Below are 115,343 nucleotides of genomic sequence, written 5' to 3'. Positions count from 1 at the left end.
AGACGATGCCGGCAGTGCCCTTGAGCGTCAGCCCGATGAAGGCGACGGGGATGCCGTCGAACTCCCTGATCTCATAGGGCGGCAGCACACTCTTTCCGGTCGCGGTCTCGATGGTAGAGGCCGCCAGATAATGGAATTTGGCGCCAGTGAAGGGATGCGGACCCTGGCATCCGTCCTCCGGATGGCAGCCGCCATTCTGCATCCGCAAGAGTTCGGCCTTGCCCTCGTCGAACTCGTGATTGCCGACCGAGGTGATCGCGAGCCCCATCATCGACAGCGATTCGACGGACGGCTCGTCGTGAAACATCGCCGACAAGAACGGGCTCGCCCCGATGAGGTCACCGGCCGCGACGAAGATCGTGTTCTTGTGGCCCTCGCGCAGCTGCTTGACCAGCGTCGCCATGTACTCGGCGCCGCCCGCTGCGACCGTCGCCTTCCTGGTCTTGTCCTCGGGATCACCGATGCGGATGCCGCCCGGCGGCGGTCTGAGATTGCCGTGGAAATCGTTGATCGCAAGGATGCGTAGTTCGACCGTCGCAGAGGCCTGGGCAAGTGCGGGCAGGGCGCAGGCGAGTGCAAAAGCAAGAGTTGCCGGGATCAAGCGAAGCAGGTGTCGCATGGAGCAAGCCTAAACGGTCCGCGCGAAGATTTCACGAAGCTTGTTGTCTGGCCTGTCATTCCGGGGCTTGCGCCTTCGGCGGAATGACGGGTGGAGAAATGGGCGCGCCGGTCGTCCCGCCCTAATGCCTCTTCCTCGTCCTCGCGAAAAACGCCTCGAACGTGGCGATGGCTTCCTTCGAGCGCATGCGCTCGCCGAACAGATGGCTTTCCTGGTCGATGCGGCGAGTCATTTCCTCCGCCGGCAGACGCAGCAATTTGCGCGAGATCGCGACCGCGTCCGCCGGTAGCCTGCAGATGTCGCGTGCCACCTTCTTGGCCTCGGCCTCGGTATGTCCGGGCGAGACGACCATGTTGACGAACCCGGCGTTCTGCGCCTCCGCGGCGGTGAAGGTGCGTCCCATCACCAGCATCGCGAAGGCGCGCTGGTAGCCCATGGTGCGCGGCATCAAGAGGGTGGACGCGCCCTCCGGGATCAATCCGAGCGGGACGAACGGCGTCCTGAAGGTCGCAGCGGTCGAGGCGAGCACATAGTCGCAATGGAATAACATGGTCGTGCCGATCCCGATCGCCACGCCGTCGACGGCGGCGATGATCGGCTTCACATTGTGCGCGAGCGAATAGAGCAGCTTGATGGCATTTGAGGCCCTCGGCGTCTCGGGGCTCGCTGTGGCATCGGCCAGGAACTCCTCGAGGTCGTTGCCGGCGCTGAACGCGCCCGAGCCGCCGGTGATGATGAGGCAACGGATGTCCGGGTTGTTCTGCGCCGTGTCGATCGCGTGGCCGATGTCGCGGTACATGGATTGCGTGACCGCGTTCCTCTTGTCCGGCCGGCGCAGCGTGATCACGCGCATCGCGCCTTCCTGCGTAACGATGATCTGGCCGGTCATGCTTCCCAGTCCCCAATAGCGGCCCGCGGCACCGTTGCCGCTAGCCTTTTCCTGTCAGCCTACATCATCTTGCGAAGCTGCCAAACCTGGGGTTGCCGTTTTCAACGGCGGCGCAGTTGCATACCACCCCCGTGGCCAAGGCGGTCGCAGCGTAAGCGAAGCATTGCAACAAAAGGCTATAATGATTTGGTTGAAAAACCGGGAGTTGTGCGGCAGGATCGGCCCCGTTTCGCTCCGGTCAGGGCATTTATCTCGCCGAGCTGCAGCGCGTTCACGGCTGGCCAAGCGCGCTGATCTCGACGGCAAGCACCTTCTCGTTCCTGCTCACCTCCTCTCGTCATCTTCACCGATGACGTCCTGCGCTTTGCGCTGTGTGGCCTCGCGGCACTCGGCGCCTCGACGATGCTCATCGGATTGATGACGGCGCCCTGGCAACTTTATCTCGCCTATGCCCTGACGTCGGTGGGGTGGACCGGCATGGGCACGTTCGTGATCGCCACCGTCCTGAACGGTTTGCACCTCGGGCTGAGGGCTTGGACAGTTCAGGCGTTACCCCAGCAACACCGCGTCTGCCGCCGCGACCGACTCCGCGCTCTCAGTCACGGTGCGCTCCAGCGAGCTCGCCTGTACGGTGATGTTCTCGGCGAAGAAACGGGCGAGCGAGACGTAGCGAGGCGCATCAAGGTTGCCGTCGCTCTTGGCCGCGAGCGCCTCGCTTGCCAGCATGCAGCCGCCGAGCGTCGCACCGAACTGCTGGAGATAGGGCGTGGCGCCGGCGAGCGCGTCGTTCGGCGCCTCAGCCAATCGCTCCAAGAGCCACTTGCTGGTGCGCTTAAGCGCGTCCAGAGCCTCGCGCAATTTGACGCCGGTGGTGCCGAAGGCGGGATCGTTGGAGGCCTCGACCTGCTTGATGATGCCGGCGAGCTCGCCGAGCAGCGCCCAGACCGCGGTGCCGCCGTTGGCCGCGAGCTTGCGCGTAACGAGGTCGATCGCCTGGATGCCGTTGGTGCCTTCATAGATCGCGGTGATGCGCGCGTCGCGGTAGTGCTGGGCTGCGCCGGTCTCCTCGATGAAACCCATGCCGCCATGCACCTGAACGCCGAGATAGGCGACCTCGTTGCCGACATCGGTCGAATAGGCCTTTGCGATCGGTGTCAGCAGCGCCGCGCGCGCCGCGGCTTCGACCCGCACGCCGGGATCTTTGGCACGTGTCGAGACGTCGATTGCGACGGCCGTCGCATAGCAGATGGTGCGCGCGGCCGCGGTCTGCGCGCGCATCCGCATCAGCATGCGCTTGACGTCGGGATGCACGAAAATCGCATCGGAGCCGTCGCCCTTCTTGCCGAGGGCGCGCCCCTGCTTGCGCTCCTGCGCGTAAGCCAGCGCCTGCTGATAGGCGCGGTCGGCGACGCCGACGCCTTCGAGCCCGACGCCGAGGCGGGCCTGGTTCATCATCGTGAACATGCAGCGCATGCCCTGGTTCTCTTCGCCGATCAGAAAGCCGATCGCGCCGCCGTGATCGCCCATGGTCATGGTGCAGGTTGGCGAGGCATGCATGCCGAGCTTGTGCTCGACGCCGCTCGCATAGATGTCGTTGCGCTGCCCCAGCGAGCCGTCCTCATTGACCATGAATTTGGGAACGAGGAAGAGCGAAATGCCCTTGGTGCCGGCGGGCGCATCCGGCAGGCGGGCGAGCACGAAATGCACGATGTTGTCGGTCATGTCGTGCTCGCCATAGGTGATGAAGATCTTCGTCCCCTTGATGCGATAGGTGCCGTCGGCCTGCCGCTCGGCGCGGGTGCGCAGCGCGCCGACGTCGGAGCCGGCCTGCGGCTCGGTCAGCTGCATCGTGCCGGTCCATTCGCCGGTGACGAGCTTTTCCAGATAGATCTGCTTCAGCTCGTCGCTGCCATGAGCCTCGAGCGCCTCGATCGCGGAGGCCGTGAGCAGCGGGCAGAGGCCGAAGGCGACGTTGGACGCGCTCCAGATCTCCGTGCAGGCGGCGTTGATCGCGAGCGGCAGGCCCTGGCCGCCGAACGCCTCCGGCCCGGACACCGCGTTCCAGCCGCCATCCGTCCAGCGCTTATAGGCATCCGGCCAGCCTGGCGCGGTCGTGACCTTGCCGTCGTCGAGCTTGATCCCGTTCTCGTCGCCGACGCGGTTAAGCGGCGCGAGCACGTCCGACGCGAACTTGCCGGCTTCCTCCAGCACAGCCTGCGCGATCTCGGCGTCGAAATCGCCGTAATGGCCGGCCTCCACGGCGGCCTTGAGGCCCGCGCCGTGGTTCAGCGAAAGCAACATGTCAGAGATCGGCGCGCGGTAGGTCATGGCAAACTCCCGGAAAACGTCGTTGGCAGCGTATTCCCACGAAACCGCCGGGGTCTCAATGGCCGGGAGGGCCAAGTTTCGTGACTGGGAGGCCAGGCCGGGCGCGGGGCTGGCGGCGATATCAGGGCAGCGTAAACCGCGCCCGGGCGGGCGAATTTACACGCCGAGGCGGTTGAAATGCTCGCCTTCTCTCTATAGACCGGCGGGGCAAACGGGAATCTGCGGTATAGGCTGTGCTCTCCGTTGATCCCGTGAGAAGCGCCGTTGGGGCGTAGCCAAGCGGTAAGGCAGCGGATTTTGATTCCGCCATTCGGAGGTTCGATCCCTCCCGCCCCAGCCAGATCCAACACGCTGATTTTGCTATGAAAACGGCCTTGCTCAAGACAGAATTTCCAGCGCATTTGGAAATTCCGTTTGCCTCGCATTTGGAAATTCTGTGCTGGTTTCGTTTTTGATCGAAGGGCAGATGAAAGTCGTCGCGCGTTGAACGTCGCTCAACTTATCAAAATACGAATTGAGCGGATGAACGCTGTCTGCGCGTTGCAAGCTTCCGACCGCTGCCGTTGACGTCGCGCGCGATCGACAGTTGCAGAACCCCGTCGCCTTTTGCAGCGTTCAACGAAACGCGAAGTCTATCTTTCAGATCAGACGCTAGTCTTCGAAATTGGGGAGGTCTGCATTTCGTCTCGAGGTGATGCTGCTCGATCAGATTCTGCTGATCGAACTCCTTCTGCGCCAAGAGATGTGCATGCCGCTTACGGGTCGCAGCCAATGCTCGCATCATCGTTTCCTTGGCATAGCCGCGATACGCCTGTGCGGTCTTGTGGCCCGACAGCGCACGACCCTGGCCGTCCGTCAGCTCGGCTTCCTCGAGTTCGGTCATGCCGCCGTGTCGACAGGCATCAAGCGTGAATAGCTTTGACACGCCGTCGATCTTCTTGCGCATCTGCTGCACCACTTTTTCCATGCCAGGGTAGGACCACACTTTGGCATCGCCCTTGCATTATCATGGTCAATATGATGCTCAATCATCTCGGCGGAGGCCCGGGCGGTATCGAGCATTTCTTTGACCAGTTTGCCGGCCCGATGACCACGTCGTGGAAGACCCTCGGCTCGCCGGTGCTAACCCCGGAGATCCAAAAGAAGCTCGCCGAGAGCGTCCACGCCGAGGTTGGCTCGCGCACCATCGAGGAGTTGGAGGCGGAGCGTGACGAGATTGTGCTCGGCCTCATCGAGCTGCGCACGAAAGGCACGAACGCCGCCGCACCACGCAACCCGCAGCACACGCTGGCTGATGGCGGGCGTAGCGGTAAGGCGACTGGTCATTCCACAAGAACTGAGGGGAGAGTTTCGTTGTGTCGAGGAAGGGAGTAATCTGGAGCCAGCCGCAGGCCTCCGCGATGAAGTCAGCAAAGGCGCGGACCTACTGGTCATCTTCCGGTTTTCGCTGCCGCGTTCCAGCCGACCGTTCGCCGATCGCGCGCTCAGCGGAGCGAGGCGCCGCTCCGCAGCCGCCTCGTAATTGGATCAGAACAGTCTTCCAAGGGAGGTCATTATGGCTTTCGAGATTACGATCAACGGAGATCGTCATTCCGTCGACGTTGACGGAGATACACCGCTTCTCTGGGTGTTGCGCGACGTGCTCGGCATGACCGGTACGAAATTCGGCTGTGGCATGGCGCTATGCGGCGCCTGCACAGTGCATATCAACGGCGAGGCCGTCCGTTCGTGTATCACCTCGATCGATAGCATCGGCGATTCGAAGGTCACCACCATTGAGGCGGTCGGCAAGACGCCGGCGGGTGAGAAAATTCAGGCTGCCTGGCTCGATCGAGAAGTGCCGCAATGCGGCTATTGCCAATCCGGCCAGATCATGTCGGCGTCTGCATTGATTGCGAGCAATCCACACCCGACGGATTCGGACATCGATGATGCGATGTCGGGCAATATTTGCCGCTGCGGTACGTATGTACGTATTCGTGAAGCGATCAAGCAAGCCGCACAATCGGGAGGCTGATCATGACGCTCGCCCACACTAATTCCGACTTAGCCCAGGCTGGTCTGTCGCGGCGGGGCTTTCTCCGCGCGGGCGCCGGAGTGAGCGGCGGCTTGCTGCTCAGCCTGAACTTGCCATTCGCGAGCCGCGAGAGCGATGCGGCGAGCGCCGATACCTTCGAGCCGAATGCCTTTATCCGGATCGGAGGCGACGGCCAGATCGTCTTGACCATGCCCTATGTCGAGATGGGGCAGGGCACCTACACCTCAATTCCGATGCTGATTGCCGAGGAGCTCGAGGTCGGCCTGAACCAGGTGCGCCTGGAGCATGCCCCGCCGAACGAAGAGCTTTACGTGAACCCGCTGCTCGGCGTGCAGGCGACCGGCAACTCGAATGCGATGCGAGGCGCCTGGCAGCCCCTGCGCAAGGCCGGTGCGAGCGCGAGGACAATGCTTATCGCGGCGGCGGCACAGCGCTGGAACGTCGACCCAAGCTCCTGCCGGGCGGAAAACGGTGAAGTGCATCATCAGGCGTCGGGACGCAGCCTCGGCTACGGCGCGCTTGCTGCCGATGCGGCGCGCGTGCCGGTGCCTGAGAATGTGACGCTGAAGAAGCCGGCGGATTTCAAGCTGATCGGCACGCCGGCGAAGCGGCTCGATACGCCCGCCAAGATCAACGGCACGGCGCTCTACGGCATAGACGTTCGGCCGCCCGGTGTGAAGATCGCGACGCTGGCCCAATCGCCCGTGTTTGGCGGGCGGGTGAAGCGCGTGGATGATGCTGAGGCCAGGGCCATCAATGGCGTCCGTCAGATCGTCCAGCTCGACGACGCCGTTGCGGTCGTAGCTGATCATATGGGCGCTGCGAAGAAAGGCCTGGCGGCGCTCAAGATCGAGTGGGATGACGGCCCACATGCCAACCTCTCGACCGAAGCAATCGCGGGCGAGCTCGAGCAGGCCACGCGGGGTTCTGGCGTGGTGGCGCAGTCCATCGGTGACGCCGACAAGGGCATGGCGGGCGCAGCCGCGAAGGTCGAGGCGATCTATCAGCTACCGTTCCTGGCGCACGCCACGATGGAGCCGATGAATTGCACGGTTCATTTTCGCAAGGATGAGTGCGAGATCTGGATCGGCAGCCAGGCCGTTGCGCGTGTTCAGGCGATGGCAGCAAAGGCCGCGGGCCTGCCGCCAGAGAAGGTCATCGTGCACAATCACCTGATCGGCGGCGGCTTTGGCCGGCGGCTGGAGGCTGACGGTGCGGTCCGCGCCGTCGAGATCGCCAAGCAGGTCGATGGCCCGGTGAAGGTCGTGTGGACCCGCGAGGAGGACATCCAGCACGATGCGTACCGCCCTTACTGGTTCGACCGCATCTCCGCAGGGCTCGACGAGCAGGGCAGGCCAATCGCCTGGAACCATCGCTTTGCGGGCTCGTCCGTCATTGCGCGGTGGCTGCCGCCAAGCTTCAAGGACGGCCTTGATCCCGACTTGACGGAAGGCGCGATTGATCTGGTCTACGACCTGCCGAATTTCCGCGTCGAATATGCGCGGGTTGAGCCGCCCGGGATCACAACCGGATTCTGGCGCAGTGTCGGTCCGTCGCATAATGTGTTCGTGACCGAAAGTTTCATCGACGAAATGGCGGCTGCCGCGAAACAGGACCCGGTCGCCTATCGCCGCGCGCTGCTCGAGAAGTCGCCGCGTGCGAAGGCTGTGCTTGATCTTGCCGCGGAGAGGGCCGGCTGGGAACAGGCTTTGCCCAAGGGAAGCGGCCGCGGCGTGTCACTGCAGTTTGTGTTCGGCAGCTACATGGCGCAGGTTGCCGAGGTTGAGGTGTCGAGGGAGGGTGCGGTCCGCGTTCGTCGCGTCGTCTGTGCGATGGATTGCGGCACCGTCGTCAATCCCGACACAGTGCAAGCTCAGATCCAGAGCGGAATCATCTTTGGTATCACGGCAGCGCTCTATGGCGAGGTCACGCTCAAGGACGGCCGTGTCGAACAGGCAAACTTCGATACCTACCAGATGCTGCGCATGAACGAGGCGCCGGCGATCGAGGTTCATGTCGTCAGGAGCGCGGAGCCGCCGGGCGGCATGGGCGAGACGGGGACATCGGCGATCGTCCCGGCCATCGCCAACGCAGTCTATGCGGCGACGGGCAAGCGGCTCCGCAAAATGCCTGTCGATTCCGCGCTATTGAAGCAAACGTGAAGTCCCGGACGACGCGTCTCGCCAAGTCTTCGCTGCGCATCGAGGCATGAAACGCCGGCGGTGATACAACAGAGTGCAGACTACGATCGTCAGCGACGGTGACTTCGTCTCGCTGAAACGATTGCGCGACACTGAAATCCTGTAACCCCGAGCCACATCACATGAGCGCTTCAAGCGAAAGTCCCATCCTCGTCACCGGCGCCGCCGGCGACGTCGGCGCTATCGGTCGCAACGTCACAGCCTTCTTGATCGCCAAGCGCCACAAGGTACGCGCCCTCGTTCGCCGCGAGGACGAACGGGCGGAAAGCCTCCGCCTGCTCGGTGCAGAGGTAGTCGTCGGCGGCCTCACCGATCTGCAGTCGATGCATCGCGTCATCCAGGGCTGCAAGCGCATCTACTTCGGCATGTCGATTTCGGCAGCGTATCTGGAAGCCACGGTGAATTTTGCCGCCGTCGCGCGTCATCATGGCGTCGAAGCCATCGTCAACATGTCGCAGATGACGGTGTCGCAGATGAGCATCAACGACACCTCCGACAGCCCGCAGCATAAGCTGCACTGGCTTGCGGAACAGGCGCTGGCCTAGAGCTCTACCTCGATGGCAAGATCGAGCAGTGGTACTCGCTGCAGGGAAAGCGGGGCGTAGTGTTCATCATCAACGCCACCGATCCGGCCGTCGCTCACGACATGCTCGAAAAGCTGCCTTTGGGTAAAGCACATATGATGAGCTTCGAACTGATCCCCATTGGCCCGCTCAACCCGCTTCGCCTTTTGCAGGGCATGCAGCCGAAACCTTGAGTTTTGCAAGGCGCGAGGCGCATCAGCGAGGGAGCAGCTCTTAGGAAATGAAGAAGCCGGCTAAACTGAGCCCGGTTAGTCGCGCATAGCTCGCACTGACGGTTCGATGGTCAAACGATAGGCGATCAGCCTGCTGCCGTCGAAAGTCTCCAGCGACGTGTCGCAGGCCGGGCAGCGATACTCGCCTTTCTCTCCAGGCTGTGACCAAAATTCCAGTCGACGAAAGCCAGCGTCGCACTCGGAACAAATCACGTCGCTCTTTTTCATATCTGCGCCTCAAGCTGCATGCTGTCACAATTCTTTAACATAAGTTTGGTTGCAGAAAAACGGATTCCGAAAATGCCGGATATTTTGATCCGTTGTCCTGTGACAGTCAGGCCGTCCTCACGGGACTGAATACTGAAACCGTTATCTTTGAAGACGCTTCCCGCGGTCGAGGTTCCCCTTTTCCATGCCAGTGTAGGACCACACTTTGGCATCGCCCTTGCGTTCACCCTTTTGGATCGGACGCATGATCATTAGGGACGCGGAGCTTGGGCAGATGGCTCAAAACGTCCTTGGCCTGTTGTACTGTCGATCGGCTGCTTCAGCCAGACAATCTTGCCACAGATTCCAGCTCCGCATTGGCTGACATGGATCGCCGGGCAGAACTCATCCAGTCGCCTTGGCTTACTGCCTCGATACATGTGTGCGTTACGCTGACGTGACCGTCCGGCGAGCTTGACAATGCACCACTGTAACCAGCCGGTAATTCTAATGTAATGCGGGGCCCGTAGTTGCGCTTCCGGCGTTCCCACGAGAGTGTGGGCTCTTGCTCGCCTTCGGGTATGGCAAATTGGAGTTATTGCATGAAAACGTTGACCAGGGTGTGTGCGATGGCACTGCTCACGATGATCTGCGCGGTGGGCGAAGTCTGCGCCGCCAGTCGGGCCGGATACTCCGGCGTCAATCTCAATATCCGTTCGGGACCCAATGTTCGGTTCCCCGCAGTCGGTGTGTTGGGCGCTGGCTCAGAACTGGTGATCCATGGCTGCCTCGCTCGTTATACATGGTGCGACGTAAGCGTGTCCGGTATGCGAGGCTGGGCGTCGGGTGCACATATCCAGTTTGTTCACGAGGAGCGCCGTGTCTATGTGCCGGCCTACGCGGCGCAGGTGGAGATACCGATCATCACCTTTGACGTCACCAACTACTGGGGTGAGTACTACCGTGATTACAGCTTCTATCACGATCTGGACCATTGGAGCAGCTATCACTGGGACGACGATGGTTTGCCGCCCGGCTGGCGCGATAACTGGGACGGATACTACGACGGAAACGAATATTGATGACGGTCACGCCAAAACCTACGGCAGTTGAGGCACGAAACCCATTACGCGGGCGATTGGTTGCTCCAAACGGCAACATCAATGCGCGATGCGTGATGACGCATCCAATTGGATGTGGGAGGTAGCTCATTCTTGGCGACGAGCGCAATGTTTCGCGCTTTCTCAACTTGGATCCGTTCTAAACGGTGCGATGTCGATGCTTGCTCACGCACTGCGGAGGACATTCGCTAGAGCGCTGCTCCGAACCCTGTGTTGTAATGCAATCGCAATCTTAGGGAAGAAGTCCCTCTAGGGTCGGGAAGTATCCCGGGTGGACGGTGGCGTCGATCCTACGTGATGGCGGCGATCGTCAGCTCGATCGAGGTCGACGCAAGCGCATCTCTCGATGCGATGTTCTGGAGAACAGAGACGCCGCGAGCTTTCGATGGGTCGCGTAGCGTTGCGGTTAATCTTGTGAGCGCGCGTCGAAGACGCTGGCTATCGCGCGAAGCGGCGATTGCCAACGCGCGGAGGGGAGGCAGCGTAGATCACTAATGTCGGCCGCCGTCTTTTTCTTCGCCGCCGCTTATGCGACGCAGCGCGCATTTCAAAAGTTGAGAGCCCGACTGTCAGATCTGGTGCCAAGCATTTGGCGCCGTGTGTCACATCCAGTTTGACTGCGGTCGTGGCGGACCAGCTGACTCGAGCCGTTGATGATCGAGATATTCTAAGTCGCGGCGCACGCATTTGCGTTGCGGTCACGACAGCGTCTCTCTAGAGAAGCGGTGCAGACGGTTAGCAATCGGAAGTTGCCGACAATCGCGCAGGCAACTGACTCCGAATGCAAGTCTGCGGAGGTACTGAATCTCGGGCTGTAAGTGTCGGCCAGTGCGGACACGGAGAGCCGATCTTCGATCCATGGTCGTTGCACGCCGAGCGGGGAGCCATTTCACGTTGGGCGATGTGCTGCTGTTGAGGGGACTTTCTGGAAATGCGACGTGCAGGTGAGGTTGGGACGGCAGCTCGCTTCGGTGCGACGCTGCTGGGTGGAGTGACGTTGCTGGTGTGGCTCGAATCGCCCGCTCAATCCGAAACACCGCAAGGCGCTACCTCCCTTCCACCAGTGACTGTCGATGCTCCAACGCAGCAGGCGATCCGTCGCACGCCAATCAAACGAAGTGCCTCTAGGATCCAATCAGCTTCACGGCGCGCCACGGCACCTGCTGCCCGACAAACCGAAAACGTCGCGGTGCAGTCGCAGCCGTCGCAGTCGGGTGTCGTGCCGGCCTTTGCAGGCGGCCAAGTCGCTCAAGGCGCGCGACTGGGACTGCTCGGAAATACCGACACGATGAAGTCGCCATTCAACGTAACGAGCTACACGGACAAGTTCATCCGGGATCAGCAGGCGGCGACGGGTGCGGATGCCTTGATCCTGGATCCTTCCGTGCGAAGTTCCCACCCAACGGGCGGTGTGCTCGATTCCTTCAACATTCGCGGCTTCCCGATCAATGAAGGCAACAACGGTGAGTTCGCCTTCGAGGGCCTTTACGGCATCGCGCCGACATACCGCATCTTCACGGATTACGTCGAGCGCATCGAAGTGCTCAAGGGCCCCTCAGCCGCGCTCTCGGGCATCGCACCCAATGGCGGCGTCGGCGGCGTCATCAATGTCGTGCCCAAACGCGCGGGAGGGGACTTGACCCGCTTCACCGCGGATTACGGCTCGGCCGCACGGTTCGGTGGTCACTGGGATATTGCGAGGCGTTACGGCCACAGCAAGGAATGGGGCGTGCGCGCCAGCGGCAGCCTGCGCGACGGCGACACGCCCATTGACCGGCAGTCCGAAACGACAGGCGTCGGATCGCTGGCCCTCGACTATCAGGGTGAACGGTTCAGGTCTTGGCTCTACCTCATCGCCCAGACCGATCGGTTCGACGCGCCGTCGCGTCCCTTTCTTGTGGCTCCCGGCCTACAAGTGCCAAGGGCGCCGGACGGTCGACTGAACGTGACGCAACCCTGGGAATGGTCGCGCATCAATGATCAATCTGCCTTGCTACGCACTGAATACGATGTCAGCGATCAGGTTACGCTGTTCGCCGACGTCGGCGGATCGCGGACCAATGTTGAGCGGTTCTTCGGTCTTCCGACGATCATCAGCACGAGCGGCGACACGACCTCGACGCCCCAATTCTTCGGGGTTAGCATCGATCGAACCACATATGATGGCGGCGTCCGCGCTCGCTTCGATACCGGCTTCGTCCACCATGCCGTCGCCTTCCAGGCCTCGGTTTATCATGACGCGCTGTACCGGCGACTCACCAATGGCAGTCTCGTCGCGTCGAACATCTATAATCCGACCCTGGCACCAATTCAGTTCGCGAACGAGATCAGTGGGCGCCCTCGGCTCTCGGACAGTGAACTCACGGGCCTCTCGATCGCTGACACCTTGTCTGTGCTCGATGAGCGTATCCTGTTGACTTTGGGTGTCCGGCGCCAGGGCATCGAGGCGAACAACTATCTCTCCAATGTCGGAACGCTGACGTCGTCCTACGACAAGAGCGCGACCACGCCCGTGGTCGGGCTCGTCATCCGGCCCCTGGATAACCTCTCTCTGTACGCGAACTACATCGAAGGTCTAAGCCGGGGCGACGTCGCGCCCCAGACCGCTTCCAATTTCGGCGAAGTGCTCCCGCCCTACATCGCCAAGCAGTACGAGGCCGGCATCAAGGTGGACTTCGGCCGGTTCGCAACCACCTTCAGCGCCTTCGAGATATCGAAGGCGAGCGGCGAGCTGTCCGCCGGGCGCTTCGCGGCGACCGCCGAACAGCAAGTCCGTGGGCTCGAGTTCAACGTCTACGGCGAACTCATGCCCGATGTTCGTGTCCTCGGAGGCGTTTCGCTGCTGGATGGCACCCTGACGAAGACTGCCGTCGCGGCAAACGTGGGCCACACGCCAATCGGCGTTCCGAACGTACAGGCCAATATCGGAGCCGAGTGGGATCTCCCCTGGATGAGGGGGCTCACTTTGAATGGGGCGGTCATCTACACGGGCAGGCAGTTCGTCGATACTGCGAACAGACAGCCGATCCCGGATTGGACGCGGCTCGATCTCGGCGCCCGCTACGCAACGGCGTTCAACGGCAGGAAGACGGTTTTCCGCGCGAACATTCAGAATGTGACCGGCACGAATTACTGGTCCAGCGTGGCCTCATTCGGAACGTTCTTCCTGGGAGCACCGCGCACGTATCTCCTGTCGATGACGGTGGATATGTAATCGCGGCTCTTACAGTTTGGTGACACCAACGAAGCGCCACCTTGAAGGCGATTCATGAACGGATCCCACTGACAAAACATCAGGCTGGTCGATATGCAAGTTTGCCTCCTTTCGCCAACATGCTTGATCCCAACCGAAGAGGTCGATCCTCACGGGGTAGCGGAGCTGCAGGCGCAAATCCTCCGCGCGGGTCGCTGGACCGTTCCGATCACGGCGGAGAAGGACGCCTTGTGCGTGATGGACGGTCATCACCGGCTGGAAGTCGCGGAGCGTCTGCGGCTGCCGCTGGTGCCAGTGATACTCTTGGACTACGCCGCAGTGCGGGTGGAGAGCTGGCGCCCGGGAGAGACGATTACGCCTGCCTGCATCCTCGCGATGGCGCGCAGTGGTCGAAAATTCCCCTGCAAGACGACGCGACATATTTTTGATCAGAGCCTACCCAACTGCAACCTGCCGTTGGAGCGCTTGCGCCTCCTTGCTCCAACGGAACGCGCTGTAGCTCGTACCGAAAGGGCGAGGTCATGACCTTGCATGGCCACAAGCCCGGTGCGGGCCTCTCGCCAATCCTTCGGCCGAGAACGGCGGAGCTCTTGGCTGGCAACGGCCCGCTGCTGATCGATTGGGTCACCCGACATGGGTCTCCGGTCAATCTGATCTGGCCCGATGAGCTGCAGACGAATCTCACCGCACTCAGAGGCGTCTTGCGAGAAAGCGGGGTCGCAAACGCGATCTATTACGGAGCGAAAGTCAACAAATCGCCCAGCTTGCTGGCCGCAGCTCTGGGCGCGGGGGCCGGCATTGACGTCTCAAGCCTCTATGAGTTGCGCGATGCCAGGCAGCTCGGTGCCGTCGGGGCACAACTAGTGGCGACGGGCCCGGCGAAGACCGCAGCATTCCACACGGAACTTATCAGTTGCAACGCTCTCATATCGTTGGATTCACCCGAAGAGCTCGAGGATCTGATCCGCTGGCTCCCGGCAGGCGGTGCGGCTCAGCCGGTGCTGCTGCGTTTGCGCCCTACCAACCAGGCGCGGAGCCGTTTCGGGATGCCGGCGGCGGCTATCCAGCATTGTCTGTCTCGTATTGCTAAAGAAGGCACGCTGCGCTTTGACGGGCTGCACTTCCACCTGAGTGGCTATGATTGGGAGTCGCGCGCCCAAGCGATTGGAGAGGCCGCCGACCTGATCAAAGAATCTCGCGCGCAAGGTTTTGCGCCGCGCATGATCGACATCGGGGGCGGCCTGCCGATTCAATATGTCGATCAGAGCGCTTACCAGGCGCATCTTGGGGCGCAAATGCCCGAGGATTACCGCACCGGAAAGGTGCCTGCCTCCTTTTATCCCTACGGCGGAGAGCTTTCCGCGGCCGCGTGGCTACGCGACCTGCTTCGTGCACCGATGGCCGGTGGCCGAGGTCTCGCGAACTATCTTGTTCATGAGGGGATTGAGCTCGGGATGGAGCCCGGGCGAGCACTGGCCGATCAGGTGGCAATTTCCATTTTCCGCGTGTTACGCGTGAAAGCCGTTGCCCCAAACGCTCATGTCGTCTTCGTCGAAGGTAGCAGCTTCAGCGCTTGCGAAACCTGGTTTGGCTCCGAATTCCTGGTCGATCCCATCCTGGTGCCGGCCACACCGTCGCCGATCGCCGCAAAACCTATCAGAGGTTATCTGGCGGGCCATAGCTGCTTGGACGAGGACGTCCTTTGCAATCGATGGCTCACCTTTCCCATCGCTCCAAGTGCGGGAGACCTTCTGGTTTACGCCAACACCGGCGGTTACCAGATGGACCTCCTTGAAAACGAATTCCATCGCCATCCGATGCCGAGCCGCCTTTGCGTGGTTCAGGATGCAAAGGGCCAACCAATGCTCGTTCCCGACACGATAGGAGAGGCGCAATGCTCTGCACGACCGTGAGCCAGTTGATCGGCCAAACGCCGGTCATGCCGATTGCCTTACCCAACAGCGACGCCACGCTAGTGCTGAAGCTTGAAAAGAACAATCCTGGTGGATCGATGAAGGACCGCATGGCGCGCAGCATGGTGCTTGCAGCGCTTCGGGACGGGCGGCTCGCGCCGGGCGGCACGATCGTCGAATCGTCGTCCGGAAACACCGGGATTGGACTGGCAATAGCCGCCTTGGAATTGGGCCTGCGCTTCATTGCCGTTGTCGATCACCACGCCGCGCCGGACAAGATCCGCACGATGCGGGCGCTGGGCGCAGAAATTCGGTATGTCGAAGGCGACTATCGGGAGGACGAGGTTGCGGTGGTGGAGCGCCAACGGCTGGCCGCCCAACTCGGTGCCCAACTTCCTGATGCGCTGTTCATGAACCAGTCCGACAATCCGGCAAACCCGGACGGCTACGCGGGCTTCGTCGACGAACTGCTGGCACAACTTCCAGACGGCGTCGATGCCTTCGTCGGCTGTGTCGGCACTGGCGGGTCAATGACCGGTATCGCCCAGCGTCTGAAGCGGATCAATCCTGCTGTCCGGACCATCGCTGTAGAACCGGCCGGCTCGATCGTCTTCGGTAAACCCGGCCATCCCTACTACCAGTCGGGCACGGGAACGCCCGCTGGCGATGAGGTCGGAAAGGTGCTCGACTATGGATGCATCGATGAAGGGGTACAGGTCACCGACACCCAAGCCTTCGAAACAGCACGTTTTATCGCGCGGCGCTACGGGCTTCTGGTCGGCGGCTCGACCGGGGGCACGATCTACAAGGCACTGGAGTTCATTGCGGCCGGCAAGCTGTCGGGCACGGTGGTCACGCCTGTTGCGGACGGGGGCGAGAAATATCTCGGTTCGGTCTTCGACGATGAATGGATGGCCAAGCGGGATTTGCTGGATCCGACAATCGCCACACAGCTCGAAGCCTGGCTACCCGGAAGGGCGCGCGCAGCATGAAGGTGACGATTTGCGGTGCAGGGCGCACTGGGCATTTGAATGCCGTACTCTTCAAGCAGCGTCCAGGTGTCACCGTTTCCGTGCTGACGGGCGCGGCCGCCGTCGCCGACCAGTGGGCGAGGGGAGACGGCGTTTGGTGGGTCCAGACACCGGACGGCCACGTTTTGGGCGGGCGGCCCGACCATGTCGGCGCCGATCCGAGCGAGGCGCTCAAAAACACGGACATGGTGATCGTGACGCAGCCGGCCCACGCGCGGCCTGCGCTTCTCCACGACTTTGCACGGCATCTGCCCCGGGACAAGCGCGTCTATGTGGGCGCGATTCCTGGCTTTTGCGGCTTCAACTGGCTCGCGGCCAAAGCCCTTTCGGATCCGGACAATGTGGTCATCTGGGGCATGAAGGACGTGCCCCATACGGCCTTTGACCTCATCCCGGGCGAGAGGGTGCGCATGGGAGGGGCCAAGGCTCAGCTCTTCGCCGCGCTTCATCACCGCGAGACGGCAGGGAGCCGCACCAAGCTCCAGGCGATGCTGAGCCGTCTTTATGAAGCCCCCGTTACCCTGCTGCGGGATTATCTGGAAATCACACTGACGCCGGGCAACGCATTGATGCATCCCGCCGTGCTCTATGCCTTGGTCGGACCTGGCGCCCCCTGGGAAAACAAGCCCTTCGATCGTCCACTTTGCTGGTGGAGCGATTGCCCGCGTGCCGGCGCCGAATTGCTGGAGGCCTGCGACGCCGAAAACCAGGCAATCCGCCGTGCGGTCGAGTTACGCCTGGGCATTGATCTGAGTTCGGTGAAGCCGCTCCGACAGGAATTGATCGAGGCTTATGGCAGCCAGATCGAGGACAACCGGACCATGTATGCGCTGTTGCGAACCAACCGTGCTTATGCGGGCATACGCGTCCCACTTGTTCCCAATCCGGACGGGCCCGGCCTTGTCATCGATCGCACAAGCCGCGCTTTCCACGAAGACATCGCCTTCGGGCAGGCGCTGCTCGTGGAAATGGCCGCGCGGCTTGAAGTGGCTGCTCCCGCTATCTCGAAGACCTACAACTGGGCGCTCAACTACCACGGCGGGTTCTTCCAAGGCGCGTCGGCCTGTTTGCCCGCCAACTGGCCGGAGGGAACGTGATGGATGAGTGGATGTCTTCCTCCGCAGATGCTGATCAGGTGCGTGCCGCGCAGTTTTGGTTGGACGCATCGCGCAATGCGCTCAACCGGTTGGTCCGCTGCTTGTTCGCCGAGCGTCTTCTTGAACCAGATGCTTTATTGTGGTCGCGCGACGGTAACAACCAAGCGTGTCTCCCCCTTCGGCTGTCACGCCGGGTCCTGCATTTCAGCGATCTGCGTCGTGCGCCTGCCGGAACATTTCGAAACCGTGGTTCTGTCGAAGTACTGGACGAGACCGGCGCTCGGTACCGGGTCGATGGTCCCTCCGACCTCATCCGGCAGGTCGCGCCCGCCTTGGCGATCTCGCCTGCCTCGGACGGCCTCGAGCATCTCATACGCGACGTCGAGGACAGCATGCGCAACGACGTCCTGGCGCGTCAGCACCGGGAGCACTGGAGCGCCGATCTGCGAGAGAAAGTAACCAGAGCAGGCGCGCGGGGATTCCTCGCCTATCTAGAAAAGAGCCTGCCGCCACACCTGGCGGCCATGACTCTCGATCAGTGGGGCGCACTGGAAGGTCACCCCTTCTATCCGACATGGAAGGCGAAACCCGACCTGTCGCCCGAGGACGTCACGGCTTTGTCGCCTGAGTTCGGTGCTCGCGTGCGCGTTCGAATAGCAGCGCTGCGCAGAGAATGGTCCTATGTGGAGAAGATGCCGCATGTTGGCAGCTATTCGGAATGGTTCTCACAAAACTTCCCCGAACTCTGGCGTGACTGGGCCGAAGGATTGAATCGACGTGGAAAGTCTCCCGACGATTGGCTGCCTCTACCTGTCCATATCTGGCAACTCGACAACTTCGTGCGTCGTGAATTCGCGTCCGAGATAGCTACCGGAGTTTTCGACCCCAATGGCCCGGAAGTCGTGACGCTTCCGTCGATGTCGTTTCGTACAATGCTGCCGGACACACAGGAACCGAGGCCCTTTATCAAACTGCCGGTGGCGATCTGGATGACCAGCGAGCAGCGCACTCTGCAGGCCAAGTCGATCCACATGGGACCGCGTCTCAGCACCCTGATTTCCGATATTCTGTCAAACGAGAGGGATCTTTCTGACAGATTGGAGATCTTCACCGAAGAGCTGGGCGCAATCCTGCATCACCCTGTAACGGGGGACGAGCATCCGGGCCGCTTTCTCTCGGTCGTCTACCGCAGCTCGGACGCTCTGGCGCGAAATGATGGACTGTTGCCGGTCGCCGTCGCGGCACTCTTAACGGCAAGCCCGGTCGATGGCCGGCCGCTCATTTGCGAATTGATTGCGAGAAATGGCGATGAAAGCGAAGCAGCTGTCTCCGCGTTCTTCCGAGCCTATGCAAGGACCGTCGTCGGGCCGACGCTCGCTATGTATCTGCTTTACGGAATCGCCTTTGAGGCGCATCAGCAAAACAGCACGATCCTGTTCGATGAAGCCGGCCGCCCGCGAAAACTGCTGATCCGTGATTTCGGTGATGGCCGCAGTTTTGCGCCTCTCTTTAGAGAACGAGGACACCATCTGCAGCCTTTCTTTCGGGCGGGGATCTTACCCACGACGTTCGATGACGACATCAGTCTCGTGCGCTCATTTGTTGTCGGCGCCTGCTTCGTCTGCCACCTCCACGAGGTGGCACTGTGCCTCCACGAACATTACACCCTATCGGGTACAGGCCTCTGGCGGATCCTGCGGGAAGAGACCGAAGCAGTTTTCGATGCGCTCAGGCCGCGCATGTTGTCGGACGTTTTCTGGCAGGAGGAACGCACGGCGTTTCTTGAAAAAAACTGGCCGAGCCGCTCGGTGCTACGGATGCACCTGGAGCGGTATCGCGACTATCGCCTTGAGCACGAGCTGCCAAATCCAATGGCGGGCGCGGAATGACAAATGCTTCCGCCGCCGTTCGCGGCTTCGGACCTGTCTTTGTTTTGCTGTTCGGCCTGCAATTCATTTCCATGGGTGCCATGGAAATGAGCGGTCCATTCTGGCCGATCCAAATCAAGGTGTTGAGCCCATCCGACAGCGTCTTCGGACTGGCAAGCGTTGCCGTCTATGTTGGCCCGATGATAGGCATGTCTCTGACCAGCGCCCTTTGGGGACGAGTCGGCGATCGCTACGGTAATCGGCTGATGATGGTTCGCGCGCTTGGCGGTCTGGCGGTCACGCAACTACTTGTTGCCGTTGCACAGGATGTCTGGACGATCATGGCGCTGCGTTTCTTGCAAGGCGCCTGCGCCGGCTATATCGCGCCAGCGCAGGCCTATGGCGTTCAAATCACCGGCGGGAAGGATCGCGCGAGTCTCTTCGCCTGGCTTCAGGTTGCTACCAATGTGGGCTCGCTGGGCGGCGCTTTTCTGGGTGGGCTCATTCTCGATCGCTTCCCTTTTGCCGCAGTAAATCTGACGGCCGGGGTAATTTGTGCGCTGTGCGCTGCGGTTGGCTGGTCGAGCCTGCCCGTACCGGCGCCGGGAGCTATTGCTGCCAATTCCGGAAAAGCGGTTGCCGCAAAACCCACGGCGTCGACCGGCGTTCCGATCGCAGCTCTTCTTGCCTTGATGGGGATGCTGCTCGCCAGCCGCACGGTCCTGCAGGTTCCTTTCTCACTGTACATGACCCAGGTATTTGGCACGCCGCACTGGGTCGCCGGGCTCACCTACGGGCTGTTGGCATGCGGCTTTGTCGTAGCCGCGCCGCTGTGGGCGCGACTCTTCGAGAATCGAACGCCATCCTATGTGCTGGGGGGCAACATGCTCATTTCGGCCGCGTGCGTTTTGGTTACGTATCTGGCGGGCAGCGCGGGCTCCGTTGTCGTATTCGCGTTCCTGTATTTCATCTGGGGCACGCTTCTTGGGGGAACGACGCCGGTCCTTCTTGCGCTCGTTTCGGCTGCCGTGGCTAACGATCGGCAAGGATCGGTTCTGGGCCTTGCGCAAGCGTCCCAGCAAATCGCTTCCGCGAGCGGCATCATTGTCGGCGTCGGCGTTACGCAGCTCTTCGGTCTTGAAGCGGCGTTCCTGCTCGTCGCCACGCTCTACGCCATGTCATTCTTGTCAGCGCTCGGCATCTGGCTCAAGACTGCGCACCCCAAAGGAAGCTGACCATGACGGAACACCGATCGCTGCTACATGCCGTGGTGACGACTCTCGTCCTGATCGGCTTGCCTCCAGCAGCAGCATCTGCCGGCGAGCCTGGACTGACACAGACGCAAGCGCCGCTGACCCTGACTGATATCGCGGGTCGCCAGGTGACGCTCAAAGTACCCGTCAAGCGCATGCTTCTGGGCGAGGGTCGGCAGCTCTATCTCATTGCCTCGCTGGAACCCGAAAACCCTTTGGCTCACGTGGTTGCCTGGCGCACCGATCTGATCACGGCCGACCCAGCCACTTACGCGCAATATCTCGACGTGTTTCCCGAGTTGGCGAAGCTGCCTGCCTTCAAAGGCCAGGAGGACAGCTTGATCGACATCGAATCGGCGATCGTCCAGAAGCCTGATGTGGTGCTGCTCAACCTTGAATCCATGGAAGCCAACAAGGACGCCAACTACATCGAGAAGCTCGCGGCATTGAACATACCGGTTCTCTATATCGATTTTCGTCACCGTCCCCTGGAAAACACCGAGCCAACCATTCGGCTTCTGGGCAGGATCATGGGGCGCGAGGCGCGTGCGGAGGAGATCATCGCATTCCGCCACCAGGCCATGGCCGCGGTTGCCAACGTACTCGACGCCAAACAACCGAAACGCCCAAATGTATTTGTCGAACGGATAGGCGGTTACTCACAGGATTGCTGCCTGTCTTTCGGCGCGGATAATTTCGGCAAATATGTCGAACTCGCTGGCGGCCACAATATCGGCAGCGATATCATTCCTTCGACGTTCGGGCAGGTTAGCCCCGAACAGATCATCGTCGCTGATCCCGCGCATGTGGTGGTTACCAGCGCCGACTGGCAAGCCTATGTACCCGGCGGCCACTGGATTCCGCTCGGGCCGGGGGCGGATCCTCGCCTGACGCGCAAGAAACTGGAATGGTTCGTTACTCGCGACGCCTATACCGGTATCGCGGCAAAGACGACTCGGAATTTTCACGGCATTTGGCACCAATTCTACAACAGCCCATACGAATTTGTCGCCGTCCAGCAATTGGCGAAGTGGTTCCACCCCGACCTGTTCGCCGATCTGGACCCTAATGCAACCTTCGCCGAATACCATCGTCGCTTCCTGCCCATCGCCTACCGGCCCGGCTATAGCATCAGCCTTTCCGACAGCCGGTGATGACAGATATTCATACCGAAACACTGTCCTTAGCCGGACGCGGTGCCTATCAAGCGCTCAGCGTCAGGCGGGGGATCGTTCTCCTTGTGCTGGTGATCGGGGTTTGCATCGCATTGGTCGGCGACCTCTCGACTGGACCGGCCAGCTACGGGCTTGGAGAGGTCGTGCGGACGCTCGTCTTGCCAGCAGAGGTGGATGCGCAGATGCGCGTTGTTGTCTGGTCGATCCGCATGCCGTCGGCCCTTATGGGCGTCGTGGTCGGTGTGGCGCTTGCCATCGGCGGCGCTCAGATGCAGACCATCTTGAACAATCCGCTGGCGAGCCCGTTCACGCTGGGCATATCCGCCGGTGCAAGCTTCGGCGCAGCCCTTGCACTCGCTTTCGGTGTCGCGCTGGTTCCCATGGCAGGCGACTACGTCGTCGCGGCTAATGCTTTCGTCGTGGCCATGGCAACCGCCTTCCTGATCCATTTGGCCAGCCTTCGGCGCGGAGCCTCGATCCAGATGATCGTGCTTTTGGGCATCGCTCTGGTTTTCAGTTTCAACACGGCCCTCGCTATCATCCAATATTTGGCCGCCGAGCAGGCGGTCGCGGCTATCGTGTTCTGGACCATGGGCAGCCTCACCAAGGCAACATGGCCCAAGCTCGCCATCACCGCGCTCGTCGTGGGTCTAACCTTGCCGGTCTTTCTGCGTCGCCGGTGGCAATTGACTGCGTTGCGTCTTGGCGAGGCGCGTGCGGCGAGCTTCGGCATTCCCGTGCGGCGCCTACGGCTCGAAACGCTGATCCTTGTTTCCCTTTTGTCGGCGATCCCTGTCGCGTTTGTCGGCACGATCGGTTTCATCGGTCTCGTAGGCCCGCACATCGCCCGCATGATGGTCGGCGAAGACCAGCGCTTCCTGCTGCCCGCCAGCGCGCTGACTGGCGCGCTGATCATGTCGCTCAGCGCCATCCTGGCCAAGATCGCGGTACCCGGCGCCGTCCTGCCGATCGGCATTGTCACCTCGGCGATCGGGTTGCCGGTCTTCCTCTATCTGATCCTGAGAAGCGGAAGAGATATATGGTAGCGCTGAGCACGCATCGCCTCGGCGCCCGCTTCGGATCACGCCAGGTGCTACGCGATGTGACGCTCCCGCCCTGTTATGGCGGCGAGGTGGTGGCCGTCATTGGTCCGAATGCCGCGGGCAAGTCGACGCTGTTCCGGCGCCTGGCAGGCATTCTTCCGGGGCCCGGCGAGTGCCGGTTGGAAGATGTGCGCGATGTAGATCGCGCCGTCGCCTACATGCCTCAGGACCAAACGGCAAGCGCAGTGCTGACCGTATTCGAATCCGTCCTTCTTGCGCGCAAGCAGGTCAGCGGCTGGCGTCTGGAGAGGTCCGATCTGGTGGCGGTGGACGAGGCGCTGGCAGCACTCGATTTGCGCGATCTTGCCAATGAAATCCTCTCCGAGCTGAGCGGTGGACAGCGCCAGCTCGTCGGGCTTGCTCAATGTCTCGTGCGCGAACCGCAGGTGCTGCTCCTGGACGAGCCGACCAGCGCGCTGGACATGCACCGCCAGCTGGAGGCGATGAGGCAGGTGCGCAGCCTTGCGCGTGACGACGGTATGCTCGTGCTGATCGCGCTGCATCATCTCGACCTGGCACTGAAATTCGCCGACAAGGTTGCTATCCTCTCTGATGGAACGTTGCACGATTTCGGCGCAGCCGCCGCCGTCCTGACGCCAGAAAACCTTGCCGCAACCTTTCGCATTAGGGCACGTGTCGAATTGTGTTCGCACGGTAGGCCACATCTGATCGTCGACGACGCGATCTGACGCCTACGCGTCAGGGGCTGGCCGGTCTCCGTCGTGGGGCGCGACGATGGCACCACCTTAGAATTGTCGACGGTGAAGTTTTTCGCTGTCTACACCGGAGAAAGCGGTGCAAGCGCACGCCGCGAAACCTCTTCCCACAATTGATCGGAGAGAATGCAGAAACGGGCGAGAAACAGCAGAGAGCGAAGTTCGGCCAAAGCGTCAAAAAGGGGCAGAGATTCTTTTTCGGCAACCGAAAGCGGCCGGACTCTCTCGTAACCGCCAAGGATCGAAGCGATAAGCCCATCCGGTGTCCGCGGCGCGGTCATGCCGGAGATGCCATGCCTGTGTCCCGAGATCGAGCATAAGGGGACCATGTCCGGATTCGTCGAAGTCGAAGAAGGTCACCCGGCGATCCGTCGCGCGCGCGTTCGCTGTCCACGCATCGCCATGACAGTTTCCTTGCGGCAGGCCTAACTTTGTTACCCCATGGAAGGCGGACTGCCAAGCGCGGTTGATCTTGGGGAGAAGGGCTTCGAAGGCGCGCACCGGTCGCAGGGCGTCGATCGCATCTCGCCAGATTTCGGTCGGCTGAAGCGATCGGACGTGGGTGCGGGGAAACGCCAGAGCGGCGCCATGCAGCTTTGCCAGCGCTTCGCCAAAGAGCGCCATATCGTCAGAAGACGTCGTGATGCGTGGTTGGCTGCAAGGAGGGCGTCTTCGCGAAGACGCCCTCAGCCTCACCAGTCCGACGCCGCGTCATTGTAGCCGTCACGATATCCCGAAGAGTAGCCATAGCCCGAATCATATCGGTAGCCGGAAGAATAGGGCGGCTCGTAATATCTATAGACGCGACCCCTCGGCCGATAGACCGGGTAGTCGTCATAGACATAGACAGGGGCCCGGTGCGAATTCGCGATGGCGCCCCCCGCAAGTGCGCCGACTGCGAGGCCGCCAATGATACCCGCCGCGATTGCACCATCGTCCGCGTGCGCACGTGTTGGCGACAACGAGGTCATAGCGATCAGCGCCGCGGCTCCTATCAATGCTGGCTTCTTCATATGAGTTCCTTTGTCGGAAGACGATGTTAGTCACACTGGAACGCTAGGCCTAGAGCATTGCCATAGCATTACGCAGTCTCTGCTGCGGACATTTGCCGCAACGGTCATCTGGGGTCATGCTCGCGAATGACGACTTTGGCGCATGAAAACGACAAAACTCAAGGTCGCTATCATGCTCTACAAATTCATCGACGATGAGTGGGGCGCCATCGAGTCAGTGACGAAATTTCCCAACCGGGTAGCTTTCCGCGAGTGCGCCGCGTCCTCAAATCCAATCGCCGGCTATGTCCGAGCGAACAAATTAGACGGGCGTTTTTTTGCGCTCGTAGTCGCGAGCCGGAATTGACGGCGATTCAATCGGCGGAAATCTCAGGACGATCGTGGCGCCGCCACCAGGCGTATCGTCAATCGCCACCAGCCCTTTGTGCAAAGCCATCACTTGCGCGACTATGGCCAGACCAAGTCCCGTGCCATCACTATCCTGACGGCCGCGTACGAAGGGTTGAAGTACCGCAGATCGGTCTCCCGGTGCGATTCCCGGACCGCGGTCGATTACGCGCACCGTCGCTGGAGTGTCCACCTCAACCAAAACCCGCTGACCTTCTCGGGAATGCCGCAGCGCATTGCGAATGATATTGGCGAGCGCAATCCTGATCGCCTGGTCGGACCCGTAGGTTTTGATGGACCCGCCCGGAGCCGAGAATTCGATCTCAACGCCAGAATCCAACGCGCTGGGCGCATGTTCGGCGGCGATCTGCTTCGTTGTCGCGACGAGATCGATTTCCGTTTCCTGAGCCGGCACCGAGGATAGACGCGCCAGTTGAAGAAGCATTGTTATAATCGAAGACAGTGATTGCAAGTCGGAAACGAGCGCCGTTTTCAGTGCTTTGTCGCCGACCCCCTCCAGCCGTGTCCGCGCCCGTGCCAACGGCGTGCGCAACTCGTGCGCTGCGTTGGACAGAAAGCGACGCTGTGCCGAGGTCGTCGCGTCAATGCGCTCGAGCGCCCGATTGAAAGCGCTGACCATCGGGATCAGCTCTAACGGTGCGCTCTTCTCAGGCAAGCGGATGCCCTCGCGCGTTCCGTCAATCAATTCGGCCGAGACCGCAACGCGGCGCACGGGGCGCGCGATCAACATTGGAACGATTACAATTGCAGCTAGAATTGTGCCAACGAGCACGATGAGGATAGGTATCCTTATATATGAAGTATCCTGGACTGTGCTAATAAACATCTGCCACCGACTATAGGCGGCTCCGCCGACCTCCATCAGAATCTCGCCAGCATCTGTTTGGTCAACCGCCGCCGAACGAGAGAGCCGCATTGATGTATCGTTCACTGCGTATTCAGAAAACGATGACTTCTTCTGCTCATCAGCTAAGCCTGCCAAAACCCGTATAGGCACTGGTCCGTACTGGATCACGCTCCGGCCATCGGAGACGACGTACCAAAAGCCTGAAAACTTACGTTTGAATTCTAAGAGCGTTGGCGTCACCTTGGCTGCCTTCGTACTATGCTCGTTGATGGTCAGCTCTCCGCGTTCGTCGCGACCAATTGCGGCCTTAATTGCCGTCGCAGCGTCGGAATGCGCAAAGGTGCCATCGTCGTCCATAAGACTGAACTGCAGGATCAGCACACATGACAGGATAACGGCGATCACAAGGCTCAAAAGCGCTGCGGCGATTAGCGTAATCGAGCCGCGGATGCGGTTCATCTGGTGTCGCACAAGAGGTAGCCCAGCCCGCGCAATGGCTTGATGCTCGCTAAGCAACCATTGTCGCGCAAGCGCTTTCGTAATCGTGAGATGTGCGCATCGATCGCGTTCGACTGGATTTCGTCCTCGAAGCTGTAGGCGGCCGCTTCCAGCGTATCCCGCAAAACGACTTGCCCGGATCTCCGCGCGGGCGCTTCCAGCAAGGCAAGCTCGCGCCGTGGGATGACGAGTGGCTCGCCGTCTATATAAGCCATCCTTGACGTGGAATCGAACATCAGATTGGCAACCGTTACCCTGCCTCTTTGATCCAATTGAAGCCGACGGATGACCGCCTTGGCGCGCGCAATCAGCTCGATCGGCTCGAAAGGCTTAGCCAAATAATCGTCAGCTCCGGCGTCAAGCGCGCGCGCTATGTCGTTTGGATCGTCAAGCGCAGTCAGAACGAGCACGCCGGGCCGCGGTTGCAACTGCTTCAGTCGCGCAAGTAGCTCGACGCCATCGCCGTCGGGTAAATGCCTGTCGACCACAATCAAGTCGAATTGACGCACTGAGATCGCCGCCAGAGCCTCGTCAAGCGTTATGATCTGACGGCTGGGCCGGCTCCCGGTCGGCCTGTCGCCGAGCTGCGCGCCAGAAGCCTCGAAGATCGACAATTCTTTGCCTCCGTCATCCAACTCCATGCGACTGTTCGTTAACCAAAGGAGAACCCTCTGACATTGCAGGGTAGATCGTCGGGTTTGCGAACGAACCGACGCGGCTCGCGCCACAGCCCACTCACTACCGCAATGCCGGGAGCCCAAAGAGGGGAGCCGCATCGAATACCAGAACGCCCTCTAGCCCCTGTAGAAACGAGACCATCCGCTTACTCACGAATGTCGATTGCAGACGCATTACGTGATCTGAATCAATCCTGGCTCCGGGCTGGTTCGTTCAATTCAGAGCATCATTGACGCCATTGAGAGGCAGAATAATCTCAGAAATTGAGCCGCCGGTCGGAGATGTCCTGGATGCGGCCCGGCCGTTATGGGCCTCCGCGATAGCACGCACCACAGATAGACAAAGACCAGTCCCACCCGATCATTGACAGTGCGATCTGCCGGCTCAGTCGATACCGCTTCATAGCGCCGCTAGCCGATATCCGATACCGCGAACGACGGACATCATGCCCGATGCGCCAGCCTCATCGAGCTTGCGGCGCAGATTGCTCACATGGCTGTCGACGGTGCGTTCGAGCGCATCACCATCTGTGCTCAACAGGCCTGAGTATTTACCCACAGTTACATGTAGCGGCGCAACGGCGCAGGCTCTCGTCATGTTCGCCAGATCGAATCCAGGTACGGGTATGAAGGTTAGGTTCCGCCATTTGCGATACTCATTCGGATTGCTTTGAGGGACTCTGGCGAAGGTCCTCGCCCAACAAGCTGGAAGGTTTGTGAATATGACGAAGCGGGCGGACCAGGCGGCATCACTTCTCTCACGGCGTGCTCGCAAAGCGCTTCTGACTGGCCGGTTTGCGGCGAGAGGCGGCGGCCGCCCCGCGCAGCGCGCCCGGAACATCGCTCTGATCGCTAGCGCCTACACCCGTGAAGAACTGGCGAACGAAGCTGGAAATGGACCGATCACGTTGGCTGAAATTGATGCTTGGCTCACGGCCATGGGTTTAACATTTCGAGCATCGTCCGGTGCCTAAGGCCCATACGATCGCGAGCTTCGTAATCTATCCGTAATGTGGGACGACGAAACTGACATTCGATCCGAGCAAGTTCGGCGGTCGCGCTAGCCTGCTCTGCGCGTTCGCCAAATGTAGGCCGTTCGGCAAGTGGCTCCAGCCCCGCACTTCCGAACGGCCTGCAGTGCGGCTTGATTAGTACCGTCCATTGTTTCCGGGCCGTCGCTGCTGACAGCCCGCGCGGACCATGGATCGTCTGCGACAAACGCCCCGTGAAATCATGGCGTGATCTAACAGAGTTTGATTCCGCCATTCGGAGGTTCGATCGCTCCCGCCCCAGCGAGAGCCATGAGTTGTTTGGACAAATGGCCTCGTCTGAGCAAGCAATGGCCGGTTTGTCCGACCTTACGGCTTGACGTAAGTCCAGCCCGTCTCCTGCAGTTCCATCACGCGCACGACCCCCGACTTCACGACCTCCGCTTGCCGCACAATCGGGATGTCCTTGTTCTCGGCCTTCTGCATCTTCTCCTGGGTGTTGCCGCAGGCCTTGAACGAAACTTCGGGCGTGCTCAGGGCCATCTCCTCGATGCGCGACTTTACCGGCGACGTGTCGTCACGCAGCATGTGCAGGCCCGGCCCAAACGTGACGACCTCGATCTTCACCTTCTCGCCAGCGTCCTTGTAGTATTGGGCAACGTTCGTCGCGTTGTTGAGCGCGAGATTCATCGCCGCCGGGTCATTCGTGTTCACCTGCAGGATCAAGTGATGTTCCTTCTTCGTTGCAGTGGGATCCTCCATGCGGGCAAGCGCGGAGCGCATCTGCCTTGCCGTCGTTCGCCTCGCTATGTGGTGTCTCGCAGGGCTTGCCTTATGCGCGACAGGCTGCCCTTCCGCCGGCGTCCAGTATTTCCCACCTTGCTCCGCGATCGCGAATGACGCGGAAACCAGAACGACGATCGCTCCCACAGCGGCCGCACTTGCAATATGCTGAAACCTGATCATTAAGCGCCTCCTCGAAGACAATCATGTTCACACAATCAATGGTTGGGTGTTGCGATGGCGCGCGGCCATCTGCACGCCGCGGCCATCTTCGCGCGCGCCGCGTCGAGCCCGGCGAGGGAGAACGTCCCGTCATGGGCGGTCCCGCCCCGAGGCGAGAGAAGGACGATGAACTCCCCACTATCCGGAAGCGACTGTAACAAGCGGACAACATCCCCCGCGAACGCGACGCCGGAACCGAATGCCGGCACCGCTGCTGCGACCTGCACAGCCGGATTATCATTGACGCGATAGGAAATGACCCCATCTCCGCCTTCGCGGGAGATGCCGGGTCCCGCGAGCACCAGCTCCGTCCGGCCGCCGCGACAGCGTATGGATAGCTGCATCGCGGACTCGCTGGTCCCGCTGCGTGACGATGTCGTCGCGGTCGCGATCGGCGAGTAGTCTACGGGCGAGGTCGTCTGGCTGACGATCCATTCGTCTTCGGGCGTCGGGCGACGCTGAGGCGCGATCGTGCGCGTCAATTTATCCAGACACCCCAGGCGCTCCGCGTGTTCCTTCTGGAGGCAGGAGCGAAGTTGCGTCATGGGATCCTCGGCGAACGCGATGCCGCCTGTACCTCCGAGTGCAATAAGAAGCAGGATCGCGGCGCGTTTCATTGCGATGCATGTGTTGTGCGGGGCTGACGATCCAGCCAGGCCTGCGCCGCAGGGACGCGCGTGAGACCCGGAACGGTCGCGGCGAGATTGATGGATTTCCACTTCGGATCGAAACCGGATGTCTGCAATCTGTCGATCCGGGAGAACAGATGGTCGACGAAGCGCGCGACGCGCTCAGCGCGGGTCGACTTGGCCGGCCAATTAAATGACACCAGAGCGGTCGGCACGGCGATCGTCGAAACCCGTTCGCCCTGCTTGATCAGATTGGGATAGTCGGTCGCATCGAGAGATGCGGGAAGATAGTAGTCCTCGAACTTGCTCTCGTACGGGACGGGCAGGAACTTGAAGCCTGGCTCCCACCGGCCCTTCACGAAAGCATCCACCGGCTTCGACGTAATGAAGACGACGGCCGCCATTTCACCTTTGCGCATCTGCTCGAGCGCGACCTGGTGCGGAATGAACGTTTTCTCCACCTCGATATTGAGGCGGCTGAAGATCAGCGGCCCTGAATAGGCCGCAGCGGTGCCCTGGTTGTTGAAGTTGACCTTCTTGCCGGCAAGGTCGTTCAGACTCTGAATCTCCGGCCGAACGAAGATCTGCAGCTCGGACGGGAACAGATTCATGACATACGCAATTCGTCGCTGGATGTCCGACACCTGGCTCTTGTATTCCTCGAGGGCATCGGAATTGATAATCGCCGCATCGATGCCGCGTAGATAGAGCAGGGAATTCAGGTTCTCTGTGGCCCCGCGTGTGACGACCGGAAGAACATGCAGGTTGTCTCCATCGTCAACCACGCGCGCGATCTCCGCCGCGAGGCGGATCGGCGCGCCTTCGAGGAGACCTCCGGCGAGACCGACGGTCCAGGCGTTCATGGAGATTACTTCCGGCCTCTGTTGCGGCGGCACGGGCCGGACCACGTGAGCCTTGTGGGGCCGCAAATTCAGTGGCTGCGCCGCCGCCGAGGGCTGAATGGCCAGGGGCAGGAGCAACGGGACCACGGCCGCGAGCAAGAGCAGCCGATGCAATCCTATGAGCCTTTTCATCGACGAACTCCTTTCGATCCTTGATGGCGCATGCTCTCTCGGAACAGCGCTACACATTTTGACCTAACGCGGTCCTGCGGGTTCATCCTGCGCCGGCTGCAAGGATGCTATCGGCGCAGCGCCTCCAATCGCGCCTTCGCCTCCTTGATTCCGCCGGCTTCGGCCCGCGCATAGAGATCTCGCGCTTTAGTGAGATCGCCCTGCGTCCCGTATGTTCCGAAGTTGGGAAGGACCAGCGGATCGTAGGTTTCCGCGAGCGCGAAGCTTGCTTGCGCGCTGCCGATCTCAGCGGCGCGCTCCAGCACGATCCGCGCCGCGCCGATGTTTCCCTGTTCAAGCAAGATGCTCGCGCGCGCGATCAATTTCGCCGCTTGCACCCCTTCGTTAGGATTGACCGGAGCATCGCCCTGGCTGCGCGCCGCTGTGGCCTGGTCGTGGACTGGCTTGTCTTGGACTGGCTTGTCTTGGACCGGCTTGTTTTGGACTGGCTTGTTTTGGACAGGCTGGATCTGGATTGGCCGTGCCAGCGCTGACGGCGGCTCCTCGCGCACGGCGAGGCCAGTGGTAGCCAACTGAGACGCAGCGGAGAGATCTTTCGCCGCAAGTTTGCCGTTGTCTTGACGCGCCAATGCGAGATCCCTCTCCAGCCCCTCGGCCCGCTCACGCTCACGCTGCAACAAGCGGCCCAGCTCGGCCGAGTCCCGCTCTCCGGCCTGCTTGATCCGGATGACGTCCTCGCTGGCCTTGGACGCTCGCTGGGTTTCCGCGTCGAGATCGCGACTGGCTTTTGCGAGATCCCGGGCTAGCTGCTCAGCTCGCTCGCGCTCGCTTTGCTGAGATTGCTTCAAGTCGGCGGTGTCGCTCGCCTCGGCCTTCTTGCGCTGCGCTGCTTCCTCGCTAGCTTTGGCCGCTTGAGCCTCGTATGCATAGATCTTGCTGCGTGCCATCGAGAGATCCTGCGCCAATGCATCGGCTCTCTCGTGCTCCTTCTGCGTCGAGCGTTTCTGTTCAGCGGCGCCGGCTTGTGCTGCCTGCGTCAGCTTGGCGACCTCGTCGCTCGCCTTTGCCGCAAGCGCTGTTTGAGTCTCGACATCGCGGTGCGCGGCCGCAAGCGCCTGCTCCAGCCGGCCGGTCCGATCCCGCTCCTGTTGCAGCGATTTCTGCAACTCCGCGGAGCCGCCTTCCGCTGCCTGCTTCAGCTGTGCGACCTCGTCGCCGGCCTTCGCCGCAAGCGCTGTTTGAGTCTCGACATCGCGCTGCGCGGCCGCAAGCGCCTGCTCCAGCTGGCCGGTCCGATCGCGCTCCTGTTGCAGCGATTTCTGCAACTCCACGAAGCCGCCTTCCGCTGCCTGCTTCAGCTGGATGACCTCGTCGCCGGCCTTCGCCGCAAGCGCTGTTTGAGTCTCGACATCGCGCTGCGCGGCCGCAAGCGCCTGCTCCAGCTGGCCGGTCCGATCGCGCTCCTGTTGCAGCGATTTCTGCAACTCCGCGGAGCCGCCTTCCGCTGCCTGCTTCAGCTGGATGACCTCGTCGCCGGCCTTCGCCGCAAGCGCTGTTTGAGTCTCGACGTCGCGATGCGCGGCCGCAAGCGCCTGCTCCAGCTGGCCGGTCCGATCGCGCTCCTGTTGCAGCGATTTCTGCAACTCCACGAAGCCACCTTCCGATGCCTGCTTCAGCTGGATGACCTCGTCGCCGGCCTTTGCCGCAAGCGCTGTTTGAGTCTCGACGTCGCGATGCGCGGCCGCAAGCGCCTGCTCCAGCTGGCCGGTCCGATCCCGCTCCTGTTGTAGAGAGTTCCGCAATTCCGTGCGGTCATCTTCCGCCGCCTGCTCCAGCCGGTCGGCCCGATCCCGCTCCTTTTGTAGAGATTTCAATTCCGTGCGGTCATCTTCCGCCGCCTGCTTCAGCTGGGCGACCTCGTCGCCCGCCTTTGCCGCAAGCGCTGTCTGAGCTTCGATATCGCGTCGCGCAGCCGCAAGCGCCTGTTCCAACTGGCCGGTCCGATCGCGCTCCTGTTGCAGGGATCTCTGCAACTCCACGGAGCCCCCATCCGTGACGATATTGCGTCGCGTCGCCGCAAGGTCCTGCTCCAGCCGTTCGGCCCGATCGTGCTCATGCGCGAGCTGTCGGTGCAGCAACTCGATGTCGCCCCTTGTAACGTTCAATTCGCAGGCTGGTGTTTCCGACCTAAGGAATCCCCGTTCCGGAGACCACTGCGGCTCTCCCTTGTCGGTCGTCGTTGCTTGCGCAACCTGCACCGATTCGTCGTCGCCGCGGCGTAGCGGCGATGCCAAGAACGATGCCAAGAATTCATCACGACCTGTCATCTCGTTAGAGTCGAGGTCGGCAACTGCCGCGTGGCGTGCCTCCAAGAGGCGTCGCGTTTGATTGGGGGAGGCCAGCGTGTCGGACATCCAACCGAGCGCAAGCACAACCGCCGCCATCCACGGGAGCGCGGATCGTCCAGCCGAGGGCAGGCGTCCCATCGACTTCAGCACAACCGGTGTTTGATCCGCATCGCTGCGCAATGTGTCAGCACCGTCGCGGGCGGCGTTCAAACTAGGAATAACCGTGCGCCCCATATGCAAGTACCTGTCGCAAGATGATGCGTCCCGTTCCAGATGCATCATTATGCGCGCCGCCTATGCGCAATCCTATAACTCGCATGGAGGACCCTCGCTTTCCCCCCTTGTTGCTCCAGAAGAGGTACCCCCAGGGCAAGCCCCACAAAGGCCGGTTGTGTTACTTGAGCGCGACGCGATGCACGCTATCGTTGTGGTAGTGCGCGCAAATTGACGTGCAGCAAGGTTGCCTCTTCATCGTCCTTAGGAAGATCCTGGCGGCGCTCTGCCGTGCCCGCTGAATGTGCGCCCTCGCCGCGGCATCGGGCTGATGCAGGCGCGAAGCGGGGGAGCCGACGGGGTAATCCGTAAGGGTCTGCATCTCGGGCGAATTTTATCATAGGACGTGGGTCTGCGTGTGAGACAATGCCGTCCTTGCTTCGCAGCTTCCGCACACGGTTTTGCGCGGTCGCTGCGCGTTTGTCTCATGCTGCGCCAGAGACTTCGATTGGGAGCGACAATGGCTAGTCTGTCGGATCTGCCGGTAGCGATCGTTGGGGCAGGGCCTTATGGCCTCTCCGTCGCGGCACATTTGCGCGCCAGTGGAGTGCCGTTTCGGATCTTCGGCACGCCGATGCATCGGTGGCGAGCGCAAATGCCGGTGGGCATGTTTTTGAAATCTGAAGAGCACGCCTCGAGCCTTGCCGATCCGTCCGGGCACCACACTCTACAGCAATTCTGCGCAGAAGCAGGAGAGTCCTACGCGACGGCTCCAATTCCGCTCGACACTTTCACCAGATACGCATTGTCATTTCAGCAGCGTCTCGTTCCCATGGTGGAAGACGTATTGGTGATGGCGCTCGAGAAAAGATCAGACGGGTTCGACCTGAGGCTGGCGGATGGGGAAAGCATCAGGGCGACAAATGTTGTTATCGCGACCGGCTTGTCACATGCCGAGTATATTCCGCAAGAGCTGGCGCAGTTGCCCGGAGAGTTGCGATCACACAGCAGTGTCCATCGCGACCTGAGCCACTTCAAAGGTCGCGACGTCATTGTCATCGGCGCCGGACAGTCAGCTCTCGAGACTGCGGCGCTGTTGAACGAGACTCAGGCAAGGGTGAGTCTGCTCGTACGTGGGTCTTCGATTAGCTGGAATCAGGTCCCGTCACCTGATCCGCGATCAGTCTGGCAACGAACGCGGCGGCCAGACTCGGCACTCGGAGCCGGGCTTCAAACGTGGTTCTGCGCAAATGCCCCGTTGCTGTTTTACTACCTACCTCAAAGGACGCGTCTCGACATGGTGCGGGGCAGCAGGCGGCGCGAGGCTTTGCTGGGTCCCGCCGGTGCGTGGTGGCTTCGGGAGCGTGTCCTCGGCCGTGTCCCGATCCTACTGGGCCAATCCGTGTTAGGTGCGACGATGAGAGGCGGGAGGGCGGTCGTCCATGTCAGAGGACAGGATGGGATATCGCGCGATCTCGCCGCCGACCATATCATCGCTGCGACCGGCTATCGATTTGTCGCCCATTCGCTGCCGTTCGTCGACGCGTCATTGTTGCGCGATCTGCGTTGCGTCGAGCAGGTCCCCCTGTTGTCGACCAGCTTCGAGTCTTCAATTCCGGGCCTCTATTTCACCGGGATCGCGAGCGCCTACAACTTTGGGCCGCTGATGCGCTTCCTGTGTGGATGTCAGTATACGGCCGAGCGCATCTGCCGCAGTATTAGCGAAAGGCAAGCCCCATCCCGTTCGACTTTGGCGGCGTTGATTTCAGAGCACAACGCGAACACCTCATAAGGCACCGCCCGTGACCGCTCCTGCCCCCGTACTTATCCTGAAGACCGGGAGCTATGCGATTCACCATGGGCAGCTTGGCATCATCCGAAGCCTGGGAAGGCTGGGCATTCCCGTATACACGGTTGCAGAGGATCACCTGACCCCGGCGGGCGTTTCAAGATACCTGGCAGGGAGTTTTGTCTGGCACGCTGGTGATTTACCAAGACCGCAGTTGCTTGAAGCCTTGGTCAGCATTGGCAGAAAGCTCAACAAGCCCACAATCCTCATTCCCACCGATGATCTGGCTGCCATCTTGGTCGCCGAAGAGTCTGCGACGCTGCGGCAGTGGTTCATATTTCCCGATATATCGGTCGGAATGCCGCGGATTCTCGCGAACAAGCAGATGCTGTACGCGTTCTGCCGTCAAATAGACGTGCCCTGTCCGAACATGCAGTGCCCCGAGTCGATCTCAGATGTGCACGAGTTTGCGGCATCAGCGAGATTCCCGATTGTTGTCAAACCAGCAGCGGGATGGCTCCATCCGAAGCTGAGGGTATCAATTGTTCACTCGGAACAGGAACTCGTCGATATCTGGCATAGGGCGGGGAGCTCGCAGAATCCGAACCTGCTGCTCCAGGAATACATTCCTCCTGGAACAGACTGGTTCTTCCACGGCTACTGCAATAGCGCGTCGGAGTGCCTGGCCGCTTTCACGGGAATGAAACTGCGATCCTATCCGCCACAGGCTGGAATGACTACATTGGGCAGATCCACAACCAATGACGTTCTGCTCCATCACGCCCAGACTTTGCTCAAGGCGATATCCTATGCGGGCATCATGGATCTGGACTTTCGCTTCGACGAGCGAGATCAAAAGTACAAACTTCTGGATTTCAATCCGCGCATCGGGGCCCAGTTTCGCGTGTTCGTGGACGACAATGGCCTCGACGTCGCGAGAGCGCTCTACGGTGACCTCACCGGACAGACCGTGCGACGCTCGAGACAGGTCGACGGACGAGTCTTCGTTGTAGAACCGGAGGATCTCCGTGCAAGCGTGAACTATGCCAGGCGAGGCGAATTATCGGCCTATGCCTGGTTGCATTCATTCAGGGGTCGCAAGGAGTTCGCCTGGTTCAGCTGGGATGACCCTCTGCCTTTCCTGATGGTGTGGGCTCGTATTGCGATCCGGGGCGTCGGCAAAACATTTCGGATTGGACCGTTCAAGTCCGACGCCACTCGTCGCTCGATTAGCGCGGGTCAAGGGTGCAATCCGGATGAGGCCATGCCGATTACGGGATACAGCGCGCGGTCCCGCTTGATCTCGATCTTGGGACCACTATGGCAGTATCTGGCACGGCCGTGGTCGGATTGATGGATGCCGCGGACGAGTTCGCTCGCTCCCAATGGCCGCCTTCCAGTTGCCTGCATGCTCATCGATGATGCTCCGCTTCGTCTACCGCTCTCGCAGCGATTCCTGCTTGTACCTCGCCAGCGGCGAGAGAAGGTAGCTGATGATCGTGCGCGCGCCGGTCTTGATCTCGACCGTCACTGCCATGCCGGGGCCGAGCTTGACGAGCTTGTCCTCCACCTGCATGTGGGTGCGGTCGAGTGAAATGCGCGCCGCATATTCCAGCTCCTGGCCTTTCGGCTCGCTGCTGCCTTGCGCCGTGCCCGACGCGCGGTCATTCGAGGCGCCTTGCGGCCTGTCGCGCGTGATGGCGTCGGTCGACACGCTGAGCACGTCTCCATGCAGGAGCCCATAGCGCGTGAAGTTGAACGTATCGACCTTGATCTCCGCCTTCTGTCCAGGATGGACGAACCCGATGTCGCGGTTGGAGAGCATGGCCTCGATCTCGAGCTGGCTCTCGCTCGGGACCACGATGGCGAGCGCCTGCGCCGGCGTCACCACGCCGCCCACCGTGTGAATGGCGAGCTGTTGCACGACGCCGTCGACCGGCGCAGTCAACTGCTGGAGTTTCGTGCGCCGCTCCGCCTTGACCACTTCCTGCGCAGCGCTCGCCGCCTTCTGCTCGGCTTTGGCAAGTGCGTCATAGGTCGCGCGCCGATACTCCGCGGAGGTCCTCTCTTTCGTTTCCTTCAGCAAAGCGATGGCTGCGTCGACTTCGTGCAGCCGGCTCTGCTGGAGGACGAGATCCTGCTGAAGACCGACCAGCTCCTGATACTCGGAGAGATAGACCACCTTCGAAGCCAGGGCCTTGTCGACGAGCCCCTTGCGAATATCGACGCGCTCCTGGAGCACCGGGATCGTCGCCTGGAGCTTTGCCACGCTCGCTGACGTGGTCGCGCGCTCCGCTTCCTTCTGACCCTGCTGGCGCTCGATCTCGGCAAGCTTTGCGTGCTGCTCGGAGCGCTGGCTGATCAAGAACTGGCGATGCATCTCGATCTCCGCGGCACTTGCGCTCTGCGGTGGCCGGAAGGCGGCAAGCGGATCCTGGGCGAGTGCCGCGCGCAGCCGCGCGACGTCGAGCTCTGCCGCAACGAGATCGCTTCTCTGTCGCTCCTGATCGGCTTCCGTCATCGTCGGGTCGAGCTCGATGAGGACGTCGCCGGCCTTGACGGTCTGTCCGTCGCGGACGTGGATGGCGCGGACGACGCCCGTGTCGAATGGCTGGATCAGCTTGGTGCGCCCGCCCGGCACGATCTTGCCCGTCGCGGTCGCGACGATATCGACGCTGCCCAACGACGCCCACGCCAGCGCGATGCAGAACACCGCGATGATGCTCACCCCGATCGCACGCCCGACCGGCGACGGCGGCGTTTCAGTGATCTCGAGCGCCGCCGGCAGGAACGCGATTTCGTGCTCGCGGCGGCGCGGCTCGCGTCTCGGGAACGGAACGATATTTCGACTAGCGGACGTCATGGATGCCGGCCTGCAGATAGTGGAGGTTTGCGTAACGCCCGTTCGAGCGGATCAGCTCGTCATGGCTGCCGTCCTCGACGATGCGGCCATGCTCGAGTGTGATGATCCGGTTGGCATTGCGCACGGTCGAGAGTCGATGCGCGATCACGAAAACGGTCCGTCCGGCGGAAATCCGTCTCATGTTCTGCTGGATGGCGCGCTCGCTTTCATAGTCCAGCGCGCTGGTCGCCTCGTCGAGAATGAGGATGCGCGGATCGGTGATCAGCGCGCGGGCGATCGCGACACGCTGACGTTGCCCGCCGGAGAGACTGCTGCCACGTTCGCCGACGACGGTGTCATAGCCCTCCGGCAGCTCCAGGATGAAGTCGTGAGCGCCCGCGAGCGATGCCGCCTCGATGACGCGTTCCATGGGCATGGCCGGGTCGGCGAGCGCAATGTTCTCGCGGATCGAGCGATTGAAGAGCACATTCTCCTGCAAGACCACCCCGATCTGGCGCCGAAGCCAGGTCAGATCGACCATCGCGAGGTCAACGCCGTCGACCAGCACGCGGCCACTCTCCGGTACATAGAGACGCTGGATCAGCTTGGCGATGGTGCTCTTGCCCGAGCCCGAAGAGCCTACGATGCCGATCACCTGGCCGGGCTCGACGTTGAAGGACACGTCGTGCAGCACTTCGGGACCGTCGACGCGGTAGCGGAAGGTCGCGTGCTCGAACGTGACCTTGCCGCGGATCGGCGGCAGGGCAGCGCGAGCCGGACTGAAGCTCGGCTCGGGAATGGTGTTGAGGATGTCGCCGAGACGGTCGATCGACAGACGGGCCTGGTGGAAGTCCTGCCAGATTTGCGCGAGCCGAAGCACCGGCATGCTCACCCGTCCCGCCAGCATGTTGAACGCGACGAGCTCGCCGACGGATAGGTCGCCGCCGATCACGAGCCTGGCGCCGAAGTACAGCGTTGCGGCGATGACCAGCTTGTTGATCATCTGGACCGCCTGGCTCGCCGTGTTGTTGAGGCTGAGCACGCGGAAGCTTGCGCCCACATAGCCGGCGAGCTGCTCCTCCCAGCGGCGCTGCATCTGCGGCTCGACCGCCATCGCCTTCAGTGTCTCGACGCCGGTGACGCTCTCGACCAGGAAGGCCTGGTTCTCCGAGCCGCGATTGAACTTCTCGTCAAGGCGACGGCGGAACAGCGGCGCGACACCGGCGGAAATGCCGATGTAGAACGGGAACGACGCCATGACGATCAGCGTCAGCGATGTCGAGTAGTAGAACATCACCGCGAGGAAGACGACAGTGAACAGGAGATCGACAACCAGCGTGAGCGCCGAGCTCGTCAGGAACTGACGGATGTTCTCCAGCTCGCGAACACGTGCAACCGAATCGCCGACGCGGCGCGTCTGGAAATAGGCGATCGGCAAGGCCATCAGGTGACGAAACAGCCGCGCGCCGAGCTCGACGTCGATGCGATTCGTCGTGTGCGCGAACAGATAGACGCGCAGCGTGCCGAGAACGGTCTCGAACACGGTTAGCGCCACGAGACCCATGACCAGGACGTCGAGCGTGCTCATGCTTCGATGCACGAGCACCTTGTCGATCACCACCTGGAAGAATAGCGGTGAGATGAGCGCGAAGACCTGTAGGAAGAACGACGCGGCCAGCACTTCGCCGAGCAGGCGGCGATACTTGTGGACGGCACCGATGAACCAGCCGATATCAAATCGCCGGGACAGATCCGTCAGGGCCGCACGCCGGGTCATCAGGATGATGTCGCCGTCCCAGATGGCCTCGAGCTCGGCCTGAGTCATGGATTCGGGTCGGGGAGACAACGGGCGCTGAACGAGAAGCTTGTCGTCGATGACCTTGCCCAGGATCAGGAAGCCGCCGTCGCGCAGCATGGCAATTGCCGGCAGCGGCGTGACCGAAAGCCTGCTCCAGCTCGATCTCTGGGCCCGGGCCTTGAGCCCGAACTCCCTGGCGCAGCGGAGAATTTCGGTCACACCGACCCGCGCCGCTCCCATGCGATGCCGAATTTGTTCCGGGTCGGCCGCAATGCCATGGCAGCGCAGCAATATCGCCACCGCAATGAGCCCTGACTCATCGCCGCCCGCAGGCTCAAGATCCGCCTCCTGGGAAGCCATATCGGATCGATCGGGTGACCGCGTGCGCATCATGGTATCGCGGGCACGCATGAAGACGTCCTGGGCACGCATGAAGACGTCCCGGGCGTGCGCCAAAATATTGCCAGCATGCATCACGGCATCGCCGGCACGCCGTGCCAGTTCACGCCCCGGGATACTCATGCCGGCAAGGAAATGAAGCAACCGGTGCACGAGATTCTGTGAGCCGGCCAGGATCAGACGGCCGTCCCACACTTCTTCGAACTCGGCGCGCGTCATCATGTTCGGACGCGATGCGGTTGGATGCAGCACAAGTGCCATCTCGTCATCGACCTTGCCGAGAAGCAGGAAGCCGCCATCACGGAGCGACGCGATTCCGGGCAGCGTGGTGCTCGCAAGTCGCTTCCAACGCATCGTGCGTGAGCGGACTTTGACCCCGAATTCGTGCGCACAGCGAAGCATCGCGCTGATGCCGATATCGTTGCTCCCGCAACGGTCGCGGAGCTGGTCAGGCTCGGCGTTCACGCCATGAAGGCGCAGGAACAGAGCCAGGGCTCGAAGCCCGAGGTCTGCGGCATGGGCATTTCCATTCTGGATCGCCATTTTTAACTCAACCCTTCGCGGCTACCGACCGCGTATGATGTTCCTTCTTATGCATTCACAATCGTTGACGGTGCCGCACCCAGGCGCTGAGCCTGGGTGCGGCAAGGCGCTAATGTTGCGGTCTGGCCAGCAACGATTCCTGACCCCAACCGGTCGCTTGCGACACGGCCGCCACGATCTGCCCGGAATCCACCCGGCCGGAGTTACTGGCCAGATACTGGTTCAGCAGCGCAAAGCTCTGGCTCGCCAGGGAAGCCGTGCTCGTGCCGGTCGAAGATCGAAAATCCGTCACGGAGATGGGCTGCGGCACGGAGGTCGCAACGCCGCCGCCGCCGATCAGATCTCTGATCTGGCTGAACAGCGCAGAGCCATGATCCACCGCAAGGTCCTGACCCGCCAGAGACGTTACCCTTGCGGCGATCGTGGAGGCACGATCCGTGAGATCGGTCGGCGGTGACACGGAGATCGTGCCGGTGCTAGTGACCGGGTCTTGATGCTGCCCCGACTGGACTGCCGGGACCCCTGTGCTCGTACCGGTCGGATGCGACGGATCCGCTGCAGTGGTTGTCGGCGACGTTGTAGTCGTTGCGGTCGCAGCGGGTCGGGGATCCGTCACGGTGATGGTCTGCGGCGAGGCCGTCGCAACGGCACCGCTGGTCGGGTCCTTCGCGCTGGCGGTCAGCGTGAGCGTAGCGGTCGGATGGCCGCCGCCCCTGTAGTTCGACGTCAGCGTCAGTCCGCTGTCGACCTGCGCTGCCGTCAAGGTGATGTTGTTCCCTTGGAACGTCCGGCCATCGAGCTTGTCGGTGATCGTCTCGTACTTCGGCAACCCCGTGATGTTCACGGTCACGACATCGTTGGAGTCGGTCGTTGACACCTTGGTCCCCAGGTCGACGGTACCGCCTCTGCCGGCTACATAGAGCGAGCTATCCGCGATGGTCAGGGCTGGCTTGGTCGCTGACGGCGTCGGTGTTGTTGGCGTGGTCGGCGTGGTCGGAGAGGTCGGCGTGGTGGTGCCGCCGCCCGAAACCGGCGTGGTCGGAGAGGTCGGCGGATCGATTTGGAGACCCGTGAACGTCTTCACCGCGCCCGACAGGTTCGCCGCGACACCAGACGAATCCTTGATGCTCGCGCCGCTCGGGAGATTGACCCCGGTGATGGCGAGCGCCGACGTGGTCGTGTTGGTCGACGCGACAGTCGTTTTGAAGGTGAGCGTACCCGTGCCCGAGCCACCGGCATAGGTGGCCGTGCCGCCATCATTGAGCGACAGCGTCGGCGTGCCCGTCACGGTCACGGCCTCGTTGAAGCCGAGCGACAGTGTGATCGTATCTCCGACGAGCTCGGTGCCGGTCGCCGGAGAGGCCGAGGCCTGCGTCACCGCCGGCAAGATCGGATCGATCTGGAGACCGGAGAACGTCTTCACCGCACCCGACAGGTTCGCTGCGACACCGGAAGCATCCTTGATGCTCGAACCGCTCGGAAGATTGACCCCGGTGATGGCAAGCGCCGAAGTGTTCGTGTCGGTCGATGCGACGGTCGTTTTGAAGGTGAGCGTGCTGGTGCCCGAACCACCAACATAGGTGGCCTTGCCGCCGTCATTGAGCGACAGCGTCGGCGTGCCCGTCACCGTCACGGCCTCGCTGAAGCCGAGCGACAGCGTGATGGTATCGCCGGCACGCTCGACTCCCGTCCCCGGAGAGGCCGTAGCCTGCGTCACCGCCGGCGTGACCGTTGGTGTCGTGGGCGTGGTTGGTGTCGTCGGATCGGGCTCGAGGCCGGGCGGTGGGTCTGCTTTCAATTGCGTCGCACTGAGCGAAGAATAGGAGACGGTTTGCCACTGCGTTGTCAGCTTGACGAAGTCGCCTCCCCCGACGACGGGGTTGTTGTTGACACTGGTCGAGTATTGAGCAGTGGAGTTTAGCCACCAATCGGCGCCGATCTGAGCCACCAGATTCGCGCTAGGATCGTTGGTCTTCATGTTCGCTTCAACAAAGACACCGTCGACGGTTCCGGGCGTGAATGTGCCGCGCTGTCCGGGCCAAAAATGGTCGTTGTACCCGGTTCGTGGCGCGTCCACGGATACGCTGCCATCTGACAACGTTTGCTCGCTCCATGCATATGGTCCACCGGAGAAGTCCGCCGTGTAATGGGCTCCGCCAATACCATTCTGTGCTTGGTCTTGCACCTTGACCCAGGTTCCATTGGTAAGGTGAAGATAAGTCGTGAAGTTTGCGATCTGTACAGTGTCACTCGCTGCGTTCGGGCTGACCGCTGCTCCGGCCTGGGGATAGACTACACCCCAACCTGTGACAGCCGAAAACCCCGAGGGCGCTGGGGTGAGCGTGGTAGTACCGTACAGACCCGTGTCCCAAGAAAGCCCCTCTGGGTATCCTTGGCTGTTGCCTGGCGTGTTCTGATAGATGGCTGCGTTCAAAGCGCTTGTGGACACTCGTAAGATCTCCTTTGCAGGAAGTTGTAGACGGGAATTCCACTGCCGCGCATCGCGAAGGTGCGCGACATATTGCATGCTAGCAACCTCTGGCTGCGAGCAGATTCCAACGCTTCGCAGTCTCGCGCTGCGAGCGGATTCCAACGCTTCGCAGCCTCGCGCTGCGAGCGGACTTCAAAGCAGTGGGATTATGGAAGGTGCCCCCCCAACTGCTGGCCCGGTTGGTTAATGAGCAAAAATGGCGAAAAAACTTTCAAAGTGTGATTTATACACACGTATGTAGTGCTCCATACGGCCCTATATCCGCGCCTTTGCACGTGCCCGATCGGTTAGTTCAAGGCTGGGGCGCGTCACATAGGCGAGCGCGGAGACGAAGGAGGCGGAGAGCAAACGCCGTCTTGCCGGAATGCGCCGCGACGTTCTGCAAGAAGCGCGCGCGACAACGCTACCAGTTGGCTATCGAGGACCTCAACCTCTGTGCACATTGATGAGAGCCCTGCGACGGCCAAGCGCGCTACAGTGATTGCGACGACCGCTCCGTCGCATTGAGGGAAGTGGTCTGGGGAGTTCGCCGCTCCCGTTCGACTGAGGTCACTGACGGGGGCGAGGGGGGCTCCGCAGACTGGGCGGCGGATCTGCCTGCAATTGCTGCGGACTGAGCGAAGTGAAATAGAGAGTTTTCCACTCCGTCGTTAGCTTGATGAAGTTGTTTCCTCCGACAGCGGGATTGTTGTTGACGCTGCTTGAGTATTGAGCCGTCGAGTCGCGCCACCAATCGGCGCCGATCTGGGCGACCAAATTCGCGCTGGTATCGTTGGTCTTCATTTGTGCTTCAACGTAGACACCGTCAACCGCTCCGGGCGTGAAGGTTCCGCGCACCGAGGGCCAGAAATGATCGTTGTATCCTGGTAGCGGCGCATCCACGGACACGCTGCCATCGGGCAATGTTTGTTCGCTCCATCGAGTATGTGTATCACCAGCGGAGAAGTCCGCGACGTAATGGCCTCCGTTGATGCCGCCCTGCGCCTGATCTTGCACCTTGATCCAGGTACCGATCGTGAGGTGAACGTAGGTCCTGAAGTTTGCGATCCGTACAGTACAGGTCGCCGCATTCGGACTCACCGGTGTTCCGGCCTCGGGATAGACAACGCCCCATCCAGTGACGGCCGAGAATCCAGAGGGCGCCGGCTTTAGCCTGGAAGTGCCGTAAAAGCCCTTATCCCAAGCAAGCCCCTCTGGATATCCTTCGCTGTTGCCAGGCGTATTCTGATGGATGGCTTCTGACAGCGCGGTTGGTTCAGCACACGAACGCACCAGTCTAGTCGAAGGTGATGAGGTTAGCGAGCAGGAGCCGATTCCATAAGAAGCGGTGGCGCCATCGACATCATGATCGATCGCGAAGCCATTTGGCGACCACGCCAAGAAAATGAGCCAGACAATTACACCGACAACTCGACTAACCATAGCTCAACTTCCAGGCGGAGTCCGTGCGTTAGATTCCCTCAGCCGTTCTTGCGTATCGCAAGCGAAAGATAGGGCACCGGCGCAAGATGCAATGCATCATTGAACACCTTCAACGCCTTCCCGAATGTGCGCTTCAGTTCTCCGGTGCGTCCCGACGCACTCCGCGCGTAGCCCTCGTACCACACATCAACGGGGGTCAGCATGCCGTCATATCCGGGCTTCAACAGCTCGGGCAGCCCGCCCTTGCGGTGGATGATACCCAAGATCTCATTCACGGAGCCTCCTCGAATTCCCTTGCGCAACAGATCGGTCCAGGACTCGTTGCGCAATCCGCGTGGGGAGAAGTATTGGACGAAGCGATGCGCAAGCGGATCGGGCAGATAATTTACAAACGGCAAACTGGAGGTGTGCGTTTCGACAGGAAACCAGCGAGCAGGCGTCTCGTCAATGAACAGCACCCCTCCGTTGCTTAGATGGTTCCAAAGCTGCGGGATGATCGTTTTACGTTCAGGTGGCAGAAGGTGCTCATACACAGCAGGAAGCACGATAAAATCGAACAGGCCTAGATGCTCCGGAAGGCGATCACCGGCCGGACTGCGCTCGAAGCGAACATTTGTCATCCTGTAGAAGTCGGCGCGGGCACGGGCAATGCGCAGAAACCTATCTTCAAGCTCGACGCCAACAACATCGGAAAGCGCGGGCAAAGAGCGCGTCATGATCATGGTCGAGGCACCAGATCCGCAGCCAAAATCCAACAGTCGTGCACCGACGAATGCTGATTTTGGCAGATGGGCAAATAGCGTTGCTCGCAAGTGTGCCTCTAGATACGAGCTGTCCTCGTCTCGAGAGATCTCATCGCAAAGATACCCGGGTCCCTTAACCTCCAATATTTGCGCGATCAGCTCCATTGGATATGCCGTGTCGCAGGAGGAGCGATGAATGTATATGGAAGAATCCCGCGGGTGGACGTGAATGCGACGTTTCCCGTTATTCAATTCGCTGATCTGAATACGACCGTCCGGATGATCGAAAAACATTTCCACGGTTAGGCTCCTAGTTAACAGGCATGCGCGAGGCTCACGCGCCTCTCGCAACACGCCGAATGGACTTCTCATTGCTCAGTGCTCTCATCCACGCATCACACGTCTACCAGCGATCGATAGGCTTCGATCAGATTGGCGTTGTGCTTCTCGATGGAAAACTGCTTCTCTGCTCGAATACGGCCGGCAGCGCCCATGCGTGCACGCAGCGAGGCGTCGCTCATCAGGCGGCTGACGAGCATTCGAAGTTCATCTGCATCTCCAGGCTCGAACAAGACGCCGGTCTCGCCGTCGACAACGAGTTCGGGAATGCCCCCAATTCGGCTCGCCACGACGGGTTTGCCATAAGCCATCGCTTCCAGCACCGACATTGGACAGTTCTCGTACCACTCTGAGGGTACAACGATTGCCGAGGCACCACCGATCGTCGCCTTCAGCGCTTGTCCTGACAACTGGCCAACAAACCGGGCGTTGCGGTATCGCATCTGCAAGCTACGCTCCAAAGGACCGGTCCCGGCGATCACCAGGTCCCAACTCTCAGCAGCTTCATGGGCCCGCAACAGAGTCTCGACGCCCTTCTCTCTGGAAAGCCGCCCTAAATAGAGAACATATCCATCATCCTGCGCGCTCGCGTCGAACTCGGCGGTATCCACCCCATTATAGAGCAACACGACCTGTTCCGGTCGGAACCGATGCAAAGCCGCATCACGCATGAACTGGCTCGGCGCGAGAAATCGATCCACATTTTCATAGCTGCCGAGCCAACGCTGGACTGCCGCTTCCGCGTAGAGCAGGGCGCTGGCCGCTATCCCGCCGGCACAGCGGTTCATTAGGACTTGACGGAAATCTCCGTCCAGGCACAGCGAGCAAGGGTGCCCCGCCCGCAGACGCAAATATGACGGGCAGACCGGCTTGAAGTCGTGCAGCGTCAACACGACCGGAATGCCCCGCGACTTGGCAATGCTGATGATCGACGGCGTTATCTGATGATAGACGTTGTGGCAGTGCATGACATCGGGTCGCATTTTGTCGATCAGTGCAGCAATCTTGCTGACTGCCTCCCGCGAATGAACCAAAGAAAGCGCAGATCTCAACTTCGACAGCTTTCGGCCATCTCGATAGTCCTTGTTGGAAACGAAATGGGATTCGTAAGGTGACTCACGATTCCGTTCGTCTTGCATGGAGAAATCGATCACTTGCTCGCCCGAGCGCAACAGGTAGTCGCGCTCTTGAAACATGACGACTTCCGCGCCGCCTTTGGGGAAGAAGAATTTATTGGCCATCAGTACCTTCATCAGCGCGGTCTCGTACCCAGGCCGATGTCAAATTCAATCAATCCCATACTGACTCACCCAGCGGACGCTCTACGTCCCCGAAGTTCGGCTTCACAGCTGCGTACCGCTCGGCGATATACGCGGATGGTCTGCTTCACCACGGAGTGCCAGTCATAACGTTCGGCGACCCATCGGCGAGTGCTCTCGCGCATTTCCGCCGGCCAGGGCATGCGCGCGAATGACTCCAACCGAGCGGCAAGCGCGGGCACATCGCCCAAAGGAAAATAGTGCTTCGCCTCCAATCCAATCTCCTGATGGGCGGGGAGATCGCTTGCGACCACAGGAAGCCCGTAACTCAATGCCTCCAGTAGCACGATCGGCAAACCTTCGTGAGAAGATGGCAGGACAAAAACGCCGGCATGAGCGTACAACTCGCGCAGCGCAAGGCCGGTCTGAAAGCCAGCCAAGATTGCGCCGGGGGTCGCATGGACAAGCGCCGCCACTTCCGCGGCGTAGGCGTCCGGGTGATCCGGAGCCCCAATCACCACCAGCTTCCATCCGTTCAGCTTGGCAGTTGCGTACGCCGCGATCAGATCCTTGTGCCGCTTCTCTGGCACCATGCGGCTCACCGTCAACACGTATCGACCCGGCGTCAGTCCGAATTGTTCCAGCGCCGAAGTGCTGCTTGGCAATTCCGGCAGGTCGACACCGTTGGGTATCACGTACGATTCCAGACCGTACTTGTCGCGTATGAGGTTGCGGATCGTTCGAGAAATCACAATGCGGCGGTTGCAAAACCGCATCCCACATGCCTCTCCAGTGCGCAAAACGGCCCTGGCAAATCGTCCCCATTTCTCTCGTTCATAGTCAGCGCCATGGTGCGTCACCACCACATGCAGTCCCAGCAAGCGTGCCAGCGGCACCATCAGAGAGGGCCCGATTGCCTGGATATGCAAGACTTGTGGGCGGCGCCAAGCTGCGGCCAGTACTCCCAGGAACGAGTGAACGATCGTTTCAAGGCCCCGGGATTTAGGTGACCAGATCCGCAGGTATCGCACTCCTTTCCACGCGTCGCCTCGATGACGCGGCACATAGGCGGAACGAACGACCACCTCAACATCACAGTCCAGCTCTCTCAGCATTTGGCACAAATGCTCCGCGTGAGCTTCCACTCCGCCCTGCACGCCGGGAAATCCGCGCAACCCAAGCATCATCACACGCAACATGGAATGACCTCGTGCTCACCAGCATGGTCATGCTGCTTCCAGCGAGAATGACCTGGCTGACGGTCACGTTAGGCCGCCCACCAATATTGATGCCGGGCTAAAAGGCGTTACCTGGAGGGAGTCCGGATTACCCACAAAGAGGTGTCCGCACGAGACCTGTGGTCATGGCAAATGGTCTTGGCAAACTCGCTCGCTCGATGCGATGCTCCCGCTCATCGAGATCGGGTTGTCCGTGCAGAGGTGGTCGCCGGCTCCATGAAACAGCCACTGAAGGATTTCGTGTGCCACGGGGTCAGTTGGGCTGGGCTTATGCCGGCCTTTCGCAGTCTATTTGCGGGCCGCGCCGCCATCATCATGTTCCACGAGATACAGAGAGAGTTTCGATTGGAATTGGCAACCGGGACGTCGATCTCGCTATTTGAGCATTCGCTCAGTTGGCTGCGGCGAGAAGGATGGGAGATTGTGAGCCTCGAGGAATGCCTTGAGCGAGTGTCGCGGGACGATCGATCGCGTCGCTATGCAGTGCTCACTTTCGATGACGGTTATCGAGACAATGTTTCGGTGGCGCTTCCAATCCTTGAGCGGCACAATGCGCCGTTCCTCATGTATGTACCGACTGGTGCCCCGACACGAACGCTGCAAGCGTGGTGGCTCGGACTGCGTGAACTGTTTCGCTCACGGGACGACGTTACAATCGATGCAATGGACACCCGATTCCATTGTCCTGACTTTGAGGCGAAGGTCTCCGCGTTGGCCCGAGCCGCGCAGTGGGTCCATCAGGATTATCAACGTGCGACGATGCTTGGACCAACGTTCCACAAAGCGGGTGTATCGCTGTCGGCCTTGAACGAGGCGTATTTCCTTGACGAACAGGAGATTCAGGTGCTGTCCCGTCATCCCCTCGTTTCGTTTGGCGGGCACACAACCTCGCACCCAGCGCTTAAGACATTGGATAGCGCTTCGGCGCGGGCCGAAATGGCCGACAACAAAAGATATCTGCAGGATTTGACGCAAAGGCCGGTGCGGCACTTCGCTTATCCATATGGCGACCCCAAAGCATGTGGTCCTCGCGAAGAGAATCTCGCCAGCGACGCAGGCTTTTCGACCGCGGTAACCACGCGGCCGGAGCAGCTCTGCACTCAGCATCTAAATCAGTTTGCGCTTCCTCGCCTGTTCGTTGGCGGGTTTGACTCAGAAATTGCATTTCAGGCCCGAATGAACGGCCTACAGCAGGCTGTTCACATGCTACTGCGTGATCCGCGCCACTTGATGCAACTACATTCATCTTCGTGATGCTTGGCTGCCGGTTCGCGCTATTCCATCCATTGGATTACCTCCATTGCGCTCGATCCGTGTCGATCAACTGAAATATACTCCCCCGCGGCCGGTCTCGCGGTAGCGAGTACCATTCTGGGAGGAATGGAGCGGGAATTGGTCGCGCTCCAGCTCGAGCCCAACTACTTAGCTTCTAAGGCGGTGTCAGGACACCCGGGTTGCCAAAGCGCCTGATCGCGCATTGCAGGGACCGACGTGATGAGCAGTCTGAATGTTGCCTAGTCGCGTGGCACCTCGTTTAGAACTTCGCAGACAGGCCATCTTTTGGCTCGTTGGACTAGCGGCGACGGCTGTTTATCTAAGAATATCTCCGGGAGCCCTGCTTACCGGCGACTCGCCAGGCTACATGTATTTCGATCCGGGGCGGCCGGTTGGCTATCCTCTCTTTCTCGCAGCGATCAAAAGTCTCACACACGGTTACGACCATGTGGCGACAGCTCAGATCGTAATGCTTGGGGTGAGTGCGGTTGTTGTGGCTTCGGTTGTCGCTTACACCACCCAGCGTTGGTTGATGGCCCTCATTCTCGAAATTGGATTGCTCGTTTATCCGGCCCCCTTCAGGTCAGCCCAATTGATTATGGCCGATGCTCTGTCGATGAGTCTCTACCTGATGTTCATAGCCTCACTATTCTGGTTCGGTGCTCGCCCGTCGCTGCGTCGATATGTGCCACTGTGTTTGATTGTTCTCCTCGCGATTCCCGTCCGGCCGGTCAACATTGCAATGGTTCCGGCTGCGCTCGCAGCGGGGCTCTATTTTTTTGGCTGGAGAGCAGCGATTCGATCCTCGGCGCCGATCCTTGCGGCGGTCACCCTCGGTATCTGCGTGACTCCGGCAACAAACTATCTCTTGCACGGGAGCCCTAAGTCCTTCTCACCTGTTGCCCGGGGCCTGTTTGCCAAAGCTATTTTCGGCATGCCACCAGAGACATTGGCGACGGATAATGCAGATTTGGCTTTTATTAGACAGTCTGTCCTGCCGACCAACGATTACATTCAGAATGCGCCGCCCGAATTTCGTGATCTCATGCGTCAGAGCATTGGCGAATATTTGCGGTTCGGTGTGATCATTCCCACGCTTGTTGAGCGACACGGGTTTCAGCGCGGCGAGGAGGCCGATCCAATACTTTTGAGTTATACACTCGAACATATAAGATGCGATCCCCTATACTTCATCGGGCAGATCGCTCGGGACTACGTTAATTTGGCGAGAAACTACACGTTCATAACGAGTCATAAGCGTCAACGATATCAGGAGTTCTTGGAGCGCAATCCGCCGCCACTTCCAGCGATGATCCCCGAGCGAACTGATTATACAGTTCGTCTTGTTCCAGCGGCTATCGCGGAAATGCGCATCAAAAGCTCGTATGCACCAGGTGAATCTGGGGTGGCAAAGATCGAGGCTCCGCAGGCTCGACCTCTCGCGCTCATTTTGGTAATCGATGCTATCCAGGTTTCGGCGGTGGCGTTTTCCCTGGTGAACCTTCTTCTGCTGCCGGCCCTGGCGCTGAAAAAGCGGGTCGACTCAGGTTGGGTGATTATCTGGATAGTGTCGTTGATGATTCAGATGAACATGGTGGCTACTGCGCTGGGCGAGATTGCTCTGCCACGATACATGTACCCGATATGGCCGCTGTTGTGGCTGGTATTTGTTTTGGGTGGCTCGAAGCTCTGGTCAGTCGCCGCAGCTCCGCGAATGGCTAAAGGGTCAATTTCCGACGAGCTTTTCGCGTTCAAGTCTTGAGGTTGTCGATGTTCTTAAGTGCACCAGCGGGACCGCTATACCTGCTACGGATCGAATCTGCCGAGGGCCACAGAAAACAGTTCTCCCAGCATGACGAGTCGGCCGCGGAAGCCGTTGATCTTTGTTGGGGTCCTCTCGCCCTTGGGATAGGAACGGATGACGGGGATTTCGATGATCCGATAGCCAAGTTGCCCGGCGCGAACGGTCAGATAGAATAGCAGTTCGTAGCGGCGGAAGACATCTCGGAAGGGAGCAACCCGTGGGTCCAGAAGATAGCGTGCCGAATAGCCGCGAAATCCATTGGTTGTATCGGTAAAGAAGTGGCGACCCGAGAGGCTCATCACCGGCGCGTGGATCATGCGCCCACCAATCTTTCTATCGATGGGTGTGTTGATATCCTTCCCGCCTGCTATATAGCGCGAGCCCTGGACGTAATCATAGCCATCGCGTAGCTTTTCGACGAAATCGCCAATGGCGGCGACATCGTCCTTGCCATTTCCGTCAATTGTTACGATGCCGAGGTAGCCTTGGTCGAGCGCCCAGGCGTAGGCCACACGCAGTTGCGCGCTTAGACGTCCGGGGCCTTTTTTGATGAGCAAGGCCCGAACGCCAGACTTTTTCAAAAGATCTGAATCGAGTGAGCCATCTTTGGAGCCACCATCTGCGATCACAATGTCGACGGGTGGTCTAATAGCCGCGATGCGTCCGATTTGGTGACGAATGCGTTCGCCCTCGTTGAGTACGGGAATGACAAGCACGTAGTCATGACGCTTGGGAAGAAAGTCGGAAACACTATGCTCAGGGATTTGCCTGCTGGAGGTGAGGGTAGGGTCCATTTAATAATGCTCCCGCTTAATAATGCTCCCGCGCGAATGCGATGGCGCGTTTCACGTTCTCCTGCCAATTTGACGACGATTTCATCTCAATCGAAATGGAACCGTTGTAGCCGCCGTCGGCGAGTGCCTTTGCCAGAGGCGAATGGTCGAGACCGCTTTGCCCGACCGGCGCCAATCCGGGCTCGCTGATGTGAGCGTGGACGGCGAATTCCACGGCGCGCGTCAAAACTGACGGATTCTCCCGTTCGAGAAATATCGTTCCTGTATCGATCTGCAGCCTTACGCCGGGATGATTGACGGCCGCAACTAGATCAATGGCCTCGCTCGTCGTTGTTACGAAACGGCACGCATAGACAGCCGCGTTTGGCTCAAACGACAGTGCCGTGCCTTCGGAGGCGAAGGCCGGCGCCAGCGAGGAAAAGAGCTCAACCGCAATCTGGAATGCTTCGTCGGATTCAAGCGCACCCGGATCGCGCAGTTTGGGAGCGCCGAAGACGCAGGCTCTGGCTCGGAGAACGCCGGCAACCTTTGCAATCTTGACGAGATGTTTCTGCAGGACGGACCGAGCCTCAGTTGAGGCGAAAAGATGAGCGCTGGGGACGTTGAACATGATGCCCTGGACTGCTGGGCAGATCATGCCAGCGTCGTCGAGACGGGCTTTGAAATCACGGAGGAGTTTATCATCGATCTCCCACGTTCTAAAGAAGTTGAAGGGTGCAATCTCGATTCCGCGCACGCCCAACGACAACAGCAAAGCGACGGCCGAATCGTGTTGGCCTGGAGGCCAAGCAATATTTGACACCGATAGCTGTTGCTCGGTCACGTCTTATTCCTCCGTTCGTTCGCAACAAAGTCGGCGAGCTGGCCGAGAACAGAGATGCGTGAGCAGACAAAATTGTGCGGTCCGCCAAACAGCTTCGAGTAGCGGGTCGTCAAGCAATAGTTCGGGGCAGGCAAAACCGGCGCGCCAGGATGTGAATTCGGGAAGAATGCATCCAGAATATCCGCCGTGGCGATAGGTTCTGGAAACAGATTGACCAGAGATAGGTTTTGCGACCGGATGAGATCGAGATCGTCGGCGAGGCGCATCAGCGAGTACCACTGAAAGCTGCTTGCCGGATTGATATTGTTGGTTTGATTGTCGTGGAGGAGGTCGAAAATCACGTTCTTCTTTAGGCCGGGCCCAAAGAGTGCAGGCAGGCGGACAATGCGAGTCTTTTCGAAACGACTGCTCACCCAGTTCTCCAGTTCTAGCCGATGGCACCCATAGGCATGGCTCGGCACATTGTTGATAGTGGCGTCTTCGTTCAGCGGCTGGCTAGGGTCTGGATAGACGTCAATTGTGGAAATCAGAATGAATTCTTCGGCTGTGAGCGTTTCGAGCACTGTCTTGAGCCGCTCAATACCAAGCCGGTCCGCTTCCGGATCCCTATTTGCGAGCCATTTGGTGGCAGAGACGCCGGCGCAGACAATCGTCTCGAACCGACGGCCGATAAGGTCGCCAATTGTCTTCGAATTGGCGAGGGTCCCAAAACGTCGGTCCCGTGCCAAATTGCTTCCCACAAAGCCGGTATGGCCGATCAGGGCCGAACCTTGCATGAGGCGCATCAGCGGTCCACCTCGGTGAGCAGATCAGCCGGAGCGCCGACCTGGTAGCGGCCTTCCTGATCAACGATGTTGAGTCGTTGACTGCGACGTGATAGCGGACCGCGCACTTCGCGCGCGACAAGATAACGCCGACTCGTCACCGGTGAGGCGGCAAGGATCTTGATGAGATATTCTGACAGAAAAAGAAATTGCAAGCTCATAGCGAACATCATTCCAGCTGATTGCAGTGAGAGAGTCGTCCAGCCTGGTGCGACTTCTGTTTTGAAGAAATAAATGATCAGCGCATAGACGGCGTAGAACAACGAGCCGATGCCGCTAAAGAACCCGAGGTAGGATGCGAGCCTAAGCGGTAGCGTGCTGCCGGTCATGATAAGTTCTAAGGCTGTCGAGATGCCGCGCTTCACGTCGATGCCGCCGCGCACAATTTTGGTTGTCCCCAGGACGTCAATCGTTTCGGTTGTAAATCCGGAGCCGAGTGAGTTGGCGCGGATACGAACTTCACCGTCGTTTTTGGTGGCGATGAACATGGCTGCGGGTCGCGTGAGCATGCGGAACGATGGCGGATGCTTCTCAAAATTCGCGCCGTTGAGGGCGGAGTACAGTCGACAGAATAGCCAGAACAGAAAGTTTGCGGCGACGCCGCGATCGACGATGACTCCCCCATCGGTATGGCCCAATACGAGATCCGCCCCCCTTGCGGCAGCGTCGGCAAAGCCGCTCAGGGCTCCTATCTCGAAGTCTAGAGGTGTGCAGAACAGGATGTAGTCAGAGACAGCGTGATCAATGCCTAAAAGTCGAGCCACATCATCGCGAACGGTTTCATTCAGGAAAACTATTGTGATGTCGGGGATTGTTTCGGCCACCTTTTTGAAGTCCATATTGGCCGATTCGGAGGGCTCAATGGCCACGAGCACAATTTCGACGTCGGTGAAGTGGCGCGCCAGTGTATCCGATAACAGCAACAAGCTGTCGATCGCGACAGAGCGGTCGCGAATAAGAATGATCGCAGTCACGGACGTCAGCATCACGGTCATCGCTCGTCCCCATTCGTGGGTTCACTTCACCACGTCTGATTGCGCAAGAACTCGCGCACTTCGTAGATATTGTCGATTTTGGAGCCAAGCACCGACAGAATCCGTCCATTGCCAGGATTTCTCTCGGCGAGTATCGGCCGCGCGTCGTCACGCTCTGTCGCGATCAAGACTGCCTTGATTTCGTAGATGGATCTTTCGATGCGCGCTCGCGAAAGACACGGCATGTATCGCGCGGAGTCGCGCACGATGGCGTTCGCGTTGCTCTTCACGGGTCGGAGTTTTGAGCCCTCAGGTCCGGAAATCGCCTCGTGAGGGGTATACCGAACGTGGGACAACGAGTGTAGTCCCGCGGGAGGGAAGGGCATGACGGAAAAGAATGGGCCGTCTATTACGGTGATGCCTCGGCCCTCCAATTGCATTGGGGGGACGAGCAAAACCATTTCGGTCAATTCTCTTTTGATCCGGGTTCGCAGATCGACGCCGACCGTATCGAGGGCGGCGTAAGTGCAGTTGAAGACCCACCGGGATCGCAGTGTCTCGCCGGGGAGACTTACCTCGACGAAACGATCGCCGGTCCCCGTGATCACGGCGGACGAATTCAGCCGGACGTCAATTCCCGCCGCCCTAAGGTGACCTTCCAGAACTTTTCGGATCTTGACCGAGTCAAACGCGAGTTCTGTCACGAGGAAAACCCGGTCGAGGGTTCCGCGCTCGAACAGATCGGCAATTTCGCGGGGGGCCTGCCGGCAAAACGCTCCAATGCGATGGCAGAAAACCTCAAACTGATCGGCCGAGACGCGCGATCCGCGGACCATCGCGTAATATTTCTCGAGGCCATGCGTGACCGCGTAGTCATATTCGGCCACGAAGCGTGTGAAGTTCTTACGCGATTTCAGTGCTGTGGTGTAGGAACGGGGATAATGGTAGCCGCCGTGAACGCGCGCTTGGTTTACGAAGGATGCCCGGCGGAGGAGGCCGGGTTCTCGTTCGATGAGAACGATTTGGTCAAAGCCGATCCGCCGTAATTCAAGCGCGACTTCGCATCCATAGAAGCCGCCACCGATAACGATTGCATCAAGCGCGTCGCGGCCGCGACGAGTTGCCGATGCCTTCGAACCGGCGCCACTTAACCGCTTTGATATCGGGGGTATGTCCATATCCGATGCCCCAGATAGTTCAAAAAGGGCACAGTCGCGAAAATGACAAGGACCGTCGTGATGGGGCGGACGTGCATCCGCTCCAGCAAATCAGCCATACAGATATTTGCGACAAGGCCGGCGATGGTGACGATCGAAAACTTAGTCATATTTCGCGTCGTCGGTTTCGTGCGGAAGACCCACAAGGTATTTCCCGAATAGGAAACAACGGTTCCAAGGACGAAGCCGCACATGGCTCCGACGACTTGGCCGAAACCAGCCAAGATCATGAGATACATGCCGGCCGTATAAAATAGAAAGGAGATGAAGCCGGTCACGCCAAACCCTAGCAACATCCACAGCTCAGTTTTAGTCAGCCGGTTGAGCAGCCCTGAAGCCAGCTTCGTGGCTGATAGAGTCAGTGCATTGATCCTCATGGCAATAATGCTCTTCGTTTTCGCCGACACTCAGCCCTGCATGGCCGCTTGCCTCGCAGGCGCGAGTCCTGGCCGCCGGCTTCAGGACGTGCATTGGAGCTGCCCTAAGGAAGAAACCCATGGGGAAGCCGGAGACGACTGATTGGGACGTTGGGAGCCTTCTCCAGGAGGGGTTCGTCGCATTGGTCATCAGGGTTGCTCGGCTGCGCTTGTTTGCAACCCTGCAATAATCATAGCGCAAGCGCAGCAAAGCGCCCAAACATTCAAAAGTGGTACCACCTCCAGAAAATGAGCGACCAGAGACGGTTAACCTTTAGGGCGCCCTTATCACGCAGCGCCGACGGACCTCGGCCTTCCGCGACAGAGGCAACGAAAGGTCCTGCAACTCATGCCGGCGTTTCATGCCGAAAACGCGGCAGCTTGGACCGGCTGGTGCGGTGCGCCGTACCATGTGAGCCTGGGCAATGGTGTGGCAATCGCCGCATGACGGTGATGGACAGCGGCGCTCCCTAACGAGCTAATCGGTGCACTAGATTGCCCCAGCCCATCTGTTTCCCAAGTACGACAGATCAGGCCGAGCTGAGTCTGGCACCGGTCGATCCCACACAATTGCTTGTCGAGATCGAGAAGCGGCACCGCATCTTGTGCTCGCACCTAGCCCAAGAAGCCTGGAACTTCGAGCGATAGAGACCATACGTGGATGCCTAAAATGGTGCCGCACCGCTCGGCCACCATGGCCGATTTGCGCAACTGGATTGCTCTTAGGATCGGCGTTTTCGGATACACGGTCACTTATCTTGCGGTGCACTCAGAAGTGACTGACGGTGGAAGGACGCCGAACCCTGCACCGCGCGCATTACCCCTTTTAGGGTACTTGTACTTATTGCATTTCCGGTAAGATTGCGTTGGGCGAGAACGTCGAACACCACCCCAACGTCCTGCTCGCAACAGGCGTGGAGTCGTCAGAAAAAATATCGACGTCGGATGGCAACCAACAGCGATCTGGTCAGTCTGCTGAGGATCACACGATGTTTTCAGTGATAGACAAGATGGCCTACGCTATCTCAGCGAGAAGCCGCAAGAAAAAACTCGATCAGTTCGTCCATTTCGTCGCCCCTCAGCCCCACGAAACGCTGGTAGACGTCGGAGTGAATACCGAAGAATACTCGGCAACCGACAATTACCTGGAGAAATTCTATTCCCATCCCGAAAACATTACTGCGGTAGGTTTCGGTAATTTCTCTCTTTTTAACAAGCGCTATCCCAAAATAAAAAGTCTAGAAGGTGATGGCCGTGCTCTTCCCTTTGGCGACAACTCATTTGATATAGGCTACTCCAACGCCGTGCTTGAGCATGTCGGCTCCACCCCGGCTGATCAGCTGCAGTTTCTTACCGAGTTGGCACGGGTCAGTAAACGTGGCTACCTCACCACACCCAATCGCCATTTTCCGTTTGAGATTCATACGCGTACTCTCCTTCTTCATCTTCTCCTTCCCAAGAAGGTATTTGACGCCTTTCTGGTATGCATCGGAAAAAAATGGGCAACCGGCGACTATATGCATCTTCTTTCTGAGAGGGATATCCGTTCGCTTTTCGCCAAGGCACACATTTCAAACTACACTCTAATTAAAAACAGGTTTTTTTATCTGCCCATGACCTTTACCGTAATCTGGCAAAAATGAACTTCTCTCCTTTAGCTGCAAGCGTCAGTTCTGGATGATCTGTCGTTTGATTCCTTCCCTTCGAGAAAGGAGTGATCTGAGCCCTCTTTTTCATCCAACGATGGGAAGAGTCCGGATTGATTTGAGCCTTGGTGGCTCGGTGATGCTATGGGATGGGGCGCGGAGCCATCGGCACAGCGCAGCGTCCCGTCCCGTGGCATCTTGGGAGCGTTGAATCCGGCCTAGATCGACGGCGCGAGAAACTACTGCGCCAAAGTTGGCTACGATATCACTCAGTTTGAATCAGTACCCGGCGGACGACAATAATGTATCGAAACTGGCTTCAACCATGTCCTGATGCAAAACACCGAATCCGAGAAGCTGAACTCTTGGAAAATTCAACCGATCGTTGGGCCGCACTCAGATCGATCTGCAATCATGATCATGACTTTCTCAATACGATTCGGTTAGATCGAGCGATTGGACGCGTGCGGGACGGCATGACGGACAAAGGCTGGGGAGGGCTACAGCATATCAAGCTCGCAATTCTAAGCACTTCAACTACAGGTCATCTGACGGCGGGTGTGCGGGTTGCCGCGTTAGGACGTGGACTGATGTGCGATATATACGAGCCAGCCTTTGGCCAAATGCGTCAGGAGTTGGCGGACCCAAAATCGGGCCTTCACACTTTCGCACCCAATGTCATCTTGTTTGCCGCGGATCCCTATTCGCTGTTTGGCGCCGCCGGCGCGGATACAGGCGAGGCCTCACAAATTGCGCAAGCAGCAATCGATGACCTTAAAACGCAGTGGCATCGAGCTCGAGATCTGTGGAATGGTACCATCATTCAGCAGATTCCGTTCAACCCTTTCCTGAGGTTGCTTGGGGAGAATGAGTCTTGGTTTTCAAGCTCGCCTGCATTCATCCTCCGTACCTTCCAAGAAAAGCTACGCGCCGCTGCCAAAGATGAGGGGATTGATCTGATCGATCTGGACTACTGGACTTCGAGGCACGGACTAAGTGCCTGGCATTCGGAGGCGCTTTGGCATCGAAGCAAACAGGAGGTTCATCCAATAATCACGCCTCTTTATGGCGACCTCGTCGCGCGGGTCATTGCAGCACGATATGGTAAGGCCGCCAAATGTCTGATCTTAGATTTAGACAACACGCTTTGGGGTGGCGTAATCGGTGATGACGGCCTGGAAGGCATCGTGATAGGTCAAGGATCGCCTATTGGCGAAGGATATCTTGCGTTTCAGCGATACGCCAAGCAACTGGCAAGAAGAGGTATCATTCTCGCCGTTTGCTCGAAGAATGACGATGAAGTCGCGCGTCGGCCCTTTCGTGCGCACCCAGATATGGCTCTCCGACTGGATGACATTGGATGTTTTATCGCCAATTGGAGCGATAAGGCCACGAACATTCGCAGCATTGCCAGGAAGCTCAATATTGGGATCGACACCTGCGTATTCGCAGACGACAACCCCTTCGAACGGCAACTTGTTAGGAACGAGATCCCAGACGTCTTTGTCCCGGAACTTCCTGAAGATCCATCTGATTTTTCGCGCGTCATCGCCGAGTCTGGCCACTTTGAAAGTGTGTCACTTACAAAGGAAGACCTCGCCAAAACGGAGCAATATCAGTCGAACGCCCGACGGCAGGCCCTACTCGACCAAGTTACAGATTTAGACGAATATCTATCCGCACTAAATATGACACTTAAGCAAAGTGCATTTGATGAGATGGGTCTTTCACGCATCGTGCAACTGATCAACAAGACAAACCAATTCAATCTGACAACGAAGCGCTACTCCGAACCGGAGGTTAAAAAATTGCTTTCTGACCCCAATGTAATCACACGTCAGCTTCGATTGTTGGACAAGTTTGGCGATAATGGCATTATTGCTGTGATCATAGGGTCATTCGCGCCAAAATCTAAGACACTTGTGATTGACACGTGGCTGATGAGCTGTCGAGTGCTAGGGCGCCAGGTTGAGCAGGCCACCCTTGATGTCATCGTGGATGCCGCTAAGGCGATCGGAGCCGGTGAAATAATCGGTCAATACATTCCCACAGAGCGCAATGGCATGGTCGAGGGACTCTTCGCCAAATTGGGATTCTCAAAACGACCTTGCGCTGACCCTGTGTCTAGTTGGTCTTTGAATGTGAACGCCTACGAACCAGTTCGTACCCACATCGTAATAGAGGCCTCCACGTGACAAGCGAAAATGTACTACGCGATCTAACCGAAATATTTCGAGATGTTCTCGACGACGATAAGATTATTCTTACGCCTCAAATGACGGCTGAGGACGTTACAGGCTGGGACTCGGCTAATCACATTAACATTGTCGTCTCAGCGGAGATGAGGTTCAAAATAAAAGTTAGCAACGCCGAGATCGAGAGGTTGGAAAACGTTGGAGATTTCGTCGAACTTATCCAACGTAAAATGTCCGCCCAGAAGTAGATAGGGTTCGTTCATGATTGCGTTGCGAGGCGGACTAATTGATCGGAAGGTAGGTCCAATATTATTTTGCTCACTCCTCCTCGGCGTAGCGATGATGCTGTTCGTACTGCCATTTCCGTCGCGAACCCAACTCAAGCGCATCGCAGCTATCAAAACGACAAGCGCGTCGATCGTGATAGTTGGCCCCTCAACGATCGACTATGTTTCGAAATGCGACATCGATCACCGGACAATACCAAGCATGCTTTCGGAGTTTTCTGGCCTGCAGGTGCTTGACCTTTCATTTGGCGGCCAACCGCTCAGCGACTCAATCAATTTGGCGGCCGTGAGCAGTCGGAGCTCCTCCATAACGGATGTTTTCTTACCGTTGGCGTACCCGCAGATCGATGACTGGACCACGCCTACGTACCGTGAGTTATTAATCTATAAAGCAGTTGTTCCAACTTTTCGGGTGTTTGCTGCCTCTGGTCCCGAGGATCTCTGGAATGGGCTCATTGGAGAGCCGCGCCGGCTCGAGCAGAGCTTTCGGTTTGAGGGCAAAAGCTATCCTGACTACCGTGTTCTTGCGGCCGGCGAATTCTTGCGTGAGAAGCGACTTGCGACCTGTCCGGAATTAGAAACGCATGATCCCGCCTTTACGCGCGGTTATTTTTGGTGGACTCATGTCGCAAAGACAGTCAATGGGGCCCTATACGACCTAGTAGCCGATTTGAGAGCTGAGCTCCTCGCGAGGGGCAAGCGACTCCATGTTGTCTTGTTGCCGATCAATCTCGGTCTCATTGGACGATTCGAGGAGAGTTGGGTCGTAGTTCTTAAGGACAAGCAGCGGCATCTTGTAGCCGAGATGTACAGACGCGGTATCGAAATTATCGATCTATCAAATGGCTTCGCGTCAGATGAGTTCAGCACCCAATGGTGCGCATGCATTCACCTTAACGACAAGGGCCGACTCCATCTTGCCCGGGAAATGGCAGCAGACCTGAACAGCACAGGAGCAGGTAGCAAGAGGCGAGCCGAACCCTCGCTTAGTCTCTCTTCAAATGGGGTGAGACAGTAAATGGTATTTAGTTCGTTCGTTTTTATAGTTCTTTTTCTGCCAGTTACCATTGTTGGATTCTGGCTCTTATCGACCCTTGGTCACGGTTTATCCAAGATCTGGCTCTGTCTTACATCACTCTTTTTCTATGGCTGGTGGGACATCGAATGGGTCCCCGTACTTCTGCTTTCAGTCACGTTCAACTATCTGATCGGGCATGCCATCATTTCGCGAGCGAATGCCGATCGATCTACCGGCGGACTGCTTTTGGCGGGCGTTCTCACCAACCTTGGAGCTCTCATTTATTATAAATATTTATTCTCCGTGATGCAGCTTTTTGGCGCTGAAACTTTGATGCCTATGCCGAGAGGGCTTCCATTAGGAATTTCCTTTTTTACGTTTACGCAGATGGCCTTTCTCGTTGATGTCAGTCAGGGATTTCGTGAGCGATATTCTCCGATCAACTATTTGTTGTTCGTCACGTTTTTTCCGCACCTTATTGCCGGCCCGATCGTTCATCACCGGGATCTCATGCCGCAGTTCGAAGATGACAAGAACTACTGTTTCCAGCCGACCGAATTTGCGGTCGGATTGGTTATTTTTTCTATAGGACTAGCGAAAAAGACACTGATTGCCGACAACGTAGGTAGAGTGGCAGATCAAATTTTGGATTTAGGCCGCGTTAGCACCCACATTGCCTGGGTTGGAGTGTTGGCGTACTCGATGCAGCTTTACTTCGACTTTTCCGGCTATTCCGACATGGCAATCGGCCTCGCTCGCTTGTTCGGCATCAAGTTTCCGATAAATTTTGCTTCCCCTTATAAGTCATTGAGTATCATCGAGTTTTGGCAACGATGGCATATTACGCTCACGCGTTTTTTGACCAGCTATCTTTACAACCCGATCGCATTGAGGCTGGTCCGTCGCAGAGCGACAGCCGGGCAAGCCACCTCCAAGCGAGCTTCGCAAACCGTTTCCGGTTTTCTTGAACTAATCGCTTTGCCGACTCTTATCACGATGCTGATCGCCGGCATATGGCATGGGGCGGGACTGCAATTTGTTATTTTCGGAGCGCTGCATGGATTCTATATTTCAGTCAATCACGCATGGAGAACGTTTGGTAGGAAGACATCTTGGCGTCTTCCGCAATTTGCCAAAACCATCGCAAGTGGCGCGTTGGTCTATTTGTGCGTGATAATCGCGCAAATCTTCTTTCGAGCTCACTCCGCGGGCGATGCTATTGCAGTTCTGTCTGATATGTTTTTTGTGCATGCTATCTCGGAACGGAGTTGTTGGACTGGCCTAGTGACCTGTGCTCAATCAATTTCTCTGCCAAGCCTACCATTACCGGAGCCTGTAGTATCCCCGCTCGATCTTCTCGTGGTTGCTGGGAGTATGGTCATTGCGTGGCTCGCCCCCAACACTCAACAGATCATGGCCAACTATGATCCCGTGCTTGACCTAGGTCGTCGGATCGAAGGATCGTACATAAAGGCCCAGCTCTCCTCTGGATGGGCGGTAGCTTTTGGCGTCATCCTCTTTCTGGGATTGTTCAGCATTCGAGACGGGCAGCCCTTCATCTATTTTCAGTTCTAGACTACGTTGCTTCCAGCGGCACCTTGACAGGACGCCCAGCGCAAAATCGATAGCAAACCTGCCGCCGGTTTTACGGAAGCGACCTGACGGCCATGCACTCCTAACGTGCGGAAAACTGAAAAGGGGCGGCCGGACAACTTTCTGGCTGTCCAAATATCCTGGTCTGAGCCCCGCGCTTCATCCAGCAATAGGGGAGAGTCCCGGTGACATTTGAGCGCATCAGGCTCGGTGGAGCAACGGGGCGGGCGCGGAGCCCTCGTCATAGCGCAGCGTCCCGCCCCGTTGCGGCCCAGGATCGCCGCGATTGGCGTATTCGGTCGAGTGTGAGGTTGCCCAGTGCACTGTGGTATCCGTCCGGTGAGGACCCGGGGGACCTGACCTTGCGGAGTTCCAGTGTTTAAGGTGGATGGAGCAATCCGTCGGATTTTAGCGTGTCAATCGCTTCGGCGAGGGTCAGGCCGCGATGCCGGCAGAACCATTCTCCGGTGTGACGATGCCACTGGATGTCGAAGCGATTGCGGCTAATCCAGTCGAGACGGGCGAACGGGGCGTCGAACTCTTCGCCGAGATTCTCCGGGAAGCCGGAGCGGTAGCGTTGAATGAAGCGATATTTGGTGCCGTGCCACTTTCCCAGGATATCGACGGGGTAGTTGAACTGCGTTGGCCGGATCGTGGGCAGGAAGCGGGGCTTCAGGAAGTCGTCGATCAGTTGCTGGCAGGCGGCCGCCACCGCCGATTTATCTGCCGCGGACAGACCGCTCGCTCTCATGTGTCCTCTTGGCTCACGCCGCTTCGACATGGCTCGGCACGGGCTTTTGCCAGTTCCAGGGCAGAAGCTCAGCCAGCCTCTGGATAGCATGATCGTTGATGCGCGCCAGCACGTCGGCGAGCCAAGCCTGTGGATCGATGTCGTTGAGCTTGGCGGTGGCGATGAGGGTGTAGATCGCAGCCGCACGCCGGCCGCCCTCATCGGAGCCGGCGAAGGTCCAATTTCTTCTGCCCACGGCGACAGCCCGAAGCTCGCGCTCGGCGGCATTGTTCGACATGCAAAGCCGTCCGTCATCAAGGAAGCGGGTAAATGCGTCCCAGCGGCTGAGGCAGTAATTGATCGCCTTGGTCGTGTCGTTGTTCCTGGAGAGCTTGGCGCGCTGCTCGCGCAACCACGCCTCCAGCTCGACGATTAAGGGACGGCTACGTTCCTGGCGCACACGCAGGCGTTCCTGCGGAGCAAGGCCGTTGATCTCGCGCTCGATGGCGAACAGAACGTCGATGCGCTTGACCGCCTCGGCCGCGATCGGCGCCTTGGTGAGCCGTGCCAGATCAAAGAACTTGCGCCTGCCGTGCGCCCAGCACGCGGCCTCGATGATCGGGCCGCCCTTGCGATTGGCCTCGTAGAGCCTGCCAAAGCCGGCGTAGGCGTCGGCCTGCATCAGTCCGGCATAGCCCGCCAGATGCTGCTCCGGATGCGCACCGCCACGATCCGGCGAGTAGAAGAACACGGCCGCCGGCGGATCTGGGCCGGCAAACGGACGGTCGTCGCGCACGTAGGTCCAGAGCCGGCCGGTGCGGGTCTTGCCCTTGGCCAGGACCGGCACCGTGGTGTCGTCCGCGTGGATGCGTTCGGCCGCAAAGACATGGCTCCGGATCGCATCGACCAGCGGCATCAGGGTTGCAGCGGAGGCGCCCACCCAGTCCGCGAGCGTCGACACGTCGAGGTCGATGCCTTCACGCTGGTAGACGTCGCTCTGACGATGGAGCGGCAGGTGCAGGCCGTACTTGGCGAACAGGACATGGGCCAGCAGCTTGGGCCCTGCACGCCCGCGCGCGATTGCGTGCGAGGGAGCTGGCGGCTGGGTGATCGCTTCGCAGGCCCGGCAGACGAGCTTCTCGCGCACGTGCTGGATCACTTTCCACTGGCGCGGAACGAGCTCCAGCGTCTCGGTCACGTCCTCGCCGATCTTGCGCAACCGGCTGTCGCCGCAGCATGGGCAGGTCGCCGGCACCGGATAGACAATGCGCTCCCGCGGCAGATGCTCCGGCAGCGGCCGGCGGGCTGGCTTGCGGCGCTCGAACGATGGCACCGCAATCTTCTCGGATGCCATTTGCGCCGCGGTCTCAGCTTGCGCCGCGTTCTCCTCGAGGTCGGCGAGCTGTAGCTCGAGCTGGTCCAGCAATGCGCCGCGCTCGGAGGACTGTCCGAACTGCTCGTGCCGGAGCTTCTTGATCGTGAGTTTGAGCTTCTCGATCAGCAAGCTCCCCGCCTGGGCCTCGGCTTCCGCGGCCAACCGGGCCGCTCGTTCGGCGCGCAGCATCGCCTGCAGCGTGGTCACATCGTCGGGAAGAGAATCATCAGCGCCCATCGCCGACCAGAGAATCACAAGACGCGGTCTCTGTCCGAACCGCTGATCGTGCCACCGATTCAAATCCCAGCGATCAGCCCGCCGCCCGCGGTCGCCAGGTCTGTTGCGGCATCCGCCAGTCGATGCCCTCCAGCAGGTAGCCAAGCTGGGCTGGGGTGATTGTCACCACGCCATCAGCCGACGACGGCCACAAGAAGCGACCGCGCTCCAGCCGCTTGGCGTAGAGCGACATCCCAAGCCCATCGTGCCAGAGGATCTTGATCAGCTTGCCGCTCCTGCCACGGAACACATAGAGATCGCCGCCGTGCGGGTCTCGCTTGAAGGCTTCCTGCACCAGCAAGGCCAGCGAGTTCATGCCGCGGCGCATGTCTGTATGGCCGGTCGCAATCCACACCCGGACGCCCGACGGAATGGGGATCACTGCGGCCGTCCATCTGCCAGTGCCGCGACCGCAGCCTTCAGCGTCGCCGCGTCGACCGTGCCCGTGATCCGCATCCGAGCCCCGGCAACAAACTCGATCTCGATCGACCCGCCGCTGTTGGCCGGCGCGACTGGACAAGGCGCCGGCCCTGCTTCCGCGACCACCATCGCCGGTACGAAGCCAGGTCGATGGACCGCATCCTTCGGCTCAGGCCGAAACGACCGTCGCCATCGCAGCAGCAATGAGCGCGAAACACCATACCGCCGCGCTGTTGCCGCGACCTGGCGCGGCGCCTGTAAGCTCTCCAGGACGATCCTGAGCTTCTCATCCTCGGACCAGCGTCGCCGCCGGCCTGTGTCCACTACTTCGAGCCGTTCGACTTGGGCACTGCGCCTATCACTGTCCATAAGGACAGTACTCAACAACACGCCTCATTCGGCAAGGCGGCCTTCACCGGACGGATACGCACTGTGCGGCCTGGCGTTGTTGTAGTTTTCCAGGCCGCCAGCAAGGCGCGAGGTAAGCGCTTAGCCGGAACCCTTGCTTCGGGATCTGGATAGCTGTGCGAAGAAGCCTCCGGCTTGGACGGAGGTTCGGGATGGGATTGGACAGCAAAAAGGACGTCCATTTGGACGGCTCATCGCCAGGGTCGGTGAGCCGGCTGGAGGTTCTTGAAGGGCCGTCGGGGCGCCGTGTGCGTTCGGAAGCTGAGAGAGCTCGGGCCGTCGCCGAGAGCCTGTTACTGGTGCCCAGGTATCCGAGGTGGCGCGCAAGTATGGAGCGACGCGCTGGCAGATCTACGACTGGCGACGGCGCTTTCGACAGCGAGGCCTGCTGCCGGCGTGCGAAGCGTCGCAGCCGACATTCGCGCCGCTGGTGGTGGGAGGTGCGTTGGAGGAGCGTCAGGCTCCGGCAATCAAGCTTGAGATCGCGATTGGTGATATCGTGCTGCGGACGGATACGGCCATTGATGCCGAGCAGCTGTCCCGGGTGATCCGCGTGCTGCGAGCATCACGATGATTGCGGCCGGTGCTGATCTGAAGATTTACGTTGCAACGCAGCCGATCGACTTCCGCTGTGGCCACGATGGGCTTGCGGCGAAGGTGCAGGAGATGCTTCGTCTCGACCCGTTCAGCGGCGCAGCCTTCGTGTTCCGATCGAAACGAGCGGATCGGATCAAGATTTTGGTCTGGGATCGAACGGGCCTGGTGTTGGTGCACAAACGCCTCGAAGGTTGCAAGTTCGTTTGGCCAACGATCGCGGACGGCGTGATGCGCATGTCGCCGGCGATGTTTGCGGCCTTGTTCGAGGGCCTGGATTGGAGGTTGGTCCGCCCGGAGGAAGCGCGGCGCCCGCAGGCGGCGGGATAACTGCGACAGAATGACTCGGCAGCTATTTTGAACGTGGCACGTGCGGCGCCGATGTGCTCGAAATAGCCCATGAGCATCGCGGCGCTGCGCGACGAAAACGAACGACTGAAGGCGCTTTTGGCGCAAACGAAGGCGGCTTTGAGCGAGCATCAGGGGGCACTGGCGGCGTCGGAGGAGGCCCGGCGTCGGCTGGAGATCATTCTCGGCGAATTGCGACGCGACAAGTTTGGCGCGAAGTCCGAGAAGCTGCGACCAGATCAGTATCACTTGCCGCTCGAAGACGTGGAGATCGCGCAAGGCATCCTGGACGCGGCGCAGGAGAGAGCCGAGACGGTGATCCAGGGCCGATCGCGGAGCGTGACGGATCAAGGCTCTCATCGCAATCGCGGCTGCTTGCCTGCCCACTTGCCGCGGGTGGAGCGGGTTATCGAGCCTGCGAGCACGCTCTGCCCGTGCGGTTGCGGCACCATGACGAAGATCGGCGAGGACGTCAGCAAGCGCCTCGACGTGATCCCGGCGCAATGGCGTGTGCTGGTCACGCGCCGCCCGAAATTGTCAACGGCGCGCGGAATCTCCTCAGAAGTGGCGCCGCAAAATTCCCCAGCTTGGCGGGATGGCGATCAGCCGTCGACGTGATCGGCAACTCCGTTTTTCGGTGGCCGGCCCCCGGCGTTTCAGGGTCGGCGGAATGTGTTTTGCGGTTGCCTGCGTCTTGTGGCGGATTGTCTCGGGGACAAGATCGGCGTGTTCGCGTAGGCGATAGCTCGAGCCCTCGATTTGAATGACGACAGCGTGATGAAGGAGACGATCGAGGAGCGCGGTCGCGACGACGGAATCGCCGAAGATCTCTCCCCACTCCGCGAAGCCGCGGTTCGAGGTCAGGATCATCGCGCCTTTTTCATACCGGGCGTTGACGAGCTGGAAGAACAAGTTGCCACCGCCGGGAGTGACCGGTAGGTAGCCGATTTCGTCGACGATGAGCAGCGCAAAACGGCAGTAGTAGCGGATCCGCTCGCGCAGAGCGCCGTCACGTTCGGCCTTGGCGAGCGAGGCAACGATATCAGCGAGAGAGCTGAAGTAGACGCTGCGCCCAGCTTTGACAGCCTCAACACCGAGGGCCAGGCTCAGATGGGTCTTGCCGGTTCCTGGTGGCCCGATGAGGTGGATGGCTTCGGCGCGATTAATGAACTGCAATCCGGCGAGCGCCAGGACGCGGTTTTTGTCGAGCGAAGGCTGGAAGGCGAAGTCAAAGCCGGCGAGAGTTTTGATCGCCGACAACTTGGCCATCTGGACCGCCATTTTAACGCGGCGGTTTTCGCGCATCGTGAGTTCTTCGGTAAGCAAGGCGTCGATGGCATCGACGGCGCCCATTTCGCCGCGTTCGATACCGCGCAGGGTAGTATCAAGGATTTCCAGCGCACGCGGCATTTTCAGGCCGACGAGACTGGTCTTGATCCGCTCGACGACGGAGGAAGCACTCATCACACGACCTCCTGGGTTGCCAGGCGGCGGCCGACGGCCGCGTAGAAGTCCAGCGAACGACGAACGGCGTGGCACCGGCGCGCGTGAGAGTGATTGGTTCCGGATTGCCTGAGCGGCGTCGGCCGAAGCTGGCGAGCTTGCGATGCGCAGGATCGAGCCGCTTTTGGCCGCGCTCTTCGAGCGGAGCATGGCTTGCCACCAGAACGCTGCCCTCGAAGATACGGATTTCGTCGGCGAGGACATGGACGTCGAAGACCCGCCGACGCGTGGTATCAGGCACGCTGTAGAGATTGCCGCCGACGCTCACCATGCCTTCATGCGAGGCCCGCCGCTCCAGACGCAACACCGCCCGATACGGCGCGCTCGGTAAGGCTTGCAGTGACGCCCTTTCCTCGGCGAAAGCCTCGTTGACGACCCGACGCGTTGTGGCATGCACCCGAGGATTGGCGACCGTATCCAGCCAATGGCGGAGCTGGCCGTTGAGGTCCTCGAGATTGCCGAAGACGCCGCCGAGGAAGAAGTCCTCGCGGATATAGCGGAACGGCCGCTCGACCTTGCCCTTGGTCTTGGCCCGATAGGGCCGGCAGGCGCGTGGCTGGAAGCCATAATGGCGAGCGAGATCGACGAGGGCGCGGTTGTAGACCACGAGCCCCTCGGCGTCCTCGCCGAGGACAGCGGTCTTCATCCGGTCGTAGAGGATCTCGCGCGGAACGCCGCCGATCGCCTCCAGAGCGGCAATATGACAGCGAAGAACGGTTTGCAAATCTTGATGGACAACGAAGCGCGCCCAGATCAGCCGTGAGTAGCCGAGCACCATCGAGAACAGCCAGACGATGCGCTTGACCCCTGGCTCATCGACGAACTCGACCTCGAACCTGGCGAAGTCGACTTGCGCCTGCTCACCCGCTGGCGTTTCAAAACGGACTTCGAAGCCCGCCGGCCGGGAAGGCCGCAGCTCCCGCACGCGATCGCGGACGACGCTGTAGCCGCCAGCGAAGCCGCGTTCCTTGAGCTCACGCCATAGCCGCACAGCCGTGAGCGCGGGATAGGCCGCCAGTCGTTCGCGCAAATAGGTTTGGAAGTGATCGACGATTCCCGGCCTTGGTGCCCGCTTTTCGTAGACCGGCGGCTCCAACCCTTTGGCGATGTAGGCCCTGACTGTCTTTCGGTCGACACCAAGCTGCCGGGCGATAGCGCTGACCGACAGACCTTGGCGATGCAAATCCAAGATCATGACAAGTTCCCCAAGTTTGATCACCGCGCCCTCCCTCCCGCCTGCAGGAGGAGCGTCAGCGATTCGGCGCGCCGGCCGACCGTCCAGGGCATGCCCTGGACGGTCGGCCGTCACGAAAACTGGGGAATTTTCAAATGCCATAGGTGGGGAGAATAACTCCGCCACTCACAGAAATACATCTGTCGCCGCTGCTCCGGCCCTGTCGTGCAGGCACACGCACCGGAGCATGTCGTGCCCAGCGGGCTGCCGACCGAAGCGGCCATTGCGCACGTGATCGTCTCCAAGTTTGGCGACCATACGCCATTTTACCGTCAGGCCGAGATCTATGCGCGCCAGGGAATCCGGCTTGATCGGGCGACACTGGGCAACTGGTCCGGCCGAGCCTGCTTCCATCTTCAACCGATCGCGGACCACATGCGCCGCCGCCTGGCCATGGCGGATCGCCTGTTCATGGACGAAACCACGGCGCCGGTACTCGATCCCGGGCGCGGCCAAACGAAGAAAGGCTACTTCTGGGCGGTTGTCTCCGATGACCGCGGCCACAGCGGCCCAAGTCCGCCGATCGTGCTGTTCCGATATGCCCCCGGTCGCAGCGGTGCCTTCGCTGAGAAGTTCCTGGATGGCTTCAGCGGACGCTTCCTGCAATGCGATGCCTATGAGGGTTATGACCGACTGACCGAAGCCGCTCGACGGCAAGGGCCATGGACGCTCGTGCATTGCTGGAGTCACTTGCGCCGACGCTTTGTCAAGTTGGCCCGCAACAGCAAATCGCCGATCGCCGAGGCCGCCGTTCGGCACATCGCACAGCTTTACGCCATCGAAGCCATGGTGCGCGGCTCGTCGCCGGACATCCGGTTGGTTGCGCGCAAGGAGCACTCGCTGCCCATGGTAGCCGCGTTAAAGCCGTGGTTCGAGAAACAGCTGTCAATGATCTCCAGCGCTTCGACGCTCGCCTAGGACATCCGCTATGCGCTCAATCATTGGCAGGGACTGACCCGCTTCCTCGAAGACGGCCGTCTCGAGCTCGACACCAACCCGGTCGAGAACGCCATCCGGCCAGTCTGCTTGACAAGGAAAAATGCTCTCTTCGCCGGTCATGAAATCGGGGCAGAAAACTGGGCCTTGCTGGCGTCGATCGTCGCTACCTGCAAGCTCAACGGCGTCAACCCGGCTGCCTACATCACCGAAACACTCGAGGCGATCATCGACGGCCATCCCCATAGCAGGATCGAAGACCTCATGCCGTGGCGATTCCGCAAAACGTCAAGCCAGCCTCAATAGGGCCCCGGCTGAGCGCTTACGGCCATGCACTCCTGACGTGCGGAAAACTGAAAAGGGGCGGCCGGACAACTTTCTGGCTGTCCAAATATCCTGGTCTGAGCCCCGCGCTTCATCCAGCAATAGGGGAGAGTCCCGGTGACATTTGAGCGCATCAGGCTCGGTGGAGCAACGGGGCGGGCGCGGAGCCCTCGTCATAGCGCAGCGTCCCGCCCCGTTGCGGCCCAGGATCGCCGCGATTGGCGTATTCGGTCGAGTGTGAGGTTGCCCAGTGCACTGTGCGGCCTGGCGTTGTTGTAGTCGTCTTTCCAGGCCGCCAGCAAGGCGCGAGCCTGTGCCAGCGAGGTGAACAGCGTCTCATTGAGAAGTTCGTCGCGCAGGCGGGCGTTGAAACTCTCGATGAAGGCATTCTGGGTCGGCTTGCCGGGCGCGATGTAGTGCCAATCGATCTGCCTTTCGCGTCGGCCGTCAGCAAATGCATCCGACAGGAAGTCGAGGCTCCAGCGCTGGTTGGCTCCCTGCGGGATCGAAAGCGGCGCCCTGGTGCCGAGCGCCCGTGGTCCACCACACCGGCGGACTTGAAGCCGTTCCTCGCGATAGAGACACCGGAACTACGTACGAGAGCATCGTCGGCTCGCCGGCCGCGATAGCGCACCGATGCGCGATCTGCGCCAAGGACTTTGCACGCCCGCCGCTCGCTCACCTCGAACGTAGTCCGCAGATGAGCGACGGGCCTCTCGTCTCGCGACGGGCGTCACCATTTTTTTTGACGCAACGTCCTTGAGCATGGCGTTGTCGAGCATCGCCTCGGCCAACAGCTTCTTCAGCTTGGCGTTCTCGTCCTCCAATGCCTTGAGCCGCTTGGCGTCGGGACACTTCCAAGCCGCCATACCTCGCCTTCCACTTATAGAACGTGGCGCTGGAGATCCCGTGTTTACGGCAAGCATCGGCCGTTGCTGCTCCGGCTTCCTGCTCCCGCAGAACCCCAATGATCTGCTCATCTGTGAACCGACTTGGCTTCATGGTCCATCCCTTCCCAGGTGACGGACTCCACTCATTTTTGGAGGAGTTTGCGGGGCTCAGACCACCCCGGTTGAGCGCTTACGGCATTTCTTGGTAACGTCATCGACGATGTTGAGGATGCGGAGAATGCGAAGCTGATCGGGAGGCCGTCCAGCGACGGGCCGGTCGCAAGGGCTTGGAGACCCGGCCCCCGATCCTGGGGAAGGCCAAGCCCAACGCACGCTGGTCGCTGGACTTCGTCACGACCAGTTCGCCAACGGGCGGCGCCTCGGTCGTCATCATTTTTCTGAAGCGATATCCTCAGCATCGCGTTGTCGAGCATCGCCTCGGCCAGCAGCTTCTTCAGCTGGGCGTTCTCCTCCTCGAAGTCGCCTGGCGTCCGAGACATCGAGACCGCCATACTTGGCCTTCCATTCGTAGAATGTCGCGCTGATCCCGTATTTGCGGCAGAGATCAGCCGTCTTCGCCCCCGGTCTCCTGCTCCCGCAAAACCCTTACGATCTGCTCTTCCGTAAACCGAAACCGACTTGCCTTCATGTCTATCCCCCAGCGGGTGACGGACTCTACCCATTTTTGGGACTCAGGTCAGAAGGTTTGGGCCGCGTCCGAAGTAAGCGTCGGTCCGGTGAGACTAGCGATGCCCGCAGGTAGCACGGAATCGCGGTAAGCGATGAGAAGGTCAGCGCGCCAATCAAGCCCCGAGGATCGTGCAATACCCCTTCAACAAACGAGAAGAATACGGTCCCAATCGGGAAAAACACAAGCAGCATGAAGTAGTCTCTTTCAGGGGAAGTGGAGGCGTTTACGCGCTGAAGACCTCTTACGATGACAATCAGGAACCACATTGCCAACGAGGTCAGGCCGACGATTCCTGTATCTATCAGGACATTGAGGTACCCGTTGTGCACAGCTATGCTTTTCATGCCGAGGGTGAGAATGGGTCTCAAGGCATCAATCCCCAAGGGATCCATGGTTGCGGCAAAGTAGCCGAATCCTAGTACCGGCCGCTCCCAAGCGGCGTCAAGCGCGATGCTCCAGATTTCCGTGCGTCCAGTGAAGGTCATGTCTTTCCCGACCAACGCTACAAGGTCGTCGGCAAACAACTGGAAGACCGTATACACTATGAGGGTCGCGGCAATAATCAGCAGCGCTAGAACGATTGATTGACCAGCGGTAACTCTTACCAGCCAGTAGTAGAGGAGCAATCCGCACACGGTGAAAAATGCGCCAGCCGAACTGGCAAACACGAGGCAGGCGATCGCAGCGGCAGTGTATATAACCCACAGCACAAGGGGTGCGCCGACGGGGCGCCGGAAGCACAAGAAGGTGAAGGTGCTGAGGCTCGCAGCTTCGCCCAGCTGATTCTTATGACTGAAGACTCCTCGCCATACCCCAACACGGATGTCGTCGAAGATATCGCCCACTTGATGCGTTCCGTACTTCGGAAACGCAATTGCCATCACGACGCTGGAGAGGATCACAAAGATCATTACCTTGATCACCACATTGCAATAAACGTCTATCTCCAAAAGCGAGCAGATGGCAGCGGTGGCGAAAATAAACAAAATCAGAGTGGAGGCGGCTTTGAAGGTGTTATACGGATCAATGGACCAAGCGGTGGAAGCAAGGCAGACCAACGGAAAAACGAGGATCACGGCCGGAATGCCAAAAGACAGGTCGCCATGGTACATTGCGGCAATTGCGATGCACAAAAGCGGAATTGCCACCTGAAGGTAATACACGAGTTTTGTCGTCTCTTCTTGATTGTCGATCGGTAGAGAGGGATCGATGCCCTCGACCAAGAAGACGAACGGATAGGTATATACGAGCAGGAGGAGGACAAACAGCAGTGCGGCGAGTTTCAGGTAGATTGCCCCGGATATTTGCTGGCTCCGGTCCGAATGAGTCAGAGACTGCATGGTGCTGTTCTCACAATAGCCCACTCAAAAAAGTGCTGTAACTTTCGAGCATGCGGTCGACGCCAAAATTCGCGGTGACCAATTTTGACGCTGCACGGCCGAACGATTCTCGCTTGAGCGGGTCGCTCATCATCTCGATTGAGTTCACCAGGGCCACCGTATCTCCAACCGGGAACAGGAATCCGGTCTCTCCAGGGCGTACGATTTCGGGGAGGCCGCCGACGTTGCTGACAACGACTGGCAGGCCCATCGCCATCATTTCCAATACGGAAAGCGGTGCCGCTTCGTAGAGACTACAGAGGACGCCAACGTCAAACGCGCTTGTGTAGGGGCACACATCGAGCTGGTGTCCAGCAAAGACGATATGCTCCGACAGTCCGCTTTCTCTGGCATACTGCGCAACGGTCGCTTGCGTAGGGCCACTCCCCACGAGCAGCGCTTTCACCTGACGTCCTTGAGTTCGGAGGACCTGCATGGCGTCGATCAGCTGACAATGATTTTTCTCAGGACTAAAGCGAGCGCACATGCCGATCACATAATCGTCTGGTGTAAATCCCAGCAGCGAGCGGGTCCGATCTCTCCATTCAATGACTGAACGAGGGGAGAACCGACGCTGGTCCACACCATTGCGAATGACGATTGAACGGGGAGGGGTAAATCCTCGATCTTCCCAGAGCTTGCGTTGGTTTTGGGAAACATAGACCAATGCGTCCGCACGGGCGGCGACATAGCGATAGATGGGATCGAATACGCGCTCCCTAATTGTCCGCAGGTACGCCTTGTGGAGTATTGCTACGAGTTTGGCATTTGACTTCGCCAGATGCCGTGAAACGGTCGCAAAAAGCAGCGGCCTCTCGTCGATCGCGACCATTAGCTGCGGACTGTGGGCTCGGATCAGGCGTGTGACGTTCAACAGCGTGCCAATGTCGTAAATCCGATTTCCATGGCAGATTTCGGCGGGGTTTTGGCGAAGCAGCGTCGGGTCGCCGCCTGTGAGGCTCACCATCGTGCAGACGTGTCCATGGGTCGCCAGTGAATTCGCAAGTTGCAAGGTATGGAGTTCGGCGCCCCCCGGGACCAGACCATTGATCATGAACATGATCCGCATAGGTCTATCGTCCTGCCTGCCACTATCACGCGGTGCAATGCCATTGCTCCCGTCCGTGACCAGCTCAGTATCTCCGAGCTGCAGTGAGCTCGATGCCATTAGCTGAGCTGAGGTGGTGCCTGAAGGACTGAATACGGCGGTGTGCATGACGATGTCATTTGTATTCGATGAGGCGCGCCTGGCGGCCTAGGAAGCGCTCATGCATGAACTTGACCTGCCCCCAACTCTCGGGGAAAGCGGACACCAGCTGGAACAGCGCCGACAATGAGCGCCTGCTCAGCGGTCCGGGGGTGCGTAACGTCTGGCGCAGCCACCTCAGAGGGTAGATGAGCCAGGAGGCCCAGCCCCAGGGGCCCAGCACCACTCCGAACGCCAGGCAGGCTAGGGGAAGCCATACACCCCACAACCACGCTCGGAGGCATCCCCAGCGCTGGGATGGGGTTCTGAACAGATAAGCGTGTTGCGCGAAGCCGTAGCCAGTCCGCACCGCCCGCCACCACCACTGGCCAAAGCGCATCATGGCTGCATCATGCAACGCCATTTCGGCATCCAGCCGCCATACGCGCCATCCGGTGGCGCGTAGCCGCTTGCACAGCTCCGGTTCTTCGCCCGAAGTCAAATCTGCCCGATACCTGCCTGCCCTCTCGAAGGCGTCAACGCGCATCAAAGCGTTGCCCCCGCAGGCATGAGTCTCTCCCACCGGTCTGTCCCATTCGATGTCGCATACTCTGTTGTAAATCGATCGCTCCGGATAACGTTCGCGCAGTCGACCACAGACGACTGCCACGTCACGGTGCGAATCGAGGAAAGCTACCGCTTTCTCGATCCAGCCCGCGACAATTTCGCAGTCACCGTCGACAAACTGTATGTAGGAGAGATCGGGCGCCAACTGGCGCAAGTGTTCGAACCCCTCGTTGCGAGCGCGCGCAGCCGTAAAGGGAATTCGGCCGTCGAGTTCCACCACATCAATACCGGCGCCCCGCGCCAACGCCACCGAACTGTCGGTGGATCCCGAATCCACGTATACCGCCGGCGTCCCGATCGCCATCACCGACCCTAGGCATTGCGCCAAACGATCGCCCTCGTTGCGCCCGATCGCGACCACAGCAACCTTCCCACCTGTCACGTTCATGCGAGACACGAGCCCATCTCGAGATGGCGTGCCTGGAGCCGGAGACTGTCCAGCGCGTAAACCAGCTGTCTGCTCTTGAACGGGCGACCGATGAGTGTCATCGGCGCGCACACTGGAGTCCGCATTGGAAGGCTCCAGGATGGAAAAGATTTTGTGCCACGCACTCCGTACCGAGATCATGGCGCCGCGGGTATTCGCCGGCATGCAACGGGACATCACTCTCATTCATCCGCTCCCGCAATGGAAAGCCGCGGCATGAATAGCCTGGCGACCATCTCGCGGTCTTGAGAAGTAACCAGCATAAACCAAGCCGACACGGCGAAGCTGATCGCGAAAATCACGCCCTCGAAGAGGGTGAACAACACCGTTCGGTCATCGAACGGTCGCAGCAACAGATCCGTCGCACCCGCGACGGCGACGGCCCATACGACTGGCTTTATTGCAGCCAGCTTGACGGTCTTGATACCAAACACGGACCTTACGATTGCGTACCTGGTCACATTAATCATCAACAATGAAATGAAGCCGGCCACCGCTGCCCCAATCTGTCCATGGCTGGGAATCAGCGCAAAACACAGAACAACCGAGACCAGCAATCCAATCCCCAAAAGTCCCGTCTCCCGTAGGTGCAGGCCGGTCATCGAAAGGGCAAAACCGCTGCACCCGAACATCGTCTGCACAAGCATTCTGGCGGCGACGATCGACACGACCGACGCATCCACCGCGAACGTCGGTCCAAGCACGAGGTCGATACGATCACCCCAGAAGACAATCGCGGCAAATACCGGCGCCGAAAACAATGTCGTCAAGCGGAGGTTTTCTGCCAGGAGCATCTCCATTCCGGCGACGTCGTTGTTTCGATAACACAGAGCAATGCGAGCACCCAGGGTCTGCCCGACGGCCAATCCCAGAAGGCCAATGAGTTGCGCCACCATGACCACGGCGCCGTACTGCCCAACGTCCGCCGCCGATCCGAAGTGGCCGAGGAAGAGCGAGTCGGTCGAACGGATATACGTTGTGAAAACGAGCGATGCGGCCAGACTGGGAGAGTAGCGCAGAACGGACAACCCGTCGGCCAAGTCAAACCCCCCGGTTGAATTCGCAGGTGCCAGCTCTCTCCGGGCTCGTACCGCCAACATAATCCATGACAAGACGTATGAGACAGATGTGCCCACCACCACCGCCCACAAACGCCAGCCAAGGACAAACAGCGCTATCATCACCAGAGCCCTGAACGTCGGCTGCAGAACATAGCTTGCCAGAATGCTGGGATCTGGCTTCAAAACTCCACGATATGCGCCGCCCAGCACAGCCAGGTCCGTGGCAAATGGGAGAGCAATGAGCGTTACGAGCAAGATGTTGGCGAACTCGGGATAGCGGTAGATAGATTGCTCGACATAGGTGCCCAACCCCAGTGCAGCCAATACAGCCGGAGCGATCCCGAGCACGAAAGCAGCCGAACGAAAGCCCGTTAGTTGTGCTAATCGGGTCGAATGCGGTCCAGATCCCAGATGTCGTTGCAATGCGAGATCGAGGCCCAGAGGGCTGACAATTCCAAGAACATCAAAAATATTGCGGGCCACACTGACCACGCCGTACTGGGAGGCGCCAATGAATCGTGCGACTAATATGCCGACAGTGAAGCTCAGCACCTGGTTGTAAATCATCGCCAAGGCGTAGAAAGGCGTGCCTTGTGCAAAATGGCGCCAGGGAGTCTTCCCGTTCAGTCGATTTGCGTCCATGAATGGATACCATGTAGGCCGGTGTTGGTCGAAGTGGAGGGCCGCGCGAAGCTCCGCGACACGCTCGCCTGGAACAGGTCCGGGTCTCTTCTATCCACCACGCGTGAGACGCGCGCACCGGTGCTCGGGTCCTCTCAGTAATTCAAGTCTGCCTTGTTCAGCGTAATGCCGAGCATGAGGTCATCCATGCTGTTACACGCTTCTAGCGCACGCGCGACGACGCTCACTTTCGTACGCCCCCACTCGACAACAAGGATGAACGAATCCAACAGATGCGCTGCGGCGCGAACGTCTGCAAACGGCGCGAGGGGCGGCAGATCGACAATAACGTATTCGTAGGTCTCACGAAGAGACTGAAGCAATCGATCGAGCTTCTCCGATCCCAGAATGTCGCTTGCGTAAGGTGTTCGAGAGTCATTGCCAACTGGTAGAAAGACCAGCTGCGACGCCGCGTCAGTCCAGGTCGTTTCAGACACAGAAGCCGCCCCTGCCATGACATCCAAAATGCCAAATGTGGCCGTCGGAGCTAGTGCGGTCGAGAGTGATCGATTTCGCAAATTGCAGTCGACCAGAACAACGCGAGATCCCGCATGTGCCAGAAGCAGTGCCAAGGCCGCTGCAACGGTGGACGTTCCCGCGGCGGCTTGTGTCGAGGTGATGCCAATCACCTGCTTTCTCTTGCCGCTTCGGTTGGTCGAATCGATGGCTAACTTGATCTCGAGAAACGACTCGGTGAATCGAGACTCAGGTGCATCCGTAATTGTCCAAATTGGACTCTCGGCACGTACGATGCTGCGCGATTTCGGACGGCTCGGTGACGGTGGGCTGGACAAAGCGCGCTTTGCCCGGCGCTCGGCATCCAGCGCTGGCGTGACAACGGACTGCGGGCCAATTCGCATCGAGCTGATTTGGCTGTGGAGGCTGCCCAAATTCACCGGACGCTTCTCAGCAAGGTCCGAGAGAACCGTTGTCAGCTTTCTCCAGGCGGCCTGGGGCTTGACCTTTGGAACAACTGCAATGCACGGTACTTGAAGCTCTCTCCAGACCTGGCCGCTGGTACGGATGCCCCGATACGAGAGATCGCGCAGGATCCCGATAGCGATGCCGAGAAACAAGCCTGCCACGGTCGATATTCCAAGCACGACTAGGCCTTTTGGAGAACTGGCCCTTAAGGGAGGCAGGGCCTCGGTAATTAGACGTGCCTCGAACACCGGCAAGGATTGTTGTTGTACGGCGTCCATTTGACGCAGAGCGTGACGAAAATTATCAAGAGCGCTCGTGGATTGCTCCGCGGCGGCGACCAATTCGCGAAGCTCACCTTGCCTCCGCGTCGTCGATTGCGATCTCGCCGCACCTGGATCGACGGCATCCGCAGAGTCCGCCATGTCCTTCCTGTTCTTATAATAATCCTCCAATGCCTTTTGGGCAGATGATGCCTGATTGGTCAATTCGTTCAATCGATCCTTGATCCATGTCTCATCGCGGAAAGTGGACTTGTATTTCGCGTCCATTTGACGCCCGATATATGTTTCCGCTACGGTGTTTAAGATCTGCGCCGCTCGCTCAGCGTCGATGGACTCGAAGCTAACCTCGACGAGGTATGTGAGGCCGACGCGCTTGACCGAAAGCTTGCGCTGGAAAACCTCAAGTGCATAGCGTATCGCGATTGCTTCCGTTTCCGGTTTGCGCCAACCGAGCAATCTGGCTATCGAGTTGCGGATACCAATTTGTCCGGCGAATTCGGGGTCCTTTGCTAGATCAAGTTTGCGTATGACGTCGCGAGCGATACTTTCGGATTTTATGATGCCGATCTGACTTTCCACGATCGTTGAGACCGACGCGGTGTCTCCAAGCGGCGCTTTCGACTCGATGACGAGATCCGCTTCGGCCGTGAACTTCGGTGTCGCAACAATAAGGTAGAGGACGGCGATCCCCCACATTGCCAAACACGTCAACGAAATGATCGAGACGCGCCGCCATAAGAAATCCGCAACGTCAGCCACAGACACGACCGGCAGACGATGGTCAGGCGCCATTGCGTCTTGATTTATCGAAGTCTCTATTCGCTTGGGAGTCTGGAGCATGTTCTGGTACCAGCGTTAATGGTTGCGAGTCCGAGGCTTCGTACGTGAGATCATACGGAGCGTCCCGTGGGGTGACTGATGCCCAGGTTCGATGACGTTCCGCGATTTACGAGTTCGACGCCGGTTAGCCGGAGGTGCAGCAGAAAGAAGGGCGTCAATAAGCATTCCAGTACACCTTTCTGGAGAACAGGGTCATGATCATGATTTTGAGATCCAGAAGGAGGGACCAGTTGTCGATGTAGTACAGGTCGTGCTCCACGCGACGCTGCATCTTCTCGAGAGTGTCGGTGTCACCGCGGTACCCGTTGACCTGAGCCCAACCGGTAATGCCGGGCTTCACATTGTGGCGACGGGAAAACGACGAAATCAGCTCGGCGAACACCTCGTTTTGCGCGGTTGCATGTGGGCGGGGCCCGACGATCGACATGTCCCCGATCAGCACATTGAACAACTGCGGAAGTTCGTCGATATTGGTGTGACGCAAGAAGTGTCCCAAACGGGTCACGCGTGGATCGTGTCTGGTGACGGGACTGAAATTGTCGCCATCCTCCATCACAGTCATCGTGCGGAATTTCAACACACGGATTGGCTCGTTGTTGTAGCCATGCCGTTTCTGGCGAAATAGCACGGGCCCGCTGGAGTCGAGCTTGATTGCAATCGGCACGATGACGAAAAGGGGGCTGACTACGATGAGGCCGGCGACTGCAGCGGCGATGTCGAATGCTCGCTTGATTGCTCGCTGAAAAGGAGTAAGGGCGGACTGGAAGATCCGCATCGTCACCATGTTGCCGAACTGGGCAATCCGCGACTTGGACATCAAATCGATCAATCCGACGGGGACGACGTGGACGTCAACCGGAAGGTCTGACAGGGCGCTCGCAAGTGTGAGAGCCGACGAAACATCTTGTTGCGAGGTCAAGATGACGATGTCGTCGGCTCGGAGCGGGCGGCAATCCGCGACCAGTCGACGGGCATCAGGCAGCATTTGGACAGCACCAGGCCGCATCTGCGCTGAGGAGCGAGCGCGAACGGTGGGAAAGTCGAATGAGCGAATGGTCCGAATCCCGCTAGCCATTGTCCGAGCGGAAAAATGCAGGCAGTGATCCGGTTCTCCAACGAGGATCACGCGCCTGGTATCGATCTGACCCGACGAGAGGGCAGGTAGTAGGAACGAGAGCCATAGTGTCCGTGCGCAGATCACCGCGAGAACGGCGCTCGCAACTTGGACCATGACGATAGCGCGCGAATAGTCTTCTGAGATTTCCAGAAGGAATGTCGCCGACAGGAAGAGAGAGAATGCGAGGAGAACGGCCGTAACACCGCCCCATAGGTACACATGGCGGAGCTGCGTCTGGATCCGGGAATATTGCCCGAGCCCTACGGAAACGATCAGCTCCAACGTGGCGATCAGAAGTGATTCCGCGACATATTTGGCGAGATCCGGTAGGTCCTGAAAGATCAACCAATGGTAGAGGATGGCGGCGAAAAAGGCCGCAATTGCTACCAGCAGGAATTCAGTGGCTGCGGCCAATACGAACAGGGCGGCCGATCGGTTCCTACCGACGCCTGCTGGGACTGCCGTGCAACCGTCGACCGAATGTGCCGGGAGCGTGGTAGAGGCCGGCAAATTGGTAAAGGACGCATGATTCATAGCACTCAGCCACCCATCGCTTCGGCTGAATCAGTACATTCCCAATCTGTGGATGAGAAAGGCAATAAATGGGTAGCTACGATGTAGGTAACTACGATGGTCCATTGAGCCGCGGCGGTGCAGGACTAAAGTTCGAGCAGCAATCCGCTTGAATGCCGACGGGTGCGACGGAGTGTGCGACCTGATGATCGGTAAGGCGCTGAAACGACCCAGTGCAAATGAGAGAATCGAGCACGTGCCTAGCGGATCTGCCGTCCGGACCGTCATTTGGAGGTCAGGGATGTTGACGTGTTGGTGTTCGCGGGGGCAGATTTGAAGGAGTTCATCTGGTGACCACGTTCCATATCGATGTCGTCGGCAGCATCCTGAATCGTTGCATCAGATGGGGCCTGGTGGCCGTTGGCCTGACAGTTTCCGTCACCCAAGCCAAGGCCGAATATCGAGTAAGCGTTGGAGATACCCTGGAGGTTGCAGTGGCGGGTGCGCCGGAACTTAGGCATCGTGCTGCCGTCCAAATAGACGGGAATGTTTCGTTGCCACTGGTCGGAACGATTGCAGTAGCCGGTCTGCCTTTGTCGCAGATCCGAGCCAAAATCGGGGCCGCGCTGGTCAGCAAGGTGCTTCGTCAGAGGACGCCTGACGGTCGTGAGGTTGCGATCGTGATAGACGCGGATGAGGTCACGACGACCGTGGCAGAATACCGGCCGATTTACGTAAACGGAGACGTGTCAAAGCCAGGCGAGTATCCTTATCGTCCGTCCATGACGGCACGCCAACTCGTCGCTGTGGCAGGTGGCTACGACATCATGCGTATCAGAATGAACAACCCGTATCTCGAGTCTGCGGACTTGAGAAGCGAGTATGGATCGCTTTGGACTGAATTCGCCAAAGAACAGGCACGTATGTGGCGCATCAAGAATGAGCTCGGAGAGGGGGAGCAGATCAGTTCGGGCTCCCTGATGGAAGCGCCCTTAGCTCGATCGGCGATTTCGGAAATCGTTAATGCAGAAACAGAATATCTGAAGACCAAGCAGAGTGATTATCAACAGGAAAAAACGTACTTGCAGCGCGGCATTCGACAGGCAGACGACGAGGTCCGCGTGCTGTCAGAGCAGCAGAAGAAGGATGAAGAGGGTCTTCAGGCAGATGTTGAAGAGCTGCAAAAGACGACCGAGCTGTTCAGCAAAGGTTCGTTGATCAGCCCTCGCGTTACCGATGCGCGTCGCGCGGTGCTGCTGTCATCAACCCGGAAGCTGCAAACCTCTGCGCAGCTGCTGCAGGTCAAGAAGCAGCAGGACGAGTTCGTCAGAAAGCTGGCGAAGCTCGATGACCAGCGGCGGCTCGACCTGCTCCGTGAGCTGCAAGATACCAGCGTAAGGCTCAATCAAATTCGTGAAAAGCTGCAGAGCGTTGGCGAGAAGCTTCAGTACACTGCGATGGTTCGATCACAACTCGTGCGAGGAGCCGGCAGCCACACGGAGATTGCCATCATCAGAAAGGGCGATAAGGGGCAGGAACGGATCATCGCAAGCGAAGATACCGAGCTGCAGCCGGGTGATGCCGTGGAGGTCAGCCTCCAATACCAGGATGGTCCTGCCCTCCCTCCCCGAAGGCTAGGCAGTTCAGATGTTCGATCAGGGACAGGCCCGACCGATGCAACCGCAGGCGATTCGGTGCGCGTCGGGCAGAGATGATAAGGGCCGCCGTAATTCGGAACGGGAAGCTGCGGCGTCGATGACAATCTCTTCAACAGCAACGAGGCCTCGCTGGAACGGGACCCGACCATTGCATCTTTACCCAGTGCTAAATTCGAGGCGATATAGAGCATCGTGAAGATTCTGGTTACGGGTGGCGCCGGCTATATCGGGAGTCACACCTGCAAAGTATTGGCACGCCGTGGACTGGAGCCGGTTGTCTACGACAACCTGTCGCGCGGAAATCGTTGGGCCGCGAGATACGGCATGTTCGAATTTGGCGACATCGGGGACGCCGCCCGGGTGCGTTCGGTGCTCGAAAAGTATCGTCCATCGGCTCTGATACATTTCGCCGCCTATGCCTACGTTGGCGAATCCGTCGCGAGTCCACTGCTCTATTATCGCAACAATATCGGCGAAACCGCCTCGCTGCTTCAGGCCTGGATCGACTTCAGGCCAACGCCGGTGGTGTTCTCCTCGAGCTGCGCGACCTATGGCGTACCCGATCAGCTTCCGATCTCGGAGGATCACCCACAACAGCCGATCAATCCTTATGGCTATTCGAAGCTGGTGGTTGAGCGGATGCTTGGGGATCTCGACGCGGCCCACGGCCTTCGTTCGGTTTCGCTGCGCTACTTCAATGCGGCGGGTGCTGACCCCGAAGCAGAAATCGGTGAAGCTCACGAACCGGAAACCCATTTGATCCCGTTGGTCCTCGCCGCCGCCCGCGACGGCACGGCGATCAAAGTGTTCGGGAATGACTACGACACAGCGGACGGAACTTGCATCCGCGATTACGTCCATGTGCTTGATATTGCCGACGCGCATGTGAGGGCACTCGAGTATCTCATCGGAGGCGGAGCCACCTGCGCAATCAATTTGGCCAATGAGCGGGGCTACTCGGTACTGGAAGTCGTGGCGACAGCTGAACGCGTCACGGGCAAATCAATCCAGGTCGAGCTTGTGCCGAGACGGACTGGCGATCCCGCAGTCCTGATCGGCGCTCTGGAAAAGGCACGAACCCTGCTCGGCTGGAAGCCGGAGCGATCTGACCTGGAGGTTCAGATTCGCGACGCGTGGAAATGGATGACGCGACAATCTTGAGCGCTCGATGGCCCGCCCCGGCGGACGGCGTCAGCTGCGACGCAGTCCATCAGAGGTAGCTCATAAAGCCACGCCTCGTGGGCGCAACTTGCAGGTAATGTGGTGTCGCATTGCACAGAGGCAGTTGAGCGTAAGCGGAAGGTGTCCGAGATGATCTTGGTGACCGGAGGTGCCGGCTATATCGGGTCCCACGTCTGCATCGCGTTGCTGGACGCCGGGCTCGACGTCGTCGCGGTCGACAATCTCTCCAACAGCAACAAGGCCTCGCTCGAACGGGCGCAATCCATCTGCGGGCGAACGCTCGTCTTTCGCCACGCAGATATCCGGAATGAAGAGGCGATCTACGACACACTTCGCGCCTGCGGAGTGACTGCTGTCATTCACCTCGCAGGGCTGAAGGCCGTCGGCGATTCCAACGTCCGGCCCATGACGTATTACGAGAACAACGTCCTGGGAACGATGCGGCTTGTATCGGCCATGAAGAGGGCGAATGTGAAGACGCTCGTCTTCAGCTCGTCGGCGACCGTCTATGGGATACCCAGATACTTGCCGCTCGACGAAAAGCATCCCCTCGGTCCGACCAATCCCTACGGCCGCACGAAGCTCGTTATCGAAGAGATGCTGAAGGATCTCTGCAGGTCGGGCGACGATTGGCGGATCGGCAATCTGCGCTACTTCAATCCGGTTGGTGCGCACGAAAGCGGGCTGATCGGAGAAGACCCGCTGGGTGTTCCCAACAACCTGCTTCCGTTTGTGGCGCAGGTAGCGATTGGACGGCGGGAGAAGCTGCAGATCTGGGGAAACGACTACGACACGCCTGATGGCACCGGAGTCCGCGACTTCATTCACGTGGTCGATCTCGCATCTGGGCATTTGAGTGCCTTGCGCCACCTCAGTCAGCCCGGTGTGCTCACAGTCAACCTTGGCACGGGCAACGGCAGCAGCGTTCTGGAGGTCGTTCGCACATTCGAGGCGGTGAGTGGGAGAACAGTCCCCTATGAGATCGGAGAGCGCCGGGCCGGTGATGTCGCCGTCTGCTACGCCGATCCGACATTCGCGATGGAAGCATTGGGCTGGAAATCGACCCGATCATTGCAGCAGATGTGTGCGGACCATTGGCGTTGGCAACTGCAGAACCCCGGCGGCTACCTTGGTAGCCAGCTTCCGAAAGTCCGGCAGCGGTCGAGGCATTTTCGTCGTCACGCCTGAGTGAGTGCGCCTGAGGTATTCGAACGGGCGCCGAAGGGTCTGACCGCATGAGCGGGTTCGGGGCGAGCCACTGCGGCAAGCATACCGCCCATCAGAGGTAGCTCGTAATGTCTCAAAATCTCCAAGCCGCAGAGCGCGGCTGCAGGTAAGATGCATTCGCGTGGGGATTTGCGATGCCACACTATCGTGCATTCGTTCTGGACGAACACGGCCAGTTGGGGGGTGTGGTCAACCTTCACTGCCCGGACGATGCGTCCGCAACCGAGCGTGCCGGGCGCTTAGCGGACGGTCACGAGGTTCAGCTCTGGCGACTGGTCGCCGAGCTCAAATTTGACGATCCGCGGCACCGACCCAAGCGGCGGCGGGGTGCCCGCGCACCGATGCACTAATCGATCGACGCTGGCGTGCGTTCGTCCCGCCAGCGGATCGCGCGTCTTTGACGGCTTCCGCATCGACCGCGACATCATCGAATCCGAAACACAACGGATCGCCAAGAACCGCGATGGCGATTGCACAAGCCGAAAGCAGAAGCGGGTAAGAGCGGCTGTGGCTTGCATACCGCACCGGCAGCCGAGCTCGGCGTCCGCTGTTTCGTCGCATGATGGTGCTGCCGATCGCCCATTTCCAGACTCGTCGCGTCGGCAAGTCGGTTGCACGCGTCCGCGAGCTCGAAAACGTCCGCCAGTCCCACGCGATCAAGCGTGCTATTCACGCAAGAGCAGCGACGGACGTCCTGCCAGGCGCCTGGAAGTCAGGGAAGTCGGAGAAAGTGTCGGTGCGCCACGCCGCGACGAACTCGTTCGCCGCGACGGCAGTTGTTTCCAAGTGGCCGGGTCCTTGCCCTTATTTGTACGGCCGTACCGCCGCGCGAGTCCCTCGATCCATGCCGCCCTTGCGGAGTAGACCGTCGATAGGGGGTACCGCGACGCGGTTAGACTGCGGGACCAATGGAGCCGGGTCGTTGATCTGCTCCATCTCGGAGACCACCTCGAGAGGCTTCGCGATTCCTCTGCCCGGATCGACGGCTGTGAGCGTGCGACCACCTGTCGCTCGTACCTGCGACCCATGGTTCATTCCCCAAATCGCCGCTTGGGTCCGGTTCTGAACCCGGATCTTGCGTAGGATCGCCTTGACGTGGACCTTCACGGTGGCCTCGGCGATATCGATCTTTCGGGCAATGCATTTGTTGGAATCACCCTCGATAAGGCAGGATAGAATTGCCTTTTCGCGCGGAGACAGCTGTGGCGAGATTGCGTCCTCTGCAGCGACGAGGATCGCGTGTTCATTTTCGCCGGACTGCGTCGCTTCGCGCTCGCGTTCGCGATTGCCGTCAAGAGCGAACGACAGGAAGGCGGGCGGGAACACGGTTTCGCCCATCGTCACGAGCTCGACCGACTTGATGAATGAGTCGCAGGAATTGACGTTGACGAAGTAGCCGTTGGCGCCTGCACGAAATGCAGCAGCGAGTTCGACTGGCCGATAGTTGTCCGAGACGATCGCGATGCGCGCGTCCGGATATCGATCCTTCACATATCCGATTTGCTCTATCGCGAGATCGAAATCATCGCCGGTGTGGACGATGAGAAACATCAGTTGCTCTGCTTGAAGTGAGCTCGGCAATTCCTCGGGGCTCGACGCCGATACCGGGATGCGAAAATTTGCCGCGTGGAGTATTCTAGCAATGCCTTCTCTAATCAAAACGTTCTTTCCAATAAGAACGGTCTCGCAAGATTGCCGCCTCCGCATTTTACCCTCCAGCCTACTACGCAATGACACAACAGCAACGGGCGGTTGAACTCAATTTGGTTTCTCGAAGGACGAGCCAATCCTTGTTGTTCGTTTGGTCGTTCTCTTCGGTTTGTAGTCTTCAAAAATATCGAGTTACTTCGGTCGTGATCCTCCTCATTTTGCGCAATGTCATGGATTTCGATCAATCCATCTTGCTTAACCTTTTATAAATGTTAGATGCGAATTTCCGATCGCCCTATATATCGTTCGTTATAGGAGGGCGCTTGCATATACCCGGATGGTTACGGTGGTTAAAAACCGCTTCTAGCGCAGTCTCTGCGTGAATTAGGTCGGAGTGTTCATTCGACGTTGAAAAACCTTTCGGTGACTTTCTTCGTCGATGCTACGTTTGCGCGAATACATTTTCCAAGTGAGTTAACGTCGCGGCGCATATCGCGAGTTGAGGAAATTCGAGGCTCTTCGCCGTTGATAGCTACGCCGTCGTGTGTGCGCGCTTAGCCTGATCACCGGACTCTTACGGGGAAGCCTGCATCGCAAATTGGCAACGAGAGTCGGGAAACGAGCAGAGCAGTGTGCCGATTAGCCCTAACTATCGCTAGCCCTAAGTATTGCCCTGCGACACCAACCTTGCTTTGTTAATGGAAATTTCGGATGATTCTATTAATAGTAGTTGAAATAGGAGTGGGCGCACGGAGTTTATGTTCGGGGGCGACATACTGAGGAACGCCCGATGCGACGTACTAGTGTAGTCATTGCAGACCGGCATCCGGTGGTTTTGCAGGGCCTGAGCAACGTGCTCGGCGCGGCAGCCGATTTCAATATCGTTGCATCTTGCAGCGACGCCGCGAGCTGCATCGAGGCGATCCGGAACTTGGCGCCCGATATCGCGATTGTCGATCCCGCAATGCCTGAGCTTGCCGCGCTGAGAATTCTTTCGGCCATCAATTCAGAAAATCGTTCGACTCATTTGGTGTTTTTCGCCGCGAGTGAAGATTGCGAACTGGTGCTCTCGGCGACGCCCGTGACCTGTAGCATCGTCCTCAAGGACACGGCGCCTGAAGCGCTGGTGCAGTCCTTGCGGCACATCGCCAACGGTCACAACCTGCTGCCGTCCTCCCAATCCGGTTCGATCGTGTCGCATGAGCAGGGGACGAATTCGGAGAGCGCGCTGACGGCGCTGACAGACCGCGAGCGTCAGATCATGCGTCTGGTCTCCGAGGGATTGTCGAACAAGGAAATCGGGCGGCGGCTGAACATCGCCGACGGCACCATCAAGGTGCACCTGCACAACATCTTTCAGAAGCTTGAAATCAGCAATCGGACGGTGCTCGCGGCCCTCGCCATCGCGCAACACGATCGCGCGACGGTCACGCGGGAGAAGGCTCCGCCGGATTAAGTCCGGCAAGCGGAGCGCGCCGAGGACTCCCCCACCATCATTCTTGGTTGGTTCTCGCGGCGTGACGGGCAGGGGGCGGTTGATGGGCGCGCCAGCCCCGGCGGAAACGTCCTCGTGGGGCTGGTTGACCACCGCGAGTTCGATGTCCGGGAAGCTTAGGGGGTAGTCCGTCGGGACTGGTGTCTGATCCAGAATCGCAGCCAACGCATCGCGAGGGAAGTGTATTTTGTTCGTCATCTGCAGCCCTGGGTCGATCTCGGTTCGTCCGTTGTCTGGTAAAAGAAGTCGCGGACGAGAACGAACGGCTCCAGATGCGATCGCAGAGATGTGCCGACTGGACCTCGACACATCCGGAGCGGCGGCCCTGACCCTCCCTGCTGCCCCCTAGTGGTCAGGGCCGTTCCTCTGCGGACGGCATGCCGGCAGGACTGAAACTCTGTGGCTGAGTTGAAAGCGAGTACGCGGGCGCATCTTGATGTCCCTTCAGTTTCACCGTGCCGTCGAGGACATGGAAATTTGGAGCGCAAGCGACGACGGCTTCTCCTTTGTGATCACGTATGAGAGTCCTGCCGGTGCCGGCTTTCATGGACGTGCGGGCTACGTGGCGTCGTGGCGGCCGCTTTATCAGAGCCGCAGCGCGATCAAGATCGGCGGTTCGGCGTTTGCGACGTTCACGGAAGCGGAGGAGGCCTGCAACACCATGCTCGAGCATCTGAAGGGGCCCACGTCGTCAAAATGAAGTGCATACGCTGCAGAGTAGAGGGGAGCATGTCTTTGAAATCGAACCTCGGAAATGAAGAGCCCCGTCGCGGGCTGCCAATCGGGGCGCTGTAGTGGTTATCACTGCTCTTCTTCGGCTCGCCGCGTGGCTGCTTGCGGCCGCCGTCACTTTCGTAACGCTCGGGCCTCAGGACCTTCGGCCTCACCCCGTTCTCGGACAACACGGCGATCACGCGTTCGCCTTCCTTATGGTCGGGATTGCCTTCGGCCTCGCCTATCCGCAGCGGCGCTGGACCGTTGCAGTGGTCGCCGTTGCTCTGATCGGCCTGCTCGAGATCATGCAACTATGGGTGCCGGGGCGGCATGCGAGGTTTGAGGATTTTGTGGTCGATGCGCTCTCGGCTTGCATCGGCTTGGCGCTGTCCGCCGCGGCCGATCGGATGATGGCGCAATTGGGCCAAGATCCCGGCGCCGTGACACGCCAACGCCCTTAGTTGGCAGGTTGATCAGCGATGATCAGGCGGTGTTACCGGCGTCGACCGTCACCACGGTGCCTGTGATGTTCCGGCCGCATTCGCCGAGAAGATATTCGACCACGGAAGCAACGTCGTCGGCTTCGGGCAGACGGCGCAACGCGCTGCGGCCGGCAATGCGTCGGCGGCCTTCGTCGTCCAGGGACCTGGTCAATTCTGTGTCGATGAAGCCGGGCGCGATCGCGTTCACGGTGATGCCGACCCTGCCGACTTCTCGGGCCAGCGAACGGGTGAAGCCGGCAAGCGCGGCCTTGGATGCGGCATACACGGACAGGCCGCTGTAGCCGGTCGAGGCGACGATGGAGGAAATGTTGACGATTCGTCCCGCGCCGTCGGCCATCATATGGCGGGCCACGTATTTGGTCAGGATGATCGGCGACAGCACGTTCAGGCGAATCAAGGCTTCGATCTCGGAATTGTGCATGGTGGCCAGCAGCCCATCGGTACCGAGTCCGGCATTGTTGACCAGGCCGTAGATCGGGCCGAATTCGTTGCGCACTGATTTTGCGAAGAGCGGGATCGCATCAGTGACCGCAAGATCGCAGGCGCGGAAATGCAGGCGCCCTTGTGCTTCGCGGACTGCAGCCGCAAGCTCCCCGCTCTCGCGGCGCGCTACCGCGACCACGTTGTAGTCCCCGGATGCGGCGAGCCTGCGCGCAATGGCAAGACCGATACCGCGGCTGCCGCCGGTGACGAGGACGTTACGCATCGGTGCGCGCCAGTTTTCCCGCTGCGGTGACGTCGAGCCGCTCGACGAAGCGGATCACCGCAGGCACCTTCCATGCAGCAAGGCAGTCCTTGCACTGGTTGAGAATCTCGGTGCGGATCGCCTCTTGGCGCTCCCTGTCGGTGCCGGCGGCGAGGACGACATCGGCGACCACGATGGCGCCGGTGATCGGGCTGCTGCGCGATCGTGCGCGCGACAACTGGACGGAGGCGTGCCGGTTGATCACGGCCTCGATCTCCTCGGGATGGACCTTCAGCCCGCCGATGTTGATGATGCCGCTGCGCCGGCCGACAAAGTAGCAACGCTCGCCGCGCAGCTCGACCATGTCGCCAGTGTCGACGAAGCCTTCGGCGTCGGTGAGCGACGGCGCATCCGCGCCGACATAGGCGAGCGCGGTTCGGTGTGAGCGGATCCGGAGCGAGCCGTCGACGATCTTCATCTCGACGCCCTCGCGGCTTTGTCCAATCAAATCGGCGGGAAAGCCCTCGCGCGCGTCGTCCACCGCGAAACCGACGCCGGCCTCGGTCGAAGCATAGGCATGGCCGATCGATGCATGCGGAAACGTTCGGGCCAAGCCGTCGAGCAACGCCTGGTCGGCGATTTCGCCGGACAGGCGGACGTAGCGCGGCGAGAAGTTTGTGGCCGCGCAGCTCATCAAAAGCTTGCGCCAATGCGATGGCGTGCCGGAAATGTGGGTGACGCCGGCCGCCCGCAGCCGTGCCACGTGGTCCGCGATCGCTTCTCCAGACTCCGACAGCACCATCGATCCGCCGCCGATGACGGCGCGCAGGAAGATCTGGAGGCCGCCGTAGCGGCGGATATCGTAGAACGTCGCCCAGGTCGCGCTCCGGTGGCGCGCGGGCCCCTCGGCGATGATCGCACCGGCCAGCCCATCGAGCGTATGCCGGACGATCTTCGGCAGCCCGGACGTCCCCGAGGTCAGCATCAGCCACTCGGTGGCGCGCTGGGTTTCCCATTCCACGTTTGACCGTTCGGGCAGGCCGGCGGCGACGATCAAATATGAGCCAGCAGCGCATTGTTGCAGCGGCCGATCGGTGACGATGGCATCGATCTCGGCACCCGCAAGCAGGGCCTGGATGCGATCCGGATCGAGGTCGGGCGGGCACAGAAGCATGCAGCGGACGACGCCGTCGAGCTCGATCATCGCCAGCGCGGACAGCAGCTGTCTCGACGTCGCAAGCAGCACCGAACGGCCGGATAGTTCGCGGGATTCGCCCGTCAGGCAGCTGTACCGGTGGATGTCGGTGAGCGAGATGCTATGCCTTGCATCGGAAATCGTGCGGCCCTTCAGCTCCGGGCCGAGATATCGGCGCAGCGAGAAGATCTCAGGCGGGGACATTCTCGTAGGCTCTGACGAACTCACCGACGGTCGACGGGAAGGCGGCTGCGTCTGCGATGGTGAAGGGATCGACGCCAAGCTGATCCTCCAACCGAGCGACCAGGATCGCGAATGCCAGCGAGTCGAACCCCGTCTCCTGCAGCGACAGATCGTCCTGGAGCGGCGGAAGCGTGACCTTTTGTTCTTCGGCAATCTGTTGCATCGCCGAGAAAATGCTCGATCTGACCGACATGGAAACACCTCACCTCTCACGAAACGAACGTGCTAAAATCTGATCTCATCGGCGACGATGCGTGCGTAGACTGCCTGGTCGATCGGACGGTAGTCGCCGGTTGCCGGATCGCGCAGGAATAGCGGATCGTTGACAACGGAGGGATCGATTCCCTCACGGATGAGCCGCTGCTTGTTCTGCTTGAATGTCTCGGTGGCGTCGAGCGCCCCACAGACCCTGACGAAGACCGGAAGCGCATAGGCCGGGAGCCGGCGCGACAGATGTTTCGTGAAGGTTTCGAAATCGAAACCCTCGTCGACGACCAAAGCCGCCATGCCGGCGCGGCCGTCAGCCGCCGGCACGGCGATCCCGTAGGTCGAGGCGTCGACGACACCGGGGCAGTCCCTGATCGCGTCGTTTACCTCGCTGGTCGCGACATTCTCGCCCTTCCAGCGGAAAGTATCGCCGATCCGGTCGATGAAGTGGAAGTAGCCGTGCTCGTCGCGCAGCATCAGATCGCCGGTGCGGAACCAGGCATCACCATCGGCAAAGACATCGCGCAGAATCTTCTTCTCGGTCTCGGCGGGATCCGTGTAGCCCTCGAAAGGGCCACCGCCGCGATCGACGCTGTCGATGCATCCGATAGCCTCGCCCGTTTCGCCGGGGGCGCACGCGATGCAGAGCCCCGCGTCGCTGCGGACCGGGCTGCCGCTGTCGGCATCGACCTTGACGATCGAGGCGGGAAAGCGATGCGCCAGCACGGGAGGAATCCGGCCGATCGCGCCGGGTTTTCCTTCGACGTTGAACAACGAAAAATTGCCTTCCGTCGCCGCATAGAATTCGAGGATCTGTGGAATCGCGAACCGCGCGGCGAAGGTCTCCCAGATGTCGCCGCGCAATCCATTGCCGACGGCGAGCCGCAGCCTGTGTTCGGTCTCTTTTGAGGACGTCGGCGTCTTGAGCAGGTATCGGCAGAGCTCTCCGATATATTGGAGGACGGTGCAGTCGAAGCGCACGACGTCGTCCCAGAAGTTCCGTGCGGAAAATTTCTCCGCGACCACGACCGAGCCGCCCGCGTGAAGCATGCTGCAGGGTGCCACGACACCGCCGACTGAATGATGGAGCGGCAGGCAATCGTAGAGGCGGTCGTCGACGGAAGCATCCATCAGACCGGCAAACCATCCGCCCCAGCTGAGAATCCGGCGATGACTGACGTTCGCCGCCTTCGGCAGCCCGGTGGTGCCCGACGTGTAGATGAGGAGCGCGCGTCCGTTGATCGTGACATCGCCGCGTTCGGTGGAAGACAGTGGGCTGATGTCTTGGGCGGCGAGCGCCACGTCCAGATCGGCGGCCGTATCACGGCTACCGAGCCTCCAGACTTGCGGCACGCAGTTGAGGTGCCGTCGTGCGGTCTCGAACGCATTCACGCAGTCTGCGGCGAGGATCACGTGATCGGCACGCGCGACTTCGATGCAATGGGCGAGCGATCGGCCGATCAGCCTTGTGTTGATGAGCGCTACCGTCCCACCCGCGCTGCTGATGCCGAGCCAACAGGCGAGGTAGTCCGGGTGGTTCTGCATCAGCAGGCAGACCGTGCGGCCGGTACGGATGCCCTGGCCCCGCGCCCAGCGCGCATATCGGTTGATCCGAGCAGCAAGCTCTCCGTAGCTGATGGATTGATCGTCCGAAAGCAACGCGAGGCGACCGGGCTGCCGCTGCGCCCATTCCTGCACGACGTCGGCGAACAACCTGTGTGGATCGGCCTCGACCCGCGAAGTCAGCGCGATGGCGTTCAGCCAGGTCTTGGCGGTGGAGGGTCTAAGCCGCGGAGCGCTGCTTCTGGTCGTGGGCTCGATCACAGCTGATTTTACGACCCGACCACGCAGTTGAATTGAATCGAAGCCTGCTCGGTTATCGAGGAAGCATCTCTGTCCAACTGACTTCATCCTGCTCCCGGTCCGAGCTGATTGAGAATCATCGTCTCCATCGTCTTCACCGATTGGAAATTCTCGGGTGTGATCACCGGTTGGGGAAGAGTGAGATCGAACTCGGATTCGACCTTGAGCATCAGCTCGACCATGCTCATCGAGTTCAGCCCGATATCCACGAGCCGCGATTCCGGGTGGACAACCGCAGTGATCGCGTTCTGCTCGAGGATACTCCTGACCACGGATAGAACACGGTCCTGCACGCTCGCGGTACGACCTTGCATTGCGACTGCACCCTCGCTGACCTGCACGATCATTGTCGAGGCGACGATACCTGACTGCAGATCAGGCCAGTAGTTCTCCTTCGAGGTACCTCGCTGAGGTTCGGGTGCGCTTCGGCATCCACCTTTGCGCAGCCGACTCCGCAAGGTAGGTCGGCTAGATTGCCCATTCCGCCAGGAAGGGCGTCTCGACGTGGTTCGGGTCGCGCCCGACCACCAAAGGGGAGGCGTTGGCCATGAACGTGCAGGAAGCCCAGTTCCGCAATTTCGCCCCGGAAAGCGGCCGAGTGCCATGCCCTCACGACACCTTCTCGTTCCAGCAGAGGACGGCGGCGGTGGCGGAGGCCGCGGCGTCGGAAGCCGAAGCAGTCGACCGCGAGGCGCGCTTCCCGCGGAAGGCCATCGACGCGGCGCGCAGGGAGAGGCTTCTGGGAGCACAGATCCCGATCGCATTCGGCGGCGAGGGCGCATCGCTCTTCGAGGTGACCGACATGTGCTACGCGCTCGGCCGCGCCTGCGCCTCGACCGGAATGATCTTCGCGATGCATCAGACCAAGATCGCCTGCCTGGTTCGCCACGGCGTAGGCAGCACCTGGCATGAAAGCTTCATGCGCCGTGTTGCAGCCGAACAATTGCTGCTGGCGTCGTCGACCACGGAAGGTCAGAACGGCGGAAACATACGCTTCAGCACTGCCGCGGTAGAGCGCTCGGGGGTCGAGATCTCGCTGGTGCGCGACGCAACGGTAATTTCCTACGGTGCGGAGGCAGACGGCATCGTCACCATCGCGCGCCGAGCGGACGACGCCGCCGGATCCGATCAGGTGTTGCTGGCCATCACGCGGGACGACTACACGCTTGAACCGACCCTCGCATGGGAGACGCTTGGCATGCGTGGAACCTGCAGTGCCGGTTTCAAGCTGAACTTCAGGGGCTCCGCGGACCAGATATTCCCCGTAGCCTACGAGAGGATCCATGCGCAGACGATGACGCCCGTCGCCCACTTGTGCTGGTCATCGGTCTGGGCGGGAATCGCGGCCGCTGCGGTGGATCGCGCGCAGCTGTTCGTCCGCAAGGCCGCGCGAGGGGCCGGCGGCAACATGCCTCCCGGCGCGGCGCATTTCACCTCCGCCAGGATGACGCTGACGAAACTGCGTGCCATCATCGCCGCCAACCTCGAGTCCTATGCGGCCCGACAACGAGACGAGCGCGCATTGTCGTCCGTCGACTTCCAGTCCTCGATCAATCTTCTCAAGGTGGAGGCCTCTGAACTCGCGGTCACGGCCGTCATGCATGCGATGCGCGCCTGCGGCCTCTCAGGCTACCGCAACGACACCGACGTCAGCGTCGGCCGCCATCTCCGCGACGTGCTTTCCGCTCCGATCATGATCAACAACGACCGCATCCTCGCCAGCATGGGGACCACCACGCTGATGAGCGCCGTCCCGGCGTCTCTGCGCGATTGATATTTCTCCTCGACGGAGGGAGCTTGAATGAACGTGGCCAGGTTTGCAGCACAGACGAAATCCTCTTCGCGTCCGTCCGACCCGCTGGACTATCTCACCGATTTGCTGTTCCACGAGATGGGCTCTCCGGGGGTCTATGGCCGCACCGCGCTCTATGAAGACGTCGTAGAGCGGCTTGCAGTGCTGATCTCGCGGTATCGCGAGGCGGACACCGAAGTGATGCGCTTCCCCCCCGTCATGAATCGCGCGCAACTCGAGAAGTCGGGCTATCTGAAGAGCTTTCCGAACCTCCTTGGTTGCGTCTGCGGCCTGCACGGCACGGAGAGTGAAATCCACGCCGCGGTCAGCCGCTTCGACGCCGGCGGCGACTGGACCACGTCGCTTTCACCGGCCGACCTCGTGCTGTCGCCGGCCGCCTGCTATCCGGTTTATCCAATTGCAGCGAGCCGCGGACCCGTACCGGCGGGCGGCTGGCGCTTCGACGTGGCCGCCGATTGCTTCCGTCGCGAGCCCTCGCATCATCTCGACCGGCTGCAGTCCTTCAGGATGCGCGAATTCGTCAGCATCGGCAGCCCCGACCAAGCTTCCGCGTTCCGGGAGCGCTGGATCGTGCGGGCACAGGAGATTGCCCGCGATCTCGGACTGACCTTCAGGGTCGACTACGCCAGCGATCCGTTCTTTGGCCGGGTCGGCCAGATGATGGCGGTGAGTCAAAAGCAGCAGTCGCTGAAATTCGAATTGCTGGTGCCTCTGCGCTCCGAGGAGCGCCCCACCGCTTGCATGAGCTTCAACTATCACCGCGAACATTTTGGCGCCACCTGGGGCATCCTGGATGCGGCCGGCGAGCCGGCACATACCGCCTGCGTGGCATTCGGAATGGACCGTCTCGCCGTCGCCATGTTCCACACCCATGGCGGAAACACTGCGCGCTGGCCGACCGCGGTACGGGACCTGCTCGGTTTCCCGAGGAACGGCCAGTAGGCGGCGTTGGAATTGGAGGACGCGCGATGCGCCAAGGACATCCCGAGATCTCCCGGGATCGAAGAGCCAAAGGGCCCGCCTCCATGAGAAGAGAGACCATCGCCGTCCACGGCGGCTTCAAAGACGATCCGGTCACCAAGGCGGTCGCCGTGCCGATCTACCAGACGGCCTCGTACGCTTTCGACAGCGCCGATCATGGAGCCGCGCTCTTCAACCTTGAAGTGGACGGCTTCCGCTACACGCGGATCGGCAATCCGACCAATGCGGTGCTCGAGAGTCGCGTCGCCGCCCTGGAAGGCGGCATCGAGGCACTCAGCGTGGCCTGTGGTCAGGCCGCGGTGAACTATGCGGTGGCCAATATCGCGGAGATGGGCACCAACATCGTCTCGGTCCCGCAGCTCTACGGAACCACGCATACGCTGTTCGCGCACATCCTGCCGAGGCAAGGCACTACCGTCCGGTTTTCAGAAGACGACCAGCCTGCGAGCCTAGAACGATTGATCGACGCCGATACGCGGGCGGTGTTCTGCGAGAGCGTCGGAAATCCGGCCGGAAATGTCTGCGACATCGAAGCGATGGCCGACGTCGCGCACAGGCATGGCGTCCCGCTGATCGTCGACAACACGGTGCCGACACCGATCCTGCTCAGGCCGATCGAATATGGCGCAGACATCGTGGTGGAGTCGCTGACGAAATTCATGGGCGGACACGGCACTACGCTCGGTGGAGTTATCGTCGACAGCGGCCGCTTCCCATGGGCGGAGCATCGCCGCCGCTTCCGGATGATGAACGAACCAGAGCAATCATATCACGGGCTCGTCTTTACCGAGCGCTACGGGGCCGCTGCTTACATTGCGCGTTGCCGCGCCGTCTCCCAGAGGACCACGGGCGCCGTCCTGGCACCGATGAATGCTTTCCTGCTGCTCCAGGGCATTGAAACCGTCGCGCTGCGGATCGAGCGGCACGTCGATAATGGCGAGAAGGTCGCGCGGTTCTTGCGCGACGACCGCCGTGTCGGGTGGGTGAATTATGCGGGCTTTGAGGATAGTCCCTATTTCGCGCTGACACAGAAGTATCTAGGTGGCCGTGCGTGTTCACTGCTGACCTTTGGCGTGGCAGGAGGCTTCGAGGCGGGTAAGCGATTCTACGACGCGCTGAAGCTCTGCAAGCGGCTGGTCAATATTGGCGACGCGAAATCGCTCGCCTGCCACCCCGCATCGACCACGCACCGGCAAATGTCGCCCGAAGAGCAGGACAAGGCCGGCGTACGGCCCGAGATGATCAGGCTGAGCGTCGGAATCGAGCACATCGACGACATCATCACGGATCTCGACCAGGCGCTATGCGCTGCGAATTGATGTTGCGTCAACCATGAAGGCATTCCGATGCCAGTACTAATCGATATCGACTCCGACGACCATCACCTCTTCTTGCGAGCGCGGAGTGGAGGCCGCGCTGCTATTGCATCGCCGCCAAATCGGGTGGAGTGCCTCGACATCGGGCTCATCAACAACATGTCGGATGCTGCCTTGATGTCGACCGAGCGCCAGCTGTTTGACCTGCTCGATGCGGCGGCCGGACGACTTTTGGTCAGGCTGCATTTCTATACGATGGAGGCGACCCCCCGTTCGGAATGGGGCCGCGATTACGTGCGTCGATACTACCGTGGCGTCGGCGATTTGCTGAACAGGAGGCTGGACGGGGTAATCGTGACGGGCGCCGAACCTAGAGCCGCCAGCCTCACGGACGAGCCATATTGGGCCACCTTCGTCCAGATCGCCGAATGGGCCAGAGAGAATACCGTGTCGTCGGTGTTTTCCTGTCTGGCCGTCCATGCTGCCGTTCTGCACATGGACGGCGTTGCGCGCCACAAGCTGCCCGCAAAATGCTTCGGTGTCTTCGCTCAGACAAAGAAGAGACATCATCCCCTGATGCAAGACGTGCCGAAGACCTTCAGAATACCGCACGCCCGATGGAACGAGGTGCAGGAGCGAGAACTCGCGAACTGCGGATATTCGGTTCTCACCTGGTCGGGCGAGGCTGGGGTCGACTGCTTCATCAAGCAGCAGAAGAAGAGCCTTTTCGTCCATTTCCAGGGCCATCCGGAATACGAAACCCAGAGCCTGCTGGGCGAACATAGAAGAGACATGGGCCGCTTCCTCCGGGGCGAGAACGAAGTCTGTCCGACGATACCGAGCGGTTATTTCGACGCAGAGGCGGAACAGATACTGACCGCTTTCCGACAGAAAGCCCTTTCCGACAGACACCCGGAGCTTTTCGCCGACTTTCCGGCCGATCAGTTGGCGAAGGACCTGAACAACGTCTGGCGTCTGCCGGCCAAGCGCATATACCGCAACTGGTTGCTGTACATGATGTCGCAGCAAGCTGGGCGCGCAAAACCGTTGGGGGCGCGAGAAGCGGCTCTCTCCGCAGCCGGAATTCCGGCGGATGGTCATGGACGCAAATTGGTTGCGGCTCGATCCGCTCGCTTGGCGCGCTCGCCAAACCCGATGACCAAGCAGCGGCTCGGACATTATGAGTGAGAGTTCAGTTCGGACCATGATCCGATGCCGCGAGATAGGAATAGCCGATCTGGACGCCATCGCCGACCTTTTGGCACGCGGCTTTCCAGTCCGAACGCGCAACTACTGGATGGACGGACTCCGGCGCATGTCCGTGCGGGAGGTACCCGAAGGCTTTACGCGCTTCGGCTACATGCTCGAGCATGACGGGACGCTCGTCGGCGCTCTGCTGTTGATCCACACCGCGCGGAACGATAACGGCTGTACCTCGATCCGCTGCAATCTCTCCAGCTGGTATGTGGAACCTGCCTTTCGCAGCTACGCGCCCATGCTGACCAAGGTCGCGCAGCGCCACAAGGACGTCACCTACGTCAATATCAGTCCGGCACAATGGACTTGGCGAGCCATCGAGGCGCAGGGATTCCGCCGCTATTGCGTCGGTTTGTTCTACTCCTTTCCAGCGGTGTCGCGTCCGCTCAAGGATATGCGCGTCGAAGTCGTCCGGCAGGACGCGCAGGCGGTCGCCGGCTTGTCCGAGGCTGACGTCGCGCTGCTTGCACGTCACGCGGCCTACGGCTGCGTCAGCCTGGTATGCCGCGCCGGAGATGGCCGCGCCTTTCCGTTCGTCCTGCAGTCGATGCGAATCCGCGGGATCGCGCTTCTCGCCATGCAGTTGATCTATTGCACCGATGTGGCCGACTACGTCGCCTGCGCCGGCGCCATCGGCCGCTTCCTGCTCTGGCGCGGCCGGATCTGCGTCGCTCTCGACGCCAACGGCCGCATGAAGGGCCTGGTCGGGCTCTACAGGGAACGGCGCAAATACTTCAAGGGTCCGCAGCGCCCACGGCTTGCCGACCTGTCGGATTCTGAGCTGGTGATCTACGGACCATAACTCAGTCGTCCCAGAATGGAGGTTCGCCATGGTTCCCGACACCAAGTCCGTCAGCCATTCGAGGACATGGACATTCTTCCGAGGCGAGTGGCACGAGGGCAACGTGCCGATCATGGGGCCACGCACCCACGGGCTCTGGCTCGCTTCGACCATCTTCGACGGCGCGCGCGCCTTCGAAGGCGTTATGCCCGACCTCGATCGTCATTGCGCCCGCGTCAATCAATCGGCCGTCAACTTCGGGCTCAAACCGATCGTCGATCTCGGCACGTGGCTCGGACTGGCGCGTGAAGGTGTCGCCCGTTTCCCGGCCAACGCCGAACTCTACATCCGCCCGATGTACTGGCCGCAGAACGGCATCGGCGGCGGTGTGCTGTTCGATCCGGAAACGACGGATTGGTGCCTTTGCATCTACGAATCGCCGATCCCGGCGCCTGTCGGCACGGCGATTACACTGTCACCGTTCCGCAGACCGACCGCCGAATGCGCGCCGGCCGATGTCAAGGCTTCCTGTCTCTATCCGAACAGTTCCCGCGCGCTCAAGGAGGCGGCCTCGCGGGGCTTCCAGAATTGCCTGATGCTGGACATGCTCGGTAACGTCGCGGAGTTCGGCAATTCCAACGTGTTCATGGCGAAAGCGGGCGTTGTCTACACGCCGGCGCCGAATGGCACCTTCCTGAACGGAATCACGCGGCAGCGTGTGATCGAACTTTTGCGCGGCGACGGCATCACGGTGATGGAGGCAACGCTGCGCTATGCCGATTTCGTCACTGCGGACGAGATCTTTTCGACCGGCAATTTCGCCAAGGTCGCGCCCGTGATCCGGATAGACGACCGGCAACTCGCGCCCGGGCGCTTTTATGCGCGTGCACGAAAGCTATACTGGGATTTCGCACACGGAGTGAAGCTCGCGGCGTGAGAGCTCCTCGCTGACCTTTTGACGGTGCAATAGGACTTGCGAGCTTCTCCGGGACCCATCAGGATAGGCGCGCGACCGCAAGCAATTCCCAACCGGAAAATCACGATGCGAACACTCCTTCAGCTCTGTGCCGCCCTGGCCTGTTTCTCAGCAGCGATGATTCTGAGCTCGTCCGACGTGAATGCGGTGTTCTGGCGTGGCCTGACCGCGCCAACCGACATCGACTATCACGGCTTCACCATCATCAAGGAGCCTCCGCCAAGCCCGTGTCAGTGGATACGGGTCAACGGCTATTATGTCCGTCAGTGCGTGTACTAGACGGCCGCAGTCGCATTTGATGTAGATCCCGCGGATCGCTAGGCCACCTCCTCGAGGTCGAGGGTGGCCGGCTGGATGCTGCCGAGTAAGGATGGGATGACGAGCGCAGCCGCGTCTCGCCGCCACGCGTGATTCCGACGAGTTGGGCATGGTGCGCTCAGCAAGTCCGGTCGAGCGGAGTCAGGAAGCAGCTTCCATTCAGCGTCGGATGCTGCCGAAACTGCAAAGCGTTTTTCCTCGTCCACACTTCACGGTTTCAGCATGTTTGCCGAGCAAACACCCGTTGGCGCATGCGACAATGCTTCGATCTTTGCCGCCTACATCGCAAAAAGCAGGATTGCGGCGATCGAGCCTAGCGCGACGAGGCTGTTGCGGTCCTTGAGGGCGAAGATGATGGGATCGTCATCCATCGCGCGCCGATGAGCCAAGATCAGGATCCTACTCAGCCAGTACATCAAGATCGGGCAGATCAGCCACAAGACATCCGGACGACGATACAGCCGATGAACGGTGTCCGAAGAAATGTAGAGTGCAAATACAGTGACCGCGTTGAACGCTGCTCCGGCCGCTACTGCGGCGATAACGCTGAGATCCGACTTGCGGTAATCGCGGTTGGTCGGATCTGGCAGTTCGCCATCAAGCCGAGTAGCCAACTCGATATACCGCTTGATCAGAGCAAGCGACGTGAAGATGAGTATGGAAAACCCGAGCAGCCATTCGGACAGCGGCACCGTAACTGCTGCTGCGCCGCCGACCACGCGGCTCGTATACAGCAGCGCAAGTGCGATGACATCGATCAGCAACTTACGCTTCAACCAAAACGAATAGGCTGTCGTCAGCAAAAGATAGAAGGCCAGAACGGCGGCAAATTCACCCGGCAGAGGGATGGCAAGCCCACTTGCGGCAAGCAGCAATAGCACGGCCATGTACAGTGCGGCTGCCGTTGGGACTGTTCCTGCCGCGAGTGGACGTGCCTTCTTGGTCGGATGCTTCCGGTCGGCATCGAGGTCTACCAGATCGTTTAGGATGTAAATGGCGGAAGCCGCGAGCGAGAAGGCGACAAAGGCCGTGAGCGCGGCGATCATCGAGGGAAGGGCGAATTTCTGAGCCGTAACCAGCGGCACAAAGACAAGCGCGTTCTTGGCCCACTGATGCATTCGGAGGAGCTTGATCCAGGAGCGGAACTCCCGACCGGTGGATTTCGACAAAATCGCTGCGCCGCCCAGTTCGCCAAGTTTGGCCCGAACGGCAGCAGAGGGACGGGCGGCCAGTCGCTGCCGGGCAGCCTCCCAGATCGGATAATCTGCAGCCCCGTGGCCGATGTAATCGAATCCGCCGCGTCCAAACGTTTCAATTATAACCTGCGCCTTGGCGGGCTGCGAAAGATTTTCGGATGCGCTGCAAGCGATGATCCCAGCGAACAGACCCAGATGGTCGGTCACGGCACGGGCATATATCTCGCCGTTCTCTGATATCAGATAGACCGGCGTGCCCGACGCAGCTGCTTCGCGGATGAAGCTCAGCACCTGCTCGTCAAATGGAAGCTGCGAGACGTCGAGCGGGGTTGTGCTGGAGATGTGGGACTTGAGAGCAGCCTTGCCGCGCAACAGCGCCTTCATGAACTTGCGCGGTTCGGATGGCTCTCGGCCAAAATGGGCAAAGATTGATTCGACAAAGAGATTCGATCCGACAAGAGCCCCGTCGAGATCCACCACTAGGGGCGTCTTCAGCATTAACTCAGAGGGAGAGTTCAGCTTCGGTCCCATCGTTTTTTATCCCCGCAGCGCGGCGAAACTGCTAGCTTTCCGAATGTGCGTGAATGGGCCGCACAGATCCGCTCTATGAAATCTTCGTTTCAGAAATCCGGTTCATTGGTCGCAATCGTGTTCCGTATCTTATTGAAACAACGTTAATTTTCTAGGGTGCTGTGGTCGATGTTAGTCAGAACATTGGAGTTAGTCCGAACAGCGAAACGGACGAGGTACGCGCGCTACATCCTCGAGGGACTGACAGTCATCCTTGTCTTCATGACCGGCTGGTTCTCCCGTTGGGGAGCCTGGCGAGATAGGGGTCTTCTCGATTTCGACGCGTTTTACATCGTCGCCCAAAGGGTTTGGCTCGGGGACCCCGCGCAGGCCTACCGTTTTGACCGACTCGTCCAGATGCAGATGGATGCCTCCGGTGGCAAGTTCAGTTTCATGCCGTGGACGTATCCACCGCAGTTCGATCTGCTGGTCGCACCCTTAGCGCTCGTGCCGGTCGGAACTGCATACTTCCTTTTTAGCGCCGCCACACTCGGGTTTTATCTGCTGACGCTAAGGGCGGTTGCGAAGAGTTATTTCGCGCTGGTCGTGATTCTGCTTTCGCCGGCCCTGCTCATTAACCTTATGTGCGGCCAGAACGGTTTTCTGACCGGGGGCCTTATCGGCCTTGCGTGCCTTACCATCGAACGGCGGCAGGTTGCGGCCGGACTAAGTCTTGGTGCGATGATCATCAAGCCGCACCTTGCGATTGCCTTCGCGGTTTATGCGTTACTCGCACGCCGCTGGATTACCGTCATTACGGCAACGACAGTAATCCTTTCGAGTTCGATCCTCTGCACGTTGTTGCTGGGGCCGCAGATCTGGAGCGCGTTTCTAGGGAGCGTGAACGATTCCGCCACTTATCTCGGGCGCGGAGCCTACCCTCTGTTTCGAATGATTTCCGTCTATGCAATGCTGCGAACGGCCGGCTTTTCCGCCTCGCTGGCATTTCTGAGCCAAGTCGTCGTTGCCGTGTTCGCCCTCTCAATTGTCGCCCGCGCGATCTACCGCCGGCTACCGGCGCACTGGTGTCTGGGCCTGGCGGCCGTCGCCTCGGTGTTGATCAGCCCATATGCCTATGACTACGATCTGACAATCCTTGGCGTAGGCATGGCCCTCTTGCTGCCCGATCTCACCCGTCTCGCAAGCGCGCGCGAGCGCGCCGCAATTTACAGCATGACGCTCCTGGCAGGATCTTACACCTGGTTCCAGATCTTGCGAGCGTGCGTGCAGTACGGAACGGGCGTGATTGACTACCCCGTCCCCTCGTTCGGCGGCTTCCCGCTTCTCGTTCTTCTCTGGCTCACAGTTCGAGTTTTGTTGCGAGGCGCAGGCGAGCAGGCCGCAGTTCAAACTGTGAGCACTGAAGGGGATTTGGTAGATTCCATAGGAGCAGCTCTTCGCGGCCGGCAATAGGGATCGTCACCGCTGCCCATCGGCCAGCGCTACGTGGCTCGCGGGCAATCATTCGGAACAGCGTCACGCGCGGCAGCGCGGCGAATGGGCTCGCTGCGGCGAGATAGGGTCGGAAGTCGGCCCGCGCGCCCAGCAGCGATCTTGCAACCTCTTTCCGAGCCGCGTCGGGTTCGGGCTGAGGTAAAGACGTTCTCGACCGAAAAGGGGCAACCGGACGAGAGTGCCGTCCAGGCGTTATTGTTATCAGTTCACCCGATAGGGTTAGCTTCGTCTCCATTGCCCTTAGTCACATCGGCTCGCTCTGAGTATTCCGGAATGCGATCAAACACGAGTTTTGCGTATCTCATCTTTCTGGCGCTCAGGGATGCTGATAACCTCTTGGGCATTCTTCTGCATTTTGATTGTGCGGCTTAATGTTTGCGCGGACCATGGAACTGGCCCAATCGTCAGACGCGAAACGGGCGATGTACACGCGTTTGACGCTCATCGCCCTCAGCATCGTACTAGTCCTGAAGGTATGTTGGTTTTCCCGCCTCGGTCTGGGCGAAAACCGGGAACTGGTCGATTTCGATGCCTTTCACATCGCCGCCCAAAGGGTTTGGTTGGGGGACATTGATCAAGCCTACCAAGCCCTGAAATTCGCGGAGATGCAAAGGCAGGCGAACGCAGGCGCGGGCATTTTCATGCCTTGGACTTACCCGCCCCAGTTTGACCTTATGGTTGCGCCTTTGGCTTTTTTGCCGGTCGGATTAGCCTATCTTGCGTTTACGGCGACGACGCTGGGGTTTTATCTGCTGACCTTGCGATCGATCGCCGGCAGCTACTTCGCGCTGCTCTTGGTGGTGCTATTTCCCGCGCTTGCCGTTACGGTCAGCTCTGGCCAGAACGGGTTTCTCACCGGCGGTCTCATGGGCTTGGCGTGCGTAGCATTCTCGAACCGGCAGGTTGTCGCGGGATTGGCCTTGGGGAGCATGGTGATTAAGCCGCATCTCGCCGTCGCATTAGCGGGTTACACTCTGCTTACTCGTCGATGGATGATCGCCCTTGTCGCCGGGACGGTTGTCTTGGCAAGTTCCCTGGCTGCAACCGTTCTCCTCGGTCCTGGGATCTGGAGCGCCTTTCTCGAAGGTGTCCGCGAATCCGGAATCCTTTTGGAAAGGGGCGTTTATCCACTTCATCGGATGATCTCGCCTTATGCGGCTCTTCGCAGCGCCGGATTGCTGTCGTGGGCTGCCCTTGCGGCGCAGGGTACGGTCGTAACTCTCAGTGTCGCAGCAATCGTGTTTGCGATCAGGTCCGGCTTCGCGCCTCGCTCGACGCTTGGTCTTGTCGCGATGGTTTCGGTGTTAACAAGCCCTTATGCGTATGATTACGATCTACCGGTCCTCGGTATCGGATTGGCACTGCTGTTGCCCGAAATCGTGCAGTTTGGGAGCGAACGCGAAAGAGCGACGATCTACGGTCTGATCTTCCTCGCGGGGATCTCTGGTTTGCTGCAAGCATATCGACTGCAACTGCAGGACGGGAGCGATTACCACGAGCACAGATTGCTCTCGATCAGCGGCGTCGCGCTCGTCTTAGCGGTTCTTCTTGTGTTCAGAATTCTGCTGCGCAGCCACCGTTTGAACGTTGCAAAGATCGCGGCGACAGTCACACCGAGCTGAGGCACGGTTGCGATGGGCCGGCGCATTAAGAATTAAGAGGTGCAGGACACTGATGGATTGGACATAAAAAGCTGAGATCGTCCCGAGCATCCCAAGGATGCGATACCAGAACTGATGGGGCAGCGTGTGCAACGTTCTCGAACGGAAAGCGGCGAATCAATCAAATTTCATCTAAGACCCTGAGGACATTCCTGCCAACAAATCCTTAGGACGCCTGTAAGTCGCGAGTTTTCAAATCCCGTCTTTGCGCATGGCCAGGAGCAAGGAACTGTGACTGATATCCGCGCGGTAAAGAGCATGTTTCGAACGGGCAAGTCGCAGGTCGCGCATCAAGCGATATCGCCCGACATCAACCACCGCAAAACCGTTGATCGCCTTCGGCTGTGGCTGCCATTCATATTCGGCGGCGTCGAGTATCTGGCCCTACTACGCCATGGCAACAAGTTGCTCCTCGATTCGGATGTCTATCTGCATTTCGCGGTCGGTCAATGGATCATTGATCATCGCGCTTTCCCGCATGCCGACCCGTTTTCGTTCACCATGACAGGAACGAACTGGATAACGAGCGCGTGGCTGTCGGAGCTGTTGTTTCTGGCTGCATTCAGGCTGGCGGGGTGGGCCGGGCCGGTGACGTTGGCAGCACTGGCTGTCGGGACGGCGTTCTTTTTGCTTACGCGGTTGCTGCTTCGGGCGTTGCCGCCAATCCCCGTGTCGATCCTGGTCGGATGCGCCATGGTCGTGACGACAAGTCACTTGCATGCACGTCCTCATGTGCTTGTGCTTCCAGTGATGGTCCTGTGGGCCAATGCCATCGTCGAGGCCGCAGAGCAGCGCCGTGCGCCCTCGCTAGCATACTTGGTCTTGATGTGCCTGTGGGCCAATCTCCACGGAAGCTTTACGCTTGGGTTGGCGCTCATTCCACCGTTCGCAGCAGAGGCGCTTTGGACGGCTGACAGATCCGCGCGAGCAAGATTGGCGTTTCAATGGTTTCGGTTTGGGGTTCTTGCGCTCGGGGCGGCCTGCATTACTCCCTACGGCCCGGAGTCGATCCTTGTCACGTTTAGGCTCTTTGGCCTCGGTCACGTTCTCTCAGCCATCGGCGAGTGGCAACCGCAAGATTTTGGCGTGTTCAATCCGTTTGAGGTCAGCCTCTTGGCCGGAATGGCCTACATTCTCTATAGCGGGTTCAAGCTTCCCCCCTTGCGGATTGTTTTATTGCTTGCCGTCATTCACCAGACCCTTGCCCATCTACGCTATATCGATGTCATGGCAATGGTAGCGCCGTTTTTTATTGCCCGCCCGCTGGCCCAGCACCTCTCGGGACGCCTGCAGCAGAACGATCTCTCAATGACCGCACCGACGCGGCGGTGGTCCATCGCATTTGCGGTAGCGTTGCTTGGCCTAACTAGTTTTGTTGGCAGGATGGTTGATTTCAGCCCGGCCCCGTCTCCGTCGGCTGCTCTGGAGACCATCAAGGAGGCGAAATCCAGTCGAATTTTTAACGATTACCCTTTTGGGAGCTATTTGATCTACAGGGGCATCCCGCCGTTTATCGATTCTCGTGCCGAACTGTATGGAGCCGAATTCATCACGCGGTATCGACGCGCAGTTGGGCTACAAGATGTAAGCGATCTTCTCCGGGTGCTTGATGAATATCAAATTACTGCAACTCTGCTGACCCCGACCACCCCGGCTGTCGCCTTGTTCGATCGAATGGAGGGATGGGAGCGGGTGTACGCTGATGACATTGCGGTGGTGCATCTATATCGCGGGAATAGGGATCCCAAAATCAGTCCCGGGAGGGACGTGCGCGGCCAAGCAACTTCGCCCCCAGTAACATCCGAAGTGCGATGAAGGATTGCTGCCGCCTGTCGCGACTGCGAGAAGGTGAGCCGGGCGCCGACACCGTTCCATGTCATCCCCCCAAGGAAGCCCGAACCTAGGTCTATACGCGCGAACAGTCCGTCAAACTGTCCCGCGGGCATGACCTGGCCAAGGCGTTCAACCACATCCTCAAGCACCGGGCGAGCTTCGGGCTATTCCTGGAGGACGGGCGCGTCCAAGAATGCCGCCGAAAGGGGAGCTGCGAGACATTGCTCGTGTTCTGCGGGGCCGATCGTGGCGGACGACGCAACAAGCTCCATCACGTAACCACCATCACCAAGGTCGCGGGGGACCTCGGTGAAGAAGAGGATTGGCTGCGCAACATCGCCCTAGAAATGGAGATCGGCGCCTGACGGGCGTTGGTGAGACGGTATCCGGATGTCGCGACTTCGGAATTGAACGCCTGATCGAGCTCATCCAAATTCACAGACAACAATCCGGAGTTGCTTGATCGTTGACCAACAACCAACTGACCCCGCGGCCTACGCCGGATGCGCACATCGCCGCCGCGTTCGCGCGACTAAGTAATCGTTCATTAACCTTACTGCGGCGCTCCGCAAGAGTACGGATAAGCCAGATCGGGCGCAGCATGCGACGGCAAGAATGTCTTCATCGCAAGCTGTCAGGCAGGCAATTTTTCGGCGTGCCGGGTGGGTTGTAAAACGCACGACGATCGCGCGCGCCGCGAGCGAGAACAAGCCGGCAGCTTGTTGATTTTGCGAATGTTATTGTTCGATCCGAGAGTCTCGCTTCAGCAAATCGGACTGGCTTGAGCAAGCAATTGGCCCGCCTGTGATCAGGCAACGCATAGCCTCCGAACCGCCGTCAGCATGTCTCGTTGCGCCTGTGCTTGCTCTCCCGGATTAGCCCGAATGCGCCATCGCCGCCTGAGGCTCAACGGCTAATATCGAAAGTACCCCGTTGGCACCCGCTTCGTCTGCCGCGGATGTGTAGATAAATCATCCAGGAAGGGATTTCTCCGATGTTGAAGTACTATTTTGAACAGTTGAAGCGTGTACGCGCGGACCAGGACGGCGTGGTGTCGTTCGAGTACGTGATCGTTGCGGCTTGTGTCGTCGCGGCAGTGCTTTTTGCGTTCGGTCCTACCGGTAGTGGGGTTATGGGGCAGGCACTGAGTAAGTCGATCGCCTCGATCGTCGCCAAGCTTCCGACCTAAGCCCCGGGCGGGACGGCACAGTGATCCCGGGTTCGTCTATCGCGGGATTAATCGTGTAAAAGAGGATTTCCCCGATGATGCAGTATTATATTCAGACCCGAGAAGCATTGAAGCGTTTACGCGCGGACCAGGACGGCGTGGTGTCGTTCGAGTACGTGATCGTTGCGGCTTGTGTCGTCGCGGCAGTGCTTTTTGCGTTCGGTGCTACTGGTAGTGGAGTTATGGGGCAGGCGCTGAGTACCGCGATTGCCTCGATCGTCGGCAAGCTTCCTACCTGATCGCAGGACTTCCAGATCAGGGGGGTATTCAGTGCCCCCCACTTTTCTTTAGGCATGCACCGACGCGTTGAAGCGTCGGCGCATAAACAAGGACGGCGTGGTGTCCGTGATCGTCACGGCCTGTGTCGTCGCCAGAGTGACCGCCGCGTTCAACACTGGTCCATCGAGAACGCGCCGAGACTGCGATGAACACGATCGGGACCGCTGGCAGGACTGCCGTCGGAAGTTGAGACGGCCGGCTGGCCCGGGGCATTGTGATCTACCACGGCCATTTCTGAGGCAATGTATTTTGTATTTGATGTCTTGGGCTTTGAGGCGTGTATGCGATGAGTTGGATTGTTCCCATTGCCTCGATTCTCGAAATCCTGTTGTTGCTCTATGTCGCAACGATCGATATCGCGACGCGATTGATCAGCAATGAGATTTGTCTGGCGCTGGCGCTCCTCGGGATCGCGGGTCAATTGGCCAGCCCGATGCAGGTTGCCCAATCGGTGATCGCCGCCGCGATCCTCTTCCTGCCGCTGTTCATCGCTTACACGCGCGGATGGATCGGCGGTGGCGATGTCAAGTTGCTGGTTGCCTTGGCGATTGGTCTCCCGTTGACCGGCGTGATTCAGTTGCTGACCATAACTGCGCTGGCCGGCGGCGGTCTTGCCCTGGTGCATCTGATGATGCGCCACCTGCCATATCCCAGGCTAGCGCCCGCCGGATCGTCGCTCGCACGCCGCGTTTACGCGGTGGAGCGTTGGCGCCATTTGCGACACGCACCGCTACCTTACGGGGTTGCCATAGCGTCCGGTGGTATCTGGACCATTTTCAGTCGAGGATTTTGACATGTCAGCCGCTTTGCGTATCTCGATCATCATGGTGCTGTTGCTCGCAGCCACGGCGTTCGGGCTCATTGCCTACAACATGAACCTGCCGAAACAGATCCCGGTAGAGATCACGGAGAAGGGGCCGGGGCCGGCGCCCGCAACGATGGTCGGGTATTTTGTTGCGGCGCGTCCGTTATCGAAGGGTACGTTGGCCCGTGAAGAAGATTTCACGGTACGCTCGGTTTCGCCAGAACATGTACCAGCGGGGGCGATCCTCGAAACGCCGGACTCGAAGCTCGGACTTCCCGGTTCTCTGGTTCGCAAGTTCGTCGATGCTGGCAGTCCCATCACTTTGCAAGACATCTTGCGCCCGCGGGATAGGGGTTTCCTCGCCAGCGTCCTGGCGCCGGATAGCCGCGCCATCAGCGTCAAGGTTGACGAGGAATCCGGCGTCTCGGGCCTCATCCGGCCGGGTGATCATGTGGATGTCGTGCTGACCCAGGTGTTCGAGAAGGCAGACCCCGCGCGTCGCGCCCTGAGCGAAACCGTCCTACGCAACGTTCGAATCATTGCGATCGATCAGGAGATTGCGCAAGGCGGGCGACCCATCAGCGCCTCGGCAGGCAGGCTACCGCAGACTGTGTCGTTGGAGCTTACGCCGGAGCAGGTCAAGAAAGTCACAGTTGCAAAACAGCTCGGAACGCTTTCCTTCGCCGTACGGGCAGCAGTCGATCAGTGGGACAAGGCGGACACTGGCGCGATGTCCAGCTGCGATGTGTCTCCCGAACTCGCCCGCCAGAATGCGCTCGCCGGCCAAAGAACGGCGGTATCGGTTCATTCGGGTGGTGAGGTCAGGCAGTACACGGTCAGGAGACAAGCTTCAGAAGACGGCGACGTTGCGGTCAGCTGCGATGGTTCGTCGGAGGTCGTCCGCCAGACTGCAACGGCGGTGGGTTACAAATTGCCGGAGAAACGCTGATGAACGTGGCCGTAGTCAGTCCTGCTGAAATTACATCTGAAGCGACATCTGTTGTCGCGCGCGACCGGATCGTCTGTTTCGTCAATGACGATCTCAGTGCCGGTGCGCTGCGCAAGGGTCTCGAAGGCAGCAACTTATCGATCCGGCGTGGCACGATCCGCAATGCCATACGGATGCTCGAAACCGACACCGAGCTGTTCGCGTTGGTGACGGACATCAGTGGAATTGATGATCCCTTCACCGAACTCGAAAGGTTGGCCAGCGTTTGCCCGCCGGATGTGCGGGTGGCTCTGATCGGTGACAACAGGGAGATCACGTTCTACCGCGCGCTGATGGAGCTCGGCCTGACCGAGTACCTTCCGAGGCCGATCACGCGGGAGATGGTGTTGGACCAGCTGCGCCCGAAGCTGCTCGGCGACGCGGCCGCTGGCCAAATCGATCGCGGCGGGCACGTGATCTCGATCTGCGGTGCGCAAGGAGGCGCCGGAGCAACCAGCATCGCGATCAATCTGGCGCTGCAGCTGGCCGAGACGACCAAGGCCAAGGTCGCGTTGCTCGATCTTCATCTGCAAGGCGGCGAAGCGGCCGTGATGTTGGGCGTTCAGCCTGGACCGGGACTGCGGATCGCCCTGGAAAACCCGATGCGGGCGGACACGTTGTTCCTGGAGCGCGCGGCCATTGAGGTGAACGAGCGGGTTTGCCTGATTTCCGCCGATGAGGACCTCGATGCGCAGCTCGACATCACTGAAGCGGGGGTGAGGCACGTGCTGGGTCTGCTCCGTCAACGGTTCAACTATATCGTTGTCGATGTACCGGTCCCGTTTCCGCCATCCATTCATCCCGTGATCAATCTTTCTCGTCACGCCTTGGTGCTGCTGGAGGCCGAAGTGACCGGACTTCGTAACGCCCATGCACTCCGCGCCGCCGTCACCAACATCGCCGGTCAAGACCGGGTCTTTACTTTGCTCAACCGTGCCGATCGTGCAGGAGGCCTTCACTGGGCCGCGATTGTCAAAGCGTTGGGCGCAGAACCAGACATGGTGATTCCCGATCTCGGGAAGGGGATGACGGAAGCGGTCAATCTCGGAATTCCTGCTGTCAAGCACGTCAGGAAATTGAGGCGTCACCTCGCGCCGATTGTACGGGAGATCAGCGGTGTCGGCGCCGAGCGGAAAGGTTGGCTGAGGAGGTTGCTCCGGCGATGAAAAAATTTGGTAGGCGCGAAGACGACCAGCCAGTTCCTTTGCGTCCATTGACGCCAGGGGTGCCTGAATCCGCGACAAGCTTGCGTACGTCTACGCCAAGCGCGACTGCATCCGCGCCAGGCGCGCCTGCATCTCCACCACATGTGCCCGCATCTACGCCGAGCCGCGACGAGCCTGTGATCCATCATCCCGAGATGTCGGCTTCGCTGCGTGAACGAGTCATCGAGCAGATCGAGCCATCGGTGGCGGCAACCGTCTCGCGCGAAGTTCTTCGGCGGCAGATCGAGGAAATCATCCACGGGATCGCCAACCAGGAACGGCTCGAACTGTCGGGTCGCGAGCAGCTCTTGCTGGCGGACGAGATTGCCGACGACATGACCGGCTACGGCCCGCTTCGACCGCTCCTGCTGGATCAATCGATCAACGATATCATGGTCAACGGGCCCAGTAATATCTATATCGAGCGATACGGCAAGCTGGAACGGGTCGCGGTACGATTCCGCGACAATGATCACATCGCATCCGTCGCACAGAAGATTGCCTCGCAAGTTGGGCGGCGCGTTGACGAATCCAGTCCGATGGTGGATTGCCGCTTGCCGGACGGCAGCCGGGTCAACATCATCCTGCCGCCGCTGGCGATTCATAGTCCCTGCATTTCCATTCGAAAATTTCCAAGCCGCCGTTTGAATATCGCCGGGATGATCGAAAACGGCTCAATGAACGCAGCCATGGGACAATTGCTGGAGATTGCCGCCCGATCCCGGCTCAATGTTCTGGTCTCCGGCGGTACCGGTTCCGGCAAGACCACGCTGTTGAACGCCATGAGCCAATTCATCGATCACAGCGAACGCATTGTCACCATCGAGGATGCGGCAGAGCTGCAGCTTCAGCAGCCGCACGTGATCAGCCTGGAGACCCGGCCTCCCAGCCTCGAAGGCACGGGGCAGGTGACCCAACGCGATCTGCTGGTGAATGCCCTGCGCATGCGTCCTGATCGGATCGTCGTAGGCGAGGTGCGCAGCGCCGAAGCATTTGACATGCTGCAAGCCATGAACACCGGCCATGATGGCTCGATCTCCACCGTGCACGCCAATAGCACGCGCGACGCCCTGACCCGCATCGAGAACATGGTGCAGATGGGACAGGTCAATCTGCCGTCGCGGGCAATTCGGGCTCAGATCGTCGCTGCATTGGACATCATCGTGCATGTCGAACGCATGCGGGATGGACAGCGCCGCATCGTCCAGATCAGCGAGGTGATCGGCCTGGAAGGCGAAGTGATCACCACCAACGACATCGCGGCGTTCGAGTACCAAGAGGAGGACGTGCACGGGCGGATATCGGGCACCTACAAGTCCACCCACGCAATCCCGAAATTCAAGAGCCGCCTTGTCTATTTTGGGCTTGATCGAGCCTGGGCCGAGGCCATGAGGCAAATATGATACCGACGTATTGGATCGTCATTAATCTGGTGCTCCTGATGTGCGCGGGAGCCACGACGTTGTGGCTCGACGGTCGAGAAAAACGCATGGATCGTCAGCTAACGACAGCTCTACGAGCCTCATCTGCCTCGAGGCTGCCCTCCATTCGTCGCTCAGAGACCGGATCCAGCGGACTGCTTCTCCACCGCTTGGCCAATTACAGGGCTGAGGTCGTTTATGCTTGTCACCCGGCCTATGTGCTCCTTGCCGGGCTCATCGCCGCACAAGCAGTGTTTCTTGCCAATTACCTGCTGGAATTTTCCGTTCTCTACGTGTCTATCGCGGCTGTAATTGTCGCCATCATGGTGGTGCGAGGTCTGTTCGGATGGCAGGAACGTCGTTTCGCCAACCAACTTTTTCGACAGCTCCCTGACACGATCCAGCTGGTGACGAGTACTGTTCGTTCAGGGTTGCCGGTGAACGAAGCATTTCGCACCATCGCCCGCGAGATGCCGCAACCAACAGCCGGGCAGTTTGCGATCGTATGCAGTGAATTGAGCGTAGGGAGACCTCCGGAGGAGGCTGTAGAGGCTATCTATCAGCGAACGCAAGTGGCGGAGTATGGGATTTTTGCGGTGACACTTGCGGTCCAGTTGAAGTCGGGCGGCAGCCTGGCCGAAACCTTGCAGACCCTGGGAGAGACGGTGAGTCAGCGTGTTGCGCTGGCTGCTCGCGCGAAGGCTCTGGCGGCAGAGGTGATCTTTTCCTCACGCGCACTTTCATGCATGCCCCTCATTGTAGGCGGGCTGCTGTACTTGATCAGTCCGCGGTCAATCGATCTCCTGTTTTATGATCCGACCGGAAACATGCTGCTGGCCTACGCGGTCGGCTCAGTGATTAGCGGGCACTTCGTGATACGCTGGCTGATCAGAAGGGAGACGACACTATGACGT

General features: G+C 59.7%; 98 protein-coding genes, 1 tRNA gene and 6 pseudogenes (2 of these 105 only partly in view). 57 read left to right on the top strand and 48 right to left on the bottom strand.

Annotated features, from left to right (window positions below; translation table 11 throughout):
- Both QA640_RS31485 and QA640_RS31480 read right to left on the bottom strand, forming a co-directional pair.
- Positions 1–619, bottom strand: partial view of a bifunctional metallophosphatase/5'-nucleotidase gene (locus QA640_RS31485; protein WP_283036724.1) — the 5' portion only. 1,049 nt of this gene lie to the left of the window's left edge; only the first 619 of its 1,668 coding nucleotides appear in the window; it begins with the start codon at positions 617–619; its stop codon lies off the left edge, out of view.
- 121 nt (positions 620–740) lie between these two features.
- Positions 741–1,508, bottom strand: coding sequence for an enoyl-CoA hydratase-related protein (locus tag QA640_RS31480; protein ID WP_283036723.1), 768 nt, complete (start codon positions 1,506–1,508; stop codon positions 741–743).
- A 236-nt stretch (positions 1,509–1,744) separates the two neighbouring features.
- Between QA640_RS31480 and QA640_RS31475 the strand changes: the two are divergent.
- A pseudogene (locus QA640_RS31475) lies at positions 1,745–2,018 on the top strand (MFS transporter); the annotation flags it as partial.
- A gap of 39 nt (positions 2,019–2,057) precedes the next feature.
- On the opposite strand, the gene QA640_RS31470 reads toward QA640_RS31475, so the two are convergent.
- Complete coding sequence (locus tag QA640_RS31470) at positions 2,058–3,836, bottom strand: acyl-CoA dehydrogenase (protein WP_283036722.1); 1,779 nt, start codon at positions 3,834–3,836, stop codon at positions 2,058–2,060.
- Positions 3,837–4,101: 265 nt separating this feature from the next.
- Between QA640_RS31470 and QA640_RS31465 the strand changes: the two genes are divergently transcribed.
- Positions 4,102–4,176, top strand: a tRNA-Gln gene (locus QA640_RS31465).
- Positions 4,177–4,338: 162 nt separating this feature from the next.
- On the opposite strand, the gene QA640_RS31460 is transcribed toward QA640_RS31465, so the two are convergent.
- Complete coding sequence (locus tag QA640_RS31460) at positions 4,339–4,821, bottom strand: hypothetical protein (protein ID WP_283036721.1); 483 nt, start codon at positions 4,819–4,821, stop codon at positions 4,339–4,341.
- A 23-nt stretch (positions 4,822–4,844) separates the two neighbouring features.
- On the opposite strand from QA640_RS31460, the gene QA640_RS31455 reads away from it, so the two are divergent.
- From QA640_RS31455 to QA640_RS31435, 5 genes are all read left to right on the top strand, one after another.
- Positions 4,845–5,210, top strand: coding sequence for a hypothetical protein (locus QA640_RS31455; protein WP_283036720.1), 366 nt, complete (start codon positions 4,845–4,847; stop codon positions 5,208–5,210).
- 181 nt (positions 5,211–5,391) lie between these two features.
- Positions 5,392–5,853: a (2Fe-2S)-binding protein gene (locus QA640_RS31450; protein WP_283036719.1), complete on the top strand. Its 462-nt coding sequence runs from the start codon at positions 5,392–5,394 to the stop codon at positions 5,851–5,853.
- Positions 5,854–5,855: 2 nt separating this feature from the next.
- The gene (locus tag QA640_RS31445) at positions 5,856–8,036 is read left to right on the top strand and encodes a xanthine dehydrogenase family protein molybdopterin-binding subunit (RefSeq protein ID WP_283036718.1); all 2,181 of its coding nucleotides are present in this window, start codon (positions 5,856–5,858) and stop codon (positions 8,034–8,036) included.
- Between the two features lie 161 nt (positions 8,037–8,197).
- The gene (locus QA640_RS31440) at positions 8,198–8,620 is read left to right on the top strand and encodes an NAD(P)H-binding protein (RefSeq protein ID WP_283036717.1); all 423 of its coding nucleotides are present in this window, start codon (positions 8,198–8,200) and stop codon (positions 8,618–8,620) included.
- A 59-nt stretch (positions 8,621–8,679) separates the two neighbouring features.
- On the top strand, positions 8,680–8,832 hold the full coding sequence (locus tag QA640_RS31435; protein ID WP_283036716.1) for a hypothetical protein: 153 nt from the start codon (positions 8,680–8,682) through the stop codon (positions 8,830–8,832).
- Between the two features lie 75 nt (positions 8,833–8,907).
- On the opposite strand, the gene QA640_RS31430 is transcribed toward QA640_RS31435, so the two are convergent.
- On the bottom strand, positions 8,908–9,099 hold the full coding sequence (locus QA640_RS31430; RefSeq protein ID WP_283036715.1) for a hypothetical protein: 192 nt from the start codon (positions 9,097–9,099) through the stop codon (positions 8,908–8,910).
- 581 nt (positions 9,100–9,680) lie between these two features.
- On the opposite strand from QA640_RS31430, the gene QA640_RS31425 reads away from it, so the two are divergent.
- The 11 genes from QA640_RS31425 to QA640_RS31375 all read left to right on the top strand — a co-directional run bounded on the left by QA640_RS31425 (position 9,681) and on the right by QA640_RS31375 (position 23,542).
- Positions 9,681–10,160 (top strand): SH3 domain-containing protein, encoded by a 480-nt coding sequence (locus QA640_RS31425; RefSeq protein ID WP_283036714.1) that lies wholly within the window; start codon positions 9,681–9,683, stop codon positions 10,158–10,160.
- Between the two features lie 1,228 nt (positions 10,161–11,388).
- Entirely contained in the window at positions 11,389–13,413 is a 2,025-nt protein-coding gene (locus QA640_RS31420) for a TonB-dependent siderophore receptor (RefSeq protein ID WP_283036713.1), read from the top strand.
- A 93-nt stretch (positions 13,414–13,506) separates the two neighbouring features.
- The gene (locus tag QA640_RS31415; RefSeq protein WP_283036712.1) at positions 13,507–13,938 is read left to right on the top strand and encodes a hypothetical protein; all 432 of its coding nucleotides are present in this window, start codon (positions 13,507–13,509) and stop codon (positions 13,936–13,938) included.
- The gene (locus tag QA640_RS31410) at positions 13,935–15,326 is read left to right on the top strand and encodes a Y4yA family PLP-dependent enzyme (RefSeq protein ID WP_283036711.1); all 1,392 of its coding nucleotides are present in this window, start codon (positions 13,935–13,937) and stop codon (positions 15,324–15,326) included. The genes QA640_RS31415 and QA640_RS31410 overlap by 4 nt, the downstream gene beginning before the upstream one ends.
- A complete protein-coding gene (locus QA640_RS31405; RefSeq protein WP_283036710.1) occupies positions 15,308–16,318 on the top strand; it encodes a cysteine synthase family protein in 1,011 nt (336 codons plus the stop codon). Before QA640_RS31410 ends, QA640_RS31405 begins: the two co-directional genes overlap by 19 nt.
- The gene (locus QA640_RS31400; protein ID WP_283036709.1) at positions 16,315–17,454 is read left to right on the top strand and encodes an NAD/NADP octopine/nopaline dehydrogenase family protein; all 1,140 of its coding nucleotides are present in this window, start codon (positions 16,315–16,317) and stop codon (positions 17,452–17,454) included. Before QA640_RS31405 ends, QA640_RS31400 begins: the two co-directional genes overlap by 4 nt.
- Positions 17,455–17,465: 11 nt before the next feature.
- Complete coding sequence (locus QA640_RS31395; RefSeq protein WP_283042945.1) at positions 17,466–19,343, top strand: IucA/IucC family protein; 1,878 nt, start codon at positions 17,466–17,468, stop codon at positions 19,341–19,343.
- Entirely contained in the window at positions 19,340–20,557 is a 1,218-nt protein-coding gene (locus tag QA640_RS31390; protein ID WP_283036708.1) for an MFS transporter, read from the top strand. Before QA640_RS31395 ends, QA640_RS31390 begins: the two co-directional genes overlap by 4 nt.
- A 2-nt stretch (positions 20,558–20,559) precedes the next feature.
- A complete protein-coding gene (locus QA640_RS31385; protein WP_283036707.1) occupies positions 20,560–21,729 on the top strand; it encodes an ABC transporter substrate-binding protein in 1,170 nt (389 codons plus the stop codon).
- A complete protein-coding gene (locus QA640_RS31380) occupies positions 21,729–22,796 on the top strand; it encodes an iron ABC transporter permease (protein WP_283036706.1) in 1,068 nt (355 codons plus the stop codon). Before QA640_RS31385 ends, QA640_RS31380 begins: the two co-directional genes overlap by 1 nt.
- Positions 22,790–23,542: an ABC transporter ATP-binding protein gene (locus QA640_RS31375; protein WP_283036705.1), complete on the top strand. Its 753-nt coding sequence runs from the start codon at positions 22,790–22,792 to the stop codon at positions 23,540–23,542. Before QA640_RS31380 ends, QA640_RS31375 begins: the two co-directional genes overlap by 7 nt.
- Before the next feature lie 201 nt (positions 23,543–23,743).
- On the opposite strand, the gene QA640_RS31370 is transcribed toward QA640_RS31375, so the two are convergent.
- The 9 genes and pseudogenes from QA640_RS31370 to QA640_RS31325 form a co-directional block, all read right to left on the bottom strand.
- Positions 23,744–24,193 carry a phosphotransferase gene (locus tag QA640_RS31370; RefSeq protein ID WP_283036704.1) on the bottom strand — a complete coding sequence of 150 codons (450 nt, stop codon included), beginning with the start codon at positions 24,191–24,193 and terminating at the stop codon, positions 23,744–23,746.
- A 68-nt stretch (positions 24,194–24,261) separates the two neighbouring features.
- The gene (locus QA640_RS31365) at positions 24,262–24,582 is read right to left on the bottom strand and encodes a hypothetical protein (protein ID WP_283036703.1); all 321 of its coding nucleotides are present in this window, start codon (positions 24,580–24,582) and stop codon (positions 24,262–24,264) included.
- 301 nt (positions 24,583–24,883) lie between these two features.
- Positions 24,884–26,296, bottom strand: a complete 1,413-nt coding sequence (locus tag QA640_RS31360) for a HAMP domain-containing sensor histidine kinase (protein WP_283036702.1) — start codon at positions 26,294–26,296, stop codon at positions 24,884–24,886.
- Positions 26,293–26,976: a response regulator transcription factor gene (locus QA640_RS31355; protein ID WP_283036701.1), complete on the bottom strand. Its 684-nt coding sequence runs from the start codon at positions 26,974–26,976 to the stop codon at positions 26,293–26,295. Before QA640_RS31355 ends, QA640_RS31360 begins: the two co-directional genes overlap by 4 nt.
- Positions 26,977–27,412: 436 nt before the next feature.
- A pseudogene (locus tag QA640_RS31345) lies at positions 27,413–27,538 on the bottom strand (winged helix-turn-helix domain-containing protein); the annotation flags it as partial.
- Between the two features lie 832 nt (positions 27,539–28,370).
- Entirely contained in the window at positions 28,371–28,967 is a 597-nt protein-coding gene (locus QA640_RS31340; protein ID WP_283036700.1) for a DsrE family protein, read from the bottom strand.
- A gap of 35 nt (positions 28,968–29,002) precedes the next feature.
- Complete coding sequence (locus QA640_RS31335; protein WP_283036699.1) at positions 29,003–29,551, bottom strand: hypothetical protein; 549 nt, start codon at positions 29,549–29,551, stop codon at positions 29,003–29,005.
- A 68-nt stretch (positions 29,552–29,619) separates the two neighbouring features.
- Entirely contained in the window at positions 29,620–30,669 is a 1,050-nt protein-coding gene (locus QA640_RS31330) for a TAXI family TRAP transporter solute-binding subunit (protein WP_283036698.1), read from the bottom strand.
- A gap of 107 nt (positions 30,670–30,776) precedes the next feature.
- Complete coding sequence (locus tag QA640_RS31325; RefSeq protein ID WP_283036697.1) at positions 30,777–32,834, bottom strand: hypothetical protein; 2,058 nt, start codon at positions 32,832–32,834, stop codon at positions 30,777–30,779.
- A 916-nt stretch (positions 32,835–33,750) separates the two neighbouring features.
- On the opposite strand from QA640_RS31325, the gene QA640_RS31320 reads away from it, so the two are divergent.
- Together QA640_RS31320 and QA640_RS31315 are read left to right on the top strand one after the other, a co-directional pair.
- Positions 33,751–35,022, top strand: a complete 1,272-nt coding sequence (locus QA640_RS31320; protein WP_283036696.1) for an NAD(P)-binding domain-containing protein — start codon at positions 33,751–33,753, stop codon at positions 35,020–35,022.
- A 10-nt stretch (positions 35,023–35,032) separates the two neighbouring features.
- The gene (locus tag QA640_RS31315) at positions 35,033–36,373 is read left to right on the top strand and encodes a hypothetical protein (RefSeq protein ID WP_283036695.1); all 1,341 of its coding nucleotides are present in this window, start codon (positions 35,033–35,035) and stop codon (positions 36,371–36,373) included.
- 81 nt (positions 36,374–36,454) lie between these two features.
- Here QA640_RS31315 and QA640_RS31310 read toward each other — a convergent pair whose 3' ends face one another.
- From QA640_RS31310 to QA640_RS31280, 7 genes are all read right to left on the bottom strand, one after another.
- Positions 36,455–37,882 (bottom strand): HlyD family type I secretion periplasmic adaptor subunit, encoded by a 1,428-nt coding sequence (locus QA640_RS31310; protein WP_283036694.1) that lies wholly within the window; start codon positions 37,880–37,882, stop codon positions 36,455–36,457.
- The gene (locus QA640_RS31305) at positions 37,869–40,601 is read right to left on the bottom strand and encodes a type I secretion system permease/ATPase (protein WP_283036693.1); all 2,733 of its coding nucleotides are present in this window, start codon (positions 40,599–40,601) and stop codon (positions 37,869–37,871) included. The genes QA640_RS31310 and QA640_RS31305 overlap by 14 nt, the downstream gene beginning before the upstream one ends.
- Before the next feature lie 109 nt (positions 40,602–40,710).
- Positions 40,711–42,579, bottom strand: coding sequence for a hypothetical protein (locus tag QA640_RS31300; protein WP_283036692.1), 1,869 nt, complete (start codon positions 42,577–42,579; stop codon positions 40,711–40,713).
- Between the two features lie 1,062 nt (positions 42,580–43,641).
- On the bottom strand, positions 43,642–44,514 hold the full coding sequence (locus tag QA640_RS31295) for a hypothetical protein (RefSeq protein WP_283036691.1): 873 nt from the start codon (positions 44,512–44,514) through the stop codon (positions 43,642–43,644).
- 38 nt (positions 44,515–44,552) lie between these two features.
- Positions 44,553–45,551, bottom strand: coding sequence for a class I SAM-dependent methyltransferase (locus tag QA640_RS31290; protein ID WP_283042944.1), 999 nt, complete (start codon positions 45,549–45,551; stop codon positions 44,553–44,555).
- 101 nt (positions 45,552–45,652) lie between these two features.
- Entirely contained in the window at positions 45,653–46,849 is a 1,197-nt protein-coding gene (locus QA640_RS31285) for a glycosyltransferase family 4 protein (protein WP_283036690.1), read from the bottom strand.
- 53 nt (positions 46,850–46,902) lie between these two features.
- Positions 46,903–48,054 carry a glycosyltransferase family 4 protein gene (locus tag QA640_RS31280; protein WP_283036689.1) on the bottom strand — a complete coding sequence of 384 codons (1,152 nt, stop codon included), beginning with the start codon at positions 48,052–48,054 and terminating at the stop codon, positions 46,903–46,905.
- Between the two features lie 255 nt (positions 48,055–48,309).
- Between QA640_RS31280 and QA640_RS31275 the strand changes: the two genes are divergently transcribed.
- Entirely contained in the window at positions 48,310–49,347 is a 1,038-nt protein-coding gene (locus QA640_RS31275) for a polysaccharide deacetylase family protein (protein ID WP_283036688.1), read from the top strand.
- A gap of 388 nt (positions 49,348–49,735) precedes the next feature.
- Positions 49,736–51,130, top strand: a complete 1,395-nt coding sequence (locus QA640_RS31270; protein WP_283036687.1) for a hypothetical protein — start codon at positions 49,736–49,738, stop codon at positions 51,128–51,130.
- 44 nt (positions 51,131–51,174) lie between these two features.
- On the opposite strand, the gene QA640_RS31265 is transcribed toward QA640_RS31270, so the two are convergent.
- From QA640_RS31265 to QA640_RS31240, 6 genes are read right to left on the bottom strand one after another with little or no spacing between them, the layout of a single operon-like run.
- A complete protein-coding gene (locus QA640_RS31265; protein WP_283036686.1) occupies positions 51,175–51,966 on the bottom strand; it encodes a glycosyltransferase family 2 protein in 792 nt (263 codons plus the stop codon).
- A gap of 16 nt (positions 51,967–51,982) precedes the next feature.
- On the bottom strand, positions 51,983–52,789 hold the full coding sequence (locus tag QA640_RS31260) for a sugar phosphate isomerase/epimerase family protein (RefSeq protein ID WP_283036685.1): 807 nt from the start codon (positions 52,787–52,789) through the stop codon (positions 51,983–51,985).
- Complete coding sequence (locus QA640_RS31255; protein WP_283036684.1) at positions 52,786–53,574, bottom strand: NAD-dependent epimerase/dehydratase family protein; 789 nt, start codon at positions 53,572–53,574, stop codon at positions 52,786–52,788. Before QA640_RS31255 ends, QA640_RS31260 begins: the two co-directional genes overlap by 4 nt.
- Positions 53,574–54,608: a hypothetical protein gene (locus QA640_RS31250; protein WP_283036683.1), complete on the bottom strand. Its 1,035-nt coding sequence runs from the start codon at positions 54,606–54,608 to the stop codon at positions 53,574–53,576. The genes QA640_RS31255 and QA640_RS31250 overlap by 1 nt, the downstream gene beginning before the upstream one ends.
- A 26-nt stretch (positions 54,609–54,634) precedes the next feature.
- Positions 54,635–55,765 (bottom strand): FAD-dependent oxidoreductase, encoded by a 1,131-nt coding sequence (locus QA640_RS31245; protein ID WP_283036682.1) that lies wholly within the window; start codon positions 55,763–55,765, stop codon positions 54,635–54,637.
- Positions 55,735–56,211 carry a GtrA family protein gene (locus tag QA640_RS31240; RefSeq protein ID WP_283036681.1) on the bottom strand — a complete coding sequence of 159 codons (477 nt, stop codon included), beginning with the start codon at positions 56,209–56,211 and terminating at the stop codon, positions 55,735–55,737. The genes QA640_RS31245 and QA640_RS31240 overlap by 31 nt, the downstream gene beginning before the upstream one ends.
- An 875-nt stretch (positions 56,212–57,086) precedes the next feature.
- On the opposite strand from QA640_RS31240, the gene QA640_RS31235 reads away from it, so the two are divergent.
- From QA640_RS31235 to QA640_RS31215, 5 genes are all read left to right on the top strand, one after another.
- Positions 57,087–57,863, top strand: a complete 777-nt coding sequence (locus QA640_RS31235; RefSeq protein WP_283036680.1) for a methyltransferase domain-containing protein — start codon at positions 57,087–57,089, stop codon at positions 57,861–57,863.
- 368 nt (positions 57,864–58,231) lie between these two features.
- Positions 58,232–60,061 (top strand): HAD-IIIC family phosphatase, encoded by a 1,830-nt coding sequence (locus tag QA640_RS31230; protein ID WP_283036679.1) that lies wholly within the window; start codon positions 58,232–58,234, stop codon positions 60,059–60,061.
- An 80-nt stretch (positions 60,062–60,141) separates the two neighbouring features.
- Entirely contained in the window at positions 60,142–60,309 is a 168-nt protein-coding gene (locus QA640_RS31225; RefSeq protein WP_283042943.1) for an acyl carrier protein, read from the top strand.
- A gap of 91 nt (positions 60,310–60,400) precedes the next feature.
- Positions 60,401–61,366 carry a hypothetical protein gene (locus QA640_RS31220; RefSeq protein WP_283036678.1) on the top strand — a complete coding sequence of 322 codons (966 nt, stop codon included), beginning with the start codon at positions 60,401–60,403 and terminating at the stop codon, positions 61,364–61,366.
- Positions 61,367–62,941 (top strand): MBOAT family O-acyltransferase, encoded by a 1,575-nt coding sequence (locus QA640_RS31215; RefSeq protein WP_283036677.1) that lies wholly within the window; start codon positions 61,367–61,369, stop codon positions 62,939–62,941. It begins immediately after the preceding gene.
- Positions 62,942–63,338: 397 nt separating this feature from the next.
- Here QA640_RS31215 and QA640_RS31210 read toward each other — a convergent pair whose 3' ends face one another.
- From QA640_RS31210 to QA640_RS31195, 4 genes are all read right to left on the bottom strand, one after another.
- Positions 63,339–63,710 carry a hypothetical protein gene (locus QA640_RS31210; protein ID WP_283035315.1) on the bottom strand — a complete coding sequence of 124 codons (372 nt, stop codon included), beginning with the start codon at positions 63,708–63,710 and terminating at the stop codon, positions 63,339–63,341.
- A 13-nt stretch (positions 63,711–63,723) separates the two neighbouring features.
- A complete protein-coding gene (locus QA640_RS31205) occupies positions 63,724–65,301 on the bottom strand; it encodes an IS66 family transposase (protein ID WP_283042864.1) in 1,578 nt (525 codons plus the stop codon).
- Between the two features lie 73 nt (positions 65,302–65,374).
- Complete coding sequence (tnpB, locus tag QA640_RS31200; RefSeq protein WP_283035314.1) at positions 65,375–65,722, bottom strand: IS66 family insertion sequence element accessory protein TnpB; 348 nt, start codon at positions 65,720–65,722, stop codon at positions 65,375–65,377.
- Positions 65,719–66,129, bottom strand: a complete 411-nt coding sequence (locus tag QA640_RS31195) for a transposase (RefSeq protein ID WP_349253752.1) — start codon at positions 66,127–66,129, stop codon at positions 65,719–65,721. Before QA640_RS31195 ends, tnpB (QA640_RS31200) begins: the two co-directional genes overlap by 4 nt.
- A 355-nt stretch (positions 66,130–66,484) precedes the next feature.
- Here QA640_RS31195 and QA640_RS31190 point away from each other — a divergent pair, with 355 nt between their 5' ends.
- The 3 genes from QA640_RS31190 to QA640_RS31180 all read left to right on the top strand — a co-directional run bounded on the left by QA640_RS31190 (position 66,485) and on the right by QA640_RS31180 (position 67,728).
- Entirely contained in the window at positions 66,485–66,742 is a 258-nt protein-coding gene (locus QA640_RS31190; protein WP_283036676.1) for a hypothetical protein, read from the top strand.
- Positions 66,739–67,092: an IS66 family insertion sequence element accessory protein TnpB gene (gene tnpB, locus QA640_RS31185; protein ID WP_283036675.1), complete on the top strand. Its 354-nt coding sequence runs from the start codon at positions 66,739–66,741 to the stop codon at positions 67,090–67,092. Before QA640_RS31190 ends, tnpB (QA640_RS31185) begins: the two co-directional genes overlap by 4 nt.
- Positions 67,093–67,161: 69 nt before the next feature.
- Positions 67,162–67,728 (top strand): IS66 family transposase zinc-finger binding domain-containing protein, encoded by a 567-nt coding sequence (locus QA640_RS31180; RefSeq protein WP_283036674.1) that lies wholly within the window; start codon positions 67,162–67,164, stop codon positions 67,726–67,728.
- Here QA640_RS31180 and istB read toward each other — a convergent pair.
- Together istB and istA are read right to left on the bottom strand one after the other, a co-directional pair.
- Positions 67,669–68,574 (bottom strand): IS21-like element helper ATPase IstB, encoded by a 906-nt coding sequence (gene istB / locus QA640_RS31175; protein WP_283036673.1) that lies wholly within the window; start codon positions 68,572–68,574, stop codon positions 67,669–67,671. The two genes, QA640_RS31180 and istB, sit on opposite strands and share 60 nt — an antisense overlap.
- Positions 68,574–69,832: pseudogene (gene istA, locus QA640_RS31170) on the bottom strand (IS21 family transposase). The gene istB and the pseudogene istA overlap by 1 nt, the downstream one beginning before the upstream one ends.
- A gap of 180 nt (positions 69,833–70,012) precedes the next feature.
- On the opposite strand from istA, the pseudogene QA640_RS31165 reads away from it, so the two are divergent.
- Positions 70,013–70,861 (top strand): annotated as a pseudogene (locus QA640_RS31165) (IS66 family transposase); the annotation flags it as partial.
- A gap of 12 nt (positions 70,862–70,873) precedes the next feature.
- Positions 70,874–71,089, top strand: a complete 216-nt coding sequence (locus QA640_RS31160; RefSeq protein ID WP_283043132.1) for a transposase domain-containing protein — start codon at positions 70,874–70,876, stop codon at positions 71,087–71,089.
- 151 nt (positions 71,090–71,240) lie between these two features.
- Here the strand turns inward: QA640_RS31160 and QA640_RS31155 are convergent.
- The 8 genes and pseudogenes from QA640_RS31155 to QA640_RS31120 form a co-directional block, all read right to left on the bottom strand.
- Positions 71,241–72,109, bottom strand: a pseudogene (locus QA640_RS31155) (integrase core domain-containing protein).
- Positions 72,110–72,407: 298 nt separating this feature from the next.
- Positions 72,408–72,646, bottom strand: a pseudogene (locus QA640_RS31150) (transposase); the annotation flags it as partial.
- 26 nt (positions 72,647–72,672) lie between these two features.
- The gene (locus QA640_RS31145) at positions 72,673–74,028 is read right to left on the bottom strand and encodes an O-antigen ligase family protein (RefSeq protein WP_283036672.1); all 1,356 of its coding nucleotides are present in this window, start codon (positions 74,026–74,028) and stop codon (positions 72,673–72,675) included.
- Positions 74,029–74,038: 10 nt separating this feature from the next.
- A complete protein-coding gene (locus tag QA640_RS31140; RefSeq protein WP_283036671.1) occupies positions 74,039–75,136 on the bottom strand; it encodes a glycosyltransferase in 1,098 nt (365 codons plus the stop codon).
- Positions 75,137–75,290: 154 nt separating this feature from the next.
- Positions 75,291–76,268 carry a glycosyltransferase family A protein gene (locus tag QA640_RS31135; RefSeq protein WP_283036670.1) on the bottom strand — a complete coding sequence of 326 codons (978 nt, stop codon included), beginning with the start codon at positions 76,266–76,268 and terminating at the stop codon, positions 75,291–75,293.
- Positions 76,269–76,489: 221 nt separating this feature from the next.
- The gene (locus tag QA640_RS31130; protein WP_283036669.1) at positions 76,490–78,010 is read right to left on the bottom strand and encodes an oligosaccharide flippase family protein; all 1,521 of its coding nucleotides are present in this window, start codon (positions 78,008–78,010) and stop codon (positions 76,490–76,492) included.
- Positions 78,011–78,144: 134 nt separating this feature from the next.
- Positions 78,145–80,046, bottom strand: a complete 1,902-nt coding sequence (locus tag QA640_RS31125; RefSeq protein ID WP_283036668.1) for a Wzz/FepE/Etk N-terminal domain-containing protein — start codon at positions 80,044–80,046, stop codon at positions 78,145–78,147.
- A gap of 202 nt (positions 80,047–80,248) precedes the next feature.
- Complete coding sequence (locus tag QA640_RS31120) at positions 80,249–81,745, bottom strand: undecaprenyl-phosphate glucose phosphotransferase (protein ID WP_283036667.1); 1,497 nt, start codon at positions 81,743–81,745, stop codon at positions 80,249–80,251.
- Positions 81,746–82,074: 329 nt separating this feature from the next.
- On the opposite strand from QA640_RS31120, the gene QA640_RS31115 reads away from it, so the two are divergent.
- From QA640_RS31115 to galE (QA640_RS31105), 3 genes are all read left to right on the top strand, one after another.
- On the top strand, positions 82,075–83,439 hold the full coding sequence (locus tag QA640_RS31115) for a polysaccharide biosynthesis/export family protein (protein WP_283036666.1): 1,365 nt from the start codon (positions 82,075–82,077) through the stop codon (positions 83,437–83,439).
- A gap of 135 nt (positions 83,440–83,574) precedes the next feature.
- Positions 83,575–84,543: a UDP-glucose 4-epimerase GalE gene (gene galE, locus QA640_RS31110; RefSeq protein ID WP_349253643.1), complete on the top strand. Its 969-nt coding sequence runs from the start codon at positions 83,575–83,577 to the stop codon at positions 84,541–84,543.
- A gap of 150 nt (positions 84,544–84,693) precedes the next feature.
- Positions 84,694–85,752, top strand: a complete 1,059-nt coding sequence (gene galE, locus QA640_RS31105; protein ID WP_283036665.1) for a UDP-glucose 4-epimerase GalE — start codon at positions 84,694–84,696, stop codon at positions 85,750–85,752.
- Between the two features lie 843 nt (positions 85,753–86,595).
- Here galE (QA640_RS31105) and QA640_RS31100 read toward each other — a convergent pair.
- A complete protein-coding gene (locus tag QA640_RS31100; protein WP_283036664.1) occupies positions 86,596–87,342 on the bottom strand; it encodes a response regulator transcription factor in 747 nt (248 codons plus the stop codon).
- A gap of 889 nt (positions 87,343–88,231) precedes the next feature.
- Between QA640_RS31100 and QA640_RS31095 the strand changes: the two genes are divergently transcribed.
- The 3 genes from QA640_RS31095 (at position 88,232) to QA640_RS31085 (ending at position 90,111) form a co-directional block, all read left to right on the top strand.
- Positions 88,232–88,897: a response regulator transcription factor gene (locus QA640_RS31095; protein ID WP_283036663.1), complete on the top strand. Its 666-nt coding sequence runs from the start codon at positions 88,232–88,234 to the stop codon at positions 88,895–88,897.
- 475 nt (positions 88,898–89,372) lie between these two features.
- On the top strand, positions 89,373–89,636 hold the full coding sequence (locus QA640_RS31090; RefSeq protein ID WP_283036662.1) for a hypothetical protein: 264 nt from the start codon (positions 89,373–89,375) through the stop codon (positions 89,634–89,636).
- 100 nt (positions 89,637–89,736) lie between these two features.
- Positions 89,737–90,111 (top strand): VanZ family protein, encoded by a 375-nt coding sequence (locus QA640_RS31085; RefSeq protein ID WP_283042941.1) that lies wholly within the window; start codon positions 89,737–89,739, stop codon positions 90,109–90,111.
- A gap of 22 nt (positions 90,112–90,133) precedes the next feature.
- Here QA640_RS31085 and QA640_RS31080 read toward each other — a convergent pair whose 3' ends face one another.
- The 5 genes from QA640_RS31080 to QA640_RS31060 all read right to left on the bottom strand — a co-directional run bounded on the left by QA640_RS31080 (position 90,134) and on the right by QA640_RS31060 (position 94,660).
- Positions 90,134–90,859 carry an SDR family NAD(P)-dependent oxidoreductase gene (locus QA640_RS31080; RefSeq protein WP_283036661.1) on the bottom strand — a complete coding sequence of 242 codons (726 nt, stop codon included), beginning with the start codon at positions 90,857–90,859 and terminating at the stop codon, positions 90,134–90,136.
- Positions 90,852–92,237 carry a class I adenylate-forming enzyme family protein gene (locus QA640_RS31075; RefSeq protein WP_283036660.1) on the bottom strand — a complete coding sequence of 462 codons (1,386 nt, stop codon included), beginning with the start codon at positions 92,235–92,237 and terminating at the stop codon, positions 90,852–90,854. Before QA640_RS31075 ends, QA640_RS31080 begins: the two co-directional genes overlap by 8 nt.
- Complete coding sequence (locus QA640_RS31070; protein ID WP_283036659.1) at positions 92,224–92,469, bottom strand: acyl carrier protein; 246 nt, start codon at positions 92,467–92,469, stop codon at positions 92,224–92,226. Before QA640_RS31070 ends, QA640_RS31075 begins: the two co-directional genes overlap by 14 nt.
- A gap of 32 nt (positions 92,470–92,501) precedes the next feature.
- A complete protein-coding gene (locus tag QA640_RS31065; protein WP_283036658.1) occupies positions 92,502–94,307 on the bottom strand; it encodes a long-chain-acyl-CoA synthetase in 1,806 nt (601 codons plus the stop codon).
- Between the two features lie 83 nt (positions 94,308–94,390).
- Positions 94,391–94,660 carry a phosphopantetheine-binding protein gene (locus QA640_RS31060; protein ID WP_283042940.1) on the bottom strand — a complete coding sequence of 90 codons (270 nt, stop codon included), beginning with the start codon at positions 94,658–94,660 and terminating at the stop codon, positions 94,391–94,393.
- A 233-nt stretch (positions 94,661–94,893) separates the two neighbouring features.
- On the opposite strand from QA640_RS31060, the gene QA640_RS31055 reads away from it, so the two are divergent.
- The 7 genes from QA640_RS31055 to QA640_RS31025 all read left to right on the top strand — a co-directional run bounded on the left by QA640_RS31055 (position 94,894) and on the right by QA640_RS31025 (position 101,749).
- Entirely contained in the window at positions 94,894–96,120 is a 1,227-nt protein-coding gene (locus tag QA640_RS31055) for an acyl-CoA dehydrogenase family protein (RefSeq protein ID WP_283036657.1), read from the top strand.
- 27 nt (positions 96,121–96,147) lie between these two features.
- Complete coding sequence (locus tag QA640_RS31050; protein ID WP_283036656.1) at positions 96,148–97,101, top strand: amino acid--[acyl-carrier-protein] ligase; 954 nt, start codon at positions 96,148–96,150, stop codon at positions 97,099–97,101.
- Positions 97,102–97,184: 83 nt separating this feature from the next.
- Positions 97,185–98,459 (top strand): O-acetylhomoserine aminocarboxypropyltransferase/cysteine synthase family protein, encoded by a 1,275-nt coding sequence (locus QA640_RS31045; protein ID WP_283036655.1) that lies wholly within the window; start codon positions 97,185–97,187, stop codon positions 98,457–98,459.
- Positions 98,460–98,486: 27 nt separating this feature from the next.
- Positions 98,487–99,644 (top strand): homoserine O-succinyltransferase, encoded by a 1,158-nt coding sequence (locus QA640_RS31040; RefSeq protein WP_283036653.1) that lies wholly within the window; start codon positions 98,487–98,489, stop codon positions 99,642–99,644.
- Positions 99,637–100,515 (top strand): acyl-CoA acyltransferase, encoded by an 879-nt coding sequence (locus tag QA640_RS31035; protein ID WP_283036652.1) that lies wholly within the window; start codon positions 99,637–99,639, stop codon positions 100,513–100,515. Before QA640_RS31040 ends, QA640_RS31035 begins: the two co-directional genes overlap by 8 nt.
- 28 nt (positions 100,516–100,543) lie before the next feature.
- A complete protein-coding gene (locus QA640_RS31030; protein ID WP_283036651.1) occupies positions 100,544–101,431 on the top strand; it encodes a branched-chain amino acid aminotransferase in 888 nt (295 codons plus the stop codon).
- Between the two features lie 105 nt (positions 101,432–101,536).
- Positions 101,537–101,749: a hypothetical protein gene (locus QA640_RS31025; protein ID WP_283036650.1), complete on the top strand. Its 213-nt coding sequence runs from the start codon at positions 101,537–101,539 to the stop codon at positions 101,747–101,749.
- 317 nt (positions 101,750–102,066) lie between these two features.
- Here QA640_RS31025 and QA640_RS31020 read toward each other — a convergent pair whose 3' ends face one another.
- A complete protein-coding gene (locus QA640_RS31020; RefSeq protein ID WP_283036649.1) occupies positions 102,067–103,515 on the bottom strand; it encodes a UbiA family prenyltransferase in 1,449 nt (482 codons plus the stop codon).
- Positions 103,516–103,776: 261 nt separating this feature from the next.
- Here QA640_RS31020 and QA640_RS31015 point away from each other — a divergent pair, with 261 nt between their 5' ends.
- The 12 genes from QA640_RS31015 to QA640_RS30960 form a co-directional block, all read left to right on the top strand.
- Positions 103,777–104,967: a glycosyltransferase family 87 protein gene (locus tag QA640_RS31015; RefSeq protein ID WP_283036648.1), complete on the top strand. Its 1,191-nt coding sequence runs from the start codon at positions 103,777–103,779 to the stop codon at positions 104,965–104,967.
- Between the two features lie 428 nt (positions 104,968–105,395).
- The gene (locus QA640_RS31010) at positions 105,396–106,631 is read left to right on the top strand and encodes a glycosyltransferase family 87 protein (RefSeq protein ID WP_283036647.1); all 1,236 of its coding nucleotides are present in this window, start codon (positions 105,396–105,398) and stop codon (positions 106,629–106,631) included.
- Between the two features lie 270 nt (positions 106,632–106,901).
- Positions 106,902–108,485, top strand: coding sequence for a hypothetical protein (locus QA640_RS31005; RefSeq protein WP_283036646.1), 1,584 nt, complete (start codon positions 106,902–106,904; stop codon positions 108,483–108,485).
- 239 nt (positions 108,486–108,724) lie between these two features.
- Complete coding sequence (locus tag QA640_RS31000; RefSeq protein WP_283036645.1) at positions 108,725–108,868, top strand: hypothetical protein; 144 nt, start codon at positions 108,725–108,727, stop codon at positions 108,866–108,868.
- A 629-nt stretch (positions 108,869–109,497) separates the two neighbouring features.
- Positions 109,498–109,692, top strand: a complete 195-nt coding sequence (locus QA640_RS30995; RefSeq protein WP_283036644.1) for a hypothetical protein — start codon at positions 109,498–109,500, stop codon at positions 109,690–109,692.
- A gap of 74 nt (positions 109,693–109,766) precedes the next feature.
- Positions 109,767–109,970: a hypothetical protein gene (locus QA640_RS30990; RefSeq protein ID WP_283036643.1), complete on the top strand. Its 204-nt coding sequence runs from the start codon at positions 109,767–109,769 to the stop codon at positions 109,968–109,970.
- A gap of 326 nt (positions 109,971–110,296) precedes the next feature.
- On the top strand, positions 110,297–110,803 hold the full coding sequence (locus tag QA640_RS30985) for an A24 family peptidase (protein WP_283036642.1): 507 nt from the start codon (positions 110,297–110,299) through the stop codon (positions 110,801–110,803).
- Between the two features lies 1 nt (position 110,804).
- Complete coding sequence (cpaB, locus tag QA640_RS30980; protein WP_283036641.1) at positions 110,805–111,764, top strand: Flp pilus assembly protein CpaB; 960 nt, start codon at positions 110,805–110,807, stop codon at positions 111,762–111,764.
- Complete coding sequence (locus QA640_RS30975) at positions 111,764–112,969, top strand: P-loop NTPase (protein ID WP_283036640.1); 1,206 nt, start codon at positions 111,764–111,766, stop codon at positions 112,967–112,969. The genes cpaB and QA640_RS30975 overlap by 1 nt, the downstream gene beginning before the upstream one ends.
- Positions 112,966–114,411 carry an ATPase, T2SS/T4P/T4SS family gene (locus QA640_RS30970; RefSeq protein WP_283042939.1) on the top strand — a complete coding sequence of 482 codons (1,446 nt, stop codon included), beginning with the start codon at positions 112,966–112,968 and terminating at the stop codon, positions 114,409–114,411. Before QA640_RS30975 ends, QA640_RS30970 begins: the two co-directional genes overlap by 4 nt.
- A complete protein-coding gene (locus QA640_RS30965) occupies positions 114,408–115,340 on the top strand; it encodes a type II secretion system F family protein (protein WP_283036639.1) in 933 nt (310 codons plus the stop codon). The genes QA640_RS30970 and QA640_RS30965 overlap by 4 nt, the downstream gene beginning before the upstream one ends.
- Positions 115,337–115,343, top strand: the 5' end (the start) of a protein-coding gene (locus QA640_RS30960; protein WP_283036638.1) for a type II secretion system F family protein. It continues 899 nt past the right edge of the window; the window shows 7 of its 906 coding nt (coding positions 1–7); its start codon is at positions 115,337–115,339; the stop codon falls past the right edge of the window. Before QA640_RS30965 ends, QA640_RS30960 begins: the two co-directional genes overlap by 4 nt.

Origin of the sequence: Bradyrhizobium sp. CB82 (assembly GCF_029714405.1) — a bacterium.
Lineage (GTDB): Bacteria > Pseudomonadota > Alphaproteobacteria > Rhizobiales > Xanthobacteraceae > Bradyrhizobium.
The sequence above is the reverse complement of the archived record's forward strand: the minus strand, read 5'-3'. Positions and strand labels throughout refer to the sequence as shown.

Bases quoted from the DNA above. Each gene is read 5' to 3' on its own strand.
- QA640_RS31480 (WP_283036723.1), bottom strand. From the start codon at position 1,508: ATGACCGGCCAGATCATCGTTACGCAGGAAGGCGCGATGCGCGTGATC.
- QA640_RS31470 (WP_283036722.1), bottom strand. From the start codon at position 3,836: ATGACCTACCGCGCGCCGATCTCTGACATGTTGCTTTCGCTGAACCAC.
- QA640_RS31455 (WP_283036720.1), top strand. From the start codon at position 4,845: ATGGTCAATATGATGCTCAATCATCTCGGCGGAGGCCCGGGCGGTATC.
- QA640_RS31450 (WP_283036719.1), top strand. From the start codon at position 5,392: ATGGCTTTCGAGATTACGATCAACGGAGATCGTCATTCCGTCGACGTT.
- QA640_RS31445 (WP_283036718.1), top strand. From the start codon at position 5,856: ATGACGCTCGCCCACACTAATTCCGACTTAGCCCAGGCTGGTCTGTCG.
- QA640_RS31440 (WP_283036717.1), top strand. From the start codon at position 8,198: ATGAGCGCTTCAAGCGAAAGTCCCATCCTCGTCACCGGCGCCGCCGGC.
- QA640_RS31430 (WP_283036715.1), bottom strand. From the start codon at position 9,099: ATGAAAAAGAGCGACGTGATTTGTTCCGAGTGCGACGCTGGCTTTCGT.
- QA640_RS31425 (WP_283036714.1), top strand. From the start codon at position 9,681: ATGAAAACGTTGACCAGGGTGTGTGCGATGGCACTGCTCACGATGATC.
- QA640_RS31415 (WP_283036712.1), top strand. From the start codon at position 13,507: ATGCAAGTTTGCCTCCTTTCGCCAACATGCTTGATCCCAACCGAAGAG.
- QA640_RS31410 (WP_283036711.1), top strand. From the start codon at position 13,935: ATGACCTTGCATGGCCACAAGCCCGGTGCGGGCCTCTCGCCAATCCTT.
- QA640_RS31405 (WP_283036710.1), top strand. From the start codon at position 15,308: ATGCTCTGCACGACCGTGAGCCAGTTGATCGGCCAAACGCCGGTCATG.
- QA640_RS31400 (WP_283036709.1), top strand. From the start codon at position 16,315: ATGAAGGTGACGATTTGCGGTGCAGGGCGCACTGGGCATTTGAATGCC.
- QA640_RS31395 (WP_283042945.1), top strand. From the start codon at position 17,466: ATGTCTTCCTCCGCAGATGCTGATCAGGTGCGTGCCGCGCAGTTTTGG.
- QA640_RS31390 (WP_283036708.1), top strand. From the start codon at position 19,340: ATGACAAATGCTTCCGCCGCCGTTCGCGGCTTCGGACCTGTCTTTGTT.
- QA640_RS31385 (WP_283036707.1), top strand. From the start codon at position 20,560: ATGACGGAACACCGATCGCTGCTACATGCCGTGGTGACGACTCTCGTC.
- QA640_RS31380 (WP_283036706.1), top strand. From the start codon at position 21,729: ATGACAGATATTCATACCGAAACACTGTCCTTAGCCGGACGCGGTGCC.
- QA640_RS31375 (WP_283036705.1), top strand. From the start codon at position 22,790: ATGGTAGCGCTGAGCACGCATCGCCTCGGCGCCCGCTTCGGATCACGC.
- QA640_RS31370 (WP_283036704.1), bottom strand. From the start codon at position 24,193: ATGGCGCTCTTTGGCGAAGCGCTGGCAAAGCTGCATGGCGCCGCTCTG.
- QA640_RS31365 (WP_283036703.1), bottom strand. From the start codon at position 24,582: ATGAAGAAGCCAGCATTGATAGGAGCCGCGGCGCTGATCGCTATGACC.
- QA640_RS31360 (WP_283036702.1), bottom strand. From the start codon at position 26,296: ATGAACCGCATCCGCGGCTCGATTACGCTAATCGCCGCAGCGCTTTTG.
- QA640_RS31355 (WP_283036701.1), bottom strand. From the start codon at position 26,976: ATGGAGTTGGATGACGGAGGCAAAGAATTGTCGATCTTCGAGGCTTCT.
- QA640_RS31340 (WP_283036700.1), bottom strand. From the start codon at position 28,967: ATGATCAGGTTTCAGCATATTGCAAGTGCGGCCGCTGTGGGAGCGATC.
- QA640_RS31335 (WP_283036699.1), bottom strand. From the start codon at position 29,551: ATGACGCAACTTCGCTCCTGCCTCCAGAAGGAACACGCGGAGCGCCTG.
- QA640_RS31330 (WP_283036698.1), bottom strand. From the start codon at position 30,669: ATGAAAAGGCTCATAGGATTGCATCGGCTGCTCTTGCTCGCGGCCGTG.
- QA640_RS31320 (WP_283036696.1), top strand. From the start codon at position 33,751: ATGGCTAGTCTGTCGGATCTGCCGGTAGCGATCGTTGGGGCAGGGCCT.
- QA640_RS31310 (WP_283036694.1), bottom strand. From the start codon at position 37,882: ATGACGTCCGCTAGTCGAAATATCGTTCCGTTCCCGAGACGCGAGCCG.
- QA640_RS31305 (WP_283036693.1), bottom strand. From the start codon at position 40,601: ATGGCGATCCAGAATGGAAATGCCCATGCCGCAGACCTCGGGCTTCGA.
- QA640_RS31300 (WP_283036692.1), bottom strand. From the start codon at position 42,579: ATGAAGACCAACGATCCTAGCGCGAATCTGGTGGCTCAGATCGGCGCC.
- QA640_RS31295 (WP_283036691.1), bottom strand. From the start codon at position 44,514: ATGGTTAGTCGAGTTGTCGGTGTAATTGTCTGGCTCATTTTCTTGGCG.
- QA640_RS31290 (WP_283042944.1), bottom strand. From the start codon at position 45,551: ATGTTTTTCGATCATCCGGACGGTCGTATTCAGATCAGCGAATTGAAT.
- QA640_RS31285 (WP_283036690.1), bottom strand. From the start codon at position 46,849: ATGAAGGTACTGATGGCCAATAAATTCTTCTTCCCCAAAGGCGGCGCG.
- QA640_RS31280 (WP_283036689.1), bottom strand. From the start codon at position 48,054: ATGTTGCGTGTGATGATGCTTGGGTTGCGCGGATTTCCCGGCGTGCAG.
- QA640_RS31275 (WP_283036688.1), top strand. From the start codon at position 48,310: ATGAAACAGCCACTGAAGGATTTCGTGTGCCACGGGGTCAGTTGGGCT.
- QA640_RS31270 (WP_283036687.1), top strand. From the start codon at position 49,736: ATGTATTTCGATCCGGGGCGGCCGGTTGGCTATCCTCTCTTTCTCGCA.
- QA640_RS31265 (WP_283036686.1), bottom strand. From the start codon at position 51,966: ATGGACCCTACCCTCACCTCCAGCAGGCAAATCCCTGAGCATAGTGTT.
- QA640_RS31255 (WP_283036684.1), bottom strand. From the start codon at position 53,574: ATGCGCCTCATGCAAGGTTCGGCCCTGATCGGCCATACCGGCTTTGTG.
- QA640_RS31250 (WP_283036683.1), bottom strand. From the start codon at position 54,608: ATGACCGTGATGCTGACGTCCGTGACTGCGATCATTCTTATTCGCGAC.
- QA640_RS31245 (WP_283036682.1), bottom strand. From the start codon at position 55,765: ATGGACATACCCCCGATATCAAAGCGGTTAAGTGGCGCCGGTTCGAAG.
- QA640_RS31225 (WP_283042943.1), top strand. From the start codon at position 60,142: ATGACGGCTGAGGACGTTACAGGCTGGGACTCGGCTAATCACATTAAC.
- QA640_RS31220 (WP_283036678.1), top strand. From the start codon at position 60,401: ATGATGCTGTTCGTACTGCCATTTCCGTCGCGAACCCAACTCAAGCGC.
- QA640_RS31215 (WP_283036677.1), top strand. From the start codon at position 61,367: ATGGTATTTAGTTCGTTCGTTTTTATAGTTCTTTTTCTGCCAGTTACC.
- QA640_RS31210 (WP_283035315.1), bottom strand. From the start codon at position 63,710: ATGAGAGCGAGCGGTCTGTCCGCGGCAGATAAATCGGCGGTGGCGGCC.
- QA640_RS31205 (WP_283042864.1), bottom strand. From the start codon at position 65,301: ATGGGCGCTGATGATTCTCTTCCCGACGATGTGACCACGCTGCAGGCG.
- QA640_RS31195 (WP_349253752.1), bottom strand. From the start codon at position 66,129: ATGGACAGTGATAGGCGCAGTGCCCAAGTCGAACGGCTCGAAGTAGTG.
- tnpB (WP_283036675.1), top strand. From the start codon at position 66,739: ATGATTGCGGCCGGTGCTGATCTGAAGATTTACGTTGCAACGCAGCCG.
- QA640_RS31180 (WP_283036674.1), top strand. From the start codon at position 67,162: ATGAGCATCGCGGCGCTGCGCGACGAAAACGAACGACTGAAGGCGCTT.
- istB (WP_283036673.1), bottom strand. From the start codon at position 68,574: ATGAGTGCTTCCTCCGTCGTCGAGCGGATCAAGACCAGTCTCGTCGGC.
- QA640_RS31145 (WP_283036672.1), bottom strand. From the start codon at position 74,028: ATGCAGTCTCTGACTCATTCGGACCGGAGCCAGCAAATATCCGGGGCA.
- QA640_RS31140 (WP_283036671.1), bottom strand. From the start codon at position 75,136: ATGCGGATCATGTTCATGATCAATGGTCTGGTCCCGGGGGGCGCCGAA.
- QA640_RS31135 (WP_283036670.1), bottom strand. From the start codon at position 76,268: ATGAACGTGACAGGTGGGAAGGTTGCTGTGGTCGCGATCGGGCGCAAC.
- QA640_RS31130 (WP_283036669.1), bottom strand. From the start codon at position 78,010: ATGGACGCAAATCGACTGAACGGGAAGACTCCCTGGCGCCATTTTGCA.
- QA640_RS31125 (WP_283036668.1), bottom strand. From the start codon at position 80,046: ATGGCGCCTGACCATCGTCTGCCGGTCGTGTCTGTGGCTGACGTTGCG.
- QA640_RS31120 (WP_283036667.1), bottom strand. From the start codon at position 81,745: ATGAATCATGCGTCCTTTACCAATTTGCCGGCCTCTACCACGCTCCCG.
- galE (WP_283036665.1), top strand. From the start codon at position 84,694: ATGATCTTGGTGACCGGAGGTGCCGGCTATATCGGGTCCCACGTCTGC.
- QA640_RS31100 (WP_283036664.1), bottom strand. From the start codon at position 87,342: ATGTTTCTCATCGTCCACACCGGCGATGATTTCGATCTCGCGATAGAG.
- QA640_RS31095 (WP_283036663.1), top strand. From the start codon at position 88,232: ATGCGACGTACTAGTGTAGTCATTGCAGACCGGCATCCGGTGGTTTTG.
- QA640_RS31090 (WP_283036662.1), top strand. From the start codon at position 89,373: ATGTCCCTTCAGTTTCACCGTGCCGTCGAGGACATGGAAATTTGGAGC.
- QA640_RS31080 (WP_283036661.1), bottom strand. From the start codon at position 90,859: ATGCGTAACGTCCTCGTCACCGGCGGCAGCCGCGGTATCGGTCTTGCC.
- QA640_RS31075 (WP_283036660.1), bottom strand. From the start codon at position 92,237: ATGTCCCCGCCTGAGATCTTCTCGCTGCGCCGATATCTCGGCCCGGAG.
- QA640_RS31070 (WP_283036659.1), bottom strand. From the start codon at position 92,469: ATGTCGGTCAGATCGAGCATTTTCTCGGCGATGCAACAGATTGCCGAA.
- QA640_RS31060 (WP_283042940.1), bottom strand. From the start codon at position 94,660: ATGCAAGGTCGTACCGCGAGCGTGCAGGACCGTGTTCTATCCGTGGTC.
- QA640_RS31055 (WP_283036657.1), top strand. From the start codon at position 94,894: ATGAACGTGCAGGAAGCCCAGTTCCGCAATTTCGCCCCGGAAAGCGGC.
- QA640_RS31050 (WP_283036656.1), top strand. From the start codon at position 96,148: ATGAACGTGGCCAGGTTTGCAGCACAGACGAAATCCTCTTCGCGTCCG.
- QA640_RS31045 (WP_283036655.1), top strand. From the start codon at position 97,185: ATGAGAAGAGAGACCATCGCCGTCCACGGCGGCTTCAAAGACGATCCG.
- QA640_RS31040 (WP_283036653.1), top strand. From the start codon at position 98,487: ATGCCAGTACTAATCGATATCGACTCCGACGACCATCACCTCTTCTTG.
- QA640_RS31035 (WP_283036652.1), top strand. From the start codon at position 99,637: ATGAGTGAGAGTTCAGTTCGGACCATGATCCGATGCCGCGAGATAGGA.
- QA640_RS31030 (WP_283036651.1), top strand. From the start codon at position 100,544: ATGGTTCCCGACACCAAGTCCGTCAGCCATTCGAGGACATGGACATTC.
- QA640_RS31025 (WP_283036650.1), top strand. From the start codon at position 101,537: ATGCGAACACTCCTTCAGCTCTGTGCCGCCCTGGCCTGTTTCTCAGCA.
- QA640_RS31020 (WP_283036649.1), bottom strand. From the start codon at position 103,515: ATGGGACCGAAGCTGAACTCTCCCTCTGAGTTAATGCTGAAGACGCCC.
- QA640_RS31015 (WP_283036648.1), top strand. From the start codon at position 103,777: ATGACCGGCTGGTTCTCCCGTTGGGGAGCCTGGCGAGATAGGGGTCTT.
- QA640_RS31010 (WP_283036647.1), top strand. From the start codon at position 105,396: ATGGAACTGGCCCAATCGTCAGACGCGAAACGGGCGATGTACACGCGT.
- QA640_RS30995 (WP_283036644.1), top strand. From the start codon at position 109,498: ATGTTGAAGTACTATTTTGAACAGTTGAAGCGTGTACGCGCGGACCAG.
- QA640_RS30990 (WP_283036643.1), top strand. From the start codon at position 109,767: ATGATGCAGTATTATATTCAGACCCGAGAAGCATTGAAGCGTTTACGC.
- QA640_RS30985 (WP_283036642.1), top strand. From the start codon at position 110,297: ATGAGTTGGATTGTTCCCATTGCCTCGATTCTCGAAATCCTGTTGTTG.
- cpaB (WP_283036641.1), top strand. From the start codon at position 110,805: ATGTCAGCCGCTTTGCGTATCTCGATCATCATGGTGCTGTTGCTCGCA.
- QA640_RS30975 (WP_283036640.1), top strand. From the start codon at position 111,764: ATGAACGTGGCCGTAGTCAGTCCTGCTGAAATTACATCTGAAGCGACA.
- QA640_RS30970 (WP_283042939.1), top strand. From the start codon at position 112,966: ATGAAAAAATTTGGTAGGCGCGAAGACGACCAGCCAGTTCCTTTGCGT.
- QA640_RS30965 (WP_283036639.1), top strand. From the start codon at position 114,408: ATGATACCGACGTATTGGATCGTCATTAATCTGGTGCTCCTGATGTGC.